Here is a 114,160-nt window from a genome sequence, read left to right as displayed (position 1 = left end):
GACGGCGGAGGCGACCTCGGCCTCGTACCGCAGGCGGGACCGGCGCTGTTCGGCGCGGGTGCGGGCCTCGCGTTCGGCGCGGGCGGCCCGGTCCAGCGAATCGGCGCGCCCGGCCAGCGCCTTGACCCGCTCCTCGTGCGTACGGGCCTGGAGCCGGGCCTCCATCTCGGTCTGGCGGGCGTTGGCCCCGTCGGCGGCGAGCCGGTCGCGTACGGAGGTGTCGGGCTCCTCCTCGGCCGGTGTCTCCTCGGCGACCAGCAGTCGCTCGGCCAGCTCCTCGGCCTCCTCGGTCGCCCGCTCCAGGGCCTCCTGGGCGCGGGCGGCGGAGGCGGTCATGCGCTCGGCCTCGCCCGCCGCGCTCCGGGCCGTCCCGGCGAGCCGCCCGAGCTGCTGGGCGAACCCGGACTTTTCGCGTTCGGCCGCCCGGCGGCGCTCCCCCAGCTCCTCGACGAGCGCGGCCTGCTCGGTGCGCCGCTGCCCCGCCAGGCGCTGGGCCTCGGCCAGTTCCTCGCACCGTACGGCCAGGTCGGCCAGCTCGGCGGCGGCCTCGTCGACGGAGGCCTGCACCTCCAGCAGACTGGGCGCCCCGGCGGACCCGCCGTGCGCGAAGTGGGCGGAGAGCACATCCCCTTCCCCGGTCACCGCGGTCAGCCCGGGATGCGCGGCGACCAGTTCCTCGGCGTCCTCCAGCGTCGCGACGACCACCATGCCCGCGACGAGCCGCCGGACGGCCCCGACGAGCGCGGCGGGCCCGCGCACGAGGTCGGCGACGGCGGGCGGGGTGGTGACCGTGACCGCCTCGGGGCGGGCGGTGCGGAGGGGGGAGGTGTCGGGTCCCGCGGGCACGGAGGCGGCTTCGCCGGGAGCGCCGCCCTGGCCGGGCAGCACGGCGGGCACGGTGTGCGGGGCCTCGCCCCGTACGGGTACCTGCTCGCCGGACTGCTCCGGTACGTGATGGGGCCGGGTTTCCGGCGCACCGCCGGCCGCCCCGCCCAGCAGCATCGCCGCGCGCCCCGCGTCCCGTTCGCGCAGCAGCCGGATCGCGGCGGCGGCCGTGGCCGGGTCCGTCACCGCGACCGCGTCCGCCGCCGTGCCGAGGGCGGCCGCGACCGGGATCTCGTAACCGGGCTCGACGGTGAGCAGTTCGGCGGCGGGGCCGAGGAGTCCGGTCAGCCGGTCACGGGCGCCGAGCAGCGCGCCCGTGCCGTCCTTGCGGCGGAGCCCGAGGGCCAGCGCCTCGTGGCGGGCCGCGACCGCCGCCCGCCTGCGCTCGGCGGCGGTGGCCTCGTCGCGGGCCGTGCTGTGGGCGGCCTGGGCCTCGGCCAGCGCCCGCTTGGCGGCCTCGTGGCGGGCGGTCAGCTCCTCGTCGACGCCGTCCAGGCCCTCGACCTCGGCCTTGAGCTGCTCGTACTCCTCCTGGGCGGTGACCGCGCGCTCCTGCGCCTCGTCGCGGGACGCGGCCAGCCGGTCGATCTCGGCCTGGGCCGAACCGGCCCGGCTGCGGGCCGCGTTGACCTGGCCGTTCAGCCGGGCGAGCCCTTCGCGGCGGTCGGCGATGGCGCGGGCCGCGTCCTTCAGCCGGCGCTCCTCGGCGATCAGCTCGCGCTCCAGGTCGGCGCGGTGCGCGGCGGTGTCCTCCAGCGCGTGTTCGGCCGCCTCCAGGGCCGCCGTCAGCTCCGCCTCCTGCTCGCGGATCCGGGCCGCCTCGCGTTCCAGGTCTTCTGGGTCGCGGCCGCGGCGCTCCTCGGTGGGGGGCTGGGTGGCGCTCCTGACCCGGGCGTCGGCCAGCGAGATCGTGCCGCGGACCCGCTCGGCGAGCTGGGAGAGCTCGTACCAGGTCTGCTGGGCGCGCTGGAGCCGGGGCGCGAGCCGGCGCACCTCGCCCTCCAACTCGGCCTCACGGGCGAGCGCCGTCCTCAGCTCGGCCTCGGCCGCGTCCTTGCGCTTCTTCAGCTCCGCCTCGTCGGCGATCTCGTCGCGCAGCGCGTCCCGCAGGGTCACCAGGTCGTCGGCGAGGAGCCGGAGCCGGGCATCGCGCAGGTCGGCCTGGATGACGGCGGCGCGGCGGGCGACGGCGGCCTGCCGGCCGAGCGGCTTGAGCTGGCGGCGCAGTTCGTCGGTGAGGTCCTGGACCCGGGCCAGGTTGGCGCCCATCGCGTCCAGCTTCCGCAGCGCCTTCTCTTTCCGCTTGCGGTGCTTGAGGACTCCCGCGGCCTCCTCGATGAAGGCGCGGCGGCCCATCGGGTCGGCGTGCAGGACGGAGTCCAACTGGCCCTGTCCGACGATGACGTGCATCTCGCGGCCGATACCGGAGTCGGAGAGGAGTTCCTGGATGTCGAGCAGCCGGCACGTGTCGCCGTTGATCTGGTATTCGCTGCCGCCATTGCGGAACATGATCCGCGTGATCGTCACTTCGGCGTACTCGATGGGCAATGCGCCGTCGGAATTGTCGATGGTCAGCGACACTTCGGCGCGGCCGAGCGGCGGCCGCCCGGTCGTCCCGGCGAAGATCACGTCTTCCATCTTGCCGCCGCGCAGGGATTTGGCCCCTTGTTCCCCCATGACCCAGGAGAGCGCGTCCACCACATTGGATTTGCCGGATCCATTGGGCCCGACGACGCAGGTGATCCCCGGTTCGAACCGCAGGGTGGTGGCGGACGCGAACGATTTGAAACCACGCAGGGTCAGGGCCTTGAGGTGCACGCCGCCGGACTCTACCTTTCGCTCTCGGTTTCGCTGATGAAGGTGCAGGGCACATCAGACGGTAAGCGAAGGCCGGTAGGTCCGGGGTGGGGGTCGGGCAAAGAAAAAGGGACGCCGAAGCGTCCCTGTGAATCTTGTCGGCGTCGCTGTGCAGCAGGCGTCGCCGTTCATCCAGCTGTGGCCCGCGCGGTGCATCGTCGTACGCCGGACATCGGCATCCCCGGCGGTGCGGGGACCCCGGTGTTCGGGGACGGCGATCCGTGACGCAGGACGGATCAATGAGATTCCGAGGCTACTGAGCGTGCCCGGCCCGACCGGCCCGAAGGGGCCGTGAAGGTCAGGTCAGTGCAGGCTCGCCCTGGGGTACGTCGATGTCGATGCTGTCGAGCAGCGACTCCTGGTGCTGGGCGGCGGCGTTCAGCGCGTCGTTCTCGTCCTGGATCCGGGTGAGCTCGGATTCCAGGTCCTGGACGCGCTGCTGGAGCCGTCGCATCTCGGCGAGGAGTCGCGGGTCGGAACCGCCGACGTAACCGAGAAGCGCCTTTGCCATGATGGATGGTCCTCCACAATGAGTGACCGACCGATGCGGTGTGGGTCGTCAGGGGATCGCACCCGCGGTGCTCGGCAGGGCTCTGTCACCACTGCGGTTCTGCTGCTAATCAGCTCTACCGAACAGCTAAGGTGCGCGGGGTTTTCAGCGTCTCACCAAAAAGTTTGACGGTCAACACGATCACACCCTGTGTACCCGGGTGTCCCGGGGGCGCGCGGCTGGACGATCATGCGGCGCGACTCTCCTGCGGGACCCCGAGGGGTGCGCGGATCTTCGTCAATGCCGCAGCCTTGCACGACATCCCGCATCTGGCAACCATCGGTCGCCGCCGGGTCCCGTCGCAGGTCATTTCGGGTGCGGGGGCCGAGCGGGCGTTCCGGTGACCGTTCGGCGCGCGGCGTTCACGGAGCGGATCGGAAGGGGGCGCTCCGGACGGGATCAGCGGATGGCGAATCCGTCGTATCCACCGCGCGGGGTGTCCCAGATCTCAGTGACGCCGTCCACGCGCCCGGGTGTGTCGTCGGACCGCAGCCAGTCCAGCAGACGGTGGCAATTCTCACGTCGGCCCTCAGCAACGATCTGCACCCGGCCGTCGTCGAGATTGAGGGCGAACCCGATGAGCCCGCCGATCTCCAAAGCGTTTGCCCTGGTGAACCAGCGGAAGCCTACTTGCTGTACTCGGCCGCGTACCCAGACGACGAGGCGTGCTTCTTCGTTCATGCCCGAACGCTAACCGGCCAATTGCTCAAGAAGCACGCCGCCCCCTTTCGCCCATGGGCTACAGTCCCGTCGCAACAGCCTCACTCGATCGGGTGAGTATCGGACGGTCGTCGACGGAAAGTCGATCAAGCACCATTCGCTCCCCGCCCGATCGCATTCGATCATCGGGGCCGTCCAGCATCAGCAAACGGGGCAGTCGCGTGACGTCGCAACGACGTCCGGAGAATCAGGAAGGCACAGCGCATGGGACGCCACCGACGATCCGCCGCAGGCCCCGCCGCTGAGCAGCCCGCGGCCAAGGCCGCTTCCCGGGGCCGGGGCACACGCCGGAAGAAGTCCGCCGTGCCGATCCGGACCGGGCTCCTCGGCGTCTCGGCGGCCGTGGCCGTCGGCGCGGTGGCCGTCGCCTCGGGTCTGATCCCCGGCGGCGACACGTACACCACGGGCAACACCACCGCCGCCGACCAGGTGCGCACCGGCGGCGCCCCGGACCTGCTGACGCAGGGCGGCAGCTCCACCGCGCCGGCCGACCGGTCTTCCTCCCCCGCCAGCCGGGGCAGCGAGCGCCCCGAGGCGCCGAGCAAGTCGCCGTCGAAGACGCCTTCCAAGACCCCGTCCAAGACGCCCTCGCCCTCGGAGACCTCGAAGGCACCGTCGAAGTCGGCCGCGCCCTCCACGTCGAAGAAGCCGGCCGCCACCCCGTCGAAGAAGTCGAAGGCTCCGACCTCGGCCCCGGCGAAGAGCTCCGCCCCGGCGAGCAAGACCCCGGCCCCGCCGAAGACCTCCACGGCCCCGCCGCCCAGCGAGAAGCCGAGCCCTTCCCCGACCGACGCCTCCGCACGCAGCGAGGTGCTGGCCCTGGTGAACCAGGAGCGCGCGAAGGTCGGCTGCTCCCCGCTGTCCACGAGCGCCCCGCTGACCTCGCTCGCCCAGAACTTCAGCGAGGACATGGCGGCCCGCGGCTTCTTCGACCACACGGACCCGGACGGCGACACCCCCTGGGACCGGGCCGCGCAGGCGGGCGTCCAGGGACTGGCGGCGGAGAACATCGCCCGCGGCCAGGCGGACGCCCAGGCCGTGATGGAGGGCTGGATGAACAGCGAAGGCCACCGGGCGAACATTCTCAACTGCGACTACAAGACCATCGGCATCGGCATCCACGAGGGCCCCGGCGGCCCGTGGTGGGTCCAGAACTTCGGCTTCTGAACCCGGCCGCCGGTCCCCTTGCTCCTGTACAGCGCTCCCTCGGGGTGAGCGCTGTACAGGAGTAAGCTTTTGGTATGGCCAGCGACACGGATACGGATACGGACAGCCTCGCGTTCGACGTCTTCTCCCGCGCGTGCCCCTCCCGCTCGACGCTGGAGCACGTCACCGGGCGGTGGGGCGGTCTGACGATCGGCGCGCTGTACGAGGAGAGCCTCCGGTTCAACGAGCTGCGCCGCCGGGTCGACGGGGTCAGCGAGAAGATGCTCTCCCAGACCCTGCACGCCCTGGAGCGGGACGGGCTCGTCCTGCGGGAGGCCCAGCCGGTGAACCCGCCCCGGGTGGACTACGAGCTCACCCCGTTCGGGCGCGAGGTCGCGGAGAAGCTCCTCGGCCTCATCCACTGTGTCGAGGGGCGGATGGACGAGGTCCTGGCCGCCCGGGCGCGTTACGACGAGGCGCGCGGCGGCCGCTGACAGCGCGGGCAGTAGTAGCTGGAGCGGTTCATCCAGGCGCGGCGGCGCATCGGCGTGGAGCACCGGTTGCAGGGCTCGCCCTCCCGGCCGTACGCGTCGAGCGACCGGTCGAAGTAGCCGGACTCGCCGTTCACGTTGACGTACAGGCTGTCGAAGCTGGTGCCGCCCTGGGCGAGGGCCGCGTTCATGACGTCGCGGGCGTGGCCGAGGAGTTCGGCGGACTTGGGGCGGGTCAGGGTCGCGGTAGGCCGGTCGTAGTGCAGCCTGGCCCGCCAGAGCGCCTCGTCGGCGTAGATGTTGCCGACGCCGCTGATCAGCGACTGGTCGAGCAGGGCGCGCTTGACGGTGGTACGGCGCAGGCGCAGCGCGGTGTGGAACGCGGCGTCGTCGAAGAGTGGGTCGAGCGGGTCCCGGGCGATGTGCGCGATGGTGTCCGGCAGCCCGTCGGGGGTGTTGCCGTGCAGCGAGAGTCCGCCGAAGGTCCGCTGGTCGACGAAGCGCAGTTCGGTGCCGAGCTCGTCGTCGAACCGCATCCGGATCCGCAGGTGCTTCTCGTCGGGCGCGTCCGCGGGCTGCACCAGCAGCTGGCCGCTCATCCCGAGGTGGCCGAGCAGCGAGGCGGAGGCCTCCTCGATCGGCACCCAGAGGTACTTGCCGCGCCGCATCGCCGTGCCGAAGCGGGCCCCGCGCAGCCGGGCGGCGAAGTCGACGCCGCCCGCGAGGTGCCGGCGGACCGAGCGCGGGTGCAGGACCTCGACCTCGGTGACAGTGCGGCCGCTGACCCAGCGCTCCAGGCCCCTGCGGACGACTTCGACCTCGGGCAGCTCGGGCACGGTGCACCACTCCAGACACATCGACGGTAGTACGGGGGACGGGGCGGGCGAAAACGCAGTGACCACAGCGGTCCGGGAGCCGCCCCTGGACAGGGAAAACCCCCCGGTGCGCAGGGCACCGAGGGGTTCTCGTACAGCTTCAGGCCGGAGCCGCGTCCGTGTTCGGCGACGGGTCGGCAGGGGTGTCGGCGGCCCCTCCGTCGGCCGCGGACTTCTCCGCGGCCTGCCGTGCCTCCGCGGCGGCGCTGATCTCGCGCCAGGCGGACTCGGCCGCCTGCTGCTCCGCTTCCTTCTTGCTACGGCCGGTGCCGGTGCCGTACGAGACACCACCGACGCGAGCGGCAGCAGTGAAGGTCTTCTCGTGATCCGGACCGGTCTCCGTGACGAGGTACTCGGGGACTCCGAGGCTCTCGCTCGCGGTGAGCTCCTGGAGGCTGGTCTTCCAGTCCAGGCCGGCGCCGAGGTTCGAGGACCTGTCGATCAGCGGGTCGAAGAGCCGGTGGACCAGCTCCGAGGCCGCGCTGAGGCCCTGGTCGAGATAGACCGCGCCGATCACTGCTTCCAGTGTGTCGGCGAGGATGGATGCCTTGTCCCGGCCCCCCGTGCCCTCTTCACCGCGGCCGAGCCGGATGAAGGAGCCGAGTTCGAGGCCGCGGCCCACTTCCGCCAGCGCACGCGAGTTGACCACCGCGGCCCGCAACTTGGCCAGCTGGCCTTCGGGCAGGTCGGGGTGGGTGCGGTACAGCGTGTCCGTGACCACCAGGCCGAGCACCGAATCCCCGAGGAATTCGAGCCGCTCGTTGGTGGGCAGGCCGCCGTTCTCGTACGCGTACGAACGGTGGGTCAGCGCACGCACCAGAAGGGCGGACTCGAGGTGATACCCGAGCCGCCCTTCCAGAAGCGTGTGGGACGAGGCTGTGTTGACGTTGTCTGCCTGCTTCTTGGCGCTGGACAACTCAGACATCGGGCCTCTCACCAGCCGCTCAGACCTCGAGGACCTGGCGCTTGTTGTAGGTGCCGCAGCTCGGGCACGCAATGTGCTGGAGCTTGGGCTCCTGGCAACGCTCGCACGAAACCAGGGTGGGGACCGCAGCCTTCCACTGCGACCGGCGGTGGCGCGTGTTGCTGCGCGACATCTTCCGCTTCGGAACAGCCACGGCTACTTCTCCTGCTTCTCGTCGACGCCCGGTTCGGCGCCGCCCATGTTGTCCTTCTCGCCGTCCTGAACGGTCTCGGCGAGTCCTTGCAGTGCCGCCCAACGGATGTCGACGGCGTCGTGGTGGTGGCCCGGATTCTCGTCCAGCCTGATTCCGCATTCGGAACACAGACCGGCGCAGTCCTCCGAGCACACCGGCTGCATGGGCAGTGCGAGCACTACCGCGTCACGCAGCATGGGTTCGAGGTCGAACAAGCCGTCCTCGAGAAAGAACCTGTCCTCGTCGTCCTCGGCGTCGTCGGCCGGTTCCGCCGCAGTGCTGCGGCCCCGGTCATCGGCGTCAGGGTACGAGAACATTTCCTGGAAGTCCGCGTCGACCTCTACGGTCAGCGGCTCCAGACACCTTACGCACTCCCCCTCGGCGGTCGCACGGGCGGTGCCTGTGACAAGCACCCCTTCCATGACCGATTCGAGGCGGAGGTCCAGCTCCACGGGTGCGCCTTCCGGCACACCGATGACGCCGTCGATGCCCAGGACCGGTGAACCGGGTGCTTCCACCGAGCGGGAGAGCCGCTTCATGGCACCGGGACGCCGGCCCAGCTCGTGCGTATCGAACACGAGAGGGTTGCGGTGGTCGAGGTGGCCGTTCAGGGCTTTTCCTGCTTTCGAATCATGGGTGTCGTACTGCGAAGGAGGGGCCGTCTACGGTCCGGAGTCAGATGGCCCCGATCCGCAGACGAAACGGGCAGCCGGAATCGCGGACCTATGTGCGACCGAGGATTCAGGATACTGGACGGACCGCTCAGCACCCAATCGGGGCAGCCCCCACCGGGGTCAGCGGCCCTGCTCGTACCGGCGCAGCTGCTCCAGGTCGATCATGCTCGTGTCGAAGAGGCTGGTCTCGTCCAGCGCGCCGCCCTGCTGGTCGGGCGCCTGGCCGTGCCCCTGCCCGTGCCCGTGCTGCTGGTCCTGCTGCTGCCAGCCGTAATCGGGCTGGCCGGCCGGCTGGGGCGGGTAGCCGTTGGGGTCGTAGCCGCCCTGCTGCTGGTACGCCGCGTACGGGTCGGGCTGCTGGTAGCCGTACGCGTCCTGGACGCCCTGCTGGACCGGCTGCTCCTGGTAGCCGTAGGCCGCCTGCGCGTAGCTCGGCTCGGCCTGCGGCTGCGCCGGGTAGGCGGGCTGCTGGGGCGCCTGCTGGGGTTCGGGGGTGGCCAGCTCGGCGAGGCCGGCCAGGTAGTCGGCGTCGCTGGTGTGGCCCTGGCCGCCCGCGGCGTCCTGGGCGGCGATGTGCGCGCCGAGGTCGTCGGTGGCGACCCGGCCGTGCAGCTTCTGCCGGCCGCGGCCGACCGCCTCCAGGGTCTTGGCGAGGACGGCCTCGAAGGCGCCGAACTTGGCGTCCACGTAGTCGTCGGCCCGCTGCTTCAGCGTCTCCGGGTCGGCGCTGCGCTCGGGGGCCTCGGCGAAGTCGGGGTCCTGGTAGCCCTGCTCGTCCAGGCCCTGGCCGCGGCCGAGAAGCTTCTCGCGGCCCCGGTCCACGGAGCCGATGGTCTTGGTGAGGACGACCTCGAAGTTGGCGAGCTTGCTGTCGACGTAGTCGTCGGCCTCGGCCCGGACCTCCTCGGCCTCGCGGCGGGCCTCGGACAGGATCCGGTCGGCTTCGCTCTGCGACTGCCGGGCGATCTCGGTCTCGGAGATCAGCGAGGCGCGCTGGGCGTGGGCCGACTCGATGATCCGCTCGGCCTCCTGGCGGGCCTGCTCGGCGAACTGCTCCTGGCCGCCGATCAGCTCCTGGGCCTGGGCGAGGGAGCCGGGCAGGGCCTGGCGCACCTCTTCGAGCATGGCGAGCAGCTCGGCGCGGTTGACCACGCACGAGGCCGACATGGGCATGGATCGGGCGCTCCCGACCGCTTCGACGATCTCGTCGAGCTTCTTCTGCACGTCCACCGTGTGCTCGCCACTCTCTGCTGCTCTGTTGAAGCTGCTGCTCCGTTGGAGACGGACGGGACGACTGTAAGGCCAGTCGGCCGCCGCCCGACACCTGGTGACGGCCCGTCAGGTCTCAGCGTTCGCCGAGCCGCTTCACGAGCTCGTCGTGGACGGTCGGCGGCAGCAGGTGGGAGACGTCGCCACCCCAGGCCGCCACCTCCTTGACCAGCGAGGACGACAGGAAGCTGTACGTCGGGTTGGTCGGCATGAAGAGCGTCTCGACGCCGGAGAGGCCGTTGTTCATCTGGGCCATCTGAAGCTCGTAGTCGAAGTCGCTGACGGCCCGCAGGCCCTTCACGATCGCCGGGATCTCCCGCTGCTTGCAGAAGTCGACCAGCAGGCCGTGGAAGGACTCCACCTCGACGTTGCTGAAGTCGGCGGTGACCTCGCGGATCAGCTCGATCCGCTCGTCGACGGTGAACAGCCCCTTCTTGGACTGGTTGATCATCACCACCACGTGCACCACGTCGTACAGCTTCGAGGCTCGTCCGATGATGTCGAGATGTCCGTTGGTGATGGGGTCGAACGACCCCGGACAGACGGCGCGGCGCACTGTGATTCCCTCGCTCTCCGGTCCGGTCATCGTGCGTCTTCGCACGTAGCGGCGGCGCGACCGTACCAAAGCGTTCCCTCGCCGTAGCGACGGGACCGCAGTGGCTCGAATCCGGCGGGCCAGCCGAATTCTCCGCCCCGGGTGCTGCGTTCCACGGTGACGAGCGCATCGTCGGCGAGCCACCCCTGAGCACGGAGTGTGAGCAGGATCTCGCGAAGATCGTCGTCGGTGACGGCGTACGGCGGGTCGAGGAAGACGATGTCGTACGGGGCGGCGGGCGCCGGTCCTGTCACGATCTGCTCGGCTTTGCCGGTACGGACGTCGGCGCCCGGGAGGCCGAGGGTGCGGACGTTGTCGCGGACGGTGCGGACGGCCTTCGGGTCGGCCTCCACGAGCAGGGCGTGGACCGCGCCGCGGGAGAGCGCTTCGAGGCCGACGGCGCCGGATCCGGCGTACAGATCGGCGACCCGGGTCCCTTCCAGGGTGCCGAGGAGCGCCTGCCAGGTGGAGAAGAGGCCCTCGCGCGCACGGTCGGAGGTGGGGCGGGTGCCGGTGCCGGGCGGGACGGCCAGGCGGCGTCCGCCGGCCGAGCCGGCGATCACGCGGGTCATGGGTGTCGGGTCCTCGGGGTCGGGGGCGTCCAGCGGGCGCGCGCGTACGGGCGCGTGCCGTGCGTCCACGATATGGCGTACGGCTCCCACCAGCAGGACGGCCCCGGGCTCACCCCTTGTCGAGGTACTCCTCGCGGTCCTTGTCCAGCAGGGCGGCCAGCACCGTGCGCAGCTCCGGCAGGTGCTCCAGCTCCGGGTCGGCGGCGACGATCGCCACGGCCTCCTCGCGGGCGGCGGCGATGACCTCCTCGTCGTCGATGACGGTGAGCATCCGGAGCGAGGAGCGCACCCCGGACTGGGCCTGGCCGAGCACATCGCCCTCGCGGCGCTGCTCCAGGTCGATCCGGGAGAGCTCGAAGCCGTCGAGGGTGGCGGCGACGGCGGAGAGGCGGGCGCGGGCGGGGCTCGCCTCGTGGGCCTCGCTGACCAGCAGGCAGAGCCCGGGGGCGGAGCCCCGGCCGACGCGGCCGCGCAGCTGGTGGAGCTGGGAGACGCCGAACCGGTCGGCGTCCATGATCACCATGGCGGTGGCGTTGGGGACGTTGACGCCGACCTCGATGACGGTGGTGGCGACCAGGACGTCCACGTCCCCGGCGGCGAACCGGCGCATGACGTCGTCCTTCTCGTCGGGGTGCATCCGGCCGTGCAGCACCTCGACGGTCAGCCCGGCCAGGGCGCCCTTGCGCAGCTCGTCGGCGATCTCCAGGACGGCGAGCGGCGGCCGCTTCTCCGGGTCCTCCTCGGCGGTCTTCTTCTTCGCCTTGCCCTTCTTCCCCTCGGCCTCCTCCGCGTCGTCGCCGATGCGGGGGCAGACCACATACGCCTGGTGGCCGTTCTCGACCTCCTCGCGGACGCGTTCCCAGGCGCGGGCGAGGAAGTGCGGCTTGTCCTTGGCGGGGACGACATGGCTGGCGATCGGGGAGCGGCCGGCCGGGAGCTGGTCCAGGACGGAGGTCTCCAGGTCGCCGAAGACCGTCATGGCGACCGTACGGGGAATGGGGGTGGCGGTCATGACGAGGAGGTGGGGCGGCTGCTTCCCCTTGGAGCGCAGGGCGTCGCGCTGTTCCACGCCGAAGCGGTGCTGTTCGTCCACGACGACCAGGCCCAGGTCGTGGAACTGCACCTTGTCCTCGATGAGGGCATGGGTGCCGATGACGATCCCGGCCTCGCCGGTGACCAGGTCGAGCAGGGCCTGACGGCGGGCGGCCGTGCCCATGGAGCCGGTGAGCAGGACGACCTTGGTCCCCCGGTCAGAGCCGCCCAGCATGCCGCCCTCGGCCAGCTCGCCCATCATCTCGGTGATCGAGCGGTGGTGCTGCTGGGCGAGGACCTCGGTGGGGGCGAGCATCGCGGCCTGGCCGCCCGCGTCGACCACGGCGAGCATGGCGCGCAGGGCCACCATCGTCTTCCCGGAGCCCACCTCGCCCTGGAGGAGGCGGTGCATCGGGTGCTCAGTGGCCAGGTCGTCGAAGATCTCCTTGCTGACCTTCTCCTGGCCCTCGGTGAGGGTGAAGGGCAGCTTGGCGTCGAACGCGTCCAGCAGGCCGTCCGCGACCGGGCGGCGGGCGGCGGCGGGCAGCTGGGTGTCGGCGTACCGGCGGCGGGCCAGGGCGACCTGGAGGACGAACGCCTCGTCCCATTTGAGGCGGGCCTTGGCGTCCTCGATGTCCGCCTTGGTCTGCGGGCGGTGCACCTTGAGCAGGGCCTCGGGCAGCGGGGTGAAGCCGCGCCCCTCGCGCAGGGACGCGGGCAGCGGGTCCACCGCGTCCTGGGCGCTGGGCAGCACGGCGTCCACGGCCTTGGCGATCCGCCAGGAGTCGAGCTGCTTGCACGCGGGGTAGATCGGCAGCAGCCGTCCGGCGAAGGCGTCCACGGCCTCGGTGGCCTCGTCGGCGTCGGAGGCGTCGAGCAGCTGGTACGTGGGGTGGGCCAGCTGCATCTTGCGGTTGAAGACGGAGACCTTGCCCGCGAACATCGCCTGGCGGCCGGGCAGCAGCTCCTTGTGCGGCTTGTGGACGCCGTGGCCGAAGAAGACCAGCTGGAGGCGGCCGCTGCCGTCGGTGAGGGTGACCTCCAGGCGTTTGCCCCGGCCGTTGTTGAACATCAGGATCCGGGCGTCGGCGACCTGGGCGACGACCGTGACGTGCTCGTCCAGCGGGAGGTCGGCCAGCGCGGTCAGCTTGCCGCGCTCCTCGTACCGCCGCGGGTAGTGGTGCAGCAGATCCCCGACCGTGTGCAGGTCGAGGTGTTCTGCCATCACCTTCGCGGTGGCTCCGCCGAGCAGCTTCTTGAGAGGTTCATCGAACGAGGACACGCGATCCATTGCACACCACGGCACTGACAACCGTCCGCCGGGCACGCACACCCGCTGCGGCTACTCGACGCCGATGAGCAGCGGTGCGCGCTGGTGGCCGCCCCGGTAGACCACCGTGTCCACGGCGAGATGGCCCTCGCGTACGTGTTCCTCCAGCGCGTCCGCGAGCGTGTCCGGGACGTCCTCGCCGAGGACGAGGGTGACCAGCTCGCCGCCCGCCGCCAGCATCCGGTCGAGAACGGTGCGGGCGGTGCCCGGGACGTCGGCGCCGATCACGGCCACGTCGCCGTCGATCAGGCCGAGGATGTCCCCGGCCTGGCAGATGCCCGCCATGGTCCACGACTGGCGCTCGGCGACGGCCAGTTCGGCGTAGCGGGTGGCCCCGGCGGCGGCGGTCATGGCGACCACGTCCTCGTCGAAGCCGCGGTCCGGCTCGTGCACGGCGAGCGCGGCGATGCCCTGGACGGCGGCGCGGGTGGGGACGAGGGCGACCCGGACCCCCTCGGTCCTGGCCTGTTCGGCGGCGGCGGCCGCGGTGTGGCGCAGGGCCGCGTCGTTGGGCAGCAGGACCACCTCGCGGGCGTGGGCGCGGCGGATGGCGTCGACCAGTTCGCCGCTGGCGGGCGGTTCGCCGGGGCGGGCGATCACGGTGGTGGCGCCGGCCTCGGTGCAGAGCCCGGCCAGGCCGTCGCCGGGGACCACGACGACGACGGCGCGCTGGGCGGGTTCGGCCTGGACGCGGACGTCGTGACCGCTCTCGGTGGCGAAGTGGGTGATCCGGATCCGGTACGGCCGGCCGGCCTCGACGCCCGCCTCCACGGCCGCCCCGGCGTCGTCGACATGGACGTGGACGTGCCAGAGCCCGTCGCCGCCGACGACGACCAGGGAGTCGCCGAGCGCGTCGAGCCGGGTGCGCAGCCGGGCCACCTGCTCGTCACGGGCCTCCAGCAGATAGACCACCTCGAACGCGGGCCCGGTGCCGCCGTCCTCGGGGCAGTCGAGCGGCCCGTCCCCCACGGTTCCACCGGGAACGCCCCCGGTCGGACCGCCTGCCGGAACACCGTCCACCGGAAGGCCGCCCCCCGGGAAGCCCTCCCCCGTAACGCCTTCCACCGGAGTGCCGCCCACCGGCAGCCCCACCACGGAACCCCCGTCCACAGTCACGGGCGCCTTCGCGGCGTTCCCGGAAGCGGTACGGGGTCCTCGTACGGGAGCCTGCCCGGTCACCGTCTCCACCAGCGCGCCCAGCACCGCCACCAGCCCCCGGCCCCCGGCGTCGACCACGCCGGCCCGGCCGAGGACGGCGAGCTGCTCGGGGGTGCGCGCGAGGGCGGCGCGCGCCCCCTCGTAGGCGGCGGTGACGACGGTGCGCAGGTCGGGGTCCTCGCCCCGGGCCGCTGCGGCGGCCTCGGCGGCGACGGTGAGCACGGTGCCCTCGACGGGGTGGGCGACGGCCTGCCGGGCCGCGTCGGCGGCGCTCGTGAGGGCGAGGCGCAGATGAGCCGCGTCGCCGCCGTCGGCCAGCACCCCGGCCATGCCGCGCAGCAGCTGGGCCAGGATCGTGCCGGAGTTCCCGCGCGCGCCGATCAGGGCTCCGTGCGCCATGGCGCGTACGGCGTCGGCGGTGGCGGGTGCGGTGGTGCCGGTCTCATGGGCGGCGAAGACCGCTTCGACGGCCGCGGCCGCGGACTCGACGGTCAGATAGAGGTTGGTGCCGGTGTCCCCGTCGGCGATGGGATAGACGTTGATCGCGTCGATCTCCGCGCGCTCCCGGCCCAGTGCTTCCAGGGCCAGCGAGCACCACGTGCGTACCGCGACGGCGTCCAGGTCGTCGGGGAGCTGCGGCACCGATGGTCCTCCTTGAAGCGGCCGTGGCAACGGGCTGCACCGCAGGTTAGCCCGCCCGCGGGGGTCCCGGCAGGGACAGGGGGCGGGAGGGCGGGCGGCCGAGCCGTGGTAGTTTCGTATCTCCGAAGCAGGCGTTGTATGCTGCTCCGGTTGCCCGATGAGAGTCGGGACATTCCCCCGGTACCGCCACTTCAGTCCAACTGATTCCGGCGCGCCGGAATTCACTGTACGTGCATCTGAAGTCTTTGGAGTGACCCGTGGCTGCCAACTGCGACGTTTGCGGCAAGGGGCCGAGCTTCGGCAACAGCGTTTCGTTCTCGCACCGCCGTACGTCTCGTCGCTGGAATCCCAACATCCAGCGCGTGCGTGCCGTGGTCGGTCGGACGCCGAAGCGGCTCAACGTCTGCACCTCGTGCATCAAGGCCGGCAAGGTCGCGCGCTGACGTCCCCGTCGTAGCGCAGCCTTCCGGTTGCCCAAAAAGCCGGTCCACCTCGGTGGACCGGCTTTTTGCTGTGCTCGGACGCCTGTGCTCGGAAGCCTGTGCTCAGGAGGCGGTCGTCAGTCGGCCGGGCGGGTCAGCCAGCCGTGGTCGACCGGGCCGATGCCGCCGCCGAGCGGGAAGCCGGCCTCGATCGCGCCGGTGACGTACGTCTTCGCTCCCTGGACCGCCGTGGGCACGTCCATCCCCAGCGCGAGCCCGGAGGCGATGGCGGAGGCCAGCGTGCAGCCGGTGCCGTGGGTGTGGCGGTTGTCGTGCCGGGGGGCGCGCAGCCAGTGTTCCGCGCTCCCGTCGGTGAGCAGGTCCACCGCCTCCCCGGGCAGATGGCCGCCCTTGATGACGACCCAGCGCGGTCCGAAGCCGAGGATCTCCTCGGCGGCCCGGCGCATCCCGCTCTCGTCGGTGACCCGGACGCCGGTGAGCTGGGCGACTTCGTCGAGGTTCGGGGTGGCGACGGTGGCGGCGGGGAGCAGCTTGGTCCGTACGGAGTCGAGGGCCTCGGCGGCGAGCAGCGCGTCCCCGTGCTTGGAGACGCCGACCGGGTCGACGACGACGGGGGCGTCCGTTCCGGCGAGGAGTTCCGCGACGGTCTCCACGAGGGCGGCGGACGCGAGCATCCCGGTCTTCACGGCCTGGACGCCGATGTCGTCGACGACGCTGCGGTACTGGGCGCGTACGGCGTCCACCGGAAGCTCCCACGCGCCCTGGACGCCGAGGGAGTTCTGTGCGGTGACGGCGGTGAGCACGCTCATGCCGTGCACGCCGAGGGCGAGCATCGTCTTCAGATCGGCCTGGATCCCCGCACCGCCGCCGGAGTCGGATCCGGCGACGGTGAGCACGCGGGGCGGTACAGCGGTACGTATGGACATACGCAGCAATCTAGGGCCTCTCGTTGGGATCATGCCGGGCTCGCGGGCCCCGTGGTCAGCCGCGCGGCTGGGTGTCCTCGATGGAGCCGAAGTGGTCCCAGCCGCCCTTGCTGGTCCAGGGGGCGCCGTCGACGGTGACCTGGGGCAGGGCGGAGGGGTTGAGGACCTCGCCGATCACCTTCCAGCGGGCGGGGAGCTTCACGTCGGGCGGGAAGGTCGCCACGATCGCGTGGTCCTCTCCCCCGGTCAGCACCCACTGGAGCGGGTCGACGCCGACGGCCTGGCCGATGTCGGACATCTGCGAGGGGATGTCGATGAGCCCGGAGCGCAGGTCGATCCGGCACTTGCTGGCCTCCGCGATATGGCCGAGGTCGGCGACGAGGCCGTCGCTGACGTCGGTCATCGCGGTGGCGCCGAGCCCGGCGGCCGCGGGGCCCGCGTGGTACGGCGGTTCGGGGCGGCGGTGGGCCTCGACGAAGGCGCGGGGCGAGCGGAAGCCGCGGGAGAGCACCGCGTAACCGGCCGCCGACCAGCCGAGCCAGCCGGTGACCGCGACGACGTCGCCGGGGCGGGCGCCGCCCCGGGTGACCGGTTCGTGGTTGCGCAGGTCGCCGAGTGCGGTGATGGAGACGGTGATCGTGTCGCCGCCCACCACATCGCCGCCGACCACGGCCGCGCCCGCCACCTGGCATTCGTCACGCAGCCCGTCCATGAGCTCGCCGGCCCAGGTGACGGGGAGGTCGGCGGGGACGACGAGGCCGAGGAGCAGCGCGGTGGGCACGGCGCCCATCGCCGCGATGTCGGCGAGGTTCTGGGCTGCCGCCTTGCGGCCGACGTCGTACGCCGTCGACCAGTCGCGGCGGAAGTGCCGCCCTTCCAGCAGGATGTCCGTACTGGCCACGACCCTGCGGTCGGGGGCGGCCACGACCGCGGCGTCGTCGCCGGGCCCCAGCCGTACCGCCGGAGTGGTGGTGAGCCGGGACGTGAGCTCTCTGATGAGCCCGAACTCCCCCAACTCGCCCACGGTTCCCTTCACCGAGTCTCACCTCTCCTTTATCGCCCCGGACACCCGTCCGGGCCCCCGGTCGCGAGCCGTCTGTGCTGTCGGTACCGTCAAGAGATACGTCAACTTCTGCGCCCTGTACGCCACGCTGTGGACGTCATCCGGCCCGTAGGTCTCCCCGCGGCCCGCGGCAACGCGATAACGTGGCGTCCCTTTCCCCCACATGATCCTCGTGGCCGCCCTGGAGGTTCCGTGGTACAGGCGTACATCCTCATCCAGACCGAGGTGGGCAAGGCGTCGATCGTCGCCGAGACCATCTCCAAGATTCCGGGAGTGATCCAGGCAGAGGACGTCACCGGTCCGTACGACGTGATCGTGCGGGCCCAGGCAGACACGGTCGATGAACTCGGCCGCATGGTGGTCGCCAAGGTGCAGCAGGTGGACGGCATCACACGGACTCTGACCTGCCCGGTCGTCCACCTCTGACCCCCGTCTAGGCTGGGCCGGTGACGTCATCCGCCCGCCGTTCCCCCCGCTCGATATTCCTCGGTCCGTCCGCTGCCGTGCTCGTGCTGGCCGCGGCGGGCTGTTCCCTCAGCGACGCCCGGCCGTCGGTCCCGGTTCCCACCCCGTCCGCGGAGGCCGCCGCGTACTGCGAGGCCCTGCACGAGGAGCTGCCGAAGACCGTCCTCGAGCTGGAACGCAGTGACCCCTCCCCGGACTCGGAGCTGACCGCCGGCTGGGGGGACGGGGCGATCGTACTGCGCTGCGGGGTCCCCCGGCCCGCGAAGATGGACGACCCCCATGCGGAGGGGGTCGAGGCGGACGGGGTGAAGTGGATGCTGGAGCAGCCCGAGGGCTCCGGTCCGCGGTTCACCACCACGTACCGCAAGGCGTACGTCGAGGTCACGCTGGATTCGACGTACGCCCACGACATCACGCCGCTGGCCTCGTTCGCCGGCCCGGTCGCGAAGACGGTCCCGAGCCGGTTCTGAGCCCCCCAGCCAGGCGCCTCAGCGCAGTCCGGTGGAGCGGGTCAGCGCGGCCTGGATCAGCCGGTCGACCAGTTCCGGGTAGTCGACGCCGCTCTCCTGCCACATGCGCGGGTACATGGAGATCGGGGTGAAGCCCGGCAGGGTGTTGATCTCGTTGATGACGAAGGTGCCGTCCTCGGTGAGGAAGAAGTCGGCGCGCACCAGGCCCTCGCAGGAGACCGCGTCGAAGGCGGCGACGGCGAGCCGCCGCACCTCGGCGGTCTGCTCCTCGGTGAGCGGCGCCGGCACCAGACCCGTGGCCGAGTCGATGTACTTGGCCTCGAAGTCGTAGAAGTCGTGGGCGGTGACCGGCGGGATCTCGGCGGGCACGCTCGCGCGCGGGCCGTCCTCGAACTCCAGCACCCCGCACTCGATCTCCCGGCCGCGCAGCAGCGACTCGACGAGGAACTTCGGGTCGTGGCGGCGGGCCTCCTCGATCGCCGCGTCGAGCCCTTCGACGCCGTCGACCTTGGTGATGCCCATCGAGGAGCCGCCGCGGGCGGGCTTGATGAACAGCGGCCAGCCGTGCTCGCCGGCGAAGTCCACGATCCGCTTGCGGGCGGCGGCGGGGTCGTTGTCCCACTCGCGGGGCCGGACGACCTCGTAGGGTCCGACGGGCAGCCCGAAGGAGATGAAGACGCGCTTCATGTACTCCTTGTCCTGGCCGACGGCGGAGGCGAGGACGCCCGCGCCGACGTAGGGCACGCCGGAGAGTTCGAGGAGGCCCTGGAGGGTGCCGTCCTCGCCGTACGGGCCGTGCAGCACGGGGAAGACGACGTCGACCTCGCCCAGCGCCTTGGGCACCGCGCCGGGCTCGGTGTAGACGACCTCGCGGCTGCCCGGGTCGACGGAGAGCACGACGCTGCCCTCGGCGGACTCGGTGAGCCGGTCCACATCGGGGACCTTGCGGTCGGTGATGGCCATGCGTTCGGGCTCGTCGGCGGTGAGCGCCCAGCGGCCGTCCGTCGTGATGCCGATCGGCAGGACGTCGTACTTGGTCCGGTCGATGGCCTGCATGACGGCGCCGGCCGTGACGACCGAGATGCCGTGTTCGGAGCTGCGGCCGCCGAACACGACAGCCACACGGGGCTTACGGAGCTGCCGCGGGCTCTCGGCGCGCTCAGGGCTCTGGGGGAGGTTCTCGCTGCTCATATCGCGATGAGCGTACCTGCTGGTAAGGGCGGCGTCAGCGTCGCTCGGCCTTGGCGCTGCGCGACATCAGCTCCTTGACCGCGACGACCGGGGACTTGCCCTCGTGGACGATCGAGACGACGGTCTCGGTGATGGGCATGTCGACCCCGTGCCTGCGGGCCAGGTCGAGGACCGATTCGCAGGACTTGACGCCCTCGGCGGTCTGCTTGGTGACGGCGATCGTCTCCTGGAGCGTCATGCCGCGGCCGAGGTTGGTGCCGAAGGTGTGGTTCCGCGAGAGCGGGGACGAGCAGGTGGCCACCAGGTCGCCGAGGCCGGCGAGGCCGGAGAACGTCAACGGGTCGGCGCCCATGGCCAGGCCCAGTCGGGTGGTCTCGGCGAGGCCCCGGGTGATGAGGGAGCCCTTGGTGTTGTCGCCGAGGCCCATGCCGTCCGCGATGCCGACGGCGAGGCCGATGACGTTCTTCACGGCGCCGCCGAGCTCGCAGCCGACCACGTCGGTGTTGGTGTACGGGCGGAAGTACGCGGTGTGGCAGGCGGCCTGGAGGCGCTGGGCGACGGACTCGTCGAAGCAGGCGACGACGGCCGCGGCGGGGCGGCGCTCGGCGATCTCCTTGGCCAGGTTGGGGCCCGAGACGACGGCGATGCGGTCGGCGGAGACCTTGGTGACGTCCGCGATGACCTCGCTCATCAGCTCGGCGGTGCCCAGCTCGACGCCCTTCATCAGGGAGACCAGGACGGTGTCCGGCTCCAGGTGCGGGGCCCAGTCGGCGAGGTTGGCGCGCAGCGTCTGGGAGGGCACGACGAGGAAGGCGAACTCAGCGCCGCGCAGGGCCTCGGCGGCGTCGGTGGTGGCGCGGATGGAGTCGGGGAGCGCGATGCCCGGGAGGTAGTCCGGGTTGGTGTGCGTGGTGTTGATGGCCTCGGCGACCTCGGCGCGACGGCCCCAGAGGGTGACGTCGCAGCCCGCGTCGGCGAGGATCACGGCGAAGGCCGTACCCCATGAGCCGGTTCCGAAGACGGCTGCTTTTACGGGGTGCGTCACGTGGGTCCCTTTCCCTGGGCCCTGCGCCGTTGTTCAGCACGGGCTTTGCGGTGATCGTAGAGCTCGGCGGGCGCCTTCTCGCCGCGCAGGTCCTCCAGCTGGCGGGTGACCGCCGCCATGATGACCTCGGTCGCCTCGCGCAGCACCTCGGGCGTCGGCTCCAGGCCGTGGAAGCGGCTGAGGTCGACGGGCGGTCCGGCCTGTACCCGCAGCGTCTTGCGGGGGAACAGCCGGACTTTGTTCTCCTTGGCGTAGGGCGGCATCACCTCGTTCGCGCCCCACTGGGCGACGGGGATGACGGGCGCCTTGGTCATCAGGGCGACCCGGGCGGCCCCGGTCTTCCCGGCCATCGGCCACATGTCGGGGTCCCGGGTGAGGGTGCCCTCGGGGTAGAAGGCGACGCACTCGCCGCGCTCGATGGCCGCCACGGCGGCCCGGAAGGCGTCCAGGGCGTTGGTCGTCTCGCGGTAGACGGGGATCTGGCCGGTGCCGCGCAGCATCATCCCGACGAACGGGGTGCGGAAGAGGCCGGCCTTCGCCAGGAACCTGGGCACCCGCCCGGTGTTGTACTGGAAATGGCCGTAGGAGAGCGGGTCCAGATAGGAGTTGTGGTTGACGGCGCTGATGAATCCGCCGTCGGCCGGAACGTGCTCCATCCCCCGCCAGTCGCGCTTGAACAGGACCACCAGTGGCGGCTTGGCGATGACCGCCGCCAGGCGGTACCAGAAGCCGATTCTGCGGCGGGACACTTGGATACCTTCCTTAGGAATTTCAACCTGCTGCCTGGCTACTGACGGTCAAGTCTCGCCCCAGACCCCTGCTCTGTCGAGAACACCGTACGCCTCACGTCCGGCGGCGGGCCTCCGGGTTGTCGTACCGGCAGGCGAGAATAGGTCCCGACGCGTACGGAGGGGGAGATCGCCACGAACACCGATCCGGCCGGGCCCTGGTCCCTGGTCGTTCCGCTGAAGCCGCTCGCCCGGGCCAAGAGCCGCCTGGGGCGGGCGGCGGGCGAGGCTGCGCGGCCCGTGCTGGCCCTGGCGTTCGCCCAGGACACGGTGGCGGCGGCGCTGGCCTGTTCCCGGGTGCGGGATGTGGTGGTCGTCACGGACGACGCCGTGGCCGCGGCGGCCCTTTCCGCGCTCGGGGCGCGGATCGTGCCGGACGCCCCGGGGGCCGGGCTCAACGCGGCGCTCGCGCACGGTGCGCGCTCGGTGCGGGCCCTGCGGCCCGCCGCCGCGGTGGCCGCGCTCAACGCGGATCTGCCGGCGCTGCGGACCGGCGAATTGGCGCGGGTGCTCGATTTTGCCTCCGCTTTTCCCAGCGCTTTTCTCCGGGACGCGGCGGGAATCGGAACGACATTTCTGGCCGCCGCGAGCGGTGCGGAATTCCGTCCGGCTTTCGGTGGTCCGTCCGGGGCCCGGCATCTGGCGTCGGGGGCGGTGGAAATAGCGCTGTCCGGTGTCGACTCGGTGCGCCGGGACGTGGATACGGGCGAGGACCTGCGGGTCGCCCTGGCCCTGGGGGTGGGTCCGCACACGGCGCGGGCTGCGGCCGTGCCCGCCTTCGCCCGTGACCGATAGGCTGCCGCCCATGCAGGCGACCTCGTACACGTACGACCCCGAGACCCGTGGCGGCAGTGTGCTGCTGGACGACGGCACCCCGGTGGAGTTCGACGCCGCGGCCTTCGACGCGGGCGGTCTGCTGCTGCTGCGTCCGGGGCAGCGGGTGCGCATCGAGGGCGAGGGCGAGGGGGCGGCCCTGCGGATCACGCTGGTGACGTTGCAGACGTTCTAGAAGTGGTTCGCTGGGCCGAACGGGGCCCGGACAGCCCGCGGGCCGGGCTCCCCCGGAGGGGAGCCCGGCCCGGCGCGTTGTGAGGAGCGGGCGAGTGCCCGGGGCTCACTTCTTGCGTGCGGTGGCCTTCTTGGCCGTGGTCTTGCGCGCCGTGGTCTTCTTCGCGGGCGCCTTCTTCGCCGTGGCCTTCTTGGCGGGCGCGGTCTTCTTGGCGGTGGCTGTGGCCTTCTTGGCCGGGGTCGCCTTCTTCGCGGCCGCGGACGTCTTCTTCGCCGTCGCGGTCGTCTTCTTGGCGGTGGTCTTCTTGGCGGCGGTGGTCTTCGCCGCCGTCGTCTTCTTGGCCGTGGCCTTCTTCGCGGTGGCCTTCTTGGCGGCCGACTTCTTGGCGGCGGCGGCCTTCACCGTCGTACGGGCGGCGGAAGATCCGCCCGAGAGGCTGCCCTTGGGGGCCTTCTTGACGGCCACGTCGTTCTTGGGGAGCTTCTTCGAGCCGCTCACCAGGTCCTTGAAGCCCTGGCCCGCGCGGAAGCGGGGCACCGAGGTCTTCTTGACCCGGACGCGCTCACCCGTCTGCGGGTTACGGGCGTACCGGGCGGGACGGTCGACCTTCTCGAACGAGCCGAAGCCGGTGACCGAGACCCGGTCCCCGGCGACCACGGCACGGACGATCGCGTCGAGTACCGCGTCGACGGCGTCCGCGGCCTGCTGACGGCCGCCGACCTTGTCGGCAATCGCTTCTACGAGCTGCGCCTTGTTCACGTCTTCCCCTTCGGAGACATTGCCAGAACGAAAGTGTTCAAGCTTTTTCGCACGTTAGGCAGATATATACCGCAAATCAAACACGAAACGGGCTAATCACCCTAGTGCCGCAACGAAGTCGACCGATGCGCAGTTCCACGTGTCAGTCACCTTCGGGGAATCGGCCCTCATCGAGGTCCTTCATCAAACGGTCCAGACGCCTTGCCGCGTCCGGGAGATCGTGCTTCGCCGCGGCCGTGACGACCAGCAGCTTCCGGGTCAGCGCCATCCGTACGCCCTCCGGGACTTGCAGTGCACGCACCTTCGCGTGCGCTTCCTTCAGTTGGTCGGCGACTTGGCCATAGAGCTTGAGTTGGCTGTCGCGTTCCATGCACCGATTGTGCCATCTGGGGCGAGTTGTCGCCCGACGGGGTCTCAACAAGCGACTGCGCCCCCTGCCGGGAGGCAGGGGGCGCAGTCCTGGAAAAGCGCTGCTCAGGCGGCAATGGTACGCGGCTTGAAGGCGGGCCTGGACGCCTCGTACGCGGCGATGTCCGCTTCGTTCTGAAGGGTGAGGCTGATGTCGTCGAGGCCGTTCAGCAGCCGCCAGCGGGCGTTCTCGTCCAGCTCGAAGTCGGCGGTGATGCCCTCGGCGCGGACCTGTCGCGCCTCCAGGTCGACGGTCACCTCGGCGGTCGGGTCGGCCTCCGTCAGCTCCCAGAGGGCGTCGACGACCTTCTGCTCCAGCACCACCGTGAGCAGGCCGTTCTTCAGCGAGTTGCCCCGGAAGATGTCGGCGAAGCGGGAGGAGATGACCGTCTTGAACCCGTAGTTCTGAAGGGCCCAGACCGCGTGTTCGCGGGAGGAGCCCGTACCGAAGTCGGGGCCGGCGACCAGGACCGAGGCGCCCTGGCGCTCGGGGCGGTTGAGGACGAAGTTCTCGTCCTTGCGCCAGGCTTCGAAGAGGCCGTCCTCGAACCCGTCGCGGGTGACCTTCTTCAGCCAGTGGGCGGGGATGATCTGGTCGGTGTCGACGTTGCTGCGGCGCAGCGGGACGACCCGGCCGGTGTGCGTGGTGAAGGCTTCCATGACTATCGGACTCCGGCGGGGGTACGGGCGTCGGACAGGTCGGCGGGTGAGGCCAGATGGCCCAGCACCGCGGTGGCGGCGGCGACCTGGGGCGAGACCAGGTGGGTGCGGCCGCCCTTGCCCTGCCTGCCCTCGAAGTTGCGGTTCGAGGTGGAGGCGGAGCGCTCGCCGGGGGCCAGCTGGTCGGGGTTCATGCCGAGGCACATCGAGCAGCCCGCGTGCCGCCATTCGGCGCCGGCCTCGGTGAAGACCTTGTCCAGGCCCTCCGAGACGGCCTGGAGCGCGACCCGCACCGAGCCGGGGACGACCAGCATCCGTACGCCGTCGGCGACTTTGCGGCCGTCCAGGACCGAGGCGGCGTTGCGCAGGTCCTCGATGCGGCCGTTGGTGCACGAACCTACGAAGACGGTGTCGACGCTGATCTCGCGCAGCGGCTGCCCGGCGGTCAACCCCATGTACTCCAGGGCCTTTTCGGCGGCGTGGCGCTCCGAGGCGTCCTCGTACGAAGCCGGGTCGGGGACACTGGCCGACAGGGGCGCGCCCTGGCCGGGGTTGGTGCCCCAGGTGACGAACGGGGCCAGTTCGGCGGCGTCGATGACGACCTCCGCGTCGAACACGGCGTCGTCGTCGGAGCGCAGGGTGTTCCAGTACGCGACGGCGGCGTCCCAGTCCTCGCCCTGCGGGGCGTGGTCGCGGCCCTTGAGGTAGTCGTAGGTGGTGGCGTCGGGGGCGATCATCCCGGCGCGGGCGCCGGCCTCGATCGACATGTTGCAGATGGTCATCCGGGCCTCCATCGAGAGCTTCTCGATGGCGGAGCCGCGGTATTCGAGGATGTAGCCCTGGCCGCCGCCGGTGCCGATCCGGGCGATGATCGCCAGGATCAGGTCCTTCGCGGTGACCTCGTCGGGCAGTTCGCCCTCGACCGTGATGGCCATGGTCTTCGGGCGGGCCAGCGGCAGCGTCTGGGTGGCCAGGACATGCTCGACCTGGCTGGTGCCGATGCCGAACGCCAGCGCCCCGAACGCGCCGTGCGTGGAGGTGTGGGAGTCGCCGCAGACCACGGTGGTGCCCGGCTGGGTCAGCCCCAGCTGGGGGCCGACCACGTGCACGACGCCCTGCTCGACGTCGCCCAGCGGGTGCAGCCGGACGCCGAACTCCGCGCAGTTCTTGCGCAGGGTCTCCAGCTGGGCGCGGGAGACCGGGTCGGCGATCGGCTTGTCGATGTCGAGGGTCGGGGTGTTGTGGTCCTCGGTGGCGATGGTGAGGTCGAGGCGCCGCACCGGGCGTCCGGCCTGCCGCAGTCCGTCGAAGGCCTGCGGGCTGGTCACCTCGTGCAGCAGGTGCAGATCGATGAAGAGAAGGTCGGGCTCGCCCTCCGCGCGCCGGACGACATGGTCGTCCCAGACCTTCTCCGCGAGTGTCCTACCCATCGCTTTCCCTCCGGCCGGCGTCTTCGCCGGCCCAACTAGAGATCGGTGCGCCTCCGTCCGGACCCCCGTGCGGGGCGGTGGCTACGAGCCGTTGTGCGGCCGCTTCTACAGGTTCGCAACTTCCGCCGAAAATTGAACTTGCGTTTCACAGAGTGAGACGGGAGTATCGTCGTATGGACAACTCTAGCGGCGTCGGCGTTCTCGACAAGGCAGCTCTGGTATTGAGCGCCCTGGAGTCCGGTCCGGCCACCCTCGCCGGGCTGGTCGCGGCGACCGGGCTCGCACGGCCCACGGCCCATCGACTGGCCGTGGCACTGGAACACCACCGGATGGTGGCGAGGGATATGCAGGGCCGGTTCATTCTCGGCCCCCGGCTGTCGGAACTGGCAGCCGCGGCGGGCGAGGACCGCCTGCTGGCCACGGCCGGACCGGTGCTCACCCACCTGCGCGACATCACCGGCGAGAGCGCGCAGCTCTACCGCCGGCAGGGCGACATGCGGATCTGCGTGGCGGCGGCGGAACGGCTGTCCGGACTCCGGGACACGGTGCCGGTCGGCTCCACGCTCACGATGAAGGCGGGCTCCTCGGCTCAGATCCTGATGGCCTGGGAGGAGCCGGAGCGCCTGCACCGGGGCCTCCAGGGCGCCCGGTTCACGGCGACGGCGCTCTCCGGCGTACGGCGGCGGGGCTGGGCCCAGTCGATCGGCGAGCGGGAGCCGGGCGTGGCCTCGGTCTCGGCCCCGGTGCGCGGCCCGTCGAACCGGGTGGTCGCCGCGGTCTCGATCTCCGGGCCGATCGAGCGGCTGACCCGTCACCCGGGCCGGATGCACGCCCAGGCGGTCATCGACTCGGCGGCGCGGCTGACCGAGGCCCTGCGCCGCAGCGGCTGACCCGCGCCCGCTGCTCCCCCTCCTCTCTCCCCGTCTCCGGTAGGCCGCCCCAGCGTCGTGGCGGCCGTTTTCTTTACCCGGACCGGTGGGCGAGCCGGTCCGCGCCCCGGCGGCCCCCGTGCGGCGATCGGCGTACACCGGTCGCTGGTCGCGTCGGTGGCGACCCTGGTGCGGCTCGGATATCCGTATGACATCGGCTACTTGACCCGGCGCCGGCTGGCGCGGAGCGAGGAGTCGGCCCGCCGGTACGGCCTGTGACAGCGAAAAGGCCCTCCACCGAAGTGAAGGGCCTTTCCGTACCGCTCTGTTGTACCCCCGACCGGATTCGAACCGGCGCTACTGCCGTGAGAGGGCAGCGTGCTAGGCCGCTACACAACGGGGGCGTGGTTACTGCTGACTTGCGCTGGGCTACCAGGACTCGAACCTAGAATGACGGTACCAGAAACCGTAGTGTTGCCAATTACACCATAGCCCATGGTGAGACAAGTACCCCCGACCGGATTCGAACCGGCGCTACTGCCGTGAGAGGGCAGCGTGCTAGGCCGCTACACAACGGGGGCCCTGGCGATCCTGCATCGAGAGCGATGGGTGCGACCCATGATGTTCTCGCGGGAAGGATCTGTACCCCCGACCGGATTCGAACCGGCGCTACTGCCGTGAGAGGGCAGCGTGCTAGGCCGCTACACAACGGGGGCTTGTCCTGCTGGATACTGCTGGTCTTGCTGTACTGCGCTGGGCTACCAGGACTCGAACCTAGAATGACGGTACCAGAAACCGTAGTGTTGCCAATTACACCATAGCCCACTGAAATGCAACCCCTGGTGGGGGCTTCACTTCTGTCCGCGCTTCCCGGCCGGATCTTTCGGCCCGCTCGGGCGGCGCAGAAAGAACATTACCCGAAGGTGTCCGGCGCTCCAAAACGGGTATCGCCTGCCAGCAGGCCCGGGAGCTGGTCGAGCCCGGTGATCCGCACGAGATCGGAGCGTCCGCCCCGGCCCCGCCGGTCGAGCCAGATGCCGGTGAGTCCGGCGGCGACGGCGCCGCTCGCGTCGATGTCCGGCTCGTCGCCCACGTACGCCACTTCGTGCGGCTCCAGCGCGAGCGCGTCGCAGGCCGCGTGGAAGGCGCCGGCCTCCGGCTTGGAGACGCCGAGCTCCACGGCGCAGACCATCGCCTCGAAGCGGTCCCGGACGCCGAGCGCGGTGAGCTTGCGGTGCTGGTGGCCGGCGCTGGAGTTGGACAGGATCGCGTGCCGGTAGTCGGGCGCCAGGCGGTCCAGGGCCGGCAGCACGTCCGGGAAGAGCGCCCAGGCGGCCTCGTAGTGGGTCACATGGCCGGCGAACCAGTCGTCGGCCTCGGCGTCCGTCAGGGCCCGCGAGAGGAACTCCCGCACCCGGTCCCGGCGCTGCCCGAGGAAGTCGGTCTCCCCGGCGGCGACGCGCGCCCAGTGCCGGACGGTGATCGCCTTCCAGGCGGCGAGGGCCTCGTCGACCGATGCGTACGCCTCGGGCACCCCCACGCCCTCCAGGTGGAGCCGCATGCCGGTGCGGTCGGCGCCCGCGTAGTCGAAGATCGTGTCGTCGATGTCCCAGAGCACGGCGCGGATCGGCATGCGGGCCACGGTAGCCGCCGCCGCTCGCGCGCGGGGGTGAACGGCCGAGGGGGCCGCAGCCGGTCGGCTGCGGCCCCCTCGGAGGTGTCCGGTCCTGCTTACGCGGCCAGCTTCGCCAGCGCGGCGTCCACGCGGGCCAGGCTCTTCTCGCGGCCCAGGATCTCCAGGGACTCGAAGAGCGGCAGGCCGACGGTGCGGCCGGTGACGGCGACGCGGACGGGGGCCTGGGCCTTGCCGAGCTTGAGGCCGTGGGCCTCACCGGCGGTCAGGACGGCGTTCTTCAGCGACTCGGGGTCGCTCCAGTCGGCCGCCTCCAGGTTGGTGCGGGCCGTGGTGAGCAGGGCCACCGGGTCGCCCTTCATCGCCTTGGCCCAGGACGCCTCGTCCTCCACCGGCTCATCGAGGAAGAGGAAGTCGACGTTGTCGGTGATGTCGGAGAGGACCGTGACCCGGGTCTGGGCGTACGGGGCGATCCGCGTCCACTTCTCCGCGTCGAAGGACTCCGGGGCCCAGGGCGCGAAGGGGGCCTTCAGCCAGGGGCCGCAGGCCTCGGTGAAGGTCTTCACGTCGAGCATGCGGATGTGTTCGGCGTTGATGTGCTCGGCCTTCTTGAGGTCGAAGCGGGCCGGGTTGGCGTTGACGTCCTTGATGTCGAACGCGGCGACCAGCTCGTCCATGGAGAAGATGTCGCGGTCCTCGGCGATCGACCAGCCGAGCAGCGAGAGGTAGTTCAGCAGGCCCTCGGGGAGGAAGCCGCGCTCCCGGTAGAGGTTGAGGGAGGCCTGCGGGTCGCGCTTGGAGAGCTTCTTGTTGCCCTCGCCCATGACGTACGGCAGGTGGCCGAAGGCGGGGGTGTCCTTGGCGATGCCCAGCTCGATGAGCGCCCGGTACAGGGCGATCTGGCGGGGGGTGGAGGAGAGCAGGTCCTCGCCGCGCAGGACGTGGGTGATCTCCATCAGGGCGTCGTCGACCGGGTTGACCAGGGTGTAGAGCGGGGCCCCGTTGGCGCGGACGATGCCGTAGTCGGGGACGTTCTCCGGCTGGACGGTGATCTCGCCGCGGACCAGGTCGGTGAAGGTGATGGCCTCGTCGGGCATCCGGAAGCGGACGATCGAGGTGCGGCCCTCGGCCTCGTACGCCGCCTTCTGCTCGGCGGTGAGGTCGCGGCAGTGGCCGTCGTAACCGGACGGCTTGCCGGCGGCGCGGGCGGCGTCGCGGCGGGTGTCCAGCTCCTCGGTGGTGCAGTAGCAGGGGTAGGCGTACCCGGCGGCCAGCAGCTTCTCGGCGACGTCCTTGTACAGGTCCATCCGCTGCGACTGGCGGTAGGGAGCGTGCGGGCCGCCGATCTCGGGGCCCTCGTCCCAGTCCAGGCCGAGCCAGCGCATCGAGTCGAGCAGCTGCTCGTAGGACTCCTCGGAGTCGCGCGCGGCGTCGGTGTCCTCGATCCGGAAGACCAGGGTGCCCTGGTGGTGCCGGGCGAAGGCCCAGTTGAAGAGCGCCGTCCGGACCAGGCCCACATGGGGGTTGCCGGTCGGGGAGGGACAGAAACGGACGCGTACAGGTGCGTTAGCCACGCTTGATCACCTTGTTGGTGAGAGTGCCGATGCCTTCGATGGTGACGGCGACCTCGTCGCCGACGTGCAGGGGTCCGACCCCCGCGGGGGTGCCCGTGAGGATGACGTCGCCCGGGAGGAGGGTCATGGCCTCCGTGATGTGGACGACCAGGTCCTCGACGGAGCGGACCATGTCGCTGGTGCGGCCGAGCTGTCGCTGCTCGCCGTTGACCGTCGCCTGGATGGTGAGGTCGTGGGGGTCCACGTCGGTCTCCACCCAGGGGCCCAGCGGGCAGGAGGTGTCGAAGCCCTTGGCGCGGGCCCACTGCTTCTCGCGCTTCTGCACATCGCGGGCGGTGACGTCGTTGGCGCAGGTGTAGCCGAGGATGACGTCCTTCACGCGCTCGCGGGGGACCTCGCGGCACATGCGGCCGATGACCACGGCCAGCTCGGCCTCGTGGTGCAGCTCTTCGGAGAAGGAGGGGTACTCGATCGCGTCGCCGGAGCCGATCACCGAGGTGGTGGGCTTGAAGAAGGTGATCGGCGCGTCGGGGACCTCGTGGCCGAGTTCGGCGGCGTGCTCCGCGTAGTTGCGGCCGATGGCCACGACCTTGTTGGGGAGCACGGGGGGCAGCAGCCGGACCTTGTTCAGCGGGACCTTGGTGCCCGAGAGCTCGAAGTCGGCGTACGGAATGCCCTTGATGATGTCGAGGACGAGGTCACCGGATTCCACGGTGCCCTGTCCCTCGACGGCGCCGAAGGCGACATTGCCGTCGATGGAGAACCTGGCGATGCGCACGGGATGCTGTCGCCCCTCACTTGCTGGCTGGCTGAAGACTGACGCTCCAGGCTAACGCTGTGAGGGGGCACAGCCTCGCGCATTCCCGGGTGACCTACTGGGCGACGGCGACCGGGGCTTCCATGAGGATGGTGCGGCGCGGGTTGGCCGTGACGTTCGGCAGGTCGGCGGCGTGCTCCGGCAGGAACGGCGTCCGAAGCGCTTCGGCGTCCTTGAGGTGCGCCAGCGTGGTGCGCCGGGGGTTGGCAATGTTGCGAAACATCGTCGTGGTCTTCATCTGCCGTCAGGACCCTGTCGGTGAGGGCGCCGCTCGTCGCGGCGCCGGCTTGTCGGATTCGCCATCCCTGTAAAGCGTCAGGCTAAACATCCGATTCCCCGCCGAAGCCGGGATGAGGCGACGATCATCATGTGAGTTTGCTCACGAACTAATCGACAATTGGCCCATTTCGGGCGGCCGACCGTGATCCACGAAACGGACATTGCACCACTGAATCCACCATTCCGCTCCTGATCATCGCGACTGGGACACCCCCCACCCCTAGGCAAGTCCTCCGCAATAGTCCGCTTTACCCACGATCACTCTCCACTGCTTGTTACTCGTTCATCACAACGTGTCACGCAGGTCACAGCCCGGTACATGGGCCTTGTTGGAGATCCTGCACTGTGCTGGAATTCCACGCACCGCCGCGGGTTTCAGGCCGGCGCGCAGGGGCGCAACGCAGCGCCGAGTGGCGGCGGGAGGGGGAAGTACGCCGGTCACTCATACGACCACCATGGGGCGCGTCCAGCGCCCCACGACGCCGACACCGTTCTGTCCGCACACGCGGGCGGGACGCCTGGTCCAGAGGTTGCGACGCTAGTGCAGGGACGTTTCAAGAGGGATGGCAGCGCTCCGGCGGAACAGGAGCCGCGCGGCGGGACCGACCGCGGTTCCTCGCCCCAGCACGCCCAGAACCCCGGGCCGGCCGCAGCCGGCGACAACAGCGACCGTGCGCAGCGCCCGGGCTCCACGACGAGCGGTGCGGAGCCGGACACGGCCGCACAGCCGCGCGGCCCGGTCGACACGGGTTCGCGAATAGCGCTCCGTAACTGGCGCATCAGTACGCGACTGGTATCACTGCTCGCCCTCCCGGTGGTCGCCGCGACCAGCCTCGGCGGTCTGCGGATCCAGGAGTCGATGACCGACATGCAGCAGCTGGAGCACATGCAGCTGCTGACGAAGATGACCAAGCAGGCGACCTCGCTCGCCCAGGCTCTTCAGGTCGAGCGCGACCAGTCGGCCGGTCCGCTGTCGAACAAGTCCAAGCCCACCGACTACAAGGTCACCGGGCCCCGGGACAAGACCGACCGCGCCAAGAACGCCTTCCTCGACGAGACCGACACGATCGGCGACTCCGAGGGCGACGAGTCGCTGGAGAGCATCCACGCGAGCATCTCGTCGATCGCCTCCCAGCTCGGCACCATCCGTACGATCCGCAAGACGGCGTACGAGGAGGGCTCCCCGAGTCTCAACACGATCGACCAGTACAGCCAGCTGATCACCTCGCTGCTGAGCCTCTCGCAGGACATGGCGCAGGCGACCAGCAACCCGGACATGATCAAGCGGACCCGGGCCCTGGCGGCGTTCTCCTCCGCCAAGGAGTACGCCTCCGTCCAGCGCGCGATCATCGCCGCGGCGCTGCCCGGCGGTTCGGTCAAGGAACCGCACCTGAACCAGAACGACCGGCAGTTCGGCTCCAACGCGCTCGCCAAGGAGTCCCGCGCCCTCACGTCGTTCAAGCAGATCTACGCGACGACCGGGCAGAGCGCCGAAGAGCTCATGGCGCCCCTGGACAACGGCAACCCGGAGATCAACGCCGGGAACATGTACGCCAAGCGGGTCCTGGACACCACGAACGGGATCGAGGGCAAGCAGGTCCGGTCGTACCTGGACTGGTACGACCAGAGCACCATCAAGATCAAGGCCATGGAGACGATCGAGGCCACGCTCCTCAGCGACATGGAGGCCAAGGCCCGCGAGCTGCGCCAGGCCTCCCAGCGCGACGCGATCGTCAACGGTGCGGTCATCTTCATCGTGCTCGGCGTCTCGCTCGTCGGCGCCTTCGTGGTGGCCCGCTCCATGATCCGCTCCCTGCGCCGCCTCCAGGACACCGCCACCCGGGTCGCCCAGGACCGGCTGCCCGAGCTCGTCAAGCAGCTCTCCGAGACCGACCCGCAGGACGTCGACACCTCCGTCGAGTCGGTCGGCGTGCACTCCCGGGACGAGATCGGCCAGGTGGCCGCGGCCTTCGACGACGTGCACCGCGAGGCCGTCCGCCTCGCCGCCGAGCAGGCCCTCCTCCGGGGCAACGTCAACGCGATGTTCACCAACCTCTCGCGCCGCTCCCAGGGCCTCATCCAGCGCCAGCTCTCGCTCATCTCCGAGCTGGAGTCGCGCGAGGCCGACCCGGACCAGCTGTCCTCGCTCTTCAAGCTCGACCACCTCGCGACCCGTATGCGCCGGAACGGCGAAAACCTCCTCGTCCTCGCGGGCGAGGAGCCGGGCCGCCGGTGGACCCGCCCCGTCCCGCTGGTCGACGTGCTCCGCGCCGCCGCGTCCGAGGTGGAGCAGTACGAGCGCATCGAACTGTCCGCGGTGCCCGCCACCGAGGTCGCGGGACGCGTCGTCAACGACCTCGTGCACCTGCTCGCCGAGCTGCTGGAGAACGCCACGTCGTTCTCCTCGCCGCAGACGAAGGTCAAGGTCACCGGTCACGCGCTGCCCGACGGCCGCGTCCTGGTCGAGATCCACGACACGGGCATCGGCCTCTCCCCCGAGGACCTCGCGGCGATCAACGAGCGGCTCGCGCAGCCGCCGACGGTGGACGTCTCCGTCTCCCGCCGCATGGGTCTGTTCGTGGTCGGCCGGCTGTCGCTGCGTCACGGCATCCGGATCCAGCTGCGCCCCTCCGACTCCGGCGGTACGACCGCGCTGGTCATGCTGCCCGTCGACGTCGCGCACGGCGGCAAGCAGCCGCCGTCCAAGCAGGGCTCCGGCCAGCAGCCGGGCGGACCCGGCGGTCTGCTCGCGGGCAACGGCAACGGTGCGGGCAACGCCCAGCGCACGGGCCTCGGCAGCGGTCCCGGCGGTCCGGACGCCAAGAGCCTCGGTGGCGCTCAGCGCGGCCAGGTCGGCGCGGGCTCGGGCACCCGGGCGGCGCTGCCGTCACGGGACGGCTCGGCGGGCCGGCCGCAGGGCCAGCAGGGCGGCGGCCAGCCCAACAACGGCGGCCCCGGCCAGGACTTCCCGGGCCAGGGTCCGGCTCCGCAGCGCCAGGGCGGCGGCCTCTCCGGCGCCTTCGGCAACAGTGCCCGGCTCGGCGCCCGCGGCCCGCAGGGCGATGCGCCCGGCCGCGGCGACGGCGCGCAGACCAATCTGTTCGGGCACGGCGCTCCGGCGTCCGCCGGGCAGAACGGCGGCCGCCCGGGCCAGTTCGCCCCGCAGAACCAGCAGGCCCCGTCCGGCTGGCAGAACCAGCAGGGCCAGAACGGCCAGAACGGCCGGCCGAACCAGCCGAACCAGCAGGGTCCCGGGGCGCAGCAGCCCCAGGGCCGCCAGGAGCAGGGCGGTTTCCAGCAGCCCGGCGGCCCCGGCCGTCAGCTGCCGCCGCCCGGTGGGCCGCGTGCCGAGCTGCCCGGGGGCAACCCGCAGCCGCAGCGTCCCGCGACCACCAGCTGGGGCGCCGACACCCCGCGCGGTCACGAGGAGCACGACGCGACCGGGCAGTTCGCCCGTCCGGCGGGCCCCGGCCAGGACCCGGCGTTCAACGCGCCGAACCAGCGGCCCTCCGACGACCGTCAGGGTCCCGGCGCGACCTCCGAGTTCGCCCGGCCCGACTTCTCGGGCCCGGGGGCTCCGCAGGACCGCTCGTACCCGCAGCAGGCTCCGCAGGGCCAGGACCCGGCGAGCACCGCGCAGTTCGCCCGCCCGGACTTCGGTGTCCCGCACCAGCCCCAGCAGGGCCAGGGCCAGGGTCACCAGCTGCCCGCGTCGCGCGGCAACGACTTCGGTGCGCCGCGTCCGCCCGCCTCCCCGGCGGGCGAGGCCCCGTACCGTCCGGCGCTCCCCCAGCAGCCGCAGCAGCCGGAGGCCCTGCCGCCGGCCGGTCCCGGGGACGGGCGTACGCCGCTGTACGACACGCTGGAGACGAACTGGTTCCACGGTCCGGGCCAGGGCGGCCAGCAGCAGCCCGCCGAACCGCAGGCGCCGGCCGCTCCGGAGCCCGCCGGTGTGCCGGTCCCGCCGCTGCCTCAGCGCGATGCGGCCGACGCCTCGGTCACCAGCTCGTGGCGGGCCTCGCCCAACGATGAACTCGTACGCCAGGCCGAGCGGGTCAAGAAGCCCGCCGCCGGCGGGGTCACCACGTCCGGGCTGCCTCGCCGTGTTCCCCGCGCCAATTTGGTTCCGGGGACCGCACAGCAGCAGAATCACCAGTCCGGACCTCAGGTTTCGCGCGCGCCCGATGACGTGCGCGGTCGTCTGACCAATCTCCGCCGGGGCATCCAGCAGGGTCGGCAGGCCAACAACAACGGCTCGCAGACCGGCAGTTTCCATCTCGGCCCCACTCACCAGCAGGAGCGTTAGTTGAGCCCCATGAGTCAGGCCGCGCAGAATCTGAACTGGCTGATCACCAACTTCGTGGACAACACCCCAGGGGTGTCCCACACGGTGGTGGTCTCCGCGGATGGCCTGCTGCTGGCGATGTCCGAAGGATTTCCGCGCGACCGCGCCGACCAGCTCGCCGCTGTCGCGTCGGGTCTCACCTCGCTGACCGCGGGTGCGTCCCGGATCTTCGAGGGCGGCGCCGTCAGTCAGACGGTTGTGGAGATGGAGCGGGGATTCCTCTTCCTCATGTCCATCTCCGACGGCTCGTCCTTGGCCGTTCTCGCCCACCCGGACGCCGACATCGGTCTGGTCGGGTACGAAATGGCCCTCCTGGTCGACCGTGCCGGCACCGTCCTCACGCCCGATCTCCGCGCCGAGCTCCAAGGCAGTCTGCTCCACTAGACGGCCATCCAGCGGATTCACGACACGATCCCCCCAGGTAATGCCCACAACCCTCACCCGACAGGCCGCTTTAGTCCCCTCACCGGCCCCTTGCAGACGGCAAGCCGAGAACCTGCTGTCACGCCCGGAGGATTCATGACCCCGCCACCCGCCTCACCCGATCCGTACGGCGCACTGCACCACGCGTCGTACGACGGGGAAGGCGACCAGCCGCTGGTTCGTCCCTATGCCATGACCGGCGGCCGGACCCGGCCGCGCTACCAGCTCGCGATAGAGGCGCTGGTCAGCACGACGGCAGACCCCGCTCATCTGGGGACCCTGCTCCCCGAGCACCAGCGGATCTGCCACCTCTGCCGTGAGGTCAAGTCGGTGGCGGAGGTGTCGGCACTGCTGTCGATGCCGCTCGGCGTCGCCCGGATCCTGGTGGCGGACCTGGCGGAAGCCGGCATGGTGGCCATCCACCAGCCGGGCAACGGAGAGGCCGGCGGCGCGCCGGATGTGACACTGCTCGAAAGGGTGCTCAGTGGACTTCGCAAGCTCTAGCGGCGGTACGGGCCGCGCCACCACCTCGGCGAAGATCGTGGTGGCGGGCGGCTTCGGCGTGGGCAAGACCACGTTCGTCGGGGCCGTGTCGGAGATCAACCCGCTGCGCACCGAAGCCGTGATGACGTCCGCCTCGGCGGGCATCGACGACCTGACCCACACCGGGGACAAGACGACGACCACCGTCGCCATGGACTTCGGCCGCATCACACTCGACCAGGACCTGATCCTGTACCTCTTCGGTACGCCCGGGCAGGACCGTTTCTGGTTCATGTGGGACGACCTGGTCCGCGGCGCCATCGGCGCCGTCGTCCTCGTCGACACCCGCCGTCTCGCCGACTGCTTCCCCGCCGTCGACTACTTCGAGAACAGCGGCCTCCCCTTCGTCATCGCCCTCAACGGCTTCGACGGACACCAGCCCTACACCCCCGACGAGGTCCGCGAAGCGCTCCAGATCGGGCCCGACGCGCCCATCATCACGACGGACGCCCGGCACCGGGCGGACGCCAAGAGCGGCCTGATCACGCTGGTCGAGCACGCTCTGATGGCACGCCTGAAGTAGTTCTCCCACCAGGGACAAGTCGATATCGGTATACGGAAGTTGCAGTAGTCACGCGGGGGCGGCCTGTGTCGTTTGACACGATCCGCCCCCGTGTTCATAACATTTCGACAGAGAATTGACTCCGCACCGCCACCCGATGCATCCACTCGGTGCCACTGCGCTCACATGAGCCCCGCCTTTTGACGGGGCTCGCTCTTTATGCCCGATTTATCTGAGGCCTGGGCCACTCGGAATCGTCGATTCCGAGTGTTTGGAACGGGGCCGGTCCCCGTGCTGCAATTCGACGAACTCCCCAGTAGTACGGCCCTGAACGAAATAATCCGGCACAACGTAGGTGCCGACGCCGAGAGGTTGTTGGTCGAGTGAGGCGAAGCAACGAGGGCTCCGCGGCGCAGCCCGAGCGGGGCAACTTCACCCCGCCGCCGCGCGCTGCGGCGTCCCCTGCGGATGTGCCCGAGACGGAGTCCGCGGCCGATGGCAGCACCAGCCGGCTGTCCCCGCGCAACTGGCGGGTGGCCACCCGGCTGAACGCGATCCTCCTGATCCCGGTGCTGGTCGGCCTGGTCATGGGCGGCTTCCAGGTGAAGGGCTCCATCGACACCTGGGGCGAGGCCCAGGAGGCCGAGAAGATCGCGAACGTCGTGCGCGCCGCGTCCGACTACGGGCAGGCGCTGCTGAACGAGCGGGACCTCACCGCCCAGCCGCTGCTCTCGGGCGACCGTGACGCCGATGTGGTCGAGCGGACCCGGGCCACCACGGACGAGGCCGCGCGGAAGTTCGACGCCGCGGTGAAGGACATGCCGTCCAAGCCCGGCCTGGAGCGCCGCCTGAAGCTCTTCAAGGGCGAGGAGCCCAAGCTTCCCGAGCTGCGCAAGGCCGCCTACTCACAGGCCCTGGACCCGGTGAAGACCGAAGAGGGCTACGTCCAGGTCCAGCACTCGCTGATGGAGTTCTCCAACGAGCTCGGCCTCGGCACCGGCAACATCACCAGCTACGGCCGTACGGTCTACGCGATCGAGCTGTCCAAGGCTGCAGAATCGCTTCAGCGCTCGATCGGCATGCACCTTCTGGTGCGCCCGAGCAAGAAGCCCGGTGTCTACAACGACCAGGTCAAGGCCTTCGGCTCGTACAACTACCTGGAGCAGATCGCGCTCGGCGAGTTCAACTCCGGTGGTACCGAGGCCGACGTCGACCGCCTCAAGCAGGTCATGGCCGGCAAGGCCGCCGAGGGCGCCAAGCAGCTGAAGGCCGCCAAGGAGCAGGCCGAGGCCGCGGGCAAGCCCTTCGTGGCGCCGCCGAGCATCGACGGCTCGGTCTTCGACGGCATGGCCCAGGAGATCGGCAAGGGCCAGGACCCCGCGGAGCTGGCGAAGAAGGGCATCACGCCCGAGACCTGGATGGCCGCGGCGACCGCGAAGTTCGAGGGGTACGCCACCGTCGAGGACGAGCTGGTCGCCAAGGCGGTGGACGAGGCCGCGAAGATCTCGTCCGACGCCAAGACCGACGCCATCGTCAACGGCCTCATCGTCGTCATCGCGCTGCTGGCCGCGTTCATCCTGGCCGGGCTCATGGCCCGCCAGATGAGCCGCTCGATGCGCCAGCTGCGTACCGCCGCCTTCGGCATCGCCGAGCAGCGGCTGCCCTCCCTCGTCGACCAGCTCTCGCGTACCGACCCGGGCCGGGTCGACACCCGGGTGCAGCCGATCCCGATCACCACGCAGGACGAGATCGGCGAGGTCGCCCGCGCCTTCGACCAGGTGCACCGCGAGGCCGTCCGGCTCGCCGCCGAGCAGGCCATGCTGCGGGGCAACGTCAACGCGATCTTCACGAACCTCTCGCGCCGCAACCAGTCGCTCATCGAGGGCCAGCTGACCCTGATCACCGACCTGGAGAACAACGAGGCCGACCCGGACCAGCTGGAGAGCCTCTTCAAGCTGGACCACCTGGCGACCCGTATGCGCCGCAACGGCGAGAACCTCCTCGTCCTCGCGGGCGAGGAGCCCGGCCGCCGCTGGGACCAGCCGGTGCCGCTGGTGGACGTCCTGCGGGCCGCCTCCTCCGAGGTGGAGTCCTACGAGCGCATCGAGCTCTCCGGCGTCCCCGAGGCCGAGATCCACGGCCAGGCCGTGACCGACCTCGTGCACCTGCTCGCCGAGCTGCTGGAGAACGCCACGACGTTCTCCTCGCCGCAGACCAAGGTCAGGGTCACCGCGACCCGGCTGCCCGACGGCCGCGTCATGGTCGAGATCCACGACAAGGGCATCGGCCTCACCGCCGAGGACTTCGCCGACATCAACCACAAGCTGGCCAACCCGCCGACCGTGGACGCCGCGGTGTCCCAGCGCATGGGCCTGTTCGTGGTCGGCCGGCTGGCCGACCGGCACGGGATCCGGGTCCAGCTGCGCCCCTCGGGCGAGCAGGCCGGGACCACCTCGCTGGTCATGCTGCCGGACGCCATCACCCACGGTGGCGGTGGCGATCCGCAGGCCGCCGAGGACGACTTCACCGTCTCCTCGATCATCCCCGAGCAGCAGTCGGCCTTCGATCCGGCTCCGCAGCAGGCCCCGATGCGTACGGCGGCGGAGCTCGGCTTCGACGACTCGCGCTACGAGACCCCCGCGGACCCGGGCCAGCTGGACCCGGTCAACCGCTCGCTGATGCGCGAGGAGCGCAGGGCGGCCCTGGAGGCCCAAACGGGCGCCGGCGGCCCCTTCGCGGACAACGCCCAGGAACAGCAGGGCTACGCGCCGGAGCCGTACGCGGGCGACCCGTACGGCGACCAGCAGCAGCCGCAGCAGGGCTACGCCGATGAGCAGTACGGCCAGGACCAGTACGGGCAGCAGCAGCCGCAGCAGCAGTACCAGGAGTCGTACGAGCAGCAGCAGTACGGCGCCGGGGACGGCTACCCGCAGCAGGACCAGCAGGCGCAGCAGCAGGACGGCTACGACGGCTACGCGGAATCGGCATATGCCGCTCCGGACGCCCGGCAGGGCCAGTACGCCGACGCGTACGCGGCCTCGGCCGACCAGTCCCACCAGGATGATTGGCCTGTTCAGAACGGTTTCCAGAACGGTTATGAGCCGATGGCTCCCGCCGAACCGGAATCTGTTCCGAGCACGCCCGCAGAGCCCTCGGAGCGCGTAGGCTTCGACCGTCCGGGACCCACCCCGAACGTCGGCCACGAGCTGACCGAAGCCGGTCTGCCGCGCCGCGGCGGTCAGCAGCACTGGCACCCCGGCCCCGGCGGCCGCGGCAACGACCAGCCCGCTCCGGCCCAGCGGCCCCGCCCGCAGCAGGAGCAGCGGCAGGCCCCGCAGACGGACGGGGACGGCTCCGACGACTGGCGCTCGGCGAACGACGAGCGCTGGGAGCGGGCCGAGAAGCTCCGTGAGCCGAAGGCGGGCGGAATAACCCCCTCCGGTCTCCCCCGGCGCGTGCCCAAGGCCAACCTGGTCGAGGGCACGGCGGAGCAGACCCAGCAGGGCGGCCCACAGGTCTCCCGCGCACCCGAGGACGTCCGCGGCAGGTTGAGCAACCTGCGGCGGGGGATCCAGCGGGGACGCAGCGCGGGGTCGGACACCAGTACCACCTACAACCAGGAGCGTTAGTGTGAGCCCGATGAGCCAGGCGGCGCAGAATCTCAACTGGTTGATCACCAATTTCGTGGACAACACCCCCGGGGTGTCGCACACGGTGGTGGTCTCCGCCGACGGACTCCTGCTGGCGATGTCCGAAGGTTTCCCGCGCGACCGCGCCGACCAGCTGGCGGCCGTCGCCTCCGGTCTGACGTCGCTGACCGCGGGCGCCTCGCGGATCTTCGAGGGCGGCGCCGTGAATCAGACCGTTGTGGAGATGGAGCGGGGATTCCTCTTCATCATGTCCATCTCCGACGGATCCTCACTCGCCGTTCTGGCCCACCCGGACGCCGATATCGGTCTGGTTGGGTACGAAATGGCCCTTCTGGTGGACCGCGCGGGCAGTGTCCTGACTCCGGACCTCCGCGCCGAACTTCAGGGAAGTCTTCTTAACTAGTAGACAGACAGTGCGTTTCTCGCCACCGCGCCATAAAGTGCGGTGGCGCGGCCCCACTGGGATCGGCGACCGGCAGTCGGAGGAGGAAACGTGGCAGCACCCACAGGCGGGCACCCATACAACGGTGACCAGAGGGTTCCGGGTGAGCACGGTGACAACCGTTTCGGCTTCCCTGCCGCATCCGGTGGTCAGGGCCCCGGGCAGTATCAGCCATATCAGCACCAGGAGCACCAGCAGCAGGGTGTGCCCGGCGGCCCGGGGTCCGAGTGGCCCCAGCAGCAGCCGGGTTCGGGCTGGCCGCAGCAACCGCAGCAGCGGTACGACACGTCCCAGCAGCCGCGCATCCAGCCGGTGCAGCAGCGGCGGGCTCCCGAGCCCGCCAAGCCCGCCGCGCACAACCCGCTGGTCCGTCCGTACGCCATGACCGGCGGCCGGACCCGACCGCGTTACCAGCTCGCCATCGAGGCGCTGGTCAGCACGACGGCCGATCCGGCCCGGCTGCAAGGGCAGTTGCCCGAGCATCAGCGGATCTGCCGGCTCTGCATCGAGATCAAGTCGGTCGCCGAGATCTCGGCCCTTCTCTCGATCCCCCTCGGCGTTGCCCGGATCCTCGTCGCCGACCTGGCCGAGGCCGGACTCGTCGCTATCCATCAGCCCGGCGGCGACGAGGCCGCCGGCGGCCAGCCAGATGTGACACTGCTCGAAAGGGTGCTCAGTGGACTTCGCAAGCTCTAGCGGCGGAGCGGCCCGCTCCACTACCTCGGCGAAGATCGTGGTGGCAGGGGGCTTCGGCGTGGGTAAGACCACGTTTGTCGGTGCCGTCTCGGAGATCAACCCGCTGCGCACCGAAGCCGTGATGACGTCCGCCTCGGCGGGCATCGACGACCTGACCCACACCGGGGACAAGACCACCACGACGGTGGCCATGGACTTCGGACGTATCACCCTGGACCAGGACCTGATCCTGTACCTCTTCGGTACGCCGGGCCAGGACCGTTTCTGGTTCATGTGGGACGACCTGGTCCGCGGCGCCATCGGCGCCGTCGTCCTCGTCGACACCCGCCGTCTCGCCGACTGCTTCCCCGCCGTCGACTACTTCGAGAACAGCGGCCTCCCCTTCGTCATCGCCCTCAACGGCTTCGACGGACACCAGCCCTACACCCCCGACGAGGTCCGCGAAGCGCTCCAGATCGGTCCGGACACCCCGATCCTGACGACGGACGCCCGCCACCGCGCGGACGCCAAGAGCGCGCTCATCACGCTCGTCGAGCACGCCCTGATGGCACGCCTGCGCTAGGACACCCGCCGGTCCCGTACGCGAAAGGGCCCCGCACTCCTCGGGAGTGCGGGGCCCTTCTCGTAACGTCCGGCGGGGGTGGTCAGCCCTGCCAGCTGTGCGGGGCGCGGAAGCCCGGCGTGCGCTCCAGGCGGCGCCAGCCGGCGGTGTCACGGCCGCGGTGGGTGGGGGCGGAGGGCTGGGCGGCGGCGCGGGCCATCAGGACGGCGGTGATGGCCGCCAGCTCCTCGGGGGCCGCGTGCCCCTTCTCGACGCGCAGAACGGACTCGGCGGGGGTGAGGCTCATGGTGGGTGTCTCCGTCTTCTCGGCAGCTGTCGTGGACCGTGCGGCGGATCGCGCCGTCGCCGTGGCGACTACTGCGGGGGGTTGCCGTGCTTGCGGGACGGCAGGTCGGCGTGCTTGCTGCGGAGCATGGCGAGCGAGGCGATGAGCACCTCGCGGGTCTCGGCGGGGTCGATCACGTCGTCGACGAGGCCGCGCTCGGCCGCGTAGTAGGGGTGCATCAGCTCCGCCTTGTACTCCTTGACCATGCGGGCGCGCATGGCCTCGGGGTCCTCGGCGTCCGCGATCTGGCGGCGGAAGATGACGTTGGCCGCGCCTTCGGCGCCCATGACCGCGATCTCGTTGGTGGGCCAGGCGTAGGTGAGGTCGGCCCCGATGGACTGGGAGTCCATGACGATGTACGCGCCTCCGTAGGCCTTGCGCAGGATCAGCGAGATCCGCGGCACGGTGGCGTTGCAGTAGGCGTACAGGAGTTTCGCGCCGTGGCGGATGATCCCACCGTGCTCCTGGTCGACGCCGGGCAGGAAGCCGGGGACGTCCAGAAGGGTGATGATCGGGATGTTGAACGCGTCGCACATCTGGACGAAGCGGGCGGCCTTCTCCGAGGCCTCGATGTCCAGCACCCCGGCCAGCGACTGCGGCTGGTTCGCGACGATCCCCACGACCTGGCCGTCCATCCGGGCCAGCGCGCAGATGATGTTGCGGGCCCAGCGCTCGTGGATCTCCAGGTAGTCGCCGTCGTCGACGAGCTCCTCGATCACCCGGTGCATGTCGTAGGGGCGGTTCCCGTCCGCCGGAACCAGATCCAGCAGCACGTCGCCCCGCCGGTCGGCCGGGTCGTCGCTCGGCGCGGTCGGGGGGTTCTCGCGGTTGTTGGAGGGGAGCATCCCGATGAGGTAGCGGACCTCGGCGATGCAGGTCTCCTCGTCGTCGTACGCGAAATGCGCCACCCCGGACGTCTCGGCGTGCACGTCCGCGCCGCCGAGCCCGTTCTGGGTGATCTCCTCGCCGGTGACCGCCTTCACGACGTCCGGGCCGGTGATGAACATCTGCGAGGTCTCACGGACCATGAACACGAAGTCCGTCAGCGCCGGACTGTAGGCGGCGCCGCCCGCGCACGGGCCGAGCATCACGCTGATCTGCGGGATGACTCCGGAGGCGCGGGTGTTGCGCTGGAAGATCCCGCCATAGCCGGCGAGGGCGGAGACGCCTTCCTGGATACGGGCGCCGGCGCCGTCGTTGAGGGACACCAGCGGGGCACCGGCCGAGATGGCCATGTCCATGATCTTGTGGATCTTCGTGGCGTGGGCCTCACCCAGCGCCCCGCCGAAGATCCGGAAATCATGCGCGTAGACGAAGACCGTCCGGCCCTCGACCGTCCCCCACCCGGTGATCACACCGTCGGTGTACGGCTTCTTCGCCTCCAGGCCGAAACCGGTCGCCCGGTGCCGACGCAGCTGCTCGACCTCCTTGAACGAACCCGGGTCGAGGAGCAGCTCGATGCGCTCGCGGGCGGTCAGCTTGCCCTTGGCGTGCTGCGCCTCGGTCGCCCGCTCGCTCGGTCCGCGCCGCGCCTGCTCGCGCAGGGCCAGCAGTTCGGCCACCCGGCCTCGGGCGTCGGTCGGCTCACCCTGGGTTTCGTCCACAACGGTCATGCATCGACCCTACGAACCCCGACCCAGAAATCTCGCCGTCGACTCCGTACAGTCTCCTGCCCGGTTTCGTGGTGGGAGTGGACAGAAGCATGCCGCCGTGCAGGCGATCCACCAGCGAAACGCCGACTCTGGTTGTGGGGACTCCACAAGTGCGGGGTGTGCGGTGGGCCACACGTCACTGAGGGGGCCCGAAGGCCCCCTCAGTATGGCGCAGGGCGGTCCCCCCGCCGTCCACCGCGCCCGGAATCCGGCCGGCCGGGAGGTCAGTCTCCGCAGTGGAAGCGGGCGTCGCCCCAGTCGGCGTGGTCGTTCCCGTTGCCGTCGCCGCCGTCCTGGACGATCAGCTCGGCGTACTTCGCGCCGGTGACGTCGGCGGTGAGTTTCCAGGCGGGGTCGGCCGCCCCCAGTACGGGCGACGCCACCTTCTCCGTACCGTCGGCGGTGACCGAGAACCGTACGCTCCCCCGGCTCGTCTGGACGTCGTCCACCCCCACCTCGGCGGTGAAGGAGGTGCACTTCCCGCCCAGGTAGTAGCGGATCTTCGCCGGAGCGTGCGTGCCCAGGCCCTTGTCGTACGCGACACCGCCGATCTTCAGCGGTCCGCCGTCCCCGGCCCCGGCCTCCCCGTTGGACCGGTCACGCTCGACCGGGCCCCAGCCGTTCTCCGAGGCCGTCCAGTCCAGGTCGCTGGCCCAGCTGTCCTTGGTGGGCGGCGGCGGGAGCGTACGGACGGAGGTGCCCGCGCCGAGCGTGCGCCCGGCGCCCTGGACGGCGTACGTGGCCTTCGCCTCCAGCGCGTACGTGTCGTAGGGGGCGTCCACCGGCGGGGTGACCCGCCAGCTGCCGGTGACCTTCGCGCCCGGGGCGACCGAGTCGAAGGCGACCGGGCCCGCCGGCTCGGCCCGCCAGCCCTCGGGCACGGTCAGCGCGAGCTTCACATCGGTGGCGGCGCTCGCCTCGTCGTTGCCGAAGGTCGCCTTCACGGTGTTCGGGGCGCCCGGCTCCAGGGTCTCGGCGTCGGCGGCCACGCCGAGCGTGCCGCAGACGGCCTCCTCGCCCGCCGGGGCGGGGCCGAGGTCGGTGACGGTGAAGCCGTCGAGCACGAAGTCCGCGCCCTCGGGTGCTCCGGGGAGCTTGCGCAGCCCGGTCCAGGCGTCGCCGCAGCCCGCGGTGAGGGTCCGGCTGAACTGTCCGGTGGTGCGCTGCTGCCCGATCGGGGTGGCCCGGGTCTCGGTCGATGCGGCCTTTCCGCCGGCGACCCGGTCGTAGCCCTCGACCCAGCTGTAGGCGCCGGCGTGGCTGGACTGGTAGGCGAACTCGACCTGGTACCGGTGGCCGTCCTTCATCGGGACGGTCCAGGGGGCGGTGCGGTAGACGAGCCCGGTGTTCTCCTCGTGGGCCTTCAGGGACTCCTTGCCGCCGAGCACGTCGTCGATGAGCTTCCCGTTCCAGCCCGCCTGCGTGTACGGGGCGTTGAGCTGGGAGATGTGGGTGCGGGGGTCGGTGGAGCCGCCCGCGTCGCCCTTGAGGAAGGGACCCCAGCCCTGGTCGACGGCCTCGAAGTCCTCGTACGTCACGGTGCCGGCGCGGGTGGCGGGGGCGTTCTCGACGATCCGTACGTCATCGGCGCGGACCTTGGCCGCGGAGCCCACCGCCGCCTCGATGCGCAGGGTGGTGCGGCCGTTCGCGGGAGCGGTGAAATTGACCTCGGCGCGCTGGAAGTAGGTGCCGTGCCAGTCGGAGGCGGCGACCTGGTCCTTCGCCGTGGAGCGCTCGACGGCGACCGACTGTCCGCCCGCGCTCAGCACCGTACGGCGGGACTGTCCGGGCTCGACCTCGACGAGGGCGGAGGCGGTGTAGCGCTTGCCGGGCTTGAGGCCGGTGACGGTCTGGGAGAGCGCGGCCGTGGCCGTCCCCGAGAGCTCGACGCTGTTGCGGCCCTGGTCGTCGGTGTCGCGGACGGCTGTGCCGGTCTTCGTCCAGCCCTTCAGGTCCCGGTCGTTGAAGCCGGGGTCGGTGAGGCCGGTGCCTTTGCCCCAGTCGGCGGCGGTCTCCTTCGGCGCCTGGCCGGGGTAGAGGACGTAGGCCTGTCCGGCGGTGGCGGTGAGCGTGATCTTCCCGTTCACCGGGCGTACGGTGGCGGTCTTCTCACGGCCGTTGTCGGTCAGCTTGTAGACGGTGTACGCGCCCTTGCCGGGCACCTCCCAGGTGCTGGTGCCCCCGGTCTCGCTGTAGTGGTAGAGCTTTTTGCCGCCGTCCCACGGGAGCAGGTAGTCCGTCCCGCTGAGCACCTTGCGGCCCTGGTCGTAGAAGGTCCGCCTGCCGTCCTCGACCGTGCCGCGCACCCCGCCGGTGAAGGTGATGTCGTTGCCTTCCCAGCGGGTGATCCTCTGCTGCTGGAGGTACTTGGCGGGGAGGTTCTTCTGCCAGATGTTGGCGGTGAAGGCGTTCCAGTCGGTCTCGCCGGTCCAGCCCTCGAAGTCCTCCAGGGCGCTCTGGCCGAGGACCGGGTGGTTGTTCCAGATGTCCTTCTCGCCGTTGCGGATGAACCGGATGATCTGCGAGTTGAGGCCCTTGTTGGTGGCCCCGCCGTAGTTGAGGTCGTTGGCCCAGTGCGACCAGAGCGAGGCGCGTTCGAACTTGTCGGCCCACTCGGTGCCGACGGTCCAGCCCTGCTTCTGCACGGCCTCGATCGTCTTGTCGGCGATCCAGCCGTGGCTGTAGTAGACGTCGATGTAGAGGAAGTCGAGGTTCTTGTCGGTCTCGTCGCGCAGTTGGCGGAAGCGCTTTTCCAGGTCGCCGCTGTTGATGTCGCGGCGCTGGTCGATGTAGTAGCTCTGGTTGAGCCAGTTCCAGCCGGGCTTGGACTTGTCGACGAGCTGCTCGGAGAAGGCCTTGGCCTCGGGGTAGGACTCGGTGGCGTTGACGTGGACGCCGAAGTCGGCGCCCCACTTCCCGCCTTCCTTGAGCAGGGTGTTGAGGTCCTTCAGCCCGCCGGCCCGCTTGTTGTAGTTGCCTCCGTAGTCCGGGTGGGCGGAGTCGTGGCCCTCGGAGCCGTACCCCTTGAGGACGGCGAGCTGGCCGAGGCCGTCGGTGGCCTTCGAGATCCGCTTGACGTCGTCCAGGGTGCGCAGGAAGGGGTGGGTGGCCTGGCTGGCGAAGTTGAACGGGATATGGGTGACGACCCGCTTGGCGGTGTCCTCGCTGCCGGGCGCGGTGACGCCGATGGAGCGGAAGGCGATGGCCCCGTCCTGCCAGTCGACGGCCTTGTCCCCGTTGGCGTCCGGGGTGACGACGACCTTGGCCCAGGGCAGGTTCTCGCCGCTCTCGGGCCGGGGCGCGCCCTCGCCCCGGTAGGTCCACTGGCCGGACCAGACGCCGACCCGGACGCCGCCGGCCTCCTCGGTGCGCGCCTGGTGCCAGAAGCGGGCGTCGTCGCCGCCGGTGGGCCCGGAGGGCTTGTCGTACGAGGAGTTGGACTCGATGGCCGCGGCGAGCGATCCGGTGTTGAGGATCGCGTAACTGGCCCCGACGGGCGCGGAGTCGGGCTTCGTCTCCCCGGTGACCTTCGCGAAGACGTCGGCGGTGCGGGTGGAGTCCGGGTCGAGCGTCGTGAACGCGGTGGCGGCCCCGGACTCACTGGACCCGACGGAGATCAGGTCGTGCCCGGGGATGTCGATGGTCCCGACCCGGAAGGCGGACGTGTCACGGACGGCGGTCACCTTGAACGTGGTGGCCCGCCCGGAGACGGTCAGCGAGGCGTCGATCTCGACGCCCGGCAGGGAGTCGAAGACGAGGGTGTAGCGGGCGGCGGAGCCGGTGATCTTCGGCGCGCCCTTGAGCTTCACCGGGTGGGCGGTCCCGTTGAGGGTGACGGCGGTGACCGGCCGGGTGGAGCCGAGCAGTTGCTCGCCGCTCGCCCGGTCGGTGTACGACAGGACGCGCGGGAAGTCGTCGGCGACGGCGACGGCGAGCCGGTCGGACCGGATCACGGCGGACCCGGCGGCCCTGGCCTCTCCGGCCGGGGTGGGGCTCGACGGATCGGCGGCTGCGGCGGGGAGGGCGGCCCCCACGAGCGCCAGGACGGCTGCGGAGGCCGCGGCGACCAGGCCGGGGCGAGGGAATCTTGGCGACATGGCCCCCTGAGTAGTCGTCGTGTCCGGACACCGTCAACGAACTTCGGGCCGGGGGGCCGACTCCGTCCAACAACCCCGATGCGTTAGTCCAAGTCGCCGGGGCGCGGCCCGACTCGCGGACCCGTTCACCTCTTGGCCGTAAATGCCCCTCTCCGGTCACGGTTCGCACCCGCTCGGTTCCGGCAAGTACCGCTTCGGGGCGTCGAGTTGTGAAGACTCGGAATTTTTGAGAGCGCTCTCAGTCACAAGTATTGACGGTCGTGCCGGGCCTCGCGAGAGTGGTGCGCACCGCAGGCACCCCCACGGCCCCTGACCCTCCCCCGCACCACCCCCCACCTCCGCCTGCGGCCCCCCACCACCTCGGGAGTCCCCTCGTGATTTCACGCCGAATGTTCCTGACCGGCGCCGTCGCCTCGGCCGCGGCGCTCACGTACCCCGCCTGGGGCACCGCGCTGAGCCCGCGCGCGTCGGCGGCCCCCGCGACCTGCGAACTGGCCCTGGAGAACAAGTCGTTGCCGGGCACGGTGCACGCGTATGTGACCGGCCACGAGCTGGGCACCGACCGCTGGGTGCTGCTGCGGCCGAACGGCGAGGTCTACCGCCCCGACTCCCCCGGCGCCCCGCAGACCCCGCTGCCCGTCGACTGCGCCATCCCGCTCAAGGGCGCGGGCGAGGGCCCGGTCGTGCTGACCCTGCCGCAGATGTACGGGGCGCGGGTCTACTTCGTCCGCGACGACAAGCTGGACTTCTTCCTCAACCCGGGCCCGTCCCTGGTGGAGCCGGCCTTCGCGACGCCGACGGACCCGAACTACGGGCGGACCTGGGCGTTCGCCGAGTTCACGTTCAACACCGAGCAGTTGTACTCCAACATCAGTTACGTGGACCTGATCACCGCGCTCCCGATCGGCATCACGCTGGAGGGGGACGGCACCCACGTCGTGGCGCCGCACCCGGAGGGCGCGGTGGAGCGGATCGCGGCGGACCTGACCGCCCAGGCGGCCGCCGACGGGCAGCCCTGGGACCAGCTGATCACCCGGGGCGACGACGGCAAGGTGCTGCGGGTCGTCTCGCCGCAGAACATCATGGCCCCGTACTTCGACCGGCCGGACGAGATGCCGTTCCGGGGTCTGTTCGAGGCGCAGATCGACGAGGTGTGGGAGAAGTACCGCTCCGAGGACCTGCGGATCGACCTCCAGGGCGGCCGGGGCACGCTGGCGGGCCGGGTCAGCGGTGACGTCCTCACGTTCGAGGGCGGCCACACCTTCACCAAGCCGGAGACGAAGGACATCTTCACCTGCAACCACGGGCCGTTCACCAACGACCCGGGCGACTCCGACGACAAGAAGGCGATCCTGGCCCGGCTCGCGGCGGGCTTCAACCGCTCGATCATGCTGAGCCACCCGAGCCAGCCGAACGGCACGTCCACGTCGGACTACTACAGGACCGCGGTCACCAACCACTGGTCCCGGGTGGTCCACGCGAACAGCCCGATCGGTTACGCGTTCCCGTACGACGACGTCCGCCCGGACGGCGAGCCGGACGTCTCGGGCGCGGCGCACGACGGGAACCCGCGCCGCTTCACGGTGAGCGTGGGTTCCTGACGCCCGCCCGGTAGACATGCGTGTGCCCCCGCCACCCCGGCGGGGGCACACGCATGTCCGTAGGTGGGTGCCCTAATTGACACGATGTGTGGCGTTCTTGACTTCGCCCCGGCGCCCCGGGACGGTGCCGTATGCGAATGAACCGACTCCCCCACCGGCTTCTCACGGCCGTCACCACCGGACTCCTGCTGACCGCCGCGGCCCCGGCGCACGCGGACCCCGCCCCGCCGCCGTCACCCGCCCCGCAGGCCTCCGGCGCGCACGGTCTGCGCGCGTTCCAGCAGAGCTACGGCCTGCCCCCGACCGGCCGGGTGGACGCCGCCACCGCGCAGCTGCTCAGGACCGCCCCGGACAGCGAGCTGCGGACGTTCTTCGCCGCCCCGTCCGACCTCGGCCCGGAGCAGCTCGCCCACGCCCGGACGGTCATCGGCGTCGGCAAGTGGGCGGAGCTTTCCGAGGAGGCCCAGGTCATCGCCCTGATGACGGCGATGCAGGAGTCGAAGTTCGTCAACTACACATCGCCGGTCGACCATGACTCGCTGGGCGTCTTCCAGCAGCGCCCCAGCATGGGCTGGGGCACGCCGGCGCAGATCACGCACGTACCGACCGCGTCGAAGTCGTTCTACGGACTGCCCTCACCCAGCGCCAATCCGGGGCTGCTCCAGATCGACGGCTGGGAGTCGATGGAGCCGGGCGAGGTGTGCCAGGCGGTCCAGCGGTCCGCGTATCCGGACCGGTACGCGCAGTGGGAGGACTTCGCCCGGGACCTGCTGGAGCAGGAGGGCCCGGACGCCGACCCGGTCCCGTAGGCCCTGAGGACCCGGGGGGCCGCCCCGGCGCGGGACGGCCCCCCGGGCATCCGGCTCTCAGCAGCCGCCGCAGTTGTAGTAGGTCACGTCCCAGTGGTTGCCCTCGTCCGCGTAGATGTTGCCGGATCCGGACTGGTACTGGCGGGCGCCGTCGCCGCGGGTGCCGATGTAGGTGAAGACGCCGGTGACGTAGTTGTTCACGCAGGTGCTCTTGGCGAAGTCGAGCTTGTAGCCGTTCCAGTGGGAGTACGTGCCGGAGGCGTGCCCGGTCTCCGTGCCGCCGGTGATCCGGAGCGCGCAGCCGGTGGCGCTCTTGAGGGTCTGCGCGCCCTGGGCGCTGGCCAGGTTGAGCTGGTCGAACGATGTGCAGGTGGGGTTGTTGCGGTTGGAGCAGCCGCCGGAGGACGACCAGGTGATCCCGGACGAGGTGAACCGGGAGGTCGCCTGGGCGTGGGTCAGTTTGGTCACGGCGTGCGCCTCGGTGGCGCCGCTGCCGAGGGCGCCGATCCCGGGCACGAAGAGCGCGCCGAGGACGAGGGCCAGGGCGGTGAGGGCGGAGCGGAGTCGTGGACGGGTCACCATGGGGGATTCCTCCTGCTCATGACAAAACGACGGGTGTACGGGCGCGGGGCCGCGCACACCGGGGCAGGGAGATAGTGCCCGAGTTCTACGCGCGTCGCCAGAGGGCGATGCGCAAGAAAGGTTGAATTTTGAACAAGATGGAGTTATGGTCGATCTCGTTGAAGGTTAAACAATCTCACGCATCCCGTCCCCCGAGGAGGAGCCATGGCTCTGTTCAACCGCAAGTCGTCCGCCCCCACCGCCGTCGCCGAGGCCCCCGCGGTCGACCCGGCGCTCGCCGCCCTGACCGGCACGTACACCCTGGACCCGGCGCACAGCAGCATCGGCTTCACGGTGCGCCACGCGATGGTCACCAATGTGCGCGGCTCCTTCGCCGAGCACGAGGGCACCCTGGTGCTGGACGGCACGGACCCGGCGAACTCCTCCGCCTCCATCGACGTGAAGATCGCCAGCGTGGACACCGGCATCGCCGACCGCGACGGCCACCTGGTCAGCGGCGACTTCTTCGACGCCGAGACGTTCCCGCTGATGACGTTCCGCTCGACGAAGGCCGAGCAGCTGGGCGGCGAGGCGTACCGGATCACCGGCGACCTCACCATCAAGGACGTCACGCGCCCGCTCTCCATCGACCTGGAGTTCAACGGCTCCGCCACCGACGTCTACGGCAACGAGCGCGTCGGCTTCGAGGGCAGCGCCGACATCCTGCGCTCCGACTGGGGACTGACCTGGAACGCGGCGCTGGAGACCGGCGGCGTGATGGTCAGCGACAAGGTGAAGCTGACGTTCGACATCTCCGCGATCAAGGCCGCCCCGGGGGCCTGACCTCCTCCGTACGCACGCACAGCGCCCCGCACCCGGATCTCCCCGGGACGGGGCGCTGCGTGCGCATAGGGGGGCTGTGGCTACTTCGCGACCTTCTCCGCGAAGAGCGGGACGACCTTCTCCAGCGCGTAGGAGACGGACAGGACCGAGTCCGTGGCGAACGCCTGCGAGATGTCCTTGTCGTCGAAGACGATGTCGTTGCCCGCCTTCACCGACGGGACCGCCTTGTACAGCGGGTCCTTGCTGATGTCCGTGGCCGGGATGCCGATCGGGGTCATGACCGTCAGATCGGCGTCGAGCAGGTCCAGGTTCTCCTTGGAGACGGAGACGGAGAAGCTCTCGCCGGCCTGGGCCTCGGCCTTCGGGTTGTTCTTGAAGCCGAGCCGCTCGACGAAGTCGATGCGCCCGGTGCCACCGACGTAGACGCCGAAGCCCTCGGACGTACGCGAGCCGACCGTGATGGTCTTGTCCTTGAACTCGGGGTGGGCCTTCGCGGCGGCCTCGAACTTCTTCCCGGTCTCCGCGATCAGCTCCTTGCCCTTCTCCGGTACGCCCATGGCGGCGGCGATCATCGTGGTCTGCTGCTCCCACGAGATCTTGTACTGGTCGCCGCCCTTGGGCACGCCCACGGTCGGGGCGATCTTCTTCAGGGTGTCGTAGCGGGTCTGGTCGCCGCTGGACTTGGTGTCCAGGATCAGGTCGGGCTGGAGGGAGGCGATCTTCTCGAACTCCGGCTCCATCGTGCCGATGAGCTCGGGCTTCTTGTCGTACATGCCCTTGGCCCACGGGCCGACGCCCTCGCCGCCGAACGGCAGCCAGTCGCTGGCGCCGACCGGCTGGCCGCCGAGCGCGAGCACGGTCTCGGCGTCGCCCCAGCCGAGCGCGACGATGCGCTTGGGCTGCTTGTCGACGGTGACCTCGCCGAACTTGGTCGCCACCTTGGCGGGGAAGGCGCCTGCGGACGCGCTGCCGGAGGCGGAGGGGGACGAGGAGCTGTCGGAGTCGTCCGACGAGCCACAGGCCGAGAGGCCGACGAGCAGGGCGGCGACGGCGCCGGCCACCAGGACGGGGGTGCGCCGGGCGCGGGGAGCGGAAGCGTTCATACCCTTTAGGTTAGCCTCACCTAATGACAACGGTGCCATCGGGTTGACCCGAAGGACTGTCCCGTACGCCGGAGGGCCTGCTTCCCCCCGTACGTACAAGGCTCGGACCGTACGTACGAGGCTCAGACGGCCGGGTCCTTGATGTGGTGGCGGCCCAGCGGCACGACCATCGGGGTGGCCGACGCCGGGTCCTCGATCACCGAGCAGCGCATCCCGAAGACCTCGCCGACCAGCTCCGCCGTCACGATGTCGGACGGCCGGCCCTCCGCGACGATCCGCCCCGCCCTCATCGCGATCATGTGGTCGGCGTACCGGCAGGCCAGGTTCAGGTCGTGCAGCACGGCCACCATGGTGACGCCCTGCTCGTGGTTGAGGTCGGTGAGCAGGTCGAGGACGTCGAGCTGGTGGCTGGCGTCGAGGAAGGTCGTCGGTTCGTCGAGCAGCAGGATGTCGGTGCGCTGGGCGAGCGCCATCGCGATCCACACCCGCTGGCGCTGGCCGCCGGACAGCTCGTCCACCGACCGGTCGGCGAGCTCCAGGACGTCGGTCGACAGCAGCGCCTGTGCGACGGCCCGGTCGTCCTCGGCGCTCCAGCGGCGGAACCAGCCCTGGTGCGGGTAGCGGCCGCGGCCGACGAGGTCGGAGACGGTGATGCCCTCCGGGGCGGTGGGGCTCTGCGGCAGGATGCCGAGTACGGAGGCGACCTCCTTGGTCGGCATCTCCTGGATGGACCGGCCGTCCAGGAGCACCGCCCCGGCGGAGGGGGCCAGCAGCCGGGCCATCGCCCGCAGCAGGGTCGACTTCCCGCAGGCGTTGGGGCCGACGATGACCGTGATCTTCCCGGGCGGCACGGCCACGCTCAGACCGGGGACGATCTCGCGTTCGCCGTAGCCGAGCCGGACGTCCCGGGCTTCCAGAGTGTGTTCGGCCACGGCAGGGCCACGCCTTTCGTCGTCTTGTCGATACGTCGTCATGTCCGGGGTTTTCTCCATCTCAGCCTCCGCTGCCGACGCGGTTGGCGCGGGCCAGGAGCAGGAGCAGATACGGGGCCCCGATGATGCTGGTGACCACGCCCACCGGCAGCTGCACGGGGAACAGGTGCTGCGCGGCGAAGTCCGCGACCAGGACGATCAGCGCCCCGGTCAGGGCGGCCTGCGGCAGGGCCGCGCCCCGGCCCGGTACCAGCCGGCGGGCGATCGGGGCGGCGACGAACGCCACGAACCCGATGGGCCCCGCGGCGGCGGTCGCGGCGCCGGCGAGCGCGGTCGCGCAGGCCAGCAGCGCGAGCCGGCCGTGCTCGACCTTCGCGCCGAGCCCGGCGGCGGCGTCGTCCCCGAGCTGGAGGGGGCGCAGCGCGTGGGCGGCGAGGACGGTCAGCGGTACGAGGAGGCCGAGGGCGATGAGGAGCGGCCACATCTGGCCCCAGGAACGGCCGTTGAGGCTGCCCGCGAGCCAGCGGAACGCCTCCTGCGCGTTGGCGACCTCGGCGCGCGCCATCACGTACCAGACGACGCTGGAGAGCCCCATGCCGACGCCGATGCCGACGAGGACCAGGCGCTGTCCGGCGATGCCCTGGCGCCAGGCGAGCAGATAGATGGCGGCTCCGGCGGCCAGTGAGCCGGTGAGGGCGGTCGCGGAGAGGGCGAGTCCGCTGACCTGGAAGAGCAGGGCGGCGGTGACGGCGACCGCGCTGGCCCCGGCGCTGATGCCGATGAGGTCGGGGCTGGCGAGGGGGTTGCGCAGCACGGTCTGGAAGACGGCTCCGGAGAGTCCGAACGCGACGCCGACGAGGATCGCGAGAAGAGCGCGGGGCAGCCGCAGTTCCAGCACGACGAACTGCGATCCGCCGTCGCCGCCGCCGAACAGGGTGGCCACGACCTTCCCGATGGGCATCACCATGTCGCCGTAGCTGAGCGAGAGCCCGAACACGACAACCACGGCGGCGAACAGGCCCGTGCCGACGAGGACGGAGCGGCGCAGGCCCCGGCCGCGTACGGCGGCGACCTGGCGTACGGCGCCGGCGAGCCGCTCCTTGTCCGCGTGCGCGGCGTTCTTGGCGACAACGGGTGCCCGGCTCACAGTTCCACCAGCTTCCTGCGCCGGACCAGCCAGATGAAGGGAATGCAGCCGATCGCGGCCGTGACCACGCCGACCTGCACCTCGCCGGGGCGGGCGATGACCCGGCCGACGATGTCGGCGACGAGCAGCATGACCGGGGCGAGCACCATGCTGTACGGGAGCACCCAGCGGTAGTCGGGCCCGGTGATGAGGCGGGCGGCGTGCGGTACGGCGAGCCCGACGAAGCCGATGGGCCCGGCGACGACGGTGGCCGCGCCGCAGAGGATCACGACGGCGAGGGCGGAGACCATGCGGATGGCCCCGACGCGCTGGCCGAGGCCGCGGGCGAGATCGTCGCCGAGGGAGAGGGCGTTGAGCTGCGGTCCGAGCGCCAGGGCGAGGACGGTGCCGACGAGGATGAACGGCGAGACCTGCCACAGCACTTCGGAGCTGCGGGCGGTCAGCGCACCGAGCTGCCAGAACCGGAACTGGTCGTAGCTGCCCCGGTCCTGGAGCAGGATCGCGCTGGTGATCGAGGTGAGGACGGCGGCGGTCGCGGCCCCCGCCAGCGCCAGTTTCACCGGTGTCGCGCCTTCGCGCCCGAGCGAGCCGACCCCGTACACGAGGAGCGCGGCGAGCAGCGCGCCGAGGAAGCCGAACCAGATGAACTGGGTGGCGACGGTGAACCCGAGCAGGGTGATCGAGCACACGACGGCCACGGACGCGCCGGCGTTGATGCCGAGGAGCTGGGGGTCGGCGAGGGGGTTACGGGCGACGCCCTGCATCACCGTGCCCGCGAGGCCGAGCGCCGCACCGGCCAGCAGCCCGGCGACGGTGCGCGGGATGCGGACCTCCTGGACGATGAGCTGCCCCTTGACCGCCGTGTCCGGGTCGAGGACGCCGTCGACGACATCGCGGAAGGGCACATCGCCGGATCCGACGGCGAGGCTGGCGACGACGGTGAGGAACAGCACGGCGAGGGCGGCGAGCAGCCCGAGGGCGAGCACGGACCGGCTGCGCCTGCGCCGCGATTCCTTGCCGCCGCCGGCCGGTTTCTCCTTCTCCAGGAGGGTCGAGCCGCTCACGACCCGGCCGCCGGGGCAGCCGGAATGCGGGGGTGCACTGTTGTTCGTTCCTCACGCTCGTACGTCGGCGCCGGGGAGCACCCCGGGGCACGGGAGACGCCCTCGTCGCCGGCCCGCCCGGACGGGGAACGGCCGGTCCACCCCGGGCGGGCGACATGAGGGGGCCCAAAGTAAGGTCACCCTAACAGCGCCGGTCAGCACCGCGCGCTGCCGCACCCCACGAGCTCCGGAGCACCGTCTTGTCGTACGCCGCCGACCCCACCGCCCCCACCACCGGTCCGCTGGCCGGGGCCGTACCCCTGGGCTCGGCGGACGAACTGCGCGAGCTTCTGGGCACCCCGCACCCGATCGTCATCGACAAGGTCCACGACCGGCTCACCGACGACGACCTGGCGCTGCTGGCCCGCTCGCCGTTCTGCACCCTGGCCACGTCCGACGCGGACGGCAACTGCGACGCGACCCCGCGCGGCGACACCCCCGGCTTCACCCATGTCCTGGACCGGGGCACGATCGCCCTCCCCGACCGCCCGGGCAACCGCCGCGCGGACAGCTTCCACAACATCCTGGCGAACCCGCGCGTGGGCCTGCTCTACCTGATACCGGGCGCGATGGACGTCCTGCGCGTCAACGGCCGCGCCCGCATCCTCACGGACGCCCCGTTCTTCGACGCGATGACGCTGAAGGGCCAGCGCCCGAAGCTCGCCCTGGTCGTCGAGATCGACGAGATCTTCCGCCACTGCCCGGCGTCGCTGAAGCGGTCGGGGGTGTGGGCGCCTCGGACATGGGAGGGGGCGGAGGCCCGCGTCGATGGCGAGTGACACGTGCGACCTCGGCCGAGAGGTGACGGCACGACGGTCCGTACGGCCCGCGGGCCCACTCAGCCGGACACCGCGTCCAGGAGGCCGTAGAGGATCTGATACGTGAGGAAGGACGCGGGGACCGCCACGGCGAGGCTCAGACCGCGTTCCTTCCAGGTGCGCGCCAGCAGCAACGGAAGGCCGCAGGCGAGAGCCCCGCAGGCCACCGCCTGAGGCGCGTACCCCAGTCCGAGCCAGTAGTGGAGGCCTTCACTGCCGAAGAGACCGCCGAGTGCGCCGAGCGCCACGTAACGCCGCCAGGGTTGCGTACCGCGCCTCGACCACGCGCCCGCGATGCCGAACAGCGGCCCCGCGACACAGGCCATGGCGAGCCAGAGCAGCGGAAAGGTGAGAGAGCCCATTCCGTCCCGCCCGAACTCGGCGTACCCGTAGTAGCCGACGACGAGCCCGATCTCCGCCAGGGCTCCGGCCGCCGCCGGAAGGCGATGGCCGTCGGTACGGTTCGCGAGGGCGGCCCCGGCGGCGAACGCGAACATCGTCCAAACCGCTCCGGAGTTGGCCAAGTTGTTCCACGCCCCGGGCAGCCAGCCCTGCGACAGGTTCGTCAGGACGCCCCCGACGAGCCCGGCGCCGAGGCACAGAACGGACGCACCCGGGGCACTCTTCAAGCGCAGGCGGGGTGAAGTGATCGCATCGGTGGTAGCAGCCATGCCCCGACTATACACAGGGTCTATACGCACGGTTTATACGTGCGGTTCATAGTCGGTCATCCGCCCGGGCGGATGACACCAGAGACTGATCACGACCACGTCCGGGTCGACAGCACCAGCAGATAGCCGTCCGGGTCCCGGAGCGTGACGCCCCAGGTGTCCCAGTACGGATTGTGCGCGGGCACCCGCGTGCCGCCGTGCTGTTCGAGCCGCTGCACGAGGGCGTCCGGGACCTCCTCGCCGAGGTAGACCACCAGCAGGTCCTCGGGCGTCGGGCGCGGTTCGACCGGGGCCGAGGGGTCATGGACGAGTTCCAGGTGCCAGGCGGCGCCGGGCCAGCCGACCATGAGCAGCGAGTGGGTGCCGGGGGTGCCGTCGGACTCGTGGCGGTACTGGACGTCGAGGCCGAGCCCCGCGGCCCAGAAGCGTTCGGCCGCCGCGAGGTCCCGGGAGGGGCGGGCGATGCGCACATGGGCCGTGGCGTCTGCCGGCATCGGGGAACCTCCTGGTGAGGTGGGGGTCCATCGGCCGCGGAGGACCGCTTGCCCCCGGACCCTACGGAGCGCGAGGCCACCCACACATCGGGCGGACGCCCTACGACCCCGGCCGTAGACCGCGGTCGCCGCCCGAGCGGCCGGGCGGGCCGACCCGTCGGACAGAGGCGCGCGGCCTCCCCGTACACGCCGGTGCGTCACCTCCCCGCACGCTCACCCGAATGCCGCGTCCCCTCGGCCCGGCCCTGTCGTTGTCGGGATGTGACAGCTGAAGTCTCGCAGAGGAATGTGCCGACCCCATGACTGAAGAAACCATCCTGCTCAGGGACTTCCTCGCCACGATGAACCGCTTGCAGGCGGAGTTCGAACGGCGACTCGACGGCATCGAACGCGACGCCCCGCCGGGGGCGCCACCGCACGGAGACTCCCGTGCGATGGCAGATCCCTGGCAGCCCTGGAGCGGTCACGACCTGGGCCGCCCTCTCGGGCTGGAGGCCATCTGGGCCGACGCCCGCCGTTCACCGGTCGGGCGAGCGGATGCGCCCGAAGGCCGGCCCCGAGCGGAGAAAGCATTCCTCTCCGGTTACCCCGACTGACCGCCCACCTCGACGGACCGCGCCCCCCTGGCCGACCGCGCCCGCCTCTCAGCAGGAGCCGCGGTCCGGTCAGACGGCACGCGGCGCGCGCCGCATCACCCACAGCGCCGGGCCGCCACCCGGCAGCCGCGCCTCGCCCAGCACCGTGAAGCCGAAGTGCTCGTAGAACGGCAGATTGTCCGGCTTGGAGGACTCCAGGTAGACCGGCAGACCCGCCGCGTCGGCCTTCGCCAGCCCGGAACGCAGCAGCGCCGCCCCGTGCCCCTGGCCCCGGGCGGCCGGGTCCGCACCGACGACCGCCAGATACCAGTGCGGCTCCTTGGGACCCTGCTCGGCGGCCGCCGCGACCGCGTCCCGGAACAGCGGCGCCCGGTCGCCGAGGATCTCCTCCAGCTCCGCGACCGTCTCCGCGTCGGGAACGGTCTTCTCCTGCCCTTCCGGCGCCACCCAGAACGCGGCCGCCGACGCGGTGCGCTCGCACACCCCGTGGCGGCCGTACTGCCGGGTGAAGATCGTGGTGAAGTACCGGACCAGGTCGGGCTCGCGCGCGGCCCCACCGGGGAAGAACCACTCCATCATCGGATCGCCGGCGAAGGCGCGGGCCAGGGTGCGGCTGATCTCCGGGGCGTCGTCGAGCGTGGCCGCCTGCGGAGTGTTCGTTATCGACATACGGGTCATTCTGCACGTTGATGATCTTGCTCGGCGGGCGGGGGCCAGGTCCGGCTCAAAACCGACGAACCCGGCCGCCGGCCCCTGACGGGTGACCGGCGGCCGGGCCTCAGGGCCTCGCGCCCCTACGTCTTGCGCCGCATCGACTACGCCTTGCGCTGCATCGACGAGCGGGCCGGGTTGCCCTGCTCGCCCGCCTTCGGGTCCTTCTCGCCCGCCTTCGCGCGGACGCCCTCCTCGATGCGCTTGCCGATGGTGGCGTCGATGTTCGACCAGTACGTGAACGCCCGCTGGAGGATCGGCTCGGTCACTCCGTTCAGGAGGTGGCCGACCACGTTGTCCACCAGCCGGTCCCGCGCCGCGTCGTCCAGGACCTCGCGGACCATCGTGCCCGCCTGGCCCCAGTCGTCGTCCTCGGCGTGGTCGACGTAGGCCGCCCGGGTGATGTCCCCGTCGGCGTACCAGCTCGGCGGGGGCCCGAAGAGCGCCGGGTCCGCTTCCGGGCCGCCCTTGGAGTTCGGGGCGTAGACCGGGTCGGAGGTCTTCCGGTACGCCATCGCCCCGTCCTTGGAGTACGTGTGCACCGGCGCGACGGGGGCATTGACCGGCAGCTGCTGGTAGTTGCCGCCGATGCGGTGGCGGTGCGCGTCCGCGTAACTGAACAGCCGCGCCAGCAGCATCCGGTCCGGGCTCGGGCCGATGCCGGGGACGAAGTTGTTCGGCTGGAAGGCCGCCTGCTCGATCTCGGCGTGGTTGTCCGTGGGGTTGCGGTCCAGCGTCATCCGGCCGACCTCGATCAGCGGATAGTCGCCGTGCGGCCACACCTTGGTCAGGTCGAACGGGTTGAACCGGTAGTCCTTCGCGTCCTCGAACGGCATGATCTGGACCTTCAGCGTCCAGCTCGGGAAGTCGCCGTCCCGGATGTGCTCGAACAGATCACGCGTGTGGTAGTCCGTGTCCACCGCCGCCATCTGGTCGGCCTCGTGCTGCGTGAACGTCTCGATGCCCTGGTCGGTCTTGAAGTGGTACTTCACCCAGAACCGCTCACCCTGCGCGTTGATCCACATGTACGTGTGCGAGGTGTAGCCGTTCATGTGCCGCCAGGTGCGCGGGATGCCCCGGTCGCCCATCAGCCAGGTGACCTGGTGGGCCGACTCCGGCGAGAGGGTCCAGAAGTCCCACTGCATGTCGTGGTCGCGGAGGTTGTTGTCCGCCCGGCGTTTCTGGGACCGGATGAAGTGCTGGAACTTCATCGGGTCCTTCACGAAGAACACGGGGGTGTTGTTGCCCACCATGTCGTAGTTGCCTTCGCTGGTGTAGAACTTCACCGCGAAGCCGCGCGGGTCCCGCCAGGTGTCCGGGCTGCCCCGCTCCCCCGCGACGGTGGAGAACCTGACGACCAGGTCGGTCGTCGTGCCGGGCTGGAAGAGCGCGGCCTTCGTGTACGCGGAGACGTCCGCGGTCACCTCGAACTTCCCGAAGGCCCCGCTGCCCTTGGCGTGCGGCTGCCGTTCGGGGATGCGTTCGCGGTTGAACTGGGCCATCTGCTCGATCAGGTAGGAGTCCTGGAGCAGGATCGGCCCGCCCGGGCCGACGGTGAGCGAATGCTCGTCGCTCTCCACCGGGGCACCGGAGTCGGAGGTGGTCGGCTTACGGGTCGTGTCCGTCATGTCCTCGTGTCCTCGTGTCCTCGTGTCCTGTTGTCGGTCGTGCGCGGGAGCGGGGGCCTCGGCTCGGCCCGGCTCCACGGCTACCCTGTCGCGCCTCTGCCAATGTAGGCATATGCGGACGAATCGTCCCGTCGAGCGGTTGCGGCCGTCCCGGTCGACGGCCGACGCCCGGCACCCTCGCGGCACCGGGGACCCTCCGCGTATCCCCGTAACCGGAGCTCACACATCCGCCGGGCCCCGGCCCTCGCCCCGAGGGCCGTCTTTCGCCTGTCGGTGTTACGCCGGACGAGGACGGGCGGCGGACGACGGCGAGGGCGAGGGCGAGGGCGGCGCCTGAGGACGGGGCGACGTCACGCGGGGGCGCCGAGCGGCGGGTGCTCCAGCACGCGGGGCTTGTACTCGACCAGCTGGGTGCGACCGTCGAAGGTGCGGTGCTCGATCATGTCGAGGGCGACGTCCGGATAGCCGTCGTAGATGCGTTCAGAGCCCGTGGCCCCGGTGATCACCGGGAACATCACGACCCGGAAGCGGTCGACGAGCCCGGCGCTCAGCAAGGACCGGCACAGGCTGAGGCTGCCGATCGTGCTGAGGAGCCCCGAGCTGTCCTCCTTCATCGCCCGGACCGCGGCGACGGCGTCTTCGCGGACGAGCGTGGCGTTGGCCCACGTCAGCGGCGCCTCCAGCGAGGAGGAGAACACCACCTTGGGCGCTCGCGTGAGCTGGTCGACGGACTCCTCTTCTTCGGGCCTGAAGTCGTCCTGCCCGCTCGGGACCTCGCCGGCGGCGAACCCGGACATCAGGCGGTACGTCTTCGCCCCCATGAGGTACGTGACCTCAGGCTGCTCACCGAGCCAGGCCAGGTACTCCGGGCCTTCCAGGCCCCAGAACCCGGGCCAGCCCTCGCCCGATGCGTAGCCGTCGAGGGAGGTGATGAAGTCGACGAGAAGCTCCGACATGGCGGTGTCCCTTCCTGGGGTGTCATGAACCTTGAGCGTCATGAGCCTTGGGTGTCATGAACGTGGACCGGCGGCGGGCCACAAACTCATCGGCCCCGGTTACGCCCGCCGGGCCGCCACCGCCAGCCGGGTGTCCTCCATGATCAGGTCGCCGTTGACCGCGCCCGCCGCCATGAGGCCCGCCGCAGCCGCACCGATCACCTGCTCGGTGAGGCGGGTGACGTTGCCCGCCGCCCAGACCCCGGGGACCTCCGTCGCACCGGTCGGGTCGGTCGGGATGTACGTACCGATCACCGCGCCGGCCATCTCCTGCGCCACGGGCTCCAGCCCCAGCGACTCCAGGACCGCCGAGCGGGCGGTGAACCGGGCCTGCACCACCAGCGCCTCGCGCGGGACGACCCGGCCGGACGCCAGCGTCACGCCGGTGAACCGGTCGTCCGCGACCTCCAGGTCCGTCACCTCGCCGTCCACGACCGCGATGCCCCGCGCGGCCAGCTGCTCGTACTCCTCCTCTGTGGGCTCCGGGCCCGTGTGGAGGAAGAGGGTCACATCGTCGCTCCACTGCCGCCACATCAGCGCCTGGTGCACGGCGAGCGGGCCGGTGGCGAGCACGCCGATCGGTCGGTCCGCCACCTCGTGGCCGTGGCAGTACGGGCAGTGCAGCACCTCGCGCCCCCACCGCTCCGCAAGCCCCGGCACGGGCGGCAGCTCGTCGACGAGCCCGGTCGTCACGAGCAGCCGCCGCGCCTCGACGCTCCGGCCGTCCTCGGTCACCACCCGGAAGCCCGGCTCCCCGGCCCCGTCCTCGGGCAGCTTCTCGGCCGAGGCCACCCGGCCCTCGACGATCTCCGCCCCGTACCCGGCCGCCTCGCCCCGGCCGATCGCCAGCAGCTCGGCGGGCGGGGTGGACTCGCGGCCCAGGTAGTTGTGCACGTGCGAGGCCGGAGCGTTACGGGGCTCCCCCGCGTCGATCACCAGAACCGAGCGCCGGGCCCGCCCCAGCGCCAGGGCCCCGCTGAGGCCGGCGGCCCCGCCGCCCACGACCACCACGTCGCACCGCTGCTGCTGCATGTCGTTCCTCCTTCGTCACGCGGCATCACCACCGCTCGACGACGAGAGTGCGCGCGCGAGGCCGAAACGACAAACATCCTTGCCGAAACAGCAAGTCACACGACGCTGAACTCGCACCACACGATCTTTCCGGGGTTCCGCTCGGCCACGCCCCACTTGTCCGCCAGCGCCGCGACGAGCAGCAGCCCCCGCCCGCCTTCGTCGTCGGCCTCCGGCGGCCCGTCCGCCGTACGTACGACACCGCCGCCGCTGTCGTGCATCTCGACGCGGATGATGCTCTCGACCCGCTCCAGGTAGATGTGCAGCTTGAAGCCACGCCCCGGGGGCACGCCGTGCCGGAGCGCGTTGGTGGCCAGCTCGGTCACGCAGAGCAGCACATCGTCGGCCCGCTGCTCACACTCCCACTCGACGAGCGCCTTGCGGGCGAACTTGCGTACGACGGGGATCGACCTGCGCTCACGGCAGTAGAAGGCGGCGCGGAAGTAGGGGAGTTGAGTTGTCTCGTTCATGCTTCCACGCTCACACGGAGTTACTACGCTGGAGCAGAGCGGAGAGACGTACAAAAGCTTTTGTACGGGTTCTGACGGGTTGACAGCGGGGCCGGAACGGGGAGAAGCCAGGTCATGCAACCGGGAAAGCAGAGCGGCATCAGGCGGGTTACTTCGTGGCAGCTGGTCGGGGCGCAGCTGCGCCACTTCCGCAAACTCGCCGGGCTGACGCAGGCCGCCCTCGCCGAGCAGGCCGGGGTGGGCGAGGACACCATCGCGTCGATCGAGCAGGGGCGACGGGCGCTTCAGTTAGACCTCGCCATCCAGCTCGATGAACTGCTGGACACCAAGGGTGTTTTGCGGGTCGCGGTGGAGAAGATCCCGCGGAAGGAGCGCTACCAGGCGCTGGTCAAGGACTTCGTGCAGTACGAGCAGGACGCGGTGAGTCTGATCTCTTACGAGTCCCAGCTCATCCCGGGACTGCTCCAGACCGAGGCGTACGCGCGCTTCATCTTCGACTGCAACTACCCACCGCTCGAAGACGACGAGATCGAGAAGCGGGTGGCGGACCGCCTCGGCCGCCAGAAGATCCTGGAGCGCAAGCCACGGCCGATCCTCCACTTCATCCTGGAGGAGAGCATCCTGCACACCGAGTTGGGCGATCCCGACGTCATGCGGGAGCAACTTCTTCACCTGCGGCGGTGCATGGATCTGCCGTTCGTCACCATTCAGATCATGCCTCGGAACACCCGTCGTCACGCCGGGCTCGCGGGGCCGCTCGTTCTGCTGGAGACCCCCGACCACGACCAGCTCGTCTACGTCGATGGCCAGCTGCGCGGAGAGCTGTACGACGAACCCGCCGACGTCAGCGCTCTTATGCAGAGGTATGGGATGCTGCGTTCCCAGGCGCTCACCGTCGAGGAGAGCACCCGGCTACTGGATGCACTGCTTGACGCACTGCTTGGAGAGACATGTCCCGCGCAGCACACCCCGCCCCTGCTCCTACCGAGCTCCACTGGTTCAAGTCCAGCTACAGCAACGGCGACGGCGGCAACTGCATCGAAGTCGCCTACCACTGGCGTAAGTCCAGCCACAGCAACGGTGACGGCGGAGCCTGCGTCGAAATCGCCACCCACCCCGCCGCCGTCCACATCCGCGACTCCAAGGTGACCGACGGTCCCGTCCTCACCGTCGGGCCCGCCACCTGGAGCGCCTTCGTCCACGGCAGCGGCACCGCACTCTGAGCGCCCGACAGTGAACCCGCCCCAACCGCGGCCGGGGCGGTTCTCACGTCAGCCGGCCGTCGACCGCTCCACCGGGATCCACAGCTCCGCCTCCGCCCGCTTGCCGTCCTCCGTCAGCCGCACCCGCAGGATCTCCGGGCCGGGCCTCGACGCGTACGGGTTCGACGGGAACCACTGCGTGAACACGTCCCGCCAGAGGTACTGGAGGGCCTGCGGGAACTCGCCCTCGCTCTCGAAGACCGCCCACGTGCCTGCCGGTACGTCCAGGGCGTCCAGATCCTCCGGAGGCTCGGCCGCGCTCACCACCCCGTGCCAGTAGTCGAGTTCGGTGCCCTCCGCTCGGCTGGGGTCGAGTTGGTCACTCACCCCGACGATGCCCGCCGGCTCCTGGTCCGAGAGGGCCGCTATGCGGTCCAGCTCCTCCCGGCCGATGCCCCGGATGAACTCCGCGATGGCTGGATTCGGTCCCTCGTGGATGAGCGGGACGCGGGCCTTCTTCCCGACCACCCGGAACGCGTTCTTCTCCACCAAGCTGTAGCGCATGGCGCTACTCCCTTCGACGACGAGTCGGAAGGTCAGGCGTTGCTGGGACCGCAGAGCCGCGCCCGTGCGGCGCGCCTCGCCGGGGCCGATTCCGTGGACGGCCCGGAAGGCCCGGGCGAAGCCCTCCCCCGTGTCGTAGCCGTACCGCGTCGCCACGTCCAGCAGCGAACGGTCGCGGTCACCGAGCACCTCCGCTCCCGCGACCGTCATACGGCGACGGCGGATGTACTCCGACAGCGGGAGCCCCGCCAGCGCGGAGAACATCCGGCGGAAGTGGTACTCCGACGTCATCGCGATCCGGGCGAGATCCGCCGCCTCGATGCGCTCACCGAGGTGGGCCTCGATGTGGTCCATCGCGTCGTTCAGCCGTTCCAGCACACCCTGACTCCTTCCCTTGCCCGTTCACCGTAGGAAGGAGCCACTCTGCCCGACCCGACCGTCCGTGCCCGGATCGGTCGGGGCCCCACACGGCCCCGGAACGCGAACAGGGGCGGCCTTTCGGCCGCCCCTGTTCTTCTTCAGCCCGTTCAGCTGAGCTTGGCGTCATTCACGGTGCTGGTGACGGTGCCCGCGGTGGAGGTGGTCGCCCCGGCCGCGCCGTCGACCAGCTTGCCGAGGTCGCCGACGTCGTCCAGCGCGCCCAGGGAGACGGCCGGTTCGGCCGCGTGCGCGGTGTCCCCGCCTCCCGGGTGCGGGGCGATGGCGGCGATGACCGCTCCGGTGGCGAGGGTGACGGCGGCGAGTACGCTTCGCTTCTTCATGCCCGGTTCAACGGCCGGGACCCCGCAAAGGGCACGCCCTGATCGAGGATCACCGCCACGGGCACGGATGTCCTCACTCCGGATCCGTACGGACACAGACGCGGACACGGGCGCCGTCACGCCACCGGCAGCGTCACCGTACAGCCGCTGCGTCGTCCGCTCGGCGCAGCTCTCCCGCCGCCAGCACGATCGCCGCAGCCGCGGCGCACAGAAGGCCCGGCATCGCGTACATCATCCGGAGGCTGCTCGGCAGCAGGGACAGGTACTCGTCCCTCGTCACCTCGACCGTCCGGCTGTCCGTGGTCGCCGTCGGATCGTAGGCGACGTACCGGCCGTCCCGTGCCTCCGCGTCCCGCAGCCCCTCGCCCGTCCCCGACACGATCCCCATCACCATGACGGCCACGCTCGCCACGGCCAGGAACGCGAGCCCCGCCCGCACCCTGCCGGGCAGGCAGCGGAAAGCCTGCCACTGCGCGCTCCGGTCCGCGCCGGTCGTGAACTGGCGTACCAGAGCCGCCAGAAACAACGCGAAGGCCGGGACGACGACGACCGCCAGCGGCCAGGCCGGCTCGAACAACGGCAGCGCGCCCCGGCCCGGCAGCCAGGTGAGCGCGGCCAGCGCCAGGGCCACGACGCTCAGCACGGCGGCCGCCCCGCCGTGCAGCTTGAAGCTCCATCTCATGGGGCGGAGCCTGACACAGCGCCCGTCGTCCGTCGCCCCCGCCCCCATCCACCACCGCACTCCACCCCACCTCGCGGTCAACTGCCGCCTGGGGCTGCCTAGTCTGTGTCCATGGTGGTTTACGCCCCCGCGGCGCTCCTCTTCCTCGTCTTCTGTGTGAGCGTGCTGCGCGAGCGCCGGAAGTTCAGCAACGCCGTCATCCTGGGGCTCGCCGTGCTCTGTGCGCTGGTGGCCCTGCTGTACCGCTTGGTCAGCTCGGAGTCGCCCTCGGTGCCCTACGTCGTCGGGGCGCTGGTGGCACTGGCGGCGGTGGCCCTGCTCGTGCTGGTGTGCTTCCTGTTCCTCAACGGCGTACGCATGCTGCGCAAGGAGGGCCGGAGCCCGGCCCATCTGCTGTCGCTGCTGGCCGCGTTCGCCGTCCTCGGCGTGGTCGCCCTGCTGGTCGTGGCCGCCGTGCTGCGGACTCCGGTGCTGATCGGGGTGGCCTGGACAGCGGGCGGGCTGGCGCTGTACTTCTCGTTCCTGTTCCTGTGCTTCGTCTGCTACGCGTTCCTGTACGGGCGGCTCCAGGTGCGCCGGAAGGCCGACTTCGTGGTGGTGCTGGGTTCTGGGCTGATCGGCGGCTCCACCGTGCCGCCGCTGCTGGCGAGCCGGCTGAAGCGGGGGCGCGAGGTGCACGAGCGGCTCTCCCGGCGCGGCGGGTCGCCCGTCCTCATCACCTCGGGCGGGCAGGGGCCCGACGAGGACCTGCCCGAGTCCCACGCCATGGCCGACCATCTGGTGGCCCAGGGGTTCCCCGCGCATCTCATCGAGCGGGAGGACCGGTCGACGAACACCGAGGAGAACCTGCGCTTCAGCAAGGAGATCATGGAGGCGGCCAAGCCCGGCTACCGGTGCGTGGTCGTCACGAACAACTACCACGCCTTCCGTGCCGCCCTCATCGCCCGGCGGGTCCGCATCCGGGGGCAGGTGGTGGGCTCCCCCACGGCCGCGTACTTCTGGCCCAACGCGATGCTCCGCGAGTTCGCCGCGATCCTCGTGGACTACCGGCGGAGCAACGCGGCGATGTGCGTGATCATCGTCCTCGGCGGGGTGGCCGCCTGGTGGGCGGCCTAGGCGGTTTCGTTCGGATCAGCCGGTCGTTGGTCCGGGCGTGCCGTTGGCGCCCGTCTGTCGTGGGGTGCGTGGCAAGGCGAAGGAGCCTCCGCATACTCGATGTATGCGGAGGCTCCCGGAGCGGGGCGAGGCGCCATCGCTGTCGCCAAGCGCCCCGCCCGCAGTCTCCAACAGCCCGTCAGGGGCTACAGGAGGCAGAACAAGGGCCGACGGGTCAGGTGCCGGCGACTCGCATGCGTCCGTGCAGCGCTCGATGCACGGGTGGAGTCAGAACCCCACCTACGACGAAACCGACGATGACACCCTTACTTCCCGCCGCGACCATCCCCATAACGGCACACAGGGCCAGGCCTATGAGGATCAGGCCCAAGATCTTGATCTTGGGATCCTTCCGGTCCAGCCATTGAGCCGTCGAGAAGGCGGTGAGATACACCGTGGAGCCGAAAGCGGCCGACGCCAGAACGGTGAGAATATCCATTCTGCAACCTTTCAAATTCGGAAAGCCGAGTTCTTTCTCTTCGGCCACCAGATTCAGCCGCGTTCCCATTTCGGGTCGGTCGGCCACCGATTTTTACTTGCAGCACCCGTAGCCGGCCTTGCCACTGTAAAGGCCGCTTCCATTTATGGCCGCCGCAGGCGAAAGGAGCGCCAGCGAGGGGTTGACCTCGAACTTGATGCACTTGCCAACGGCAGTTGCACCGCGGCGGCAAACGCCGGGATGGCCGTACCGGCTATCAGCGCAGTGGTCAGCAGCGCTGCATGAACCGTATTCCTGCTCTTCACTTGGGTAATCCCCGTTCACAAAGTTCCGCGGTCGCCGGAACGAAGAGAACACTAGCGATCTTCACAAGAAGGTCAAAATTTGAGCAACTGCTGAGGTTCCCACTTTGCGCTGGACGGCGCGCACACGACTGAAGGCCGAACCACTGCCGACTGCTTCACCCTGACCCCGGGCCCCGGGCCCCGGCTGAGGGGATCCACCGGAACCCGAGGCGCTCAGAAGACGCCCAAGCCTTAGAAGCCCCCGCCGTCGAACCCGCCCCCGAAGCCTCCGCCGTCGCCGAAGCCGCCCCCGCCGAAGCCGGAGGAGTCGAAGTCGGAGCCGGAGAAGTCGCCGCCGCCCCATTCGCCGCCCGCGCCGCCGCCGAAGTCACCGCCGCCGTACTCGGAGGCGTACGCCGGAGTGGCCAGCATCGAACCGAGCATCGTGCCGACGAGGAGGCCGGGGAGCAGGCCGCCGCCGAAGTAGCCGCCCGCCCAGGGGCCGTACGCCGGGCCCGCTTCCCAGTACGGGCGGCGGTTGCCGCCGCCGACGTCGACCGAACGGCTCATGGGGTCCTGGCCCCGGCTGAGCCGGATCTCGTCCGCGCCGCAGACCGGGACCTCGCGGGCCGCACCGCCGGACGGGGTCCAGAGCACGTCGGCGATCGAGGGGCCGTGGCGGGGGTCGAAGAAGCACGGCGGGCGGCGGGCCGGGATCTGCCCGCCCGTGCGGCGGGCCTCCAGGACCGCGAGGGAGTAGCGGCCGTCCTCCAGGGACTGGGTGACTCCGCGGACGTCCGAGGGGTGTGTGGCCCGGTCCATCCTCGTCTTGGCGGTCTCGTAGGAGTCCAGGGCCCGTTCGTAGTCGGCGCGCATGGTGTCGTCCGCGCCCTTCTCGGCAGGGTGGAAGTCCAGGCGCTCCAGGGTTTCGCCGTACGCGGTGATGTCCTCGTCGACGACCACCCGGAGCTTGTCGAGCGCGATGCGCTCCTCTTCCTCCTTGCGGCGCTTGTTGCGGCGGGAGATCGCGTACGCGCCGGCGCCGCCCGCCGCGACAAGTGCGCCGAGCGTGATCAGGCCGCCGACCGGGGCGCCGGGGCCGTCCGCCGCGCCTCCACCGCCGGACCAGGAGGCGGGGGCGGTGCCCCGGGCCTGTTCGACGGCGCGGTCGACGAAGGCGTTGAGCTGGGTGTTCGGGTCGGCAGCGGTAGCCGGGTTCTCCACCGACGCGGTGAGGTTCTGGACCGCCCGGGTCGGCATGACCTGCGGGTCCGCGCCCGCGTCGAAGCCGTCGCCGAGGCGGATCGCGTAGACACCGGTGATGCCGGTGTCGCTGCGCAGGGTCTGGAGGAGGCCTTCCTCGGGGAAGGCGGAGGTATCGGGGAGGACGGCGACGAAGACCGGCTTGTCGGCTTCGGTGATCTTGTCTTCCAGGGCCTTCTCGTCAGCGACGGAGAGCTGATCGCGGGCGCCCGGGTCCACGTACACCGGGTCGTCGCGCAGGGCCTGGGCGGCGTCTTGGATGGTGGCGGCCGGGGCCGCCGACGCAGGAGAGGTCAGGGCGAGAGCCGCCGCCGCGAAGATGAGCAGCAGGCCCGCCAGCAGCGAGGGGAAGAGCCTTTTCCTCATACTTAACGCTACTCCAGACGGGCGACGAACGCCGTCGCCCGCCTGGAGAGCGGGGTGCCTACGCGGCCCGGTACGCCGTGCGCAGCTTGGCCACCGCGCCCGTCAGGTCACCCTTCAGCAGCAGGTGGTCCGCCTCCGCGAAGGGCTTGGCGACCGCCTGGGTGAACTTTCCGTCGATCTTCTGCTGGACCAGCAGCCGGGCCTGGTCCACGATCGCCTTGCCCGCCGGGGTCTTCCCCAGCTTCGCCTTCTCGGCGACCTGGGCGGCCACGGCGAGCGCCGTGAGGGTCAGCTCGCCTCCGGCCGGGGGCTTCTTCAGGGTGGTCAGGCCCCAGCCGTACGGGAACTGCGGGTCGTACGTCGCGTCCCCGACGTTGATCGGGAGCTGCGTCTCCGACTTCGGCCAGGTCACCGGGAGCTGGCCGGTGAAGGCGCGCTTGCCGTAGAGCACGTCGGCCACGCCGTCGCCCTCGGAGCCCGGCAGCCAGGAGGCCACCAGGGCGTCCATGTCCCCGAGCTGGTCGCCGATGAGCTGCGGGCGGCCCGAGACGATGAGGACCGCGCACTTCATGGCCGCGCAGACCTTGTCGACCGCCGCCTTGTCGGCCGCCGTCAGCTCCAGGTCGTGGCCGTTGCCGACGTCCCCGATGCCCTCGGCGTACGGGGTCTCGCCGACGACCACCACACCCACGTCGTAGCCGTCCGTGGCGGCCGAGGCGTCCTTCGAGTACGTGACGGAGTCGGGGTTCTTCGCCGCCTTCTTCATCCCCTCCAGGATGGTCGTACCCGGGGTGATCTTGCCGGAGGAGCCCTGCCAGCTGATCGTCCAGCCGCCGGCCTGGTTGCCGATGTCGTCGGCGTTGGACCCGGCGACGTACACCTTCTGGTTCGGCTTGAGCGGCAGGACAGCCCCGTCGTTCTTCAGGAGCACCTGCGACTTCGCGACCGCCTCCCGCGCCACCGCGCGGTGCTCGGCCGAGCCGACCTTGTCGAGGTGGGTGGTGTCCGCGTACGGCTTCTCGAAGAGGCCGAGGCGGAACTTCTGGGTGAGGATGCGGGCGACCGCGTCATCGATGCGGGCCTCGCTGATGCGGCCCGCCGTGACCTCGTCCTTCAGGGTCTTCGTGAAGTCCTGGTACGCGGTCGGGACCATGATCATGTCGAGTCCGGCGTTGATGGACGTACGGACGTCGCTCGGGTAGTCGCCGGGGATCTGGTCGATGGCCTGCCAGTCGCTGATGACGAAGCCCTCGAAGCCCATCCGGTCCTTGAGGACGCCGTTGATCATCTCGGCGTTGGCGTGCATCTTCACCGGGCCCTGGTCGTCGCCCAGGATGTCGAGGGAGGAGTACGAGGGCATGATCGTGCCGACGCCCCGCTTCACCGACTCCTCGAACGGCGACAGGTGCACTGCCTCCAGCTCTTCGCGGGTGACCTTGGTGATGCCCTGGTCGGTCGTGTACGAGCCGGTGGTCGAGGAGCCGTACTCGGTGCCGCCGTCGCCGACGAAGTGCTTCGCGCTGCCGAGCACCTTGTCGTTGCGGTGCAGGTCCTTGCCGGACGGGCTGCCCTGCATGCCCTGGATGACCGTCTCCATGGCCTCGACGAGGGCCGGGTCCTCGCCGAACGCCTCGTAGGAGCGGCCCCAGCGCTCGTCGCGGGTGACGCAGACGCAGGGGGCGAAGTCCCACGGGATGCCGGTGGCCCGGACTTCCTTCGCGGTGATCGCGCCGGTCTTCTCGGCGCTCTTCGGGTCGCGGCCCGCGCCGATGCCGATGTTGTGCGGCATGATCGTCGCGCCGACGACGTTGTTGTGGCCGTGCACCGCGTCCACGCCGTAGATCAGCGGGATCTGGAAGCGGGTGGCCTGGGCGCGCAGCTGGTAGCCGTCGACCATCTTGGCCCAGGCGGCCGCCGTGTTCGGGGTCGGGACCGAGCCGCCGCCGGAGAGCAGCGAGCCCAGGTCGTACGCGGCGATGTCGCCGGGGGTGCGGAGCGCGTTGCGCTCGGCCTGGGTCATCTGGCCGGCCTTCTCGGCGAGCGACATCCGGCCCAGCAGGTCCGCCACCCGCTGCTTCACGGGCAACTTGGCGTTCTGGTACGGAAGTCCATGGGCGTCGATGACGACCTGCGGGTTCTCCCGGGGGGCCTTCGCGCCGGTGACGGTCAGCTCCAGCGGGATCGTCTTCGCCTCGGCGGGCTTCGACGCCTTCGCCGTGCGGACGGTGACCTTGTGGGTGGTCCCCGAGGCGGTGCCCGCCGGGAAGGTGTGGCTGCCGGTGACCGGGGTGTAGTCCTTCCCGGCCTCCGCCGTCCCGCCCTTGGTGGCGTACTCGATGGTGACCGGCTCCTCGGTGGGGACGGAACCGGTGGTGGCGACGGAGAGCGTCAGCTCGGCGGTCGCGCCGTTCTTCACCGGGCGTACGGCCGTGTCGGTGACCACGCTCGCGGTGAGCGCCGGGTCCGCCTTGCCGTACAACTCGACCGCGTCCAGGGCGAATTCGCCGGGCGCTCCGCCGGGGAGGGTGAGGGCGTAGCCCCACATCTCGTTGAGGCCGAGGACCTGGTCGATGCCGCCGACGGGCTGGTAGTCGGCCCGGTAGACGAAGTCCGCGAAGGGGATCTCGACGAGGTGCCAGCCCTCCCAGTCGTCGGTGAAGGAGGTGGTCCACAGCTCGGACGCGCCGCCGTTGGCGCCGCCGTCCTTGATCTCGAAGTTGATGGTCTTGCCCGAACCGGGCGGCAGGGGCGCGGTGTTCTGGCCGTACCACCAGAAGCGGATGCCCTTGTGGGCGGTCCAGTCCTGCGGCGGGGTGTCCACGGCGAACTCGTGGCTGAACCCGCCGTACGCGCTGATGTCGTAGGAGCCTTCGAGGACCTGCGCGCCCTCGGGGGCGTCCGCGCGTTCGGCGAGCTTCAGCTGCGGGTGGTCGTCCGCGTCGCCGCCCCAGGTGAAGATGGCGTCGGCGGGCGGGTTGTTGCCGAGCGGCACCTCGCCCTCGAAGCGGTCGATGAGGACGGGGGCGGGTTCGTCGGCGGCGGCCGCGGGGCCGGTGGCCGACCCGGCGAGCAGGGTGGCCAGGACGGCCGCGGCGGCGAAGGCGGCCGTCGCGGGTCTGCTTCTGCCCTTGCGGGGGCGGGCGTACGGAATGCGGGGCATTTTTGGGAGCGCTCTCTTTCTGGGGTCCAGGTTTCCGGACGTCGTTACGGATCAGGGGTGTTGGCGTGCGCTACTCGGCGGCGTCTCTGGTGAGGCGGATCGTGTCGCGGTACCACTTGGCGCTGTCCTTGAGCGTGCGGGTCTGGGTGTCGTAGTCGACGCGGACGATGCCGAACCGCTTGGCGTAGCCGTACGCCCACTCGAAGTTGTCCATCAGCGACCAGGCGAAGTAGCCCCGGACGTCGGCCCCTTGGGCGCGGGCGGCGACGACGGCGGCTATGTGGTCGGCGAGGTAGGCCGTACGGTCGGCGTCGGGGACGGAGCCATCGGCGGCGACCGTGTCGTCGAAGGCCGCGCCGTTCTCCGTGATGACGGTCGGCAGCCCGTAGTCGCGCTCCAACCGCACCAGCAGATCGGTGAGTTCGGTCGGGGTGATCTCCCAGTCCATCGCGGTGCGGGGCAGATCGCGGTCCACGGCCCGGGTGACCGGCAGGCCCTCGGCGTCGAGCGGCGAGCCGTCCTCGGTGACGCCGGAGAACTGCATGCCCCGGTAGAAGTTGACGCCGAGCACGTCGAGCGGGGTGGCGATGGCGGCCAGGTCGCCTTCCCTGACCGGGAGTTCGATGTGCTGGGCGGCCAGGTCGGCGACGATGTCCTCGGGGTAGCGGCCGTGGACGAGCGGGTCGAGGTAGAGCCGGGCGCCCAGGCCGTCGGCGCGGCGGCACGCCTCGCGGTCGGCCTCGCTGTCGGTCTCCGGCGTTGCCGTGCCGAGGTTGAGGGTGATGCCCAGCTCCAGCGGGTTGTCCCCGGCCGCGTCGCGCAGCGCGCCGGCGGCGAGGCCGTGGCCCAGGAGCAGATGGTGGACGGCGGCCATGGCGTCGCCCGAGTCGCGGCGGCCGGGGGCGTGCAGCCCGTAGGCGTAACCGAGCATCGCCGAGCACCAGGGCTCATTCAGCGTGGTCCAGTGCTCGACCCGGTCGCCGAGGGCCTCGTACGCGAGGGCGGCGTACTCCGCGAAGCGCAGGGCGGTGTCGCGTGCGGGCCAGCCGCCCGCGTCCTCCAGCTCCTGCGGGAGGTCCCAGTGGTAGAGCGTGATCCAGGGGGTGACACCGCGTCCCTGGAGTTCGTCGATCAGCCGCTTGTAGAAGTCGAGGCCCTTGCTGTTGGCGGGGCCCCGGCCGCCCGGCTGGATGCGGGGCCAGGCGAGCGAGAAGCGGTACGTGTCGACGCCGAGGCCCGCGATCAGCTCCACGTCCTCGGGCATCCGGTGGTAGTGGTCGCAGGCCACGTCGCCGTGCTCGCCGCCCTCCACCGCCCCGGGCACCCGGCAGAAGGTGTCCCAGATGGACGGGGTGCGGCCGTCCTCGGCGGCGGCTCCCTCGATCTGGTACGAGGAGGTGGCGACGCCCCAGCGGAAGTCGGCGGGGAGTCCGCGTACCGGGGCCGGACGAAGAAGGCGATGCGGGGTGGTGGCGAGGTTCATCGGTCTCCGTACGTAGGAGGGAAGGGCCTGGTCAGGCGTGCAGATGGCAGGCGACCGTCCGGCCGGGTCCGTCGGCGGGCGGGGCGAGCGGCGGGATCTGCCCGGCGCACGGGGCGAAGGCCTTGCCGCAGCGCGGGTGGAAGGCGCAGCCGGTGGGCATCGCGGAGAGGTGCGGCGGGGAGCCGGGGATGCCGGTCAGTTCGCGGCGCGGGCCGTGGAGCGCGGGGAAGGAGTGGAGGAGCCCGTCGCTGTAGGGGTGGCGGGCGTCGCGGTAGATCTCGGCCGCGCCCGCCTGCTCCACGATGCGGCCCCCGTACATGATCGCGATCCGGTCCGAGAATTCGATCAGGAGGGAGATGTCGTGGGTGATGAACACGACCGAGAAGTTCAGCTGTTCCCTCAACTGGACGAGCCGTCGCAGGATCTGCCGTTGCATGACGACGTCGAGCGCGGTGGTCGGCTCGTCCATGATGACGATCTCGGGTTCCAGGGCGAGCGCCATGGCGATCATCACGCGCTGCCGCATCCCGCCGGAGAGCTGGTGCGGGTAGGCGGCGAGCCGGTCGGCGGAGATGCCGACGAGCTCCAGCAACTCCTTGGCGCGGTCCGTGCGTTGGCGCTTCTTGAGTTCGGGGCGGTGGGCGGCGAGCACGTCGGTGAGCTGGCTGTGGACGGTGTGCACGGGGTTGAGGGAGTTCATCGCCCCCTGGAAGACGATGGACAGCTCCTGCCAGCGGAAGGCGCGCAGCTGCTGCGGGGCGAGGGAGAGGATGTCGACGCGGTCGCCGCCGGGGCGGTGGTAGTGGACCTCTCCCCCGGTGATGACGCCGGGCGGGGACAGCAGCCGGGTCACGGCGTAGGCGAGCGTCGACTTGCCCGAGCCCGACTCCCCCGCCAGGCCGAGGACTTCGCCCCGGTTCAGGGTGAGGTCGATGTCGCGCAGGGCGTGGACGGCGCCCGCGTCGGTGCCGTAGTCGACGTTGAGTCCGCTGATGGTCAGGACCGGCTCGGCGCTCATGGGCGCGGCTCCTTGCTGCTGTGCTCGCGGGGTCCGTCGCCGGTGTTCTTCCGGGCGACCGGGGTGAAGCCGACGCGCATCTTCACCTTCCGGGAGGAGCCGGTGGCGGTGCGCAGACGGGGGTTGACGAACTCGTCGATGCCGAAGTTGATGAGGGCGAGCGCGGTGCCCAGCAGGGCGATGCACAGGCCGGCCGGGACGAACCACCACCAGGCTCCCTGGGCGAGCGCCTGGTTGGACTGGGCCCAGAAGAGGACGGTGCCCCAGTTCCAGTGGGAGATGTCGGCGACGCCGATGAAGGCGAGGGTGATCTCGGTGAGGACGGCGAAGATGACCGTGCCGACGAAGCCGGAGGCGATGACGGCGGTGAGGTTCGGCAGGATCTCGAAGAGGATGATGCGCGGCGTCGACTCGCCGGTGGCACGGGCGGCCTCCACGTAGTCGCGGCGGCGCAGCGACAGGGTCTGGGCGCGCAGGATCCGCGATCCCCAGGCCCAGGAGGTCAGGGCGATGGCGACGGCGATGACGAGGTCGCCGGTGTCGGGGACGAAGCTCGCGACGATGATGATCAGCGGGAGTCCGGGCAGCACCAGGAAGATGTTGGAGAGCGCGGAGAGGATCTCGTCGACCGCGCCGCCGAGGAATCCGGCGCTGACCCCGATCAGGACGGAGAGGGCGGTGGCGATGGCGGCCGCCAGCAGTCCGACGACGAGGACGCCCCGGGTGCCGACGAGGATCTGCGAGAAGACGTCCTGCCCGGTGTGCGTGGTGCCGAACCAGTGGGCGCCGGAGGGCGGTTGGAGCAGCTGGTCGCTCATGGCGTCGGGGTCGTAGGGGGCGAGCCAGGGTCCGGCGACGGCCAGCAGGACGAAGAACGCCAGGATGATCAGGCCGGTGCGGGTCTTCCCGCCGCGCAGGAACCGGAGCCGGGCCCGGCGGGTCGGGGCGGTGGGCGGGGGCGCGCCGTCGAGGACGGCGACATCGGTGGCGGTGACGGACATGGGACCTCAGGCCTCCTTCCGGGTACGGGGGTCGAGGGCGGCGTAGACGAGGTCGGCGAGCAGGTTCGCGGCGAGGACGGAGAGCGTGATGATGAGGAAGACGCCCTGCATCAGCGGGTAGTCCTTCGCGCCGACCGCCTGGAGCAGCTGGAAGCCGATGCCCGGGTAGGTGAAGACCATCTCGACGAGCAGGGTGCCGCCGACGATGAAGCCGAGGGAGAGGGCGAAGCCGGAGATGTTGGGGAGGACCGCGTTGCGGGCGGCGTAGCCGAACATCACGCGCCGCTCGGACAGCCCCTTGGCCTGGGCGACCATCACGTAGTCCTCGGAGGAGACGGTGACCATCATGTTCCGCATGCCGAGGATCCAGCCGGCGACCGCGCTGAGGACGATCGTCACGCCGGGCAGGACCGCGTGGTAGAGGGCGCTGGAGATGAACGGCCAGTCGAAGGCGGGGACGAGGGCGTTGTCGTAACCGCCGGAGTTGGGGAAGAACGACCACTTCTCGGCGAACACGGCGATGGCGACGAGGCCCAGCCAGAAGTACGGGATGGAGGAGATGAAGGTGGTGACGGGCAGCAGCCCGTCCAGCCAGGAGCCGCGCTTCCAGCCGCTGTAGACGCCGATGCCGGTGCCGAGGACGAAGCTGATGAGCGTGGTCGTGCCGACGAGGGCCAGGGTCCAGGGCAGGGACTGGCCGATGACCTCGCTGACCGGGGTGGGGAAGAAGGTGAAGGAGAGACCGAGGTCGCCGTCGAGGAGGTGGGCCCAGTAGTCGGTGTACTGCTGCCACATCGACTGCTGGTCGTCGAGGCCGAAGAGGGCCTTGAGCGAGTCGATGGCCTTGGTGTCCAGCTGCCCCTGGTAGCGGCTGAGGAGGGCCTGTACGGGGTCGCCCGGCATGAGCCGGGGGATGAGGAAGTTGATGGTGATCGCGGCCCACGCGGTGACGGCGTAGAAGGCGATGCGCTGGAGGAGGTACTTCACCGGGTGGCCTCCTTCGCAGCCGTGCGGACCGCCACTGGCTCCGCGCCGTTCGCGTCCGTGCCCTCGTACAGCCAGCAGGCCGCCCACTGCCCGTCCGGCAGGTCGAAGCGCGGCGGGAGTTCGGTGCGGCAGCGTTCCATCGCCTTGGGGCAGCGGGGGTGGAAGCGGCAGCCGGCGGGCGGGGTGATCAGCGAGGGCGGTTCGCCGGTGCCGGTCTCCTCCTGTTCCTCGTCGGCGACGATCCGGTCCGGGTCGGGCGCGGAAGCGATGAGGAGCTGGGTGTAGGGGTGGGCGGGGTGCTGGGTGACGCGTTCGCTGTCGCCGCCCTCGACGATCCGGCCGGCGTACATGACGAGGGTGGTGTCGGCGAAGTAGCGGGCCGATGCGATGTCATGGGTGATGTAGAGGATCGCCAGGTGGAGGCGTTCCTTGAGGTCGCGCAGGAGGTTGAGGACGCCGAGCCGGATCGACACGTCGAGCATCGAGACGGGTTCGTCGGCGAGGAGGACCTGCGGGTCGGCGCCGAGCGCCCGGGCGATGGCGACGCGCTGGCGTTGCCCGCCCGACAGCTCGTGCGGGAACTTGTCCAGGAACTGCTGCGGCGGGGTCAGCTGGACCCGGTTCAGCAGGGCGGCCAGATTCTCCTCCAGCTCCGCCTCCCCGCTGCCCGCCCGGCCGTGGATCTTCAGGGCGCGGGTCAGGTGGTAGCGCACGGTGTGCACCGGGTTCAGCGAGGCGAAGGGGTCCTGGAAGATCAGCTGGACCCGGCGTACATAACGGCGGAAGGACCGGCCGCGACCGGCCACCACCGGCTCGCCGCCCAGCCGTATCTCGCCCGAGGTGAGCGGATACAGCTGGGCCAGCAGGCGGGCGACGGTGGACTTGCCCGAGCCGGACTCCCCCACCAGGGCCGTGACGGTGCCGCGTCTCAGCCGGAGCGAGACGTCGTCGACGGCGTGGACGCTGCGGCGCTCGCGGGCGAACAGATCGCGGGCGGTGCGGCGCAGGGGAAAGTGTTTGGTGACTCCGCGCGCTTCCAGCACCACATCGGTGCCGGTGGGCGTGGGCCCGGAGCCGGTCCGCAGGGTCTCGGAGCCGGTCCCCGCGTGCTCGGGCTGATCGCTGGTCATGGCCGGTTTCCCGTCTTCTTCCCGTCCGGTCTTTCCCCGTGCCTACTTGGAGGAGGGCTTGAGGTTGAGCACGATCTCCAGCGCGGTGCGCTGGGTGTGCTGCGGCGGGGCGTAGGGGTCGGCCTCGGTGGGCCAGCCGATCCAGTTCTTCGTGGAGTACTCGGCCCCGATGGGCGCGGCGGCCGTCGGGATCATGGGGGCCTGCTCGACGAAGATCTTCTGGAGGGTGTTGAGGGCCTTGGTGCGGGCGGCGTCGCTGGTGGCGTTGGCGTACTCCTTGAGGGCGGCGGTCGCCTCGGCGTTCTTGAAGCGGCCGAAGTTGCCCGCCTGGGAGCTCTTGCCGATGGGCTGGACGATCGCCCCGTCCATGATGTTCTGGTACATGTCGTAGGGGGTGGCGCCGCTGTTGGTCCAGTGCAGGGTGGCGTCGAAGTTGCCGTTGGCCACGTCGGTGCCCCAGGCCTCGGCGGTCTGGGTCTTGACCTTGGCCTCGATGCCGAGTTCCTTGATGTTGTCCTTGATGATCGCGAGCCCGGTGATGTAGTCGTTCCAGCCGGCCGGGTCGGTGAGGGTGAGCGTCACCGGCTTGCCGCTGGGGTCCTTGAGCACGCCGCCGCTGAGCTTGAACCCGGCCTCGGCGAGCAGCTTCTTGGCGCCGGCGACATCGGGCTTGGTGGTGGCGTTCTCGTACTCGGGGGCGAGGAAGGGCTCACCGGCGGGGAGCGGGATGCCGGTGGGGTTGGTGATCTCCGGGTAGAGCGTGGCCTGGGCCTGGATGTGGATGGCCTTGCGGTCGACGACCATCGCCATGGCCCGGCGCAGGGCCGGGTTGTCGAAGGGCTTGCGGGTGGTGTTGAACCACAGTCCGTGGACGCCGAGGCCGGAGGGGAACCAGAGGTGGTGGTTCTTGGGGTCCTTGTCGATGAACAGCTGCTTGTGGTTCGGCATGAAGACGAAGGACCACTCCATCTTGCCGGTGGCCAGGGCGGTGGTGGCGGCGCTGTTGTCGTTGTAGGCGGTGTAGCGCAGCTCCTTGACCTTGGTCTCGCCGTTCCAGTACGTCGGGGTGGCGGTCAGGGTGGTGGTCTGCGGGGTGAACGTCTTGAGCTTGTACGGTCCGGAGCCGACCGGGGTGCGGTTGGGCCAGGTCTCCGGGTTGTCGACCTTCTCCCAGATGTGCTTGGGCACGATGAAGGTCTGGATGATCTTGTTCTGGTTGACGAACTGGGATTCCTTGAACGTCAGCACGACCTGCTTGCCCTTGACCGCGACCCCGTCGAAGGGGACGCCGTCCCCGTTGAGCGCCGGGTGCTTCTTCAGCAGGTCGAAGGTGAACGCGACGTCGGCGGCGGTCAGGGGCTTGCCGTCGGCCCACTTGGCCCGCTCGTCCAGGGTGAAGGTGACCTTGGTGAAGTTGTCCTCCCAGGTCCATTCGGTGGCGAGCCAGGGGTCGGCCTTCTCGGCCGGCCGGATCATGTTCGTCATCGCGAGCGGCTCGTAGATCATGTGGCGGTAGCCGAGGACCGCGCCGGCCGAGGTCGTGAGGAACGGGTTGCTGTTGTTCGTCTGCGGCCCGTCCGGCTTGCCGAGGGTCAGCACACCGGCGGCCCCGCCGCCCTTGTTGGCGCTCGAGTTGGCGTTCGAGCAACCGGCGGCGAGCGCCACCACGACGGTGGCTGCGGCGACCGCTCTGAGGGTGGTGCGACGGCGTACGGACATGGCGACTCCAGGAAGGGGCTGCCGGGTCTGGGAGATCCCGGCGGGCGGAAGGTGCGAGGGGAGGGAGCGCGGCCGGGCGGCCGGGTCCGTCACGGCGCCGAGTGGCGCACGACCAGTTCGGTGGGCAGCACGGCCGGTCCGTCGGGTACGGGCGTGCCGCCGAGGTGGGAGAGCAGCATCCGGGCCGCCGTCTCGCCCATGCGGCGGGTGGGCTGGCGCACGGTGGTCAGCGGTGGTTCGGTGTGTTCGGCCATCGGGATGTCGTCGAAGCCGACGACGGCGATGTCGTCCGGGACCCGGCGCCCGGCGGCCCGCAGGGCGCGGAGCACGCCCGCCGCGCTGATGTCGTTGTGGGCGAAGACGGAGTCGAACGTGACGTCCCGCGCGAGGAGTTCCTCGACGGCGAGCCGGCCGCCGCGTTCGGTGAAGTCCCCTTCGACGACCAGATCGGTGGGCAGGACCGAACGGAATCCGGCTGTCCGGTCCCGTACGCAGCCGAAGTGCTGGGGGCCGGTCAGGACCAGGGGCCGGGTACGTCCGGCGGCGTGCAGGTGGCGGGCCGCGGACGCGCCTCCCTCGTGGTTGGTGGTCACGACGGAGGGAAACTCGGGGTGGTGGCCGCGGTCGTCGATGAGCACGATCGGCAGGCCGTCGCGGTGCAGTTCGGTGAGGTGGCCGAGGGTGTTCTCGGGTTCCACGACGACGAGCCCGTCGAAGGCGCGCGCGGACACCTGGCTGGTGAAGCGCTGGACGGACTCGGCCCCGCGGTTGCAGGTGAACAGCAGCAGCCCGTAGTCGGCGGCCTCGACGGTGTCGACGACGCCCTGGAGCAGTTCGCCCATCCACGGCCAGGTCAGCGAGGGCACGAGCATCCCGACCGTACGGCTGGAGCCACGGGCGAGACCGACGGCTCCGGAGCTGGGTACGTAACCGAGCTGTGCGATCACTTCACGAACACGGGCGGCCGTGGTGCGGTCCACCTCGCCCTTGGTGTTGATGACCCGGGACACGGTCGTCTTGCTGACGCCGGCCTCACGGGCGACATCGGCGATGGTGACGCGCATCCGGTCCTCCAGGGGGCCAGGCGGGGCGGAAGAGGGCAGGCGGGGGCAGGGCGCGGGCAGGCGTGGGAGAGGTGCTTCGGTACCGGTTCCGGAACCGGTACCGGCGTTGCGGCGTGAGTTAACCGCGCCGATACAGGGCCGTCAATACTTCACGTCGAGATTGGGTGGGTCTCATCTGCGGGGCGGGCAGGAGGGGTTGTGCATTCACTTCTTGAACGTGGCGGAAACATGCGAGAGCCGCCGCCCGGCGATGGGCGGCGGCTCTCGTACGACGTGGCTTCGGCGGACTACTCCGTGGGCTCGACCCCCGCGCGCAGCAGTCCGTAGGTGTACGCGTCCTCCAGGGCCTGCCAGGAGGCGGCGATGACGTTCTCGGCGACCCCCACGGTCGCCCAGTCGCCGGTGCCGTCGCCCGTGGTGATGAGGACGCGGGTGGTGGACTCGGTGCCGGTGCGGCCCTCCAGGATGCGGACCTTGTAGTCGATCAGCTCCAGCTTGGCGAGCTGCGGGTAGATGCGCTCCAGGGCGACGCGCAGCGCCCGGTCCAGGGCGTTGACCGGGCCGTTGCCCTCGGCGGTGGCGACGATCCGCTCGCCCTTGGCCCAGAGCTTGACCGTGGCCTCGTTGGCGTGGGTGCCGTCGGGGCGGTCCTCGACGATCGCCCGCCAGGACTCGGTACGGAAGTAGCGGCGGGCCCTGCCCTCCACCTCGCCGCGCAGGAGGAGTTCGAAGGAGGCGTCGGCGGCCTCGTAGGTGTAGCCCTGGAGTTCGCGTTCCTTGACCCGCTCCACGACCCGGCCGACCAGGGCGCGGTCGTCGCCGAGGTCGATGCCGAGCTCCTTGCCCTTCAGCTCGATGGAGGCGCGGCCGGCCATGTCGGAGACCAGCATCCGCATGGTGTTCCCGACCAGCTCCGGGTCGATGTGCTGGTAGAGGTCCGGGTCGACCTTGATCGCGGAGGCGTGCAGCCCGGCCTTGTGGGCGAAGGCCGAGACGCCCACGTACGGCTGGTGGGTGGAGGGCGTGAGGTTGACGACCTCGGCGATGGCGTGCGAGATCCGGGTCATCTCGGCGAGCGCGCCCTCGGGCAGCACCTTCATGCCGTACTTGAGTTCCAGGGCGGCGACGACGGGGAAGAGGTTGGCGTTGCCGACCCGTTCGCCGTAGCCGTTGGCCGTGCACTGGACGTGGGTGGCGCCCGCGTCGACGGCGGCCAGGGTGTTGGCGACGGCGCAGCCGGTGTCGTCCTGGGCGTGGATGCCGAGCCGGGCGCCGGTGTCGGCGATGACGGTGGCGACGACGGCCTGGACCTGGGCGGGGAGCATGCCGCCGTTGGTGTCGCAGAGGATGACGACCTCGGCGCCCGCCTCGTGGGCGGTACGGACCACGGACTTGGCGTACTCGGCGTTCGCCCGGTAGCCGTCGAAGAAGTGCTCGCAGTCCACGAAGACCCGGCGGCCCTGTTTGCGCAGGTGGGAGACGGTGTCGCGGACCATCTCCAGGTTCTCGTCCAGGGTGGTGCGCAGGGCCAGTTCCACATGGCGGTCATGCGACTTGGCGACCAGGGTGATCACCGGGGCGCCGGAGTTCAGGAGCGCCTGGACCTGCGGGTCCTCCGCCGCGCTGCCACCGGCCCTGCGGGTCGCGCCGAACGCCACGAGCTGGGCGTTCTCGAACGTGATCTCCTTCTGGGCGCGGGCGAAGAACTCCGTGTCACGGGGGTTGGCCCCCGGCCAGCCGCCCTCGATGTACCCCACACCGAAGGTGTCCAGATGACGGGCGATGGTCAGCTTGTCGGCGACCGTCAGGTTGATGCCCTCACGCTGAGCACCGTCGCGCAGTGTGGTGTCGAAGACATGGAAACTGTCGTCGGTGGCGTTGGCCTTGGTGGTCATGCTGATCTGGCTCCTGTCGGATGAGTGGACCGGACGATCTGGTTCCACTTGCCCCCAATCATCCCGCGCGCGTTCCGCCCGACCCGGGTGCGGGCCGGAAAACAAAAAACCCCTCGCGGGTGCGAGAGGTCTGCGCGCGGGTCTGGGGCACGGTGGCCGTGCCGTACGGGGTGGTACGGGACGGTCACTGCGGACCGGCGCGCCTGCTGCCAATAATCATGACGAACGAGGACACGGCAGCAGTCTGGCACAGCATCCGCTCCGTGACGGCGGTGTCTCAGGATGCGGTCGTGACGCTGGTCGCATGCCTCATGTGGCGTCCGGCGACAGCGTCTCGTCCAGGAACTCCGCCGCCTGTACGAGCACCTGCTCGCGGCCCGTCCCCGGGATCCCGACCGTGACGTGGACACTGAACCCGTCCAGGAGCGCCCGCAGCCGCGCGGCGAACCGGTCGGCGTCCACCGCCCGGAACTCCCCGCGCGAGATCCCCTCGGCGAGCAGCGCCACCAGGTCCCGGTGCCAGGCCCCCTCGATGGCGGCCTGCCGGGCCCTCGCATCATCGTCGGCGTTCTGCGAGCGGCCCCAGACCTCCAGCCAGAGCGTCCAGTGGGGGTCGCGGTGCCCGGCGGGGAGGTAGAGGCCGATGTAGGCGTCCAGCCGTTCGCGGGCGCTCCCGGGCCGGGCCAGCAGGGCACGCCGCTCGGCCCCGAGGCGGTCCTCGCTCCACTCCAGGGTCCGCAGCAGCAGCTCGTCCTTGGTGCGGAAGTAGTAGAGCAGGTGCCCGCTGCTCATCCCCACGTCCCGCCCGAGCCCGGCCATGGTCAGCCCGTCGAGGCCGCGCGCGGCGATGGTGGCCATGGCGGCGGCGAGGACGTCCTCGCGGGGCGGGGCTGCGTGGTGGGTGCGGCGGGGGGCGGGGGTCATGGGTTCGTTCGTACCTTCGGCCGCTGGGTTCAGATCTTCGGCTGTTGCTGGGTGATGCAGTGGATGCCTCCACCGCCGGCGAAGATCGTACGGGCGTCGACGAGGGTCACCGTACGGTCCGGGAAGAGGTCCCGGAAGATCGCGGCGGCCTGCTCGTCGCGCGGGTCGTCGAAGGCGCAGAGGACCACGCCGTCGTTGCAGAGGTAGTGGTTGATGTAGGAGTAGTCGACCCACTCGCCGTCCTCGTCGCGCAGCACGGTCGGTGCGGGCACCTCGACGACCTCCAGCGCGCGTCCCCTGGCGTCCGTGGCGGCGCGCAGGACGGCCAGCAGCTCCCGGGTGACCTCGTGGTCGGGGTGGGCCGGGTTGGGCTGGACGTGGGCGACGACGGTGCCCGGGCGGACGAAGGCGGCGACGATGTCGACATGGCCGAGCGTGCCGTACGTCCCGTAGTCGCCGGTCAGCCCGCGGGGCAGCCAGATCGCCTTCTCGGTGCCGAGGCGGGCGTGGACCTCCGCCTCGACCTGCTCCTTGCTCCAGCCGGGGTTGCGCTCCTGGCCGAGCTGGACGGTCTCGGTGAGCAGGACGGTCCCCTCCCCGTCCACGTGGATCGCGCCGCCCTCGTTGACGAGCGGGGAGCTGTGGGCGGGGGTGCCGGTCAGCTCGGCGACGGCCCGGGCGATGTGCTGGTCGCTCTCCCAGCGGGCCCAGCCCTGGGCGCCCCAGCCGTTGAACGTCCAGTCGACGGCTGCCAGCGTGCGGCCGTCGGTGACGAAGGTGGGGCCGATGTCCCGCATCCAGGCGTCGTCGAGCGGCCGTACGACCAGGTCGACATCGGGCCCGAGCAGCGCCGCCGCCCCCTCCTCCTGCCCCGGCCCGACGACCATCGTGACCGGCTCGAAGCGGCGTACGGCCCGGGCGACGGCGGTCCAGGCGCGGCGGGCCTCATCCAGCTCGGCGTCGGAGGCGAAGGTGGGGTTGGGCCCCGGCCAGGCCATCCAGGTGCGCTCGTGCGGGGCCCACTCGGGAGGCATGCGGAAGGGGGCGGGGGTGGCGGACATGGGGGCTCCTGGGGTGAGGTTTTAGAGTGTCACTCTAACCGTTCCGTATAGCTGCACGGAAGCGCTGCGGGGAGCACTTGGAGCAGCGCTCTATTCGCCGGTACGGAAAAGGCCGCACCGGCTGCGGAGCCGGTGCGGCCTGATCCTGGACCGGGGGTCCCGGCCGAGCTGGTGGTCCTAGCCGAGCGGGTGCATCCAGCCGTGGGTGTCCTCGACGACACCGCGCTGGATGTCGAGCAGGCGCTCGCGCAGCTTCATGGTGACCTCGCCGGGCTCGCCGCCGCTCTGGGTCCACTCGCCGCCCTCGGACTTCACCAGGCCGACGGGGGTGATGACGGCGGCGGTGCCGCAGGCGAAGACCTCGACGAGGGTGCCCTTCGCCGTGTCGTCGCGCCACTGGTCGATGGAGACCCGGCCTTCCTCGGAGCCGTAACCGAGGTCGCGGGCGACCTTGAGGAGGGAGTCGCGGGTGACGCCGGCGAGCAGGGAGCCGGTGAGGGCCGGGGTGACGATCTTCTTCGAGCCGTCCTCCTGGGCGTACACGAAGTACAGGTTCATGCCGCCGAGCTCCTCGACCCACTTGTGCTCGACCGCGTCGAGGTAGGCGACCTGGGCGCAGCCGTGCTCGGCGGCCTCGGCCTGGGCGAGGAGGGAGGCGGCGTAGTTGCCGCCGGTCTTGGCGTCACCCATGCCGCCGGGGACGGCGCGGACGCGGTTCTCGGAGAGCCAGATGGAGACCGGCTTCACGCCGCCGGGGAAGTACGCGCCGGCGGGCGAGGCGATGACCAGGAAGAGGTACTCGTTGGCCGGCTTCACGCCGAGGCCGACCTCGGTCGCGATCATGAACGGACGCAGGTACAGGGACTCCTCGCCGCCGTGGGCCGGGACCCACGCCTTGTCCTGCTGGACCAGCGCGTCGCACGCCGCGATGAACGTCTCGACGGGCAGCTCCGGCATGGCGAGCCGGGCGGCGGAGCGCTGGAAGCGGCGGGCGTTGGCGTCGGGGCGGAAGGAGGCGACCGTGCCGTCGGGCTGGCGGTAGGCCTTGAGCCCCTCGAAGATCTCCTGCGCGTAGTGCAGGGTCATGTTGGCCGGGTCCAGCGACAGCGGGCCGTAGGGGACCAGCTGGGCGTCGTGCCAGCCGCGGCCCTCGGTCCAGCGGATGGTCACCATGTGGTCGGTGAAGTGCCGGCCGAATCCGGGGTTGGCCAGGATCGCCGCGCGCTCCGCGTCGGACAGCGGGTTCGAGGAGGGCTTGAGCTCGATCGTGGGCGTCGTCATGAGTGCGTGTCCTTCACCGGTCTTGTGTGTGATGGACCGCGCTCACGCCACCTCGGCCCGACGCTTTCCGGTCAGGTCCTAGGACGTCCGAGCTTCACCGCGAGCCACGGCCCCGCGTTCGATTATCACTTGCGGGGGGCCGTGCACGAAATGGTGTGAATGCGGTCCAGAGGTCGATGGTGGCACCCGGAGGCCGCACAGGAGAAGCCGCCGGGCGCTGATGCGACCCGGCGGCTTCGAAGTGGAGTCGTCGGGTCAGCTCGCTACGCGTACCGCGAGGGCGTCGCCGATCTCGTCGGTCGTACGCGTCGCTGCCCCGTCGCGCTCCGCGAGATCGGCGGAGACGGCGTCCTCGATGCGCGTGGCCTCGGCCTCGTAGCCGAGGTGACGCAGCAGGAGGGCGACGGAGAGGATCGTGGCGGTCGGGTCGGCCTTGCCCTGCCCGGCGATGTCGGGGGCGGAGCCGTGGACCGGCTCGAACATCGACGGGAACGCGCCCGTCGGGTTGATGTTGCCGGAGGCGGCCAGGCCGATTCCGCCGGTGACGGCGGCGGCCAGGTCGGTGAGGATGTCGCCGAACAGGTTGTCGGTGACGATGACGTCGAAGCGCTCCGGCTGGGTGACGAAGAAGATCGTCGCCGCGTCGACGTGCAGATAGTCGGTGGAGACCTGCGGGTACTCGGCGGCGACCTTGTCGAAGGTGTTCTTCCACAGGTGGCCAGCGTAGACGAGGACGTTGTTCTTGTGGACCAGCGTCAGCTTCTTGCGGGGCCGGGCGGCCGCGCGCTCGAAGGCGTCCCGGACCACGCGCTCGACGCCGTACGCCGTGTTGACGCTGACCTCGGTGGCGACCTCGGCGGGGGTGCCGGTGCGCAGCGAGCCGCCGTTGCCGGTGTACGGGCCCTCGGTGCCCTCGCGGACGACGACGAAGTCGATGTCGGGGCGGCCGGCGAGCGGGGTCGCGGTGTTCGGGAAGAGCTTGGAGGGGCGCAGGTTGATGAAGTGGTCGAAGGCGAAACGCAGCTTCAGCAGCAGCCCGCGCTCCAGGACGCCCGACGGCACGGACGGGTCGCCGATCGCGCCGAGCAGGATGGCGTCGTGGTTCTTGAGGGCTTCCAGCTCCGCGTCCGGGAGGGTGTCGCCGGTGCGGTGCCAGCGCTGGGCGCCGAGGTCGTACTCCTTGGTCTCCAGCTTCACATCCTGCGGGAGGACAGCGTTGAGGACCTTGAGGCCCTGGGCCACGACTTCCTGGCCGATTCCGTCACCGGGGATCACTGCGAGATCGATGCTGCGAGACATGCCGGGAGCCTAACGGTGCGTCCCACCCCATGACATCCGACGTCCACCATTCGGACGGACGCAAGGATGTTCGGGGTGGGGTGGGTGGTACGGCGGGGCGGGTGGATACGGCTGCGGGGGACGGCGGCTCAGTGGCCGGTCTCGCCGCCGTTGTCGCGGCGGTCCAGGGCGCGCTGGAGGGCGGCAGCGGCGTTGCGGCGCTCGGCGTCGGCCTGGCGGGAGGTGTGACGGACGCGGCGGACAGTGGTCTCGGCCATGATGGATCGACTCCTTGAGATTCCTGAGATCGCGTGGCACCGGCGCGGGCGGCGGAGCGCCGCGCGGTGGTGGGGAACGGATCGAATGTCGAGGTGCCGGAAGGGGCGGGGAGCGTACGCGGCAGGGGTTACCTGCTTCGGGCGTGCGCCTGCATCCGCCGGTCGCTCGATCGAGCGATGCGTTCGGCTTCTACCAAGTTAGGACAGTCGGGCCGTCCTGTCTCCACAGTTAGTCGGACTTCCTACTATCTGAGACGACCTCTTGGATCGTCCCAGGTCACAGCGTTGGAGGCAGTTCACCGAATCAGAGGAGGTCGCCGTTCCGCCAGTCGAAGGCCAGCGGGTGGGCGGGCCCGGGCAGGGGGTGTCCGGCCGACGGGCGGACGTAGGTGGTGCCCTCCTCCTCCGGGAGCGGATGAGCGCCGTCCGGGCCGAGGGCGGTGAGCCGGCCCGGCCAGACCTGCCAGCCGCGCGCGGCGTACAGGGCCGCGCCCGCGGCGGAGGCGGAGAGGGCCCCGAAGTCGTGGGCCGCGTCGATGACGTGTTCCAGGGCGGCCATCACCCGGTGGCCGAGGCCGCCCCGGCGGTGGCCGGCGCGGACGGCGACGCCTTCGACGTAACCGACCCGGTAGGAGCGGTCCGCGTGCAGGGCCCGGCGCTGGACGACGGAGCCGTGGGCGATCAGGAAGCCGTCCGCGTCCCGGATCAGGGCGTGTACGCCGCCGAGGGCGTGGTCCCAGTCCTCGTCGGCGAAGTCGCCCTCGAAGGCGGCGTCGAGCAGGGCGCGGATCTCGGCGCGCTCGGCGGCGGTCAGCTCGAAGGTGGGGGCGAGACGCGCGGTGGGCTGGGTCATGGGGGCATCCTCGCGCGCGGGAGGCGCCGCGCGCACACGGATAACCCGCCCGGACCGCGGCGATCGGCGGTCCGGGCGGGCATCGGTTTCCCTGCGGTACGGGAGCGTCGGCGGGTCAGTGCACCGTCACGCCGTACGGGGCGTGGCTCGGCCGACCCTCACCGCCGTACGTGGCGCGGCTCAGTACACCGTCACGCCGTACGCCGAGAGCGCCTCGGTGACCGGCTGGTGGATGGCCGAGCCCGCGGTGCCCGAGCAGCCGGAGCTGCCGGAGTGGATGCCGAGGGCGACGGATCCGGCGAAGTGCGCGCCGCCGCTGTCGCCGCCGGCCGAGCAGGCGGTGGTGCGGACCATGCCGTAGACGGGCCCGTCGCCGTAGTTGACGGTGACGTTGACGGCGGTGACCGTGCCGGAGGTCACCTGGGTCGTGGAGCCGCTCTTCTGGATCGCCTGGCCGACGACGGCGTTGGCGGCGGAGGTGATGTCGCGGGTGGAGCCGTTGTAGAGGTCGACGGTTCCGGCGGGCGAGGAGCCGTCGGTGTAGCGGACGATGCCGTAGTCGTTGGTCGGGAAGCTGGTGCCCTCCCGGACGCCGATGACCGGACCGCCGGAACTGGCCGACCAGTTGGCGGAGATATTGGTGCAGTGCCCGGCGGTCACGAAGTAACGGGCCCCGCCCTTGGTGACGTTGAAGGCGGCCGAGCAGCGGCTGCCGCCGCCGTAGATCGCGCCGCCGCCCAGCACCTCGCGGCGGAACTCACCGGGGACGCGCTTGATGTCGACCGCGCCGCCGAGCCGTTCGGCGACGGCTTCGAGGCGGGCCATGTCCCGGGCGGAGACGGAGGAGTCGGCCTCGACGGCGACCCGGTTGGTGCGCGGGTCGATGCCCCAGGAGGTGCCGGTGATCTTGGCCTCGGCCTCCAGGGTCTCCATGGCGGCGTCGAGCTGGGCGGCGCTGCGGGCCACCCGGCGGACGGTGGCTCCGGTGGCGCGGGCCTGCTCCTCGGCCCGGTCGGTGGTGACGGTGACGACCAGCTTCCCGGTCTTCGCGTCGAGGTAGGTACCGGCGGTGGCGGCGCCGAGGGAGCGTTCCACCTTGGCGTCGAGGGCGTACGCGGACGGGGCGGGGATCGCCGAGCGGGCGGCGGCGGGGGTGTCGGCGGCGGTGGAGGGGGCGGCCCCGAGGCCGAGGGCGCCGGCGACGAGCAGCAGGGAAACGCCGAGGCGCGCGCGGGAGTTGCGTCTCATGGGGGAACTCCTTCTGGGGTGACGTGTGGGGACGTACCGAGAAGGAATTTGACATGTTCATTACCTAGACCACAAGACCGCGTGCCCCGGGGGCCGTTGGGCCGGCCCTGCACGCGCGGGCCCACGCACGGGCCCACACACAGGCCCGCGCACGGGCCCGCACATGGAAACCGCCCCCCGGCCGGCAGGGGGGCCGGTCGGGGGGCGGTGCTCTGAGGGGGTCCTGGGGAAGACCCCGGGTCCGGGGCGTCGTGCTGCGGCGCCCCGGGAGGGCGTCAGCCCTGGTGGGGGTAGGTGTAGTCGGTCGGCGGGACCAGCGTCTCCTTGATGGCCCGGGTCAGGGTCCAGCGCTGGAGGTTCTGCGGGGCGCCCGCCTTGTCGTTGGTGCCGGAGGCACGGCCGCCGCCGAAGGGCTGCTGGCCGACGACGGCGCCGGTCGACTTGTCGTTGATGTAGAAGTTGCCCGCGGCGTAGCGGAGCTTGTCCATCGTGTACGCGGCGGCCGCGCGGTCGCCCGCGATGACCGAGCCGGTCAGCGCGTAGTCGGAGACCGACTCCATCTGCTCCAGCATGGCGTCGTAGTTCTCGTCCTCGTACACGTGGACCGCGAGGATCGGGCCGAAGTACTCGGTCGTGAAGACCTCGTTCTCGGGGTCGGTGCACACGATGACGGTCGGGCGGACGAAGTAGCCCACCGAGTCGTCGTAGGTGCCGCCCGCGACGATCGTGCACGCCGGGTCGGACTTGGCACGGTCGATCGCGGCCTTGTTCTTGGCGAACGAGCGGTCGTCGATGACGGCCCCGATGAAGTTGCTCAGGTCGGTGACGTCACCCATCGTGATGGAGTCGACCTCGGCTGCGAACTCCTCCTTGAAGCCGGAGTTCCAGATGGAGGCGGGGACGTACGCCCGCGAGGACGCGGAGCACTTCTGGCCCTGGTACTCGAAGGAGCCGCGGGTCAGCGCGGTCTTCAGGATCGCGCGGTCGGCGCTGGGGTGCGCGACGACGAAGTCCTTGCCGCCGGTCTCGCCGACGAGCCGCGGGTAGGTGCGGTAGTTGGCGATGTTGTTGCCGACCGTCTTCCACAGGTGCTGGAAGGTGGGGGTCGAGCCGGTGAAGTGGATACCGGCCAGGTCGCGGTGGTTCAGCGCCACCTCGGAGACGGCCTTGCCGTCACCGGTGACCAGGTTGATGACGCCCTTCGGCAGCCCGGCCTCCTCCAGGAGCTGCATCAGCAGCACGGCGGCGTGGGTCTGCGTCGGGGACGGCTTCCACACCACGACGTTGCCCATGAGGGCGGGGGCGGTGGGGAGGTTGCCCGCGATGGCCGTGAAGTTGAACGGCGTGATCGCGTAGACGAAGCCCTCCAGCGGGCGGTGGTCCATGCGGTTCCACACGCCCGGGGAGTTGGCCGGGGGCTGCTCGGCGAGGATCTGGCGCGCGTAGTGCACGTTGAAGCGCCAGAAGTCGATGAGCTCGCAGGGGGTGTCGATCTCGGCCTGCTGGGCGGTCTTGGACTGGCCGAGCATGGTGGAGGCGGCCAGCGTCTCGCGCCAGGGGCCCGACAGCAGCTCGGCGGCGCGCAGGATGATCGCGGCGCGGTCGTCGAAGGACATCGCGCGCCAGGCCGGAGCGGCGGCGAGGGCCGCGTCGATGGCGTCCTGGGCGTCCTGCTCGGTGGCCCCGGCGAAGGTGCCGATGACGGCCTTGTGGTTGTGCGGCTGTACGACGTTGACCCGCTCGCCGCCGCCCATCCGCTTCTCGCCGCCGATGGTCATCGGCAGGTCGATCGGGTTGTCGGCGAGCTCCTTGAGCTTCACCTCCAGGCGGGCGCGCTCCGGGGAGCCCGGGGCGTAGGAGTGGACCGGCTCGTTGACCGGCGCGGGGACCTGGGTGACGGCGTCCATGAGTGCCTTGTCTCCTTGATGTCGGCGGGGGTGTGGGTCGGCCCGGGGGCCGCTCAGCCCTTGGTGAGGATGGAGCGGCCGAAGAACAGCAGGTTGGCCGGCTTCTCCGCGAGGCGGCGCATGAAGTATCCGTACCAGTCGGTGCCGTACGCCGTGTAGACACGCATCCGGTGGCCCTCGGCCGCCAGCCGGACGTGCTCGTCGCTGCGGATGCCGTACAGCATCTGGAACTCGTACTCGTCCAGTTTGCGCCCGGCCTGGCGGCCCAGCTCCTGGGCGATGGCGATGAGACGGGGATCGTGGGACCCGATCATCGGGTAGCCCGCGCCCTCCATCAGGATCCGGGTGATGCGGACGTACGCCTTGTCGATCTCGGCCTTGTCCTGGTACGCGACGGAGGCGGGCTCCTTGTAGGCGCCCTTCACGATGCGGACGCGGCTGCCGGCCTCGGCCAGGCGGCGGGCGTCGTCCTCGGTGCGGAAGAGGTAGGACTGGATGACGCAGCCGGTCTGCGGGAAGTCCTTCCGCAGCTCCTCGTGGATGGCGAACATCGAGTCGAGGGTGGTGTGGTCCTCGGCGTCCAGGGTGACCGTGGTGCCGATGGCGGCCGCCGCCTCGACGACCGGGCGCACATTGGCGAGGGCCAGCTCGTGGCCGCCTTCCAGCGCTTGCCCGAACATCGACAGCTTGACGGACATCTCGGCGCGGGGGCCCAGGTCCAGGACCTTCAGGCGCTCGATGAGCTCCAGGTAGGCGTCGCGGGCGGCCTCGGCCTGCGCCGGGGTGGTGATGTCCTCGCCGACGACGTCGAGCGTGACCTCCAGGCCCTTGTCCGCGGCGTCCTCGACGATCGGCACGACCTGGTCGACGGTCTCACCGGCGATGAAGCGGTCGACGACCTGCTTGGTGCCGGGCGCGGCCGAGATGAACCGGCGCATCTTGTCGCTGCGCGATGCGGCGAGAATCACGGGACCCAGCACGGGGCACCTCCACGAATGTACGGACGAGGGGCCGTAACGGTACGAACATGAACGAACCGGTACGGCACGGATAACCACTGTGAAATCTAGGTACCCCGTGCGGGCTGTGCCATCGACACCTGTCACGCATCCGTGGCCGCCATCTCAGACATCTGTATGAGGAAGGCCGCGAAGGGGTGCAGAATGGCGGAGTGACAGGCGATTACCAGGAACTGGTCGACGAGATCTCCTCCCTCCTCGACGCCCCGGCCACCCTGGAGAACCGGGACTTCGGCCTGGTCGCCTTCGGAGCCCACGACAGCGACGACGACAGCGCGATGGACCCGGTCCGCACCCGCTCGATCCTGACCCGCCGCTCCACGCCCGCCGTCCGCGCCTGGTTCGAGGGGTTCGGCATCACCCGGGCCACCGGGCCGGTCCGGATCCCCGCCGCGCCGGAGGCCGGGGTGTTCCGGGACCGTCTCTGTCTCCCGGTACGCCATCGGGGTGTCGTCCTCGGTTACGTCTGGCTCCTCGACACCGACCCCGGCCCGACCGACGAGCAGCTGGCCGCCGCGATGGAGGTCACCGTCCGGATCGGGGCGCTCCTGGCCGACGAGGCGCGAGCGGGCGCGGACCTCTCGCGGGAGTTCGGCGCGGTGCTCACGGCGGGTCCGGGCCGGCAGCACGACACGGCGGTCGCCGCGCTGGGCGAGGCCCTGGGCCGGGACGCGGAGGGGCTGCACACGGTGGTGTGCGTGGCCCCGTGGGCCGACGACACGCCGTCGGTACGGGGTGTGGCGTCGGCGGCCGCGCTGGCCACGGTCCCCGCGCCGGGGGCCGCCGGGCCCCTGTCGCTGGCCGCGCTCGTCCGGCTGCGCTCGCCGGACCGCCTGGACCCGGCCCTGAGCGCGGCGGACCGGCTGCGCGCGGGCGCGGACCCGGCCGCCACCGGGGGGATCGCCACACCGCGCCGGGGCCTGGACCAGCTGACGGTCTCCTGGCGCGAGGCCACGGCGGCGGCCCGCTCGGCCCGGGCCGAACCCCGTCTCGGCCCGGTCGCCCGCTGGTCGGCGATCGGCCCGTACCGCCTGCTGACCGCCCTCCCCGGCACCGGCACGGACCCCGGGGACCCGGCCGTCGCCTCGCTGCTGACCCCGCTGCACCGGGAGCTGGCACACACGGCGGAGGTCTTCCTGGACTGCGCGGGCCAGGCGAGCCGGACGGCCGCCGCCCTGGGCATCCACCGCCAGACGCTGTACTACCGGCTCTCCCGGATCCAGCAGATCACCGGCCTCGACCTGAACGACGGCGAGGACCGGCTGCTGCTGCACATGGCGGTGAAACGGGCGCGGCTCTAGTCGGCGTCCCGTCCGGGGCGCCCCGGACGCATCAGGAGCGCGTAGCACCCGGACGCGACGAGCATGCCCGCCGGGAGCGAGAGGTCCACGCCGCCCAGCACCGACGCGACCGGGCCGGTGTAGACGGTGTCCACGCACAGGGCCGCGGCGGCGACACCCGCCGTGAGGGCGAGGGCTCCCGGGAGGTTGACGCCGCCCGTGTACCAAAACCGGCTGCCGGGGCTCTCGTCCGTCAGCGCGGGGCCGTCGTAGCGGTTGCGGCGCAGCAGGATGTCGGTGGCGTAGAGGGCGGTGCTGGGGCCGAGCAGGACGACGGTGAGCTGGAGGACGTCGCTCATGGTGTCGAGCAGGTCGGAGACCAGCAGGGCGTACAGGGTCAGGGAGACCGCCGCGGCCCCGTCCACGAGCACGCTGTACGAGCGCCGGATCCGCAGGCCCACGGCCTGGAGGGCGAGGCCCGCGCTGTAGGCGGTCAGGGCGTTGATGGCGATCGTGCCGAGGACCAGGGCCAGCAGGAAGGCGGAGGTGAACCAGCCGGGCAGGATCGATTCGAGCCCGGCCTGCGGGTCGCTCATGTCCACCGCCGTGGCCGCCAGCGCGCCGAGCGAGCAGACGACGACGCTGGGCACGAAGCCGCCGAGCGCGGTCCAGCCGACGACCGCCCGCTTCGATGTCGTACGGGGCAGATAGCGGGAGAAGTCGGCGCTGGTCGTGTACGACAGCGGGCCCGAGGCGATGAGCGCGAGACCGGCGGCGAGCGTGGCCCACAGAGCCGTCCCGCCCAGCGGTTCGGCGGGCCGGTAGGAGAGATCGGCGTGCCCGAACACGCTGACGGCGACGACCGTGAAGGCGAGGGCCAGGACGAGCGTGATCGGCAGGTAGAGCTTCATGATCGCGGCGTGCCCCCAGACGCTGATGACCAGCGTGAGCGCGGCGATCACCACCACGACGGCGGCCGTCACCCCGTCGCCGGGGGCGATGCCCGCGCGCTCGACGAGCGCGGTGGCGGCGCTCGCGGCGGCGGCCAGGTTGAGGGCGAAGTAGCAGACGGAGATCGCCCAGCCGACGACCGCGTTGTTGACCCGGTTGCCGCGCACGCCGTAGATCGCCCGGGTGATCACCTCGCTCGGGGTGCCCGAGGCCGGTCCGGAGATCGCGAGCACACCCGTGAGCAGCCAGAACAGATTGCCGACCACGATCACCGCGAGCGCCTGCACCAGGGTCAGACCGATCAGGACGAGCACCCCGCCGGCCAGCAGGCTCAGGTAGTTGACGTTGGCGGCCGCCCAGACGGCGAACAGTTCGCGGGGCCGTCCGCGCCGGTCGGCGTCGGGGATGTGGTCGATGCCGTGGGCCTCGATGCGGGCCGCCGCGCGCTCCGGTACGGGAGGGGCTTCCGCCGGGCGGGGGGGTTCCCGTCGCGGGGACGGCTTCCTCCGGGGCGTACGCGGTGTCGTGCCGGCCCGGTACCGGGTCGGGAATCGTGGACGCCATGGGCCCTCCGAGTGCTGGTCGTACCCGCCTGCTTGCTTATTGGTCGCACACTCAATAACGTTCACGGCATGTCGTCAAGCGTTCAGCGCCCCCGTGTTCGGAAAAGCCCTGCCGCCCGGCGTGCGGAGATCGTCGACGCGGCCGCCGCCGTCGCCCTCGCCGAGGGGCTGGAGTGCGTGACCCTGCGCCGGATCGGCGACGACCTCGGCGTCCGGCCGGGGCTGATCAGCCACTACTTCCCGTCCGCCGAGGAGCTGGTGGCCGAGGCCTTCGGCAGCGCGGCGACCGGGGAACTGGACGCACTGCTGCCCGAGGGCCCGGCGGACATCTCCCCCGTGCGGCGGCTGGCGGGCTTCCTCGGCCGTACGACGGGCGAGGAGTACGACGCGATCAGCCGGCTCTGGATCAACGCCCGCCACCTCAGCCGCTACCGGCCCGCCCTGCGGGACCGGGTGGCCGAACAGGAGGCCGCCTGGCGCGGACGCCTGGAGGGCCTGATCCGGGAGGGCGTGGAGCGCGGCGAGTTCCGCACCCCGGACCCGTCGGTGACGACCGTCCAGATCCTGGTCGTGCTGGACGGGCTCGGCGCCCACGCCAACACCGACACGAGCGGGCGGCCCGCCGCGGTGGCCCGGATGGCACACACCACGGCGGAGCGCGAACTGGGCCTGGCGGAGGGCGCCTTGAGCACCTGATCCGCCGCACCCCGACCGCCTGCCGTCCCCTGCCGTCTTCCGATCAGCACCCCTGGAGCCACCGTGCGTACCTCACTCGTCCTCCTCTCCGCCCGACTGCTCGACCCGGTCACGGGCCGGTTCCTGCCGGAGACCGCGCTGGCCGTGTCCGGCGGGCGGACGGCAGCGCTGGGCGGCGACCGGGAGATCCGGGCGCTGGCCGACGCCTCGACCACGGTGATCGACCTCAGGGGCGCGGTGGTCACCCCGGGCCTGGTCGACGGGCATCTCCACCCGGTCTCGGGGGCCGAACTGACGCATGGGCTCGACCTGTCCGGCTGTACGGACCTGGCGGGGGTGCGCGAAGCGCTGGCGGGCGAGGTGCGGCGGCTGACCCCCGGCGCGTGGCTGCACGCCTGGGGCCTGGACCCGAACGTCTTCGGCGACGCGCCGGTGGAATCCGCCGCCCTCTCCCCCGTGCTCGACGGCGTACCGGCCCTGCTCCAGCTCTTCGACGCCCACTCGATGCTGGCCAGCCCGCGCGCGCTGGAGCTGGCGGGGGTGGACGGCCCCCGGACGTTCGACCAGGCCGCCGAGGTGGTCTGCGACGCGGCGGGGCGGCCGACCGGGCTGCTGCTGGAGGACGCCGCCTGCGAACTCGTCGAGCGGGCCGCGCCCCGGCCCACCCGTGAGGAGAGCCGCGACCGGCTGGCCGCCGCGCTGCGCTCGATGGCCGCCGCGGGGCTCACCGGCGGCCACGCCATGGACGCGAACGGGGACAGCCTCGCCCTCTACGCCGAGCTGGACGCGGCGGGCGACCTGCCGCTGCGGCTGCGGGTCGCGCCCTGGTGCCAGCCCGGTGCGGACGCGGACGCGGTACGGGAGCTGATCGGGCAGCAGGGTACGGGCGGGACCCTGTGGCGGACGGCGGGCGTCAAGCTGTTCATGGACGGCACGATCGACAACGGCACCGCCTGGCTGGAGCGCCCCGACTGCCACGGCGAGTCGACCCACGCCTTCTGGCCCGACCCCGAGGTCTACACCCGGGTCATCGGGGAGCTGCACCGCGCCGGGGTGCCCACCGCCACCCACGCGATCGGGGACGCCGCCGTACGCCACGCCCTGGACTCGGTGGCGAAGGCCCGGACCGCCGGAGGCCCTGCCGTACGCCACCGGATCGAGCACATCGAGACGGTGCCCGACGACACCGTGGCCCGGTTCGCGGAGCTGGGCGTGGTGGCCTCCATGCAGCCCACGCACTGCTGCGACTTCACCCGGGCCGACCACACCGACAACTGGTCGCGGCGGCTCGGCGAGGAGCGCGCCTCCCGGGCCTGGCGCTGCCGCGACCTGTGGGACGCGGGCGCGCGGGTGGTCCTCGGCTCCGACTGGCCGATCGCCCCCTTCCCGCCGCTGGGCGTCATGGCGGGCGCCCGCCACCGCCGCCCCGGCCGCGACCTCACCCAGCCGCCGCACGGCCCCGGCCAGGCGCTCACCGCCCTCGAAGCGCTCCAGGGCATGACGGTCAACGCCGCCTGGGCGGCGGGCGAGGAGCACGAGGCCGGGCGGCTCGCCGTGGGCCACCGCGCCGACTTCACCGTCTTCGCGGACAGCCCGCTGACCACGTCGGCCGTCGAGCTGCCGGACCTGCCGGTGCTGCTCACGGTCGTCGACGGCCGCCCCACCCACCGCGACGCGTCACTCTGAGCGCTCCTCACGCGCCGGGGCGGCAGGCGCTACTTGCCGAAGCGGCGTTCCCGGCTGGCGTACGAGCGCAGCGCGCGCAGGAAGTCCACGTGCCGGAACGCCGGCCAGTAGCAGTCCACCCAGTGCATCTCGGCGTACGCGGACTGCCAGAGCAGGAAGCCGGACAGGCGCTGCTCCCCGGAGGTGCGGATGATGAAGTCGGTGTGGTCGGCCACGGGTGAGTAGAGATGGCGGGAGATGTCGTCGATCCCGAACCGGGCGACCAGTTCGGCGGGGTCGCCGCCGGCCGCGATGTGCTCCTCGAAGGCGCTCTTCACCGCGTCGACGATCTCGCGCCGGCCGCCGTAGCCGACCGCCACGTCCACCTTGAGGCCGCCGCGCCCGGCCGTGGCGGCGGTGGCCTCTTTGAGCACCCGGGCGCTGGTGCCGGGCAGCATGTCGAGCGAGCCGATCGCCCGGACCTCCCAGTCCCGGCCCTCGGCCGTGATGTCCCGGACGGTCTCCTCGATGACCTCGATCAGCGGGCCGAGCTCCTCGGCGGGGCGGCCCAGGTTGTCGTCGGAGAGCATGAAGAGGGTAACGTGCTCGATCCCGGCGGCCGTGCACCAGCCCAGGAACGTGGTCACCTTGGCACCGCCCGCCCGGTAGCCCTCCCGGACGTCCGTGTGCCCGGCCTTGCGGGCCCAGCGCCGGTTGCCGTCGACCATGATCCCGACGTGCTGGGGGCGCGGCAGGCCCACCAGGGTCGCGGCGAGCCGACGCTCGTACACCGCTTCGAGGGGCCTTCGGAGGAACAGGGGGAGCAGCTTCATGAACCCTCTCCAGCACGGGGCACCGGCACGGGACAGCGGATGTCGACGGACCTTATCAGCGGCTCCGGAGAGTGGCGTGGGTCCGTCCCGGACCGGGGCTTCCGGAGGCCGGACCGGCTCGGTGCGGGCACAATCGAAGTGCTTCTCCCAATGACCCCTGCGGGAAGAGGGGTACCACGTGGACCACCGTCCCGGCCGGCCGGGCACCCCGCTCGGTGCCGTGCTCGACCGGCTGCCTGTCCCACGGATCCTCCGGCGCGCCGTGGGCGCGGCCACGGCGATGGGCGGCACCCGGCGCCTGGAATGGCTCAACGCGGCGGGCGACCACATCGGTACGACGCTCGACCTGGACCGGACCGCCCAGGAACTGGCGGACTACGCCGTACCGGAGCTGGCCGACGCGGCCGCGGTCGACCTGCTGGAATCGATCGTGCGCGGAGGCGAGGGGGAACGGAGCGGATCGGCCGAGGCGCCCGTGACCCGGGCGATGGCCGTGGCACACATCGACGAGCTCGGGAACCTCGAACCGGACCCGGTGGGGGAGCTGACCACGTCCCACCCCTCCAAAGTGGCCCATCAGTGCCTGGTCACGCGCCGACCGGCACTGGTGCGACGCATCGCCCCGGCACAGTACGAGTACATCGCCCCCACCTCGCACGCCGCCCTCGTCCTGCGCCGCGCGGGAGTGCACAGCTATCTGGCGCTGCCCCTCGTCTCCCGGGGTGTCCTCCTGGGACTCGTCGATTTCCTCCGGTCCGGGGACCGGCCGCCGTTCTCGCACGCCGACGTGGCCCTGGCGTGCGAGCTGGCGGCGAAGGCCGCGGTGTTCGTGGACAACGCCCGCCTGTACGGGCGTGAGCGCGCGGCCGTCGTCAAGCTGCAACGCGCCCTGCTGCCCCGCGCCGCTCCCTCCACACCGGGCCTCCAGGTCGTGTCGAGCTACCGGCCCGCCGTCGACCCCGGCGGTGTGGGCGGCGACTGGTTCGACGTGGTGGCCCTGCCGAGCGGACGCAGCGCCCTCGTCGTGGGGGACGTGATGGGCCATGGGCTGGCGGCCGCGGCGACCATGGGCCGGCTGCGCTCCGTCGCCCGTACGCTCCTGGGTCTCGACATCTCACCGGAACGCGTACTGGCCCGGCTCGACCTGGCCGCCCGCGACCTGGAGGAGGACCAGGTCGCCACCTGCCTGTGCGCCGTCTACGACCACGCCGAGCGGACGTACCGGCTGGCCAGCGCGGGGCACCCGCCGCCCCTGACGATCGACGCCGCCGGTCGTGCCGCCTTCCTGGACGTGCCCCCGGGCGCCCCCCTGGGCTCGGGGGTCATCCCCTACGACGAGGTGACGGCGGAGGTGCCGGAAGGCAGCCGCCTCGTGATGTACACCGACGGGCTGATCAAGAACCGGCACGAGGACGTCGATGTCCTGCTGGAACGCCTGCGCGCGTCGGTCGACGGCCCGTCGGCCGCTCTGGCGGACAGCTGCGAGGCGATCTGGACCGGGACCGACAGCTGCGGTGACGGGCGGTTCGACGACGCCGTCGTGCTCATGGCGGAGACCCTGGCGCGGCCCGACGCGGACGTGGTCGTCTGGTCGCTCCCGGACGACGGGTCGGCCGCCGGTGCGGCGCGCCGTCTGGTCCGCGCCCAGCTGGAACGCTGGTCGCTCTCCGAGCTGATGGACGTCACCGAACTGGTCGTGAGCGAACTCGTCGGCAACGCCCTCCGTTACGGCGGCGGACCGAGCGGGCTGCGCCTGCTGCGCCACGACCGGCTGTGCGTCGAGGTCTCGGACATCGGGCCGGATCTGCCCCAGATCCAGCACGCCCCGCTCAGCGCCGAGGGCGGCCGCGGTCTCCAGCTGATCAACATGCTCTGCCGCCGGTGGGGCTCCTGCCGGACCCCCGGGGGAAAGGTCGTCTGGGCCGAGCAGGATCTGCCCTCTACGACGGCGAACCCTCATCACTCGCCGCCACAGCCCGGTCGCTGACCAGCGCCGCCAGCACCAGCGGCTGGTCACCGTCGCTCCGTCCCAGCGTCAGGGCGAGCCGGCGGCCGTCGGCGCCCACCGGACCCCACACCACCAGGTCCCCGTACAGGTCCTGCCGGAACAGGGCCTCGAACAGCGGGTCCACCGCCGAGCCGCCCTGCCACCGCAGCAACGGCCCATGCAGGGGGACCTCGGTGTGCGGGCCCCAGCGGCGGCCCAACTCCACGGCCAGGGACATCAGACGGGCCTCCGCCGCCTCCTCCGCATCGCTCCACTCGGGGGCGTACACGCCGGTCATCGGGTCGCCCTCCCAGAGCGGGACGATACGGAAGCCGGGCCCCTGGGTGGCGGTCCACTCGCCGGTCGCCGGGTCGCCCAGCGCGGTCGTGAGGCCGGTGGGCGGCAGGGGGACGGCGAGGAGTTCCTCGATCTCGGTCAACGCCCGCCCGAGCTCGAAGGGCTCCCCCGCGCGGGAGGTCACAGCACCGGCCGGTCCATCGGGCGGGGCAGCGGCGCCAGCGCCCCCGCCTCGCGCAGCCGCTCGTACACCCGCACCACGGTCACGCTGTCGCCCGGGGCCGCGATGCTCAGCAACTCCCCGCCGCCCGGCAGGGGTTCGCGGACGGTCTCCAGGTCTCCGGGGACGAGGGCGGCGCGGGCCGGGGAGAGATAGCCGGTGCGGCCGACGACGGGGTCGCCCACGGAGTAGCCGGCGTCGTCCTCCAGCGCGTCCAGCACGTCGTCGTCGCTCACATCGCCGAAGTCCGGCTCCCACTCCCGGGCGACGAGGGTGAGCAGGGCCTCCTCGGGGACCACGGCCTCGTCCGGGGCGTGCAGGATGATCGCGAGCGACTGGAGCAGGAACTCCGGCGCGCCCCCGGCCAGTCCGCTGACCTCGGCCTGCCAGCCGGCCGCGCCGGTACCGACGAGCCGCAGCCCGGTCCCGGTGAGGTCGGACCAGTCGGTCGCGCTCTGGGCGGTGCGGAGCGCGCCGAGCAGGGCGTCCCGGTCGGCGGTGAAGGCGGTGGCGGGCCCGTTCCCGTGGACCTGGCTCCAGACGTCGGCCGCCTGCGGGACCAGCTCGGCGAGCCCGTCGAGGGTCCGCAGCCACCGGTCGGCCACCGCCTCGACCGGCTCCGGCCGGGGACCCCAGAAGCCCCGCACTACACGTCGCATGCTCGTCTCTCCTCCGTCGGCCTGCCCGCTGCACGCGGCTCCCCCGGCCGGCCGGCGGCCGGGGAGCACCACGCGTTGCAGGCTAGTCGAAGGCTTCCGGTTTCCTGGTGCTGTCGCCCGGGTGGGGCTTGGTGTGCACCACCTTGATCGGCAGCCCCTCGTCCCGGAACGCCTTGCGGGCCGCCTTGGCCACGTCCGGGTCGGAGAAGTGCCACTCCACGGTCCGGCCGCCGGCCGCCTCGACCTGGGCGCGGGCCTCGGTGACGAACTTGTCCTTGCCGGACGGGGTCAGGGAGCCCCGGTCGGTCTGGGACAGATAGCTGCCGTAACCGTTCTTGGCCTCCAGGAACGTCTGCCGGGAGGAGTCCCAACCGTCGTACTCCACCGCCGGCTTGCCCTCGCGCGGATGCGGGACGACGTACTCCTGGCCGCGGTTGGTGCCGGTCACCTGCTCCTGGTAGCGGAGCCAGGACTCGTTCTTCCAGTTCGGCGCGGGGTTGCGGTCCCGGCTGGCCCAGTAGCCGTCGCCCGCGTCGGCGTCGCCGAGCGTACGCTCCTTGAGATCGTCGGCCCAGGACGGCGGGTTGTAGTTGCGCGGGTCGGAGGTGTCGTTGTGCTTCGGCTCCGGGTACTTCTTCTTGTCCGCCTCCGCCCGGCGCGCCCGCTCCGGCTCCTCCAGCCGCTTCTGGTCCAGGTGCGCCTGGCGTTCCGCCGCCCGCGCCTCCTCGGCCGCCTTCTTGGCCGCCTCGTCGCAGCCGCCCTCGGCGAGGACGACGCGGCCCGCGGAGCCGCCCGCGAGCACCCCGGTGCCCGCGCCCGGCACACCGCCGAGCCCGCTTCCGCCTCCGCCGTACGGCACCCTGGGCGGTCCGCCCGCGATGACGCAGCCGGTCCGGCGCGCGGCGTCCTCGGCGCTGTCCGCCGCCTCGTCGGCCTCCTTCGCCGCCTTGCGTACGCCGTCGAGGTCGCCCGCGTCCGCGGCCTTGCGGGCCCGGCGGGCGGCGGCGCTCGCATCGCCCGCCGCGTCCGCGACATCGGAGGCCACCTTGCCGACCTTGCCGAGCTTCCCGGCCTTGCCGACCACCTTCGCCACGTTGTAGCCGGGGATGAACAGCGAACCGACGTTCCAGATCACATCGGTGACGGCCCGGGTCTTCTCACCGTTGTTCCAGCGCTCGCGGACCTCGTCGCCCACGAAGACGTCGTCGCCGACCGTGATCACCGTGTTGACGGAGGCCCCGCCCCAGTCCAGGAGCGCGCCCAGGTAGTCGCCGTCGGCCCACTTGTCGCCCGCGCCCTCGGAGTCGGCCACCCACTGGTCGCCGAGCTGCTTGCCGTAGTCGACCAGGCCCGACCAGGTCTCCGGCTTGAACAGGTCGATGATGCCGGTGATGTCGCCCCAGATCCCGTCGACCACGATGCCCTTGACGACCTGGGTCGTACGGTCCCAGGCACACCCGAAGAAGCCCCAGCCGCTACAGTCCTCCTGCTCCTCGGCCTGCTCGCCGCCCTCGCCGTCACCGTCGCCGTCGTCGGACGCCTGTACGTCGTAGGCGGCCTCGGGCTCCTCGTTGTCCTCGGAGTAGGTGTCCTCGCCGGTGCCGGGACGGCCGTCGTCGGGCCCGCCGGTGCCACCGGAGGAGTCGGGGCTTCCGGTGCCTTGGGTTCCGCTGGAGCCCTGGGTCCCTTGGGTGCCTTGGGTGCCTTCGGAACCGCCGGTGCCTTGGGTTCCGCCCGTGCCCTCCGTACCGCCGGAGCTGCCCGTGCCGCCGGAGCCGCCCGTGCCGCCGCTGCCTCCCGTCGCATCGCCACCGGTCGTGCCGCCTGTGGTCGTGCCGCCGGTCGTGCCGCCCGTGGTCGTCGAACCACCGTCGGCGGCCCCGCCATCCGCACCCCCGTCGGCCCCGCCATCCGCGCCCCCGTCCGCGCTCCCCGACGTACCGCCGTCCGCGCCACCGCCCGGATCGTCCCCCGCGACGGTGTCGCTGCCTCCGGGTGACACCGGGCACGAGCTGCCCGTCAGTGAGCAGATCGCCGACTGGAGCCCCTCCGTGATCCGGCCGCCGAGGCCGCCCACCGTCAGCGCCCCGATCAGCGCGACGACGATCAGGACCAGGCCCAGGTACTCCAGCGCGGACTGCCCCCGGTCCCGGCGCCAGGTGATCATGTGCGGGAGCGAGAACTTCGGCGGCTCCCCGCGCTCCCGGGGCGGCAGCAGGAACCACGCGCGGCTCTCCGGACGGCGCAGCAGCACCAGGATCAGCGCCGGCAGCACCAGCTGCGTGAACCCGTCCGGCGACCCGTCCGACAGGTTGCCGAGGCCGCCGATGATCAGCCAGATCTGGACGGCGACGATCCCCCACCGCACGCGTCTGCCGCCGGTACGCAGATGCCAGGCCAGCAGCGCGCAGAGCACCCCGGGCGCGGAGGCGTACAGCAGGATGCCGAACACCTGGGCGCCCATGGCGTCGGCGGCGATCGCGGAGCCGGAGAGACCGACCGCGCCGAGGACCGTCGCGCCGAGCAGGACCAGGAGCAGCACCCGGACCGCGGCGAGCGGGCCCGGGAGATCACGACGGGGGGCGGCGGCCGGGGCCGGGCCTCCCGCTACGGGTATGCCACCGACAGCAGACATACGCGATCCGACCCCCGGTGCCCATGAGTGACATGACAACCGGTCACCCTAGGGTCGGGGCGCCTCGCGCGTCGTGGGCCCCAGGGCCCAACCACGGGCCCACAGGGGCGAATCCGGCCCCGCTCAGCCCGCAGAAAAAGCGGCTGCCGGGCACCCCCGTGGAGGGGCGCCCGGCAGCCGGGGTTCGTACGGGGTGCGTCAGTCGGTGAGGTTCACCGAGCGGGCCGAGGACGCGCCGATCTCCTCGGCGATCTCGTTCAGCACCGGCTGCGGGACCGTCTCGTCGACGGTGAGGACGACCAGCGCCTCGCCGCCCTCCGTGGCCCGCGAGACCTGCATGCCCGCGATGTTCAGCCCGGCCTCGCCGAGGATCTTGCCGACCGTGCCGACCACACCGGGACGGTCCTGGTAGCGCAGGACGACCATGTGGTCCGCGAGGGCCAGGTCGACGTCGTGCTCGCCGATGGCCACGATCTTCTGGAGGTGCTTCGGGCCGGCCAGCGTGCCGGAGACCGCGACCTCCTCGCCGCTGCCGAGCGTGCCGCGCACGGTGACCACGTTGCGGTGGTCGGGCGATTCGGAGCTGGTGGTGAGGCGGACCTCGACACCGCGCTCCTGCGCGAACAGCGGGGCGTTGACGTACGACACGGTCTCGTCGACGACGTCCTCGAAGACGCCCTTGAGCGCGGAGAGCTCCAGCACCTTGACGTCGTGCTGGGTGATCTCGCCGTACACCTCGACGTCGAGGCGGGCCGCGACCTCGCCCGCCAGCGCGGTGAAGATCCGGCCGAGCTTCTCGGCGAGCGGCAGACCGGGGCGTACGTCCTCGGCGATGACGCCGCCCTGGACGTTGACCGCGTCCGGGACCAGCTCACCGGCGAGCGCGAGACGCACGGACTTGGCGACGGCGATGCCCGCCTTCTCCTGCGCCTCGTCGGTGGAGGCGCCGAGGTGCGGGGTGCAGACGACCTGGTCGAACTGGAACAGCGGGGAGTCCGTGCAGGGCTCCTTCGCATACACATCGAGGCCGGCGCCGGCGACGCGGCCCTCCTTGAGGGCGGAGTACAGGGCCTCCTCGTCGACGATCCCGCCGCGCGCGGCGTTGACGATGCGGACCGAGGGCTTCACCTTGTGCAGCGCCTCGTCGCCGATGAGACCGAGGGTCTCGGGGGTCTTCGGCAGGTGCACGGTGATGAAGTCGGCGACCTCCAGCAGCTCGTCCAGGCTGAGGAGCTTGACGCCCATCTGCGCGGCGCGGGCCGGCTGGACGTAGGGGTCGTAGGCGACGATCTTCATGCCGAAGGCCGACATGCGCTGGGCGACCAGGACGCCGATGCGGCCGAGGCCGACGACGCCGAGGACCTTCTCGCTGAGCTCGACCCCGGTGTACTTGGAGCGCTTCCACTCGCCGTTCTTGAGCGCGGTGTTGGCCTGCGGGATGTTGCGCGCGGTGGCCACCAGCAGACCGCAGGCCAGCTCGGCGGCGGTGACGATGTTGGAGGTCGGGGCGTTGACGACCATCACGCCGGCCTTGGTGGCGGCGGAGACGTCCACGTTGTCCAGACCGACGCCCGCGCGGGCCACGACCCGGAGCTTCTTGGCGGCGGCGAGGGCCTCGGCGTCGACCTTGGTGGCGGAGCGCACCAGGATCGCGTCGACGTCGGCGATCGCGGGGAGCAGCTCGGCGCGGTCCGCGCCGTTGCAGTGCCGGATCTCGAAATCCGGACCCAGGGCGTCGACCGTGGCGGGCGACAGCTCTTCAGCGATGAGTACGACAGGTTTCGAGCTCACGTGAGTCCTCACAAGTCCAGTGCGGACGGCCGTCCCGACGGCCGCAGGCGGTGGAGGGGCTAGCCGCGTGGTAGACGCACGACACTGTGGGCCCTGACGCGTGTATGTGTTGAGAAGTGTAGTCATGCGACGGGCCGTGTACCGCGCCCCCGTGGAAGGATCACCCGCACGAGGGTGGACGTGGTGTACAGCCGTACGGAACGCCCCCGGGATGCTGCGGAGCGGGGCGGGTCCGTGACGGCCCCGCCCCGCTCCCCCGAGGCCTAGGCCTCTTCGTCGTTCACCCAGCTCATGAGCTTGCGCAGCTCGCGGCCCGTGGTCTCCAGCAGGTGGTCGCTGTCGGCCTTCTTGTACTCGTTGTACTTGGGCAGACCGTTGTGGTATTCGGCCATCCAGTTCTTGGCGAAGGTGCCGTCCTGGATCTCGGCGAGGACCTTCTTCATCTCGGCCTTGGTGGCGTCGGTGATGATCCGGGGGCCGGTGACGTAGTCGCCCCACTCGGCGGTCTCCGAGATGGACCAGCGCATCTTCTCCAGGCCGCCCTCGTACATGAGGTCGACGATGAGCTTCAGCTCGTGCAGGCACTCGAAGTACGCGATCTCGGGCTGGTAGCCGGCCTCGGTCAGCGTCTCGAAACCGGCCTTGACCAGGGCGGCGGTGCCACCGCAGAGGACGGCCTGCTCACCGAACAGGTCGGTCTCGGTCTCCTCGGTGAAGGTGGTCTTGATGACGCCGGCGCGGGTGCCGCCGATGCCCTTGGCGTACGACAGGGCGAGCTCCAGGCCCTTGCCCGTGGCGTCCTGCTCGACGGCCACGATGCAGGGGACGCCGCGGCCCTCCTCGTACTGGCGGCGGACCAGGTGGCCGGGGCCCTTGGGGGCGACCATGCAGACGTCGACGTCGGCCGGGGGCTTGATGAAGCCGAAGCGGATGTTCAGGCCGTGGCCGAAGAACAGCGCGTCGCCGGCCTTGAGGTTGTCCTTGACGGACTCCTCGTAGACCTGGGCCTGGATCGGGTCCGGGACGAGGATCATGATGACGTCGGCCTCGGCGGCCGCCTCGGCGGGGGTCACCACGCGCAGGCCCTGCTCCTCGGCCTTGGCCTTGGACTTCGAGCCCTCGTGCAGACCGACGCGGACGTCGACGCCGGAGTCACGGAGCGACAGCGCGTGGGCGTGGCCCTGGCTGCCGTAACCGAGAACCGCGACCTTGCGGCCCTGGATGATGGACAGGTCGGCATCGTCGTCGTAGAACAGCTCGGCCACTGGGTCTTCTCCTTGGTGTGCAGGTGTTGCGTCCCACCGTACGGCGGGGTGCGTCGTATGCGTTGTCGGGTCTCGCCATGCGAGCGGAGTGCGCGACTCCGCCGGGTCCGTCCGCTCAGGCGGAGCGGTCGAGGGCGCGCAGGGACCGGTCGGTGATCGAGCGCGCGCCGCGCCCTATGGCGATGGTGCCGGACTGGACGAGCTCCTTGATGCCGTACTGCTCCAGCATCTTGAGCATCGCCTCCAGCTTGTCGGCCCCTCCGGTCGCCTCGATCGTGACGGCCTCCGGGGAGACGTCGACGGTCTTGGCGCGGAACAGCTGGACGATCTCGACGATCTGGGAGCGGGTCTCGCTGTCGGCGCGGACCTTCACCAGGACGAGCTCCCGCTGGATCGCAGCGGACGGCTCGAGTTCGACGATCTTCAGGACGTTGACCAGCTTGTTGAGCTGCTTGGTCACCTGCTCCAGGGGCAGGCCCTCGACATTCACGACGATGGTGATGCGGGAGATGTCGGGGTGCTCGGTCGTACCGACCGCGAGCGAGTCGATGTTGAAGCCGCGTCGGGAGAACAGGGCGGTGATCCGGGCGAGGACACCGGGCTTGTTCTCGACCAGGACGGAGAGCGTGTGCTTTTCGGACATGGGAGTCGTTCTCTCTCTGTCTCTCAGTCGTCTTCGTTGTCGCCGAAGTCGGGGCGGACGCCGCGCGCGGCCTGGACCTCGTCGTTGGAGGTGCCGGCGGCGACCATCGGCCAGACCATGGCGTCCTCGTGGACGATGAAGTCGATCACGACGGGGCGGTCGTTGATGGAGTTGGCCTCTTCGATGACCTTGTCCAGGTCGGCCGGGTCCTCGCAGCGGATGGCGTGGCAGCCCATGGCCTCGGACAGCTTGACGAAGTCCGGGACGCGGGTGCCCTTGGCGGCGTTGCCGTCGGTGTCCGCGCCGGAGTGCAGCACGGTGTTGGAGTAGCGCTGGTTGTAGAAGAGGGTCTGCCACTGGCGGACCATCCCGAGGGCGCCGTTGTTGATGACGGCGACCTTGATCGGGATGTTGTTGAGCGCGCAGGTGGTCAGTTCCTGGTTGGTCATCTGGAAGCAGCCGTCGCCGTCGATGGCCCAGACCGTGCGGTCGGGCATGCCGGCCTTGGCGCCCATCGCGGCCGGGACCGCGTACCCCATCGTTCCGGCGCCGCCGCTGTTGAGCCAGGTGGCGGGCTGCTCGTAGTCGATGAAGTGGGAGGCCCACATCTGGTGCTGTCCGACACCGGCCGCGAAGATCGTGCCCTCGGGGGCGAGCTTGCCGATGCGCTGGATGACCTGCTGCGGCGAGAGGCTGCCGTCCTCGGGCAGGTCGTAGCCGAGCGGGTAGGTGTCGCGCCAGCGGTTGAGGTCCTTCCACCAGGCGGCATAGTCGCCGGTGTTGCCCTCGGTGTGCTCGGCCTGGACCGCCTGGACCAGGTCGGCCAGGACCTCGCGGGCGTCGCCGACGATCGGCACGTCGGCGGTGCGGTTCTTGCCGATCTCGGCGGGGTCGATGTCGGCGTGGACGATCTTGGCGTACGGGGCGAAGCTGTCCAGCTTGCCGGTGACGCGGTCGTCGAAGCGGGCTCCGAGGGCGACGATCAGGTCGGCCTTCTGGAGCGCGGTGACGGCGGTGACCGCACCGTGCATGCCCGGCATTCCCACGTGCAGCGGGTGGCTGTCGGGGAAGGCGCCGAGCGCCATCAGGGTGGTGGTGACGGGCGCTCCGGTCAGCTCCGCGAGGACCTTCAGCTCGGCGGTGGCCCCGGCCTTCAGGACGCCGCCGCCGACGTACAGCACGGGGCGCTTGGACTGGGTGATCAGCTTGGCGGCCTCGCGGATCTGCTTGGCGTGCGGCTTGGTCACCGGGCGGTAGCCGGGCAGGTCCTGGGTGGGCGGCCAGCTGAAGGTGGTCTTCGCCTGGAGGGCGTCCTTGGCGATGTCGACGAGGACCGGTCCGGGGCGGCCGGTGGAGGCGATGTGGAAGGCCTCGGCGATGGTGTGCGGGATGTCCTCGGCCTTGGTGACCAGGAAGTTGTGCTTGGTGATCGGCATCGTGATGCCGCAGATGTCGGCTTCCTGGAAGGCGTCGGTGCCGATGGCCTTGGAGGCGACCTGGCCGGTGATCGCGACGAGCGGCACGGAGTCCATGTGCGCGTCGGCGATCGGGGTGACCAGGTTGGTGGCGCCGGGGCCCGAGGTGGCCATGCAGACGCCGACTTTGCCGGTGGCCTGCGCGTATCCGGTGGCGGCGTGGCCGGCGCCCTGCTCGTGGCGGACCAGGACGTGGCGGACCCGGGTGGAGTCCATCATCGGGTCGTAGGCGGGGAGGATCGCGCCGCCGGGAATGCCGAATACCGTGTCGGCGCCGACTTCCTCGAGAGAGCGGATGAGGGACTGCGCGCCCGTGACGTGCTCAACGGTGACGGACGGCTGTCCGCCGGTACGGGCGCGCGGCTGCGGGTGGTGGGCCCCGGTGGCCTGCTCGGTCATCGGCATTCTCTTCTCGAAGCTGAGGGTTTTCGCGGGTGTTTTGCGGCGTTTTGAGAGGTGTCAGTGCAACAAAAAACCCCTCGTGCCGTGAGGCAAGCGAGGGGAGCGCGCCGGATGCGGTCCGCAGAGTGTCGTGGAGTGACTCTGCTTCAGCCGACGCGCTTTCCAAGTACGAGAATTTGGGTGCGCATGGCATTGACCCTCTCTCCGGCACGCATGACGTGTCAAGTGGGTGGGACAGGCGTCTCAGTATGTGATCCGGTCAGCAGCGGGATCGAGCCGCCCGCCATCACCGGCCGGGGGCTGGGAATGCCCGGTACGGGGAACTCCCCGCGGACCAGGGCGCGTCGCAGCCGGTACTCGTCGAGCGGGCCGGAGAAGGCCATTCCCTGGCCGTGGGTGCACCCCATGGCGCGCAGGGCGAGGACCTGCTCGGGGACGTCGACGCCGTCCGCGACGGACTGGAGGCCGAGGTCGCAGGCGATCCGCAGCAGACCGCTGGTGATCTTGTGCAGCCTGGCCGATTCGACCACGCCCTCCACCAGGTTCCGGTCGAGCTTCAGTACGTCGATGGGGAGCCGGCGCAGCGCGTTGATCGCCGCGAAGCCGCTGCCGAACCCGTCGAGCGCGATCCGCACGCCGAGCCGGCGCAGGGCCACGAGGCGCTGCTCCAGGGCGTCGAAGGAGACGCGCGGGTCGCTGTCGGCGACCTCGATCATCAGGGCGCCGGAGGGCAGCCCGTGGCGGGTCAGCAGCGCCTCGATGGAGCCGGGCGGCGGGGCCGCGTCCAGCAGCCGGGCGGCGGAGAGCCGGACGGAGACGGCGACGGGGTGTCCGGCCCTGGCCCGGTCGGCGGCCTGGGCGACGGCCTCGTCCAGGAGCCAGCGGCCTAGCTCGGCGGTGCGGTCGTCGTCGCCGGAGACCCGCAGGAACTCGGCGGGGGTGAACAGGATGCCCTGGGCGGAGCGCCAGCGGGCCTGGGCGGCGACGGCGGCGACGGAGCCGCTGGCGAGATGGACGACGGGCTGGTGGAGCAGGGCGAACTCGCCGTCGCGCAGGGCGGAGCGCAGCCGGGTGGCCAGCTCGGAGCGGCGTACGACGTCGGCCTGCATCTGCGGGGCGTACAGCTCGACCCGGTCCTTGCCGCCGGCCTTGGCGCGGTACATCGCGAGGTCGGCGTTGCGCATGAGGTCGGTGGGGCTGATGGCGGGCTCGGCGAAGGCCACCCCGATGGACGCGGCCACCCGGACCTCGCTGCCGCCGATCCGGTAGGGCTGGGAGAGGGTGAGGCGCAGCCGGTCGGCGATCTCGTGGACCTGGTACTCGCGGGCGCCCTGGTCGCGGGTGCCGTCGCCCATGATGAGCGCGGCGAACTCGTCGCCGCCGAGCCGGGCGGCGGTGTCGCCGGCCCGGACGGACTCCTGGAGGCGGCGGCCGGCCTGGATGAGCAGTTCGTCGCCCGCCTGGTGGCCGATGGTGTCGTTGACCTGCTTGAAGCCGTCGAGGTCGATGAAGAGGACGGCGGTGCCGGGGTCGCCCGAGCGGCGGCCGCCGAGCGCCTGGCGGACCCGGGCGGTGAACAGGGCCCGGTTGGGCAGGTCGGTGAGCGGGTCGTGCTCGGCGTTGTGCTGCAACTGGGCCTGGAGCCGCACCCGTTCGGTGACGTCCCGGCTGTTGAGGAGGAGGCCGCCCTGGTGGCGGTTGACGGTGGACTCGACGTTGAGCCAGTCGCCGGTGCCGGAGCGGAAGCGGCATTCGATGCGGGTGGTGGGTTCCTCGTGGGGCGGGGCGGCGAGGAAGCGCCGCACCTCGTGGACGACCCGGCCGAGGTCGTCGGGGTGGATGATCGAGGACAGCTCGGCGCCGACGAGCTGCTCCGCCTCGCGCCCGTAGACCCCGGCGGCGGCGGGGCTGACGTAGCGCAGGGTGCCGTTGGGCGCGGCGATCATGATGACGTCGCTGGAGCCCTGCACCAGGGAGCGGAAGTGGTTCTCCTTCTGGGCCAGCTCCTGGGTGAGGGAGATGTTGTCCAGCAGCATGATGCCCTGCCGGACGACCAGCGCCAGGACCACGGTGCAGCCGGTGAAGATGACGACCCGGTCCACCCGGCGGCCGTCGACCACGTTGTACAGAATCCCCAGGGTGCAGACGGCGGCGGCGAGATACGGGGTGAGGGCGGCGAGGGAGCCGGCGATCGGGCGGCTGGCGATGGCGCGCGGGGGCCCCGGCCGGGCGGGCCTGCGGGCGCCGCGCCGGGCGCCCCAGGGGGCGTAGGCGAGGAGCAGCGACCCGGCGAACCAGCCGGCGTCGAGGAGCTGGCCCGAGTGGTAGGTGGAGCGCAGCAGCGGCGAGGTGAACACCGCGTCGCTCAGCACGGTGAGCGCCAGGGCGGCGATGGCGGTGTTCACCGCGGAGCGGTTGACCCCGGCCCGCCGGAAGTGCAGGGCGAGCACCATCGAGACGAGGACGATGTCGAGCAGCGGATAGGCCAGCGAGAGGGCCGCGGGCGCGACGCTGGTGTCCTGGACGCCCGCCATGTGCGCGGTGTGCGCGAGGGCGAGGCTCCAGGCGAGCGTCAGCAGGGAGCCGCCGATCAGCCAGGCGTCCAGGGCGAGGCAGACCCAGCCAGCCCGGGTGACGGGCCGTTTGGCGAGGACGAGCAGCCCGACGATGGCGGGCGGCGCGAAGCAGAGGAAGAACACGTCGGCGAGGGAGGGGGTGGGCACGGGGACGCCGAGGATCACCTCGTACCACCCCCAGACGGCGTTGCCGCAGGCCGCCATCAGGGAGGAGAGCGAGAACAGCAGCCAGGCGGGCCGCAGCCGGCCCGCGCCCGTCCGCGCGTACAGGAAGCAGGAGACCGCGGCGACCAGCGCGGCCGCGGCGAGACCGAAGTCCCCCATGAAGACGGCGACTTGCGGTGACCCCCAGCCGAAGGCGGCGCCCACCGAATATCCCGCGCAGACGAGGCCGAGCAGGATCCGGGACCGCATCCCGGTGGAGCCGGACTCGGACCGCGGGGCGAGCAGGGCCCCCAGCGCGCTCACCGGAGGGCTCCCCGCCCCGGGCCCGCCGGGCACGCGCTCCCCGGCGCCTGGCTCCGCGCGGAGCCCCTCCGGCGCCGCTCGCTCCGCGGCGGCCGGGGCCGGCCCCGGGACATCGCCCCGAGGCATGGATCCGGCCATCGGCGGGCGGTGCGCCCCGTCG

Annotated in this window: 100 protein-coding genes, 5 tRNA genes and 1 pseudogene (1 of these 106 running past the window's edge); 28 read left to right on the top strand and 78 right to left on the bottom strand. The window is 71.2% G+C overall.

Annotated elements, in window-relative coordinates:
* From A3Q37_RS05885 to A3Q37_RS05875, 3 genes are all read right to left on the bottom strand, one after another.
* A protein-coding gene (locus A3Q37_RS05885; protein WP_065478490.1) for an AAA family ATPase crosses the window boundary here: on the bottom strand, positions 1-2,703 show its 5' portion. It extends 1,020 nt beyond the left edge of the window; the window shows 2,703 of its 3,723 coding nt (coding positions 1-2,703); the start codon lies at positions 2,701-2,703; the stop codon falls past the left edge of the window.
* 337 nt (positions 2,704-3,040) lie between these two features.
* Complete coding sequence (locus tag A3Q37_RS05880; RefSeq protein ID WP_006127885.1) at positions 3,041-3,253, bottom strand: hypothetical protein; 213 nt, start codon at positions 3,251-3,253, stop codon at positions 3,041-3,043.
* 438 nt (positions 3,254-3,691) lie between these two features.
* On the bottom strand, positions 3,692-3,973 hold the full coding sequence (locus A3Q37_RS05875; RefSeq protein ID WP_065478485.1) for an acylphosphatase: 282 nt from the start codon (positions 3,971-3,973) through the stop codon (positions 3,692-3,694).
* 243 nt (positions 3,974-4,216) lie between these two features.
* Here A3Q37_RS05875 and A3Q37_RS05870 point away from each other — a divergent pair, with 243 nt between their 5' ends.
* Both A3Q37_RS05870 and A3Q37_RS05865 read left to right on the top strand, forming a co-directional pair.
* Positions 4,217-5,179 (top strand): CAP domain-containing protein, encoded by a 963-nt coding sequence (locus A3Q37_RS05870; RefSeq protein ID WP_065478483.1) that lies wholly within the window; start codon positions 4,217-4,219, stop codon positions 5,177-5,179.
* Between the two features lie 74 nt (positions 5,180-5,253).
* Entirely contained in the window at positions 5,254-5,652 is a 399-nt protein-coding gene (locus tag A3Q37_RS05865; RefSeq protein ID WP_065478482.1) for a helix-turn-helix domain-containing protein, read from the top strand.
* On the opposite strand, the gene mutM is transcribed toward A3Q37_RS05865, so the two are convergent.
* The 9 genes from mutM to A3Q37_RS05820 all read right to left on the bottom strand — a co-directional run bounded on the left by mutM (position 5,625) and on the right by A3Q37_RS05820 (position 14,953).
* On the bottom strand, positions 5,625-6,485 hold the full coding sequence (gene mutM, locus A3Q37_RS05860) for a bifunctional DNA-formamidopyrimidine glycosylase/DNA-(apurinic or apyrimidinic site) lyase (protein WP_065478479.1): 861 nt from the start codon (positions 6,483-6,485) through the stop codon (positions 5,625-5,627). The genes A3Q37_RS05865 and mutM overlap by 28 nt on opposite strands.
* Before the next feature lie 139 nt (positions 6,486-6,624).
* Complete coding sequence (gene rnc, locus A3Q37_RS05855) at positions 6,625-7,449, bottom strand: ribonuclease III (protein WP_003965979.1); 825 nt, start codon at positions 7,447-7,449, stop codon at positions 6,625-6,627.
* Positions 7,450-7,468: 19 nt separating this feature from the next.
* Positions 7,469-7,642, bottom strand: coding sequence for a 50S ribosomal protein L32 (gene rpmF / locus A3Q37_RS05850; protein ID WP_003965982.1), 174 nt, complete (start codon positions 7,640-7,642; stop codon positions 7,469-7,471).
* 2 nt (positions 7,643-7,644) lie between these two features.
* On the bottom strand, positions 7,645-8,220 hold the full coding sequence (locus A3Q37_RS05845; protein WP_236726230.1) for a DUF177 domain-containing protein: 576 nt from the start codon (positions 8,218-8,220) through the stop codon (positions 7,645-7,647).
* A 255-nt stretch (positions 8,221-8,475) separates the two neighbouring features.
* Complete coding sequence (locus A3Q37_RS05840) at positions 8,476-9,585, bottom strand: ATP synthase F0 subunit B (RefSeq protein WP_065478475.1); 1,110 nt, start codon at positions 9,583-9,585, stop codon at positions 8,476-8,478.
* A gap of 115 nt (positions 9,586-9,700) precedes the next feature.
* The gene (gene coaD, locus A3Q37_RS05835) at positions 9,701-10,180 is read right to left on the bottom strand and encodes a pantetheine-phosphate adenylyltransferase (protein ID WP_065478473.1); all 480 of its coding nucleotides are present in this window, start codon (positions 10,178-10,180) and stop codon (positions 9,701-9,703) included.
* Between the two features lie 26 nt (positions 10,181-10,206).
* Entirely contained in the window at positions 10,207-10,791 is a 585-nt protein-coding gene (rsmD, locus tag A3Q37_RS05830) for a 16S rRNA (guanine(966)-N(2))-methyltransferase RsmD (RefSeq protein WP_065478470.1), read from the bottom strand.
* Positions 10,792-10,900: 109 nt separating this feature from the next.
* Complete coding sequence (gene recG / locus A3Q37_RS05825) at positions 10,901-13,114, bottom strand: ATP-dependent DNA helicase RecG (protein WP_176711355.1); 2,214 nt, start codon at positions 13,112-13,114, stop codon at positions 10,901-10,903.
* Between the two features lie 51 nt (positions 13,115-13,165).
* Positions 13,166-14,953 carry a DAK2 domain-containing protein gene (locus A3Q37_RS05820; protein WP_065478465.1) on the bottom strand — a complete coding sequence of 596 codons (1,788 nt, stop codon included), beginning with the start codon at positions 14,951-14,953 and terminating at the stop codon, positions 13,166-13,168.
* Between the two features lie 257 nt (positions 14,954-15,210).
* On the opposite strand from A3Q37_RS05820, the gene rpmB reads away from it, so the two are divergent.
* Positions 15,211-15,396, top strand: coding sequence for a 50S ribosomal protein L28 (gene rpmB, locus A3Q37_RS05815; protein WP_006127872.1), 186 nt, complete (start codon positions 15,211-15,213; stop codon positions 15,394-15,396).
* Positions 15,397-15,512: 116 nt separating this feature from the next.
* Here the strand turns inward: rpmB and thiD are convergent, their stop codons facing one another.
* Together thiD and A3Q37_RS05805 are read right to left on the bottom strand one after the other, a co-directional pair.
* Positions 15,513-16,322, bottom strand: coding sequence for a bifunctional hydroxymethylpyrimidine kinase/phosphomethylpyrimidine kinase (gene thiD / locus A3Q37_RS05810; protein ID WP_065478462.1), 810 nt, complete (start codon positions 16,320-16,322; stop codon positions 15,513-15,515).
* Between the two features lie 55 nt (positions 16,323-16,377).
* Positions 16,378-17,358, bottom strand: coding sequence for a thiamine-phosphate kinase (locus tag A3Q37_RS05805; protein WP_065478459.1), 981 nt, complete (start codon positions 17,356-17,358; stop codon positions 16,378-16,380).
* Between the two features lie 219 nt (positions 17,359-17,577).
* Here A3Q37_RS05805 and A3Q37_RS05800 point away from each other — a divergent pair, with 219 nt between their 5' ends.
* Both A3Q37_RS05800 and A3Q37_RS05795 read left to right on the top strand, forming a co-directional pair.
* The gene (locus A3Q37_RS05800; protein ID WP_006127869.1) at positions 17,578-17,811 is read left to right on the top strand and encodes an Lrp/AsnC family transcriptional regulator; all 234 of its coding nucleotides are present in this window, start codon (positions 17,578-17,580) and stop codon (positions 17,809-17,811) included.
* Between the two features lie 20 nt (positions 17,812-17,831).
* A complete protein-coding gene (locus tag A3Q37_RS05795) occupies positions 17,832-18,320 on the top strand; it encodes a DUF3515 domain-containing protein (protein WP_065478455.1) in 489 nt (162 codons plus the stop codon).
* A gap of 18 nt (positions 18,321-18,338) precedes the next feature.
* Here the strand turns inward: A3Q37_RS05795 and A3Q37_RS05790 are convergent, their stop codons facing one another.
* The 3 genes from A3Q37_RS05790 to A3Q37_RS05780 are packed head-to-tail and all read right to left on the bottom strand — an operon-like array spanning position 18,339 to position 21,305.
* The gene (locus A3Q37_RS05790; RefSeq protein WP_065478453.1) at positions 18,339-19,511 is read right to left on the bottom strand and encodes a D-alanine--D-alanine ligase family protein; all 1,173 of its coding nucleotides are present in this window, start codon (positions 19,509-19,511) and stop codon (positions 18,339-18,341) included.
* A 34-nt stretch (positions 19,512-19,545) separates the two neighbouring features.
* A complete protein-coding gene (locus A3Q37_RS05785) occupies positions 19,546-20,556 on the bottom strand; it encodes an NAD(P)H-dependent glycerol-3-phosphate dehydrogenase (RefSeq protein ID WP_065478450.1) in 1,011 nt (336 codons plus the stop codon).
* Entirely contained in the window at positions 20,553-21,305 is a 753-nt protein-coding gene (locus A3Q37_RS05780; protein WP_065478447.1) for a 1-acyl-sn-glycerol-3-phosphate acyltransferase, read from the bottom strand. The genes A3Q37_RS05785 and A3Q37_RS05780 overlap by 4 nt, the downstream gene beginning before the upstream one ends.
* A 168-nt stretch (positions 21,306-21,473) precedes the next feature.
* On the opposite strand from A3Q37_RS05780, the gene cofC reads away from it, so the two are divergent.
* Entirely contained in the window at positions 21,474-22,139 is a 666-nt protein-coding gene (cofC, locus tag A3Q37_RS05775; RefSeq protein ID WP_065478444.1) for a 2-phospho-L-lactate guanylyltransferase, read from the top strand.
* 10 nt (positions 22,140-22,149) lie between these two features.
* Positions 22,150-22,353 carry a hypothetical protein gene (locus A3Q37_RS05770; RefSeq protein ID WP_010062008.1) on the top strand — a complete coding sequence of 68 codons (204 nt, stop codon included), beginning with the start codon at positions 22,150-22,152 and terminating at the stop codon, positions 22,351-22,353.
* A gap of 105 nt (positions 22,354-22,458) precedes the next feature.
* Here A3Q37_RS05770 and A3Q37_RS05765 read toward each other — a convergent pair whose 3' ends face one another.
* The 4 genes from A3Q37_RS05765 to leuC form a co-directional block, all read right to left on the bottom strand.
* On the bottom strand, positions 22,459-23,112 hold the full coding sequence (locus tag A3Q37_RS05765) for an HU family DNA-binding protein (RefSeq protein ID WP_032770149.1): 654 nt from the start codon (positions 23,110-23,112) through the stop codon (positions 22,459-22,461).
* A 142-nt stretch (positions 23,113-23,254) separates the two neighbouring features.
* Positions 23,255-23,482 carry a hypothetical protein gene (locus tag A3Q37_RS05760; protein WP_006127861.1) on the bottom strand — a complete coding sequence of 76 codons (228 nt, stop codon included), beginning with the start codon at positions 23,480-23,482 and terminating at the stop codon, positions 23,255-23,257.
* Positions 23,483-23,586: 104 nt separating this feature from the next.
* Positions 23,587-24,180 carry a 3-isopropylmalate dehydratase small subunit gene (gene leuD, locus A3Q37_RS05755; RefSeq protein ID WP_030580377.1) on the bottom strand — a complete coding sequence of 198 codons (594 nt, stop codon included), beginning with the start codon at positions 24,178-24,180 and terminating at the stop codon, positions 23,587-23,589.
* A gap of 2 nt (positions 24,181-24,182) precedes the next feature.
* Positions 24,183-25,610 (bottom strand): 3-isopropylmalate dehydratase large subunit, encoded by a 1,428-nt coding sequence (gene leuC, locus A3Q37_RS05750; protein WP_065478441.1) that lies wholly within the window; start codon positions 25,608-25,610, stop codon positions 24,183-24,185.
* A gap of 173 nt (positions 25,611-25,783) precedes the next feature.
* Between leuC and ndgR the strand changes: the two genes are divergently transcribed.
* Entirely contained in the window at positions 25,784-26,500 is a 717-nt protein-coding gene (gene ndgR, locus A3Q37_RS05745) for an IclR family transcriptional regulator NdgR (RefSeq protein ID WP_006127859.1), read from the top strand.
* Between the two features lie 310 nt (positions 26,501-26,810).
* On the opposite strand, the gene A3Q37_RS05740 is transcribed toward ndgR, so the two are convergent.
* The 9 genes from A3Q37_RS05740 to A3Q37_RS05700 form a co-directional block, all read right to left on the bottom strand.
* Positions 26,811-26,883 (bottom strand) — tRNA-Glu (locus tag A3Q37_RS05740).
* A 20-nt stretch (positions 26,884-26,903) separates the two neighbouring features.
* Positions 26,904-26,975 (bottom strand) — tRNA-Gln (locus tag A3Q37_RS05735).
* A gap of 12 nt (positions 26,976-26,987) precedes the next feature.
* Positions 26,988-27,060: transfer RNA gene (locus A3Q37_RS05730), tRNA-Glu, on the bottom strand.
* Positions 27,061-27,122: 62 nt separating this feature from the next.
* Positions 27,123-27,195, bottom strand: a tRNA-Glu gene (locus tag A3Q37_RS05725).
* A gap of 37 nt (positions 27,196-27,232) precedes the next feature.
* Positions 27,233-27,304 (bottom strand) — tRNA-Gln (locus A3Q37_RS05720).
* A gap of 88 nt (positions 27,305-27,392) precedes the next feature.
* A complete protein-coding gene (locus A3Q37_RS05715; RefSeq protein ID WP_065478437.1) occupies positions 27,393-28,112 on the bottom strand; it encodes an HAD family hydrolase in 720 nt (239 codons plus the stop codon).
* A 98-nt stretch (positions 28,113-28,210) separates the two neighbouring features.
* Complete coding sequence (gene gltX, locus A3Q37_RS05710) at positions 28,211-29,686, bottom strand: glutamate--tRNA ligase (protein ID WP_065478434.1); 1,476 nt, start codon at positions 29,684-29,686, stop codon at positions 28,211-28,213.
* The gene (locus A3Q37_RS05705) at positions 29,679-30,464 is read right to left on the bottom strand and encodes a fumarylacetoacetate hydrolase family protein (protein WP_065478430.1); all 786 of its coding nucleotides are present in this window, start codon (positions 30,462-30,464) and stop codon (positions 29,679-29,681) included. The genes gltX and A3Q37_RS05705 overlap by 8 nt, the downstream gene beginning before the upstream one ends.
* A 94-nt stretch (positions 30,465-30,558) precedes the next feature.
* Positions 30,559-30,741 carry a hypothetical protein gene (locus A3Q37_RS05700; RefSeq protein WP_065478427.1) on the bottom strand — a complete coding sequence of 61 codons (183 nt, stop codon included), beginning with the start codon at positions 30,739-30,741 and terminating at the stop codon, positions 30,559-30,561.
* A 582-nt stretch (positions 30,742-31,323) separates the two neighbouring features.
* On the opposite strand from A3Q37_RS05700, the gene A3Q37_RS05695 reads away from it, so the two are divergent.
* From A3Q37_RS05695 to A3Q37_RS05660, 8 genes are all read left to right on the top strand, one after another.
* Positions 31,324-35,088, top strand: a complete 3,765-nt coding sequence (locus A3Q37_RS05695) for a nitrate- and nitrite sensing domain-containing protein (RefSeq protein WP_065478426.1) — start codon at positions 31,324-31,326, stop codon at positions 35,086-35,088.
* Positions 35,089-35,511 (top strand): roadblock/LC7 domain-containing protein, encoded by a 423-nt coding sequence (locus A3Q37_RS05690; RefSeq protein ID WP_003966009.1) that lies wholly within the window; start codon positions 35,089-35,091, stop codon positions 35,509-35,511.
* 135 nt (positions 35,512-35,646) lie between these two features.
* Positions 35,647-36,054, top strand: a complete 408-nt coding sequence (locus tag A3Q37_RS05685; protein ID WP_003966010.1) for a DUF742 domain-containing protein — start codon at positions 35,647-35,649, stop codon at positions 36,052-36,054.
* A complete protein-coding gene (locus A3Q37_RS05680; RefSeq protein WP_003966011.1) occupies positions 36,035-36,616 on the top strand; it encodes an ATP/GTP-binding protein in 582 nt (193 codons plus the stop codon). The genes A3Q37_RS05685 and A3Q37_RS05680 overlap by 20 nt, the downstream gene beginning before the upstream one ends.
* Before the next feature lie 362 nt (positions 36,617-36,978).
* The gene (locus tag A3Q37_RS05675) at positions 36,979-40,224 is read left to right on the top strand and encodes a nitrate- and nitrite sensing domain-containing protein (RefSeq protein WP_065478422.1); all 3,246 of its coding nucleotides are present in this window, start codon (positions 36,979-36,981) and stop codon (positions 40,222-40,224) included.
* Between the two features lie 10 nt (positions 40,225-40,234).
* A complete protein-coding gene (locus A3Q37_RS05670; RefSeq protein WP_006127847.1) occupies positions 40,235-40,648 on the top strand; it encodes a roadblock/LC7 domain-containing protein in 414 nt (137 codons plus the stop codon).
* 90 nt (positions 40,649-40,738) lie between these two features.
* Entirely contained in the window at positions 40,739-41,383 is a 645-nt protein-coding gene (locus A3Q37_RS05665) for a DUF742 domain-containing protein (RefSeq protein WP_176711354.1), read from the top strand.
* Complete coding sequence (locus tag A3Q37_RS05660; RefSeq protein ID WP_014048542.1) at positions 41,364-41,945, top strand: ATP/GTP-binding protein; 582 nt, start codon at positions 41,364-41,366, stop codon at positions 41,943-41,945. Before A3Q37_RS05665 ends, A3Q37_RS05660 begins: the two co-directional genes overlap by 20 nt.
* A gap of 82 nt (positions 41,946-42,027) precedes the next feature.
* Here A3Q37_RS05660 and A3Q37_RS05655 read toward each other — a convergent pair whose 3' ends face one another.
* The 3 genes from A3Q37_RS05655 to A3Q37_RS05645 all read right to left on the bottom strand — a co-directional run bounded on the left by A3Q37_RS05655 (position 42,028) and on the right by A3Q37_RS05645 (position 48,019).
* Complete coding sequence (locus tag A3Q37_RS05655; protein ID WP_065478416.1) at positions 42,028-42,231, bottom strand: acyl-CoA carboxylase subunit epsilon; 204 nt, start codon at positions 42,229-42,231, stop codon at positions 42,028-42,030.
* A 68-nt stretch (positions 42,232-42,299) separates the two neighbouring features.
* Complete coding sequence (locus A3Q37_RS05650) at positions 42,300-43,883, bottom strand: acyl-CoA carboxylase subunit beta (protein WP_065478408.1); 1,584 nt, start codon at positions 43,881-43,883, stop codon at positions 42,300-42,302.
* 263 nt (positions 43,884-44,146) lie between these two features.
* Positions 44,147-48,019, bottom strand: a complete 3,873-nt coding sequence (locus A3Q37_RS05645; RefSeq protein ID WP_065478405.1) for an endo-alpha-N-acetylgalactosaminidase family protein — start codon at positions 48,017-48,019, stop codon at positions 44,147-44,149.
* A 389-nt stretch (positions 48,020-48,408) separates the two neighbouring features.
* Between A3Q37_RS05645 and A3Q37_RS05640 the strand changes: the two genes are divergently transcribed.
* Positions 48,409-49,620 (top strand): glycoside hydrolase family 64 protein, encoded by a 1,212-nt coding sequence (locus A3Q37_RS05640; RefSeq protein ID WP_176711359.1) that lies wholly within the window; start codon positions 48,409-48,411, stop codon positions 49,618-49,620.
* 137 nt (positions 49,621-49,757) lie between these two features.
* Complete coding sequence (locus tag A3Q37_RS05635) at positions 49,758-50,429, top strand: peptidoglycan-binding domain-containing protein (protein ID WP_107471496.1); 672 nt, start codon at positions 49,758-49,760, stop codon at positions 50,427-50,429.
* A gap of 57 nt (positions 50,430-50,486) precedes the next feature.
* Here A3Q37_RS05635 and A3Q37_RS05630 read toward each other — a convergent pair whose 3' ends face one another.
* Positions 50,487-51,011: a hypothetical protein gene (locus A3Q37_RS05630; protein WP_065478398.1), complete on the bottom strand. Its 525-nt coding sequence runs from the start codon at positions 51,009-51,011 to the stop codon at positions 50,487-50,489.
* A 204-nt stretch (positions 51,012-51,215) separates the two neighbouring features.
* Between A3Q37_RS05630 and A3Q37_RS05625 the strand changes: the two genes are divergently transcribed.
* Positions 51,216-51,833, top strand: coding sequence for a YceI family protein (locus tag A3Q37_RS05625; protein WP_065478393.1), 618 nt, complete (start codon positions 51,216-51,218; stop codon positions 51,831-51,833).
* A gap of 80 nt (positions 51,834-51,913) precedes the next feature.
* On the opposite strand, the gene A3Q37_RS05620 is transcribed toward A3Q37_RS05625, so the two are convergent.
* The 4 genes from A3Q37_RS05620 to A3Q37_RS05605 all read right to left on the bottom strand — a co-directional run bounded on the left by A3Q37_RS05620 (position 51,914) and on the right by A3Q37_RS05605 (position 56,079).
* Positions 51,914-52,936 (bottom strand): iron-siderophore ABC transporter substrate-binding protein, encoded by a 1,023-nt coding sequence (locus tag A3Q37_RS05620; protein ID WP_065478390.1) that lies wholly within the window; start codon positions 52,934-52,936, stop codon positions 51,914-51,916.
* A 122-nt stretch (positions 52,937-53,058) separates the two neighbouring features.
* Positions 53,059-53,910 carry an ABC transporter ATP-binding protein gene (locus A3Q37_RS05615; RefSeq protein ID WP_065478718.1) on the bottom strand — a complete coding sequence of 284 codons (852 nt, stop codon included), beginning with the start codon at positions 53,908-53,910 and terminating at the stop codon, positions 53,059-53,061.
* A gap of 19 nt (positions 53,911-53,929) precedes the next feature.
* Entirely contained in the window at positions 53,930-55,015 is a 1,086-nt protein-coding gene (locus tag A3Q37_RS05610) for an iron chelate uptake ABC transporter family permease subunit (protein ID WP_065478387.1), read from the bottom strand.
* Positions 55,012-56,079 carry an iron ABC transporter permease gene (locus tag A3Q37_RS05605; protein WP_065478385.1) on the bottom strand — a complete coding sequence of 356 codons (1,068 nt, stop codon included), beginning with the start codon at positions 56,077-56,079 and terminating at the stop codon, positions 55,012-55,014. Before A3Q37_RS05605 ends, A3Q37_RS05610 begins: the two co-directional genes overlap by 4 nt.
* Before the next feature lie 239 nt (positions 56,080-56,318).
* Here A3Q37_RS05605 and A3Q37_RS05600 point away from each other — a divergent pair, with 239 nt between their 5' ends.
* On the top strand, positions 56,319-56,897 hold the full coding sequence (locus A3Q37_RS05600; RefSeq protein WP_065478382.1) for an MSMEG_1061 family FMN-dependent PPOX-type flavoprotein: 579 nt from the start codon (positions 56,319-56,321) through the stop codon (positions 56,895-56,897).
* Between the two features lie 59 nt (positions 56,898-56,956).
* Here A3Q37_RS05600 and A3Q37_RS37670 read toward each other — a convergent pair whose 3' ends face one another.
* Complete coding sequence (locus tag A3Q37_RS37670; protein WP_255311749.1) at positions 56,957-57,607, bottom strand: DUF6518 family protein; 651 nt, start codon at positions 57,605-57,607, stop codon at positions 56,957-56,959.
* Positions 57,608-57,696: 89 nt separating this feature from the next.
* Positions 57,697-58,101, bottom strand: a complete 405-nt coding sequence (locus A3Q37_RS05590) for a VOC family protein (RefSeq protein ID WP_065478380.1) — start codon at positions 58,099-58,101, stop codon at positions 57,697-57,699.
* A 299-nt stretch (positions 58,102-58,400) separates the two neighbouring features.
* Between A3Q37_RS05590 and A3Q37_RS05585 the strand changes: the two genes are divergently transcribed.
* Positions 58,401-58,697, top strand: a complete 297-nt coding sequence (locus A3Q37_RS05585) for a hypothetical protein (protein ID WP_065478377.1) — start codon at positions 58,401-58,403, stop codon at positions 58,695-58,697.
* A gap of 69 nt (positions 58,698-58,766) precedes the next feature.
* Here the strand turns inward: A3Q37_RS05585 and A3Q37_RS05580 are convergent, their stop codons facing one another.
* The 5 genes from A3Q37_RS05580 to A3Q37_RS05560 all read right to left on the bottom strand — a co-directional run bounded on the left by A3Q37_RS05580 (position 58,767) and on the right by A3Q37_RS05560 (position 63,572).
* Positions 58,767-59,375 carry a GNAT family N-acetyltransferase gene (locus A3Q37_RS05580; RefSeq protein WP_065478371.1) on the bottom strand — a complete coding sequence of 203 codons (609 nt, stop codon included), beginning with the start codon at positions 59,373-59,375 and terminating at the stop codon, positions 58,767-58,769.
* Between the two features lie 137 nt (positions 59,376-59,512).
* Positions 59,513-61,036, bottom strand: coding sequence for a catalase (locus A3Q37_RS05575; protein ID WP_065478368.1), 1,524 nt, complete (start codon positions 61,034-61,036; stop codon positions 59,513-59,515).
* Positions 61,037-61,386: 350 nt separating this feature from the next.
* Positions 61,387-61,992 carry a dihydrofolate reductase family protein gene (locus A3Q37_RS05570; RefSeq protein WP_065478365.1) on the bottom strand — a complete coding sequence of 202 codons (606 nt, stop codon included), beginning with the start codon at positions 61,990-61,992 and terminating at the stop codon, positions 61,387-61,389.
* A gap of 99 nt (positions 61,993-62,091) precedes the next feature.
* Complete coding sequence (locus A3Q37_RS05565; RefSeq protein ID WP_065478362.1) at positions 62,092-63,063, bottom strand: NAD(P)/FAD-dependent oxidoreductase; 972 nt, start codon at positions 63,061-63,063, stop codon at positions 62,092-62,094.
* Between the two features lie 95 nt (positions 63,064-63,158).
* Positions 63,159-63,572 (bottom strand): ATP-binding protein, encoded by a 414-nt coding sequence (locus A3Q37_RS05560; RefSeq protein WP_065478359.1) that lies wholly within the window; start codon positions 63,570-63,572, stop codon positions 63,159-63,161.
* A 114-nt stretch (positions 63,573-63,686) separates the two neighbouring features.
* On the opposite strand from A3Q37_RS05560, the pseudogene A3Q37_RS05555 reads away from it, so the two are divergent.
* Positions 63,687-64,481, top strand: a pseudogene (locus A3Q37_RS05555) (Scr1 family TA system antitoxin-like transcriptional regulator); the annotation flags it as partial.
* A gap of 41 nt (positions 64,482-64,522) precedes the next feature.
* The gene (locus A3Q37_RS37665) at positions 64,523-64,795 is read left to right on the top strand and encodes a DUF397 domain-containing protein (protein WP_079137674.1); all 273 of its coding nucleotides are present in this window, start codon (positions 64,523-64,525) and stop codon (positions 64,793-64,795) included.
* A gap of 48 nt (positions 64,796-64,843) precedes the next feature.
* Here the strand turns inward: A3Q37_RS37665 and A3Q37_RS05550 are convergent, their stop codons facing one another.
* The 3 genes from A3Q37_RS05550 to A3Q37_RS05540 form a co-directional block, all read right to left on the bottom strand.
* A complete protein-coding gene (locus A3Q37_RS05550) occupies positions 64,844-65,716 on the bottom strand; it encodes an AraC family transcriptional regulator (RefSeq protein ID WP_065478357.1) in 873 nt (290 codons plus the stop codon).
* A gap of 149 nt (positions 65,717-65,865) precedes the next feature.
* Positions 65,866-66,099 carry a hypothetical protein gene (locus A3Q37_RS05545; RefSeq protein WP_065478354.1) on the bottom strand — a complete coding sequence of 78 codons (234 nt, stop codon included), beginning with the start codon at positions 66,097-66,099 and terminating at the stop codon, positions 65,866-65,868.
* A 133-nt stretch (positions 66,100-66,232) separates the two neighbouring features.
* Entirely contained in the window at positions 66,233-66,781 is a 549-nt protein-coding gene (locus A3Q37_RS05540) for a hypothetical protein (RefSeq protein ID WP_065478712.1), read from the bottom strand.
* 111 nt (positions 66,782-66,892) lie between these two features.
* On the opposite strand from A3Q37_RS05540, the gene A3Q37_RS05535 reads away from it, so the two are divergent.
* Positions 66,893-67,897 (top strand): YdcF family protein, encoded by a 1,005-nt coding sequence (locus A3Q37_RS05535; protein WP_065478351.1) that lies wholly within the window; start codon positions 66,893-66,895, stop codon positions 67,895-67,897.
* Positions 67,898-68,111: 214 nt separating this feature from the next.
* Here A3Q37_RS05535 and A3Q37_RS05530 read toward each other — a convergent pair whose 3' ends face one another.
* The 20 genes from A3Q37_RS05530 to A3Q37_RS05440 all read right to left on the bottom strand — a co-directional run bounded on the left by A3Q37_RS05530 (position 68,112) and on the right by A3Q37_RS05440 (position 93,555).
* Positions 68,112-68,462: a hypothetical protein gene (locus A3Q37_RS05530; protein WP_255311748.1), complete on the bottom strand. Its 351-nt coding sequence runs from the start codon at positions 68,460-68,462 to the stop codon at positions 68,112-68,114.
* A gap of 449 nt (positions 68,463-68,911) precedes the next feature.
* Entirely contained in the window at positions 68,912-70,288 is a 1,377-nt protein-coding gene (locus tag A3Q37_RS05525; RefSeq protein ID WP_065478345.1) for a hypothetical protein, read from the bottom strand.
* Between the two features lie 58 nt (positions 70,289-70,346).
* Complete coding sequence (locus tag A3Q37_RS05520; protein ID WP_065478343.1) at positions 70,347-73,448, bottom strand: glycoside hydrolase family 3 N-terminal domain-containing protein; 3,102 nt, start codon at positions 73,446-73,448, stop codon at positions 70,347-70,349.
* A 70-nt stretch (positions 73,449-73,518) separates the two neighbouring features.
* Entirely contained in the window at positions 73,519-74,931 is a 1,413-nt protein-coding gene (locus A3Q37_RS05515; protein WP_065478341.1) for a GH1 family beta-glucosidase, read from the bottom strand.
* Positions 74,932-74,962: 31 nt separating this feature from the next.
* Positions 74,963-75,949 (bottom strand): ABC transporter ATP-binding protein, encoded by a 987-nt coding sequence (locus A3Q37_RS05510; RefSeq protein WP_065478339.1) that lies wholly within the window; start codon positions 75,947-75,949, stop codon positions 74,963-74,965.
* On the bottom strand, positions 75,946-76,950 hold the full coding sequence (locus A3Q37_RS05505; protein ID WP_065478337.1) for an ABC transporter permease: 1,005 nt from the start codon (positions 76,948-76,950) through the stop codon (positions 75,946-75,948). Before A3Q37_RS05505 ends, A3Q37_RS05510 begins: the two co-directional genes overlap by 4 nt.
* Before the next feature lie 6 nt (positions 76,951-76,956).
* A complete protein-coding gene (locus A3Q37_RS05500) occupies positions 76,957-77,937 on the bottom strand; it encodes an ABC transporter permease (RefSeq protein ID WP_065478328.1) in 981 nt (326 codons plus the stop codon).
* Positions 77,934-79,067: an ABC transporter ATP-binding protein gene (locus A3Q37_RS05495; protein WP_255311747.1), complete on the bottom strand. Its 1,134-nt coding sequence runs from the start codon at positions 79,065-79,067 to the stop codon at positions 77,934-77,936. Before A3Q37_RS05495 ends, A3Q37_RS05500 begins: the two co-directional genes overlap by 4 nt.
* Before the next feature lie 42 nt (positions 79,068-79,109).
* Positions 79,110-80,786, bottom strand: a complete 1,677-nt coding sequence (locus A3Q37_RS05490) for an ABC transporter substrate-binding protein (RefSeq protein ID WP_065478326.1) — start codon at positions 80,784-80,786, stop codon at positions 79,110-79,112.
* Between the two features lie 89 nt (positions 80,787-80,875).
* Complete coding sequence (locus A3Q37_RS05485; protein WP_065478321.1) at positions 80,876-81,850, bottom strand: LacI family DNA-binding transcriptional regulator; 975 nt, start codon at positions 81,848-81,850, stop codon at positions 80,876-80,878.
* A gap of 287 nt (positions 81,851-82,137) precedes the next feature.
* Positions 82,138-83,745, bottom strand: coding sequence for a citramalate synthase (gene cimA / locus A3Q37_RS05480; RefSeq protein WP_065478319.1), 1,608 nt, complete (start codon positions 83,743-83,745; stop codon positions 82,138-82,140).
* 309 nt (positions 83,746-84,054) lie between these two features.
* Positions 84,055-84,669: a TetR/AcrR family transcriptional regulator gene (locus tag A3Q37_RS05475; RefSeq protein ID WP_065478315.1), complete on the bottom strand. Its 615-nt coding sequence runs from the start codon at positions 84,667-84,669 to the stop codon at positions 84,055-84,057.
* 29 nt (positions 84,670-84,698) lie between these two features.
* Positions 84,699-85,730: an agmatine/peptidylarginine deiminase gene (locus A3Q37_RS05470; RefSeq protein WP_065478312.1), complete on the bottom strand. Its 1,032-nt coding sequence runs from the start codon at positions 85,728-85,730 to the stop codon at positions 84,699-84,701.
* A 177-nt stretch (positions 85,731-85,907) separates the two neighbouring features.
* Positions 85,908-87,011 (bottom strand): branched-chain amino acid aminotransferase, encoded by a 1,104-nt coding sequence (locus A3Q37_RS05465; protein ID WP_065478309.1) that lies wholly within the window; start codon positions 87,009-87,011, stop codon positions 85,908-85,910.
* A gap of 255 nt (positions 87,012-87,266) precedes the next feature.
* Entirely contained in the window at positions 87,267-88,310 is a 1,044-nt protein-coding gene (locus A3Q37_RS05460) for a 3-isopropylmalate dehydrogenase (RefSeq protein ID WP_065478305.1), read from the bottom strand.
* A gap of 128 nt (positions 88,311-88,438) precedes the next feature.
* Positions 88,439-88,567 carry a hypothetical protein gene (locus A3Q37_RS37660; RefSeq protein ID WP_255311746.1) on the bottom strand — a complete coding sequence of 43 codons (129 nt, stop codon included), beginning with the start codon at positions 88,565-88,567 and terminating at the stop codon, positions 88,439-88,441.
* Between the two features lie 304 nt (positions 88,568-88,871).
* Positions 88,872-89,420 (bottom strand): GNAT family N-acetyltransferase, encoded by a 549-nt coding sequence (locus tag A3Q37_RS05455; protein ID WP_065478302.1) that lies wholly within the window; start codon positions 89,418-89,420, stop codon positions 88,872-88,874.
* A 180-nt stretch (positions 89,421-89,600) separates the two neighbouring features.
* Positions 89,601-90,668, bottom strand: a complete 1,068-nt coding sequence (locus A3Q37_RS05450; protein ID WP_065478300.1) for a S1 family peptidase — start codon at positions 90,666-90,668, stop codon at positions 89,601-89,603.
* A 275-nt stretch (positions 90,669-90,943) separates the two neighbouring features.
* Positions 90,944-92,575 carry an L-glutamate gamma-semialdehyde dehydrogenase gene (pruA, locus tag A3Q37_RS05445; protein ID WP_065478299.1) on the bottom strand — a complete coding sequence of 544 codons (1,632 nt, stop codon included), beginning with the start codon at positions 92,573-92,575 and terminating at the stop codon, positions 90,944-90,946.
* Between the two features lie 53 nt (positions 92,576-92,628).
* Positions 92,629-93,555 carry a proline dehydrogenase family protein gene (locus A3Q37_RS05440; RefSeq protein WP_065478296.1) on the bottom strand — a complete coding sequence of 309 codons (927 nt, stop codon included), beginning with the start codon at positions 93,553-93,555 and terminating at the stop codon, positions 92,629-92,631.
* Between the two features lie 191 nt (positions 93,556-93,746).
* Here A3Q37_RS05440 and A3Q37_RS05435 point away from each other — a divergent pair, with 191 nt between their 5' ends.
* Entirely contained in the window at positions 93,747-94,895 is a 1,149-nt protein-coding gene (locus tag A3Q37_RS05435; protein ID WP_065478293.1) for a CdaR family transcriptional regulator, read from the top strand.
* On the opposite strand, the gene A3Q37_RS05430 is transcribed toward A3Q37_RS05435, so the two are convergent.
* Positions 94,892-96,454, bottom strand: a complete 1,563-nt coding sequence (locus tag A3Q37_RS05430) for a cytosine permease (protein ID WP_255311745.1) — start codon at positions 96,452-96,454, stop codon at positions 94,892-94,894. The genes A3Q37_RS05435 and A3Q37_RS05430 overlap by 4 nt on opposite strands.
* Before the next feature lie 3 nt (positions 96,455-96,457).
* Between A3Q37_RS05430 and A3Q37_RS05425 the strand changes: the two genes are divergently transcribed.
* Both A3Q37_RS05425 and A3Q37_RS05420 read left to right on the top strand, forming a co-directional pair.
* Positions 96,458-97,084 carry a TetR/AcrR family transcriptional regulator gene (locus tag A3Q37_RS05425; RefSeq protein WP_065478289.1) on the top strand — a complete coding sequence of 209 codons (627 nt, stop codon included), beginning with the start codon at positions 96,458-96,460 and terminating at the stop codon, positions 97,082-97,084.
* Between the two features lie 63 nt (positions 97,085-97,147).
* Entirely contained in the window at positions 97,148-98,770 is a 1,623-nt protein-coding gene (locus A3Q37_RS05420) for an amidohydrolase (protein ID WP_065478283.1), read from the top strand.
* A gap of 29 nt (positions 98,771-98,799) precedes the next feature.
* Here A3Q37_RS05420 and A3Q37_RS05415 read toward each other — a convergent pair whose 3' ends face one another.
* Entirely contained in the window at positions 98,800-99,582 is a 783-nt protein-coding gene (locus tag A3Q37_RS05415; RefSeq protein WP_065478280.1) for an isoprenyl transferase, read from the bottom strand.
* Positions 99,583-99,862: 280 nt separating this feature from the next.
* Here A3Q37_RS05415 and A3Q37_RS05410 point away from each other — a divergent pair, with 280 nt between their 5' ends.
* Positions 99,863-101,569, top strand: a complete 1,707-nt coding sequence (locus A3Q37_RS05410; protein ID WP_065478706.1) for a SpoIIE family protein phosphatase — start codon at positions 99,863-99,865, stop codon at positions 101,567-101,569.
* Here the strand turns inward: A3Q37_RS05410 and A3Q37_RS05405 are convergent.
* The 8 genes from A3Q37_RS05405 to A3Q37_RS05370 form a co-directional block, all read right to left on the bottom strand.
* Positions 101,523-102,050 (bottom strand): hypothetical protein, encoded by a 528-nt coding sequence (locus tag A3Q37_RS05405; RefSeq protein WP_065478279.1) that lies wholly within the window; start codon positions 102,048-102,050, stop codon positions 101,523-101,525. The genes A3Q37_RS05410 and A3Q37_RS05405 overlap by 47 nt on opposite strands.
* Positions 102,047-102,745, bottom strand: a complete 699-nt coding sequence (locus tag A3Q37_RS05400) for a hypothetical protein (protein WP_065478275.1) — start codon at positions 102,743-102,745, stop codon at positions 102,047-102,049. Before A3Q37_RS05400 ends, A3Q37_RS05405 begins: the two co-directional genes overlap by 4 nt.
* Before the next feature lie 82 nt (positions 102,746-102,827).
* Complete coding sequence (locus tag A3Q37_RS05395) at positions 102,828-105,380, bottom strand: Tox-REase-5 domain-containing protein (protein WP_065478271.1); 2,553 nt, start codon at positions 105,378-105,380, stop codon at positions 102,828-102,830.
* A 198-nt stretch (positions 105,381-105,578) separates the two neighbouring features.
* Complete coding sequence (gene serA, locus A3Q37_RS05390) at positions 105,579-107,171, bottom strand: phosphoglycerate dehydrogenase (protein WP_065478268.1); 1,593 nt, start codon at positions 107,169-107,171, stop codon at positions 105,579-105,581.
* Positions 107,172-107,434: 263 nt separating this feature from the next.
* Positions 107,435-108,436, bottom strand: a complete 1,002-nt coding sequence (gene ilvC / locus A3Q37_RS05385) for a ketol-acid reductoisomerase (RefSeq protein WP_065478267.1) — start codon at positions 108,434-108,436, stop codon at positions 107,435-107,437.
* Positions 108,437-108,551: 115 nt separating this feature from the next.
* Positions 108,552-109,079 carry an acetolactate synthase small subunit gene (gene ilvN, locus A3Q37_RS05380; RefSeq protein WP_006127785.1) on the bottom strand — a complete coding sequence of 176 codons (528 nt, stop codon included), beginning with the start codon at positions 109,077-109,079 and terminating at the stop codon, positions 108,552-108,554.
* Positions 109,080-109,102: 23 nt separating this feature from the next.
* Positions 109,103-110,959 (bottom strand): acetolactate synthase large subunit, encoded by a 1,857-nt coding sequence (locus tag A3Q37_RS05375; RefSeq protein ID WP_065478264.1) that lies wholly within the window; start codon positions 110,957-110,959, stop codon positions 109,103-109,105.
* A 218-nt stretch (positions 110,960-111,177) separates the two neighbouring features.
* A complete protein-coding gene (locus tag A3Q37_RS05370) occupies positions 111,178-114,000 on the bottom strand; it encodes a bifunctional diguanylate cyclase/phosphodiesterase (RefSeq protein ID WP_065478261.1) in 2,823 nt (940 codons plus the stop codon).
* Positions 114,001-114,160 lie beyond the last annotated feature (160 nt).

It is taken from the genome of Streptomyces sp. PTY087I2 (assembly GCF_001687325.1).
Classification (GTDB): Bacteria; Actinomycetota; Actinomycetes; order Streptomycetales; family Streptomycetaceae; genus Streptomyces.
This window is presented reverse-complemented; position numbering and strand designations above follow the sequence as displayed.

Bases quoted from the DNA above. Each gene is read 5' to 3' on its own strand.
- A3Q37_RS05450 (WP_065478300.1), bottom strand. From the start codon at position 90,668: ATGAGACGCAACTCCCGCGCGCGCCTCGGCGTTTCCCTGCTGCTCGTC.
- A3Q37_RS05545 (WP_065478354.1), bottom strand. From the start codon at position 66,099: ATGAAGAAGCGAAGCGTACTCGCCGCCGTCACCCTCGCCACCGGAGCG.
- A3Q37_RS05700 (WP_065478427.1), bottom strand. From the start codon at position 30,741: ATGAAGACCACGACGATGTTTCGCAACATTGCCAACCCCCGGCGCACC.
- A3Q37_RS05455 (WP_065478302.1), bottom strand. From the start codon at position 89,420: ATGACCCAGCCCACCGCGCGTCTCGCCCCCACCTTCGAGCTGACCGCC.
- A3Q37_RS05645 (WP_065478405.1), bottom strand. From the start codon at position 48,019: ATGTCGCCAAGATTCCCTCGCCCCGGCCTGGTCGCCGCGGCCTCCGCA.
- A3Q37_RS05395 (WP_065478271.1), bottom strand. From the start codon at position 105,380: ATGTCTGCTGTCGGTGGCATACCCGTAGCGGGAGGCCCGGCCCCGGCC.
- A3Q37_RS05475 (WP_065478315.1), bottom strand. From the start codon at position 84,669: ATGACCCCCGCCCCCCGCCGCACCCACCACGCAGCCCCGCCCCGCGAG.
- pruA (WP_065478299.1), bottom strand. From the start codon at position 92,575: ATGGACGCCGTCACCCAGGTCCCCGCGCCGGTCAACGAGCCGGTCCAC.
- A3Q37_RS05770 (WP_010062008.1), top strand. From the start codon at position 22,150: ATGCAGGCGACCTCGTACACGTACGACCCCGAGACCCGTGGCGGCAGT.
- A3Q37_RS05515 (WP_065478341.1), bottom strand. From the start codon at position 74,931: ATGAACCTCGCCACCACCCCGCATCGCCTTCTTCGTCCGGCCCCGGTA.
- A3Q37_RS05460 (WP_065478305.1), bottom strand. From the start codon at position 88,310: ATGTCTCGCAGCATCGATCTCGCAGTGATCCCCGGTGACGGAATCGGC.
- A3Q37_RS05630 (WP_065478398.1), bottom strand. From the start codon at position 51,011: ATGGTGACCCGTCCACGACTCCGCTCCGCCCTCACCGCCCTGGCCCTC.
- A3Q37_RS05410 (WP_065478706.1), top strand. From the start codon at position 99,863: ATGGGCGGCACCCGGCGCCTGGAATGGCTCAACGCGGCGGGCGACCAC.
- A3Q37_RS05375 (WP_065478264.1), bottom strand. From the start codon at position 110,959: ATGCCGATGACCGAGCAGGCCACCGGGGCCCACCACCCGCAGCCGCGC.
- A3Q37_RS05540 (WP_065478712.1), bottom strand. From the start codon at position 66,781: ATGAGATGGAGCTTCAAGCTGCACGGCGGGGCGGCCGCCGTGCTGAGC.
- A3Q37_RS05490 (WP_065478326.1), bottom strand. From the start codon at position 80,786: ATGTCCGTACGCCGTCGCACCACCCTCAGAGCGGTCGCCGCAGCCACC.
- A3Q37_RS05715 (WP_065478437.1), bottom strand. From the start codon at position 28,112: ATGCCGATCCGCGCCGTGCTCTGGGACATCGACGACACGATCTTCGAC.
- A3Q37_RS05585 (WP_065478377.1), top strand. From the start codon at position 58,401: ATGACTGAAGAAACCATCCTGCTCAGGGACTTCCTCGCCACGATGAAC.
- A3Q37_RS05485 (WP_065478321.1), bottom strand. From the start codon at position 81,850: ATGCGCGTCACCATCGCCGATGTCGCCCGTGAGGCCGGCGTCAGCAAG.
- A3Q37_RS05650 (WP_065478408.1), bottom strand. From the start codon at position 43,883: ATGACCGTTGTGGACGAAACCCAGGGTGAGCCGACCGACGCCCGAGGC.
- A3Q37_RS05520 (WP_065478343.1), bottom strand. From the start codon at position 73,448: ATGCCCCGCATTCCGTACGCCCGCCCCCGCAAGGGCAGAAGCAGACCC.
- A3Q37_RS05760 (WP_006127861.1), bottom strand. From the start codon at position 23,482: ATGGAACGCGACAGCCAACTCAAGCTCTATGGCCAAGTCGCCGACCAA.
- A3Q37_RS05505 (WP_065478337.1), bottom strand. From the start codon at position 76,950: ATGTCCGTCACCGCCACCGATGTCGCCGTCCTCGACGGCGCGCCCCCG.
- A3Q37_RS05625 (WP_065478393.1), top strand. From the start codon at position 51,216: ATGGCTCTGTTCAACCGCAAGTCGTCCGCCCCCACCGCCGTCGCCGAG.
- thiD (WP_065478462.1), bottom strand. From the start codon at position 16,322: ATGTCCATACGTACCGCTGTACCGCCCCGCGTGCTCACCGTCGCCGGA.
- A3Q37_RS05865 (WP_065478482.1), top strand. From the start codon at position 5,254: ATGGCCAGCGACACGGATACGGATACGGACAGCCTCGCGTTCGACGTC.
- A3Q37_RS05510 (WP_065478339.1), bottom strand. From the start codon at position 75,949: ATGAGCGCCGAGCCGGTCCTGACCATCAGCGGACTCAACGTCGACTAC.
- A3Q37_RS05425 (WP_065478289.1), top strand. From the start codon at position 96,458: ATGTCGTCAAGCGTTCAGCGCCCCCGTGTTCGGAAAAGCCCTGCCGCC.
- recG (WP_176711355.1), bottom strand. From the start codon at position 13,114: ATGGATCGCGTGTCCTCGTTCGATGAACCTCTCAAGAAGCTGCTCGGC.
- rnc (WP_003965979.1), bottom strand. From the start codon at position 7,449: ATGTCTGAGTTGTCCAGCGCCAAGAAGCAGGCAGACAACGTCAACACA.
- A3Q37_RS05635 (WP_107471496.1), top strand. From the start codon at position 49,758: ATGAACCGACTCCCCCACCGGCTTCTCACGGCCGTCACCACCGGACTC.
- leuC (WP_065478441.1), bottom strand. From the start codon at position 25,610: ATGGGTAGGACACTCGCGGAGAAGGTCTGGGACGACCATGTCGTCCGG.
- A3Q37_RS05590 (WP_065478380.1), bottom strand. From the start codon at position 58,101: ATGCCGGCAGACGCCACGGCCCATGTGCGCATCGCCCGCCCCTCCCGG.
- A3Q37_RS05570 (WP_065478365.1), bottom strand. From the start codon at position 61,992: ATGTCGGAGCTTCTCGTCGACTTCATCACCTCCCTCGACGGCTACGCA.
- ndgR (WP_006127859.1), top strand. From the start codon at position 25,784: ATGGACAACTCTAGCGGCGTCGGCGTTCTCGACAAGGCAGCTCTGGTA.
- A3Q37_RS05685 (WP_003966010.1), top strand. From the start codon at position 35,647: ATGACCCCGCCACCCGCCTCACCCGATCCGTACGGCGCACTGCACCAC.
- A3Q37_RS05670 (WP_006127847.1), top strand. From the start codon at position 40,235: ATGAGCCAGGCGGCGCAGAATCTCAACTGGTTGATCACCAATTTCGTG.
- A3Q37_RS05575 (WP_065478368.1), bottom strand. From the start codon at position 61,036: ATGACGGACACGACCCGTAAGCCGACCACCTCCGACTCCGGTGCCCCG.
- A3Q37_RS37665 (WP_079137674.1), top strand. From the start codon at position 64,523: ATGTCCCGCGCAGCACACCCCGCCCCTGCTCCTACCGAGCTCCACTGG.
- A3Q37_RS05465 (WP_065478309.1), bottom strand. From the start codon at position 87,011: ATGACGACGCCCACGATCGAGCTCAAGCCCTCCTCGAACCCGCTGTCC.
- A3Q37_RS05415 (WP_065478280.1), bottom strand. From the start codon at position 99,582: ATGAAGCTGCTCCCCCTGTTCCTCCGAAGGCCCCTCGAAGCGGTGTAC.
- A3Q37_RS05495 (WP_255311747.1), bottom strand. From the start codon at position 79,067: ATGACCAGCGATCAGCCCGAGCACGCGGGGACCGGCTCCGAGACCCTG.
- A3Q37_RS05580 (WP_065478371.1), bottom strand. From the start codon at position 59,375: ATGACCCGTATGTCGATAACGAACACTCCGCAGGCGGCCACGCTCGAC.
- A3Q37_RS05560 (WP_065478359.1), bottom strand. From the start codon at position 63,572: ATGAACGAGACAACTCAACTCCCCTACTTCCGCGCCGCCTTCTACTGC.
- cimA (WP_065478319.1), bottom strand. From the start codon at position 83,745: ATGACCACCAAGGCCAACGCCACCGACGACAGTTTCCATGTCTTCGAC.
- A3Q37_RS05640 (WP_176711359.1), top strand. From the start codon at position 48,409: ATGTTCCTGACCGGCGCCGTCGCCTCGGCCGCGGCGCTCACGTACCCC.
- leuD (WP_030580377.1), bottom strand. From the start codon at position 24,180: ATGGAAGCCTTCACCACGCACACCGGCCGGGTCGTCCCGCTGCGCCGC.
- A3Q37_RS05880 (WP_006127885.1), bottom strand. From the start codon at position 3,253: ATGGCAAAGGCGCTTCTCGGTTACGTCGGCGGTTCCGACCCGCGACTC.
- A3Q37_RS05870 (WP_065478483.1), top strand. From the start codon at position 4,217: ATGGGACGCCACCGACGATCCGCCGCAGGCCCCGCCGCTGAGCAGCCC.
- A3Q37_RS05875 (WP_065478485.1), bottom strand. From the start codon at position 3,973: ATGAACGAAGAAGCACGCCTCGTCGTCTGGGTACGCGGCCGAGTACAG.
- A3Q37_RS37660 (WP_255311746.1), bottom strand. From the start codon at position 88,567: ATGGCCGAGACCACTGTCCGCCGCGTCCGTCACACCTCCCGCCAGGCC.
- A3Q37_RS05525 (WP_065478345.1), bottom strand. From the start codon at position 70,288: ATGAGGAAAAGGCTCTTCCCCTCGCTGCTGGCGGGCCTGCTGCTCATC.
- A3Q37_RS05845 (WP_236726230.1), bottom strand. From the start codon at position 8,220: ATGAAGCGGCTCTCCCGCTCGGTGGAAGCACCCGGTTCACCGGTCCTG.
- A3Q37_RS05535 (WP_065478351.1), top strand. From the start codon at position 66,893: ATGGTGGTTTACGCCCCCGCGGCGCTCCTCTTCCTCGTCTTCTGTGTG.
- ilvN (WP_006127785.1), bottom strand. From the start codon at position 109,079: ATGTCCGAAAAGCACACGCTCTCCGTCCTGGTCGAGAACAAGCCCGGT.
- A3Q37_RS37670 (WP_255311749.1), bottom strand. From the start codon at position 57,607: ATGGCTGCTACCACCGATGCGATCACTTCACCCCGCCTGCGCTTGAAG.
- A3Q37_RS05655 (WP_065478416.1), bottom strand. From the start codon at position 42,231: ATGAGCCTCACCCCCGCCGAGTCCGTTCTGCGCGTCGAGAAGGGGCAC.
- A3Q37_RS05400 (WP_065478275.1), bottom strand. From the start codon at position 102,745: ATGCGACGTGTAGTGCGGGGCTTCTGGGGTCCCCGGCCGGAGCCGGTC.
- A3Q37_RS05470 (WP_065478312.1), bottom strand. From the start codon at position 85,730: ATGTCCGCCACCCCCGCCCCCTTCCGCATGCCTCCCGAGTGGGCCCCG.
- A3Q37_RS05790 (WP_065478453.1), bottom strand. From the start codon at position 19,511: ATGAGCAGCGAGAACCTCCCCCAGAGCCCTGAGCGCGCCGAGAGCCCG.
- A3Q37_RS05565 (WP_065478362.1), bottom strand. From the start codon at position 63,063: ATGCAGCAGCAGCGGTGCGACGTGGTGGTCGTGGGCGGCGGGGCCGCC.
- A3Q37_RS05615 (WP_065478718.1), bottom strand. From the start codon at position 53,910: ATGACGACGTATCGACAAGACGACGAAAGGCGTGGCCCTGCCGTGGCC.
- rsmD (WP_065478470.1), bottom strand. From the start codon at position 10,791: ATGACCCGCGTGATCGCCGGCTCGGCCGGCGGACGCCGCCTGGCCGTC.
- A3Q37_RS05620 (WP_065478390.1), bottom strand. From the start codon at position 52,936: ATGAACGCTTCCGCTCCCCGCGCCCGGCGCACCCCCGTCCTGGTGGCC.